The following is a 111,875-nucleotide window of genomic DNA, read 5'->3' on the forward strand; positions in this document are numbered from 1 at the left end:
CGGGATCGGTCGTCCACCACAGCAACGTCGTCAGCGCGACGAGGCAGTAGACGAGCAGGAACGTTGGTCGGCGGGCGGGGGCGACCACCGCCAGATCACCTGCGCCGTGGACCATGCCGATCACGCCGATCCCGAGCACCGCGAAGCCCAATTGTACCACCACCGGGGCGAACGCGGCAGCCGCCGCGCCCACCACCAGCGATGCGGCGCCCTTGTTCACGCGCGGCGTTCGTGATCGCGCAGCGCGGACTCGAGGTTGTTCGCCGCGTAGAAGGCGTAGACGACCTTGGCGACGACATCCATGACGAGGATAGCCCACACCGACGCCGGATCGTTGATGATCTTCAACCCCTCGGGGCCAATCAGGAAGACGATCGGGTAGAGGAACCAGATCACAGTCAGGAAGGTGACGTTCTTGCCGTAGGCGGAGCCGAGCGCGTCGCCGCGCTGCATCGCGAGCGCCCGCAGCGGTACCCACAGGAGGTAGAGCACGCCGAGGAAGGCAGCGCACGACCACAGGTACCACATCCACTTGACGATCGGAGCCTCCACAAGTGACGAGATCAACCCCGTCTCGATCATCAGCACGTCCAGCACGATGATCGCGGTCAGGTAGCCGCCGACTTCACCGGTCTTGCCGCGCTCGTGGAACGCCAGCAGCACCAGGCTGGCGAGCAGGATCGGGGTGGTGAACGTCCAGTCGATGTAGCGCGCGACATAGGTCGCCGAGCCGTCGAGCTTGACCAACGTACCGATGCCGAACGCCATCGCGAGATAGGCGGTCGCGGCGATGAACGGCACGGCGGCGTGCAGCAGCGTGTGGTGTTGCGAAGGCGTCGCCTTGCTCCCCGTGGCGTAGATCGCCAGCGAGGCGAGCGACATGATCGTGAATCCGATCATGAAGGCGGTTTGATCCATCGTTCTGTCTCCTGTCTCCGCCTGAGAGCGGCGGACCTAGAAAACTAACGCGGATCAAACGTTACGGTGCCAGCATTGTGACGAATTATTTCTAGGCGACCGCGCGCCACGCGGCGGAGCGGGTACCGGCAGGAATGGGCCGCGCGCGACGGGACGGCGACGGCCCGTGTCGCATCATCCCCCGAGCGCCATCGCCTTCTTCGCGCGCTCGGTCACCTCGGTCATCGTGCCCTCGGTCACCCAGCTGCCGCCGACGCACAGCACGGGGTCGAGCGCGAGCCAGTCGGGCGCGTTCTTCGCGCTGATCCCGCCGGTCGGGCAGAACTTGCACTGGTAGAAGGGCGCGGCGAGCGCCTTGAGCGCCTTGACCCCGCCCGACGTCTCGGCCGGGAAGAACTTGAAGTGGGTGAGCCCGAGGTCGAGCCCGCGCATGATGTCGCCCGCCGTGGCGACGCCGGGCAAATAAGGCAGCTTGCTGTCGATGATCCGCTCGCTCAGCCGGTGCGACAGGCCTGGCGAGACGATGAACTCCGCGCCCGCGTCGACTGCCTGGTCGAACTGGTCGGGCGACACGACGGTGCCCGCGCCGACGATCGCGCGCGGCACCTGCTTCATCTCGCGGATCGCGTCGAGCGCGGCCGGCGTGCGCAGCGTCACCTCGAGCACGCGCAGCCCCCCCGCGACCAGCGCCTCGGCGAGCGGGCGCGCCTGCGCCGCGTCGTGGATCACCAGCACCGGAATCACCGGCGCCGTCTGCATGATGTCGGAGATGTTCATGTATGCTCCTGCGCGTAGGCGGCCGCGGCGCCGAACAGGCCGGGCTGGGGATGGGTGATGAGCTTGACCGGGATGCCGGCCATCAATTGCTGGAACCGCCCCTTGGCGACGAAGCGCTGGTCGAACCCCGAGCGGAGCAACTTGTCCTTGATCCGCAGCCCCAGCCCGCCCGCGATCACCACGCCCTTCGCGCCGTGCGCGAGCGCCAGGTCGCCTGCCACTGCGCCCAGTGCCAGGCAGAAGCGGTCGAGCGCGGCGAGCGCCAGCGAATCGTCGCCGTCGAGCGCGTCGGTCCAGATCTCCTTGTCGGTCCGCTCGCGGATCGCGCGCCCCTCAAGGCTGGCGAGCGTCTCGTAGATCGCGACGATGCCGGGGCCCGCGACGATCCGCTCCGCCGACACGCGCGTGAAGGTGCGGCGCAACCGCTTAAGGATCGCGTCCTCGATCCCGTCGAGCGGCGCATAGTCCATGTGCCCGCCCTCGGTCGGCAGCACGAGATAGCGGCCCGCGCCCTTGTACACCTGCGCCACGCCCAGCCCGGTGCCGGGGCCGCAGACGGTGGTCACGCCCTCGACCGGCAGCGGCGTGTCGGGACCGCACAGATGCTCGAAATCGGCGTGCGGCAGCTGCGCGACCGCGTGGCCGACCGCGCCGAAATCGTTGATGATCGTCCAGGTGTCCGCGCCTAGCCGCTCGGGGATCAGCGACGGGCGGATCACCCACGGGTTGTTGGTCAGGCGGATCACGTCGCCGGTGATCGGCGAGGCGACCGAGATCGCCGCGGCCTTTGGCACCGGACGGTCGAGCCCGGCGGCGAACGCCTGCCACGACGTCTGCAGACTGGCATGGTCGGCGGTCTTGAGCGTCACCACGTCGCCGAGCGAGACGACGCGGCCGTTCTCGACCTCCGCGATCGCGAACCGCGCGTGGGTGCCTCCGATATCGACCGATACGACCTCGCTCACAGCATCGCTCCCGCCAGCATCGCACTCGCTCCCCTTTCCGCCTCGTCCGCTTGCCCCCGAAACATGCCGAACAGCTCGCGCCCCATGCCTGACGGGGCGGGCGGCGGGGTCGGGCGCGCGCGCGCGGCGAGGACGTCGGCGTCAACCAGTACGTCGAGCGTGCCCGCCACTGCGTCGACCCGCACCATGTCGCCATCGCGGATCAGGCCGATGTTCCCGCCGACGCCCTGTGCATTCGGCAGCGCCTCCGGGCTGACGTGGATCGCGCACGGCACCTTGCCGCTCGCGCCCGACATGCGCCCATCGGTGACGAGCGCGACCTTGTGCCCGCGGTTCTGGAGCACGCCGAGCGGCGGGGTGAGCTTGTGGAGTTCGGGCATGCCGTTGGCGCGCGGACCCTGGAAGCGGACGACGACCACCACGTCCCCGTCGAGCTCGCCCGCCTTGAACGCGTCGAGCACGTCGAGCTGGTCGTCGAACACGCGCGCGGGCGCCTCGACGATCCAGCGCTCGCGCTCCACCGCCGACACCTTGATGCAGGCGCGACCGACGTTGCCCTGGAGGATGCGCATCCCGCCGTCAGGCGAGAAGGGCGCGACGGCGGGGCGCAGGATCGTGTCGTCGCCGCTGGCACCCGGCGGAGTCCAGCCGAGCGCGTTGCCGTCGAGCACCGGTTTGTTCGCGTAGGCGGAGAGATCGTCGCCGGCGACCGTCACGATGTCGCGGTGGAGGTGGCCGCTCGCGATCAGCTCGCCGATGACGTAGGGCATGCCGCCCGCCGCCTCGAACCCGTTCACGTCGGCGGAGCCGTTGGGGTAGACGCGCGCGAGCAGCGGCACCGCGGCGGAGAGGCGGTCGAAATCCTCCCAGTCGATGACGATCCCCGCCGCGCGCGCGATCGCGGGGACGTGGAGCAGGTGATTGGTCGACCCGCCGGTAGCGAGCAGCCCGACCGCCGCGTTGACGATCGCCTTCTCGTCGACGCACAGCCCGAGCGGGCGGTAGTCCTCGCCGGACGTGCCGATCGTGGCGAGGCGGTGGACCGCGGCGCGGGTCAGCGCCTGGCGCAGCTTGGTGCCCGGGTTGACGAAGGCGGCGCCAGGCATGTGTAGGCCCATCACCTCCATCATCATCTGGTTGGTGTTGGCGGTGCCGTAGAAGGTGCAGGTACCCTGGCTGTGATAGGCACCGATCTCCGCCTCCAGCAGTTCCTCGCGCCCAGCCTCGCCGACCGCGAAACGCTCGCGCACCGCGGCCTTTTCCTTGTTGGGGAGGCCCGAAGGCATCGGACCGCCGGGCACCATCACCATCGGCAGATGCCCGAAACGGAGCGCGCCCATCAGCAGCCCCGGCACGATCTTGTCGCAGATGCCGAGCAGCGCCGCGCCCTCGAACGTGCCGTGCGACAGCGCCACCGCGGTCGACAGCGCGATCGTGTCGCGGCTGAACAGCGACAGCTCCATGCCCGGATAGCCCTGCGTTACGCCGTCGCACATCGCGGGAACCCCGCCCGCGACCTGCGCGGTCGCGCCGACCTCGCGCGCCCAGACCTTCATCTGCTCGGGATAGCGGTAATAGACCGCGTGCGCCGACAGCATGTCGTTGTACGAGGTGACGATGCCGATGTTCATGCCCTGGCCGCCGCGCATCGCGGCGCGGTCCTCGGGCGTGCCGGCGTAGGCGTGGGCGAGATTGGCGCAGCCGAGCCGCGGGCGGCCGGTCCACGTGTCGCGCTCGCGCTCGATCAGGTCGAGATAGGCGCGGCGCGTGGGCCGCGAGCGCGCGACGATGCGATCGGTGACAGCCTGTACGGCGGGGTTCATCGTTGCGGCCTTCCGTTCGCCCTGAGCTGATCGCGTGCTTCTAATCGCTCAGGGCGGCAGGGCAATCTGTTACGTGATGTTACGGTGCCCAGTGGATGTCGACCGGCAGCTCGACGTCGGCGAGCACGCGGCCGATCGGGTAGGGCGACCCCGCACCCTGCTTGATGGCCGTCTCGATCACCGTGCGCTTCTCCTTGCCAGTCACCGCGATCAGCAATGCGCGCGCGGTGATGATGCCGGCGCGGCTCAGCGTCACGCGCGCGACCGGCGCCTCGGGCGGCAGCGGGTCGGGCATGACGCCCAGCGCGCGGCGCTCGCGCGGGCCGTTCAGCGCCTCGTCGAAGTCGGGGCCGGGGAAGATCGACGCGGTGTGGCCGTCGCCGCCCACGCCCAGCATGCACAGGTCGAGCGGCCAGTGCAGGTCCTGCATCAGCGCGTCGGCGGAGCGGCCGGCCGCCTTGTAGTCGTCGGTCGCCTTGGGCACAACCGGGATCACGCGCGCGCCCTTCGGAATGAACGTCTTGCCGAGTGCCGTCACGTTCGACAGCGGGTCGCCCAGTGGCACGATCCGCTCGTCGCTGGGGATGATCGTCACGCGCTTCCAGTCGAGCTTGGCCTGCGCGAGCTTCTCGTACGCGGGCAGCGGCGTCTTGCCGCCCGCCAGCGCGATTACCGCGGAGCCGCGCGCGTCGATCGCGCTCTCGATCACGAACTGGATGTCGCCCGCGACCGCGTCGGCCATCTCGGCCGCGTCGTCATATTCCCACCACTCGATCTCGGTCGTCATTATACTCTCACTCACATGGAATTGGGGCAGGGCACGCGCTCGCGCTCAATCGTCCTGCCAGGTAACGCCGTCGCGCTCGGTCAGCGCGATCGCGGCGGAGGGCCCCCAGGTGCCCGCGGGATAATGTTTCGGTTTGGTGCCGTTCGCGGCCCAGCCGGCGCGGATCGCGTCGGTCCACACCCATTGCGCCTCCACCTCGTCGCGGCGGACGAACAGGGTCTGGTCGCCCTCGATCAGGTCGAGCAGCAGCCGCTCGTAGGCGATCCGGCGGCGCGTCCCGGCGAACTCGGCGTCGAGGCTGAGCTTCAACGGCACCTCGCGCAGCCGCACGCCGTCGCGGTCGAGCCCGGGCTCCTTCGCCATCACCAGCAGCTCGATATATTCCTCCGGCTGGAGGCGGATCACGAGCGTGTTGGGCTGGAGCAGCCCGCCGCGCCCCGCGAACATCGAGTGCGGCACCGGCTTGAACTGGATCGCAATCTCGCTGCGGCGCTTCGCCATACGCTTGCCGGTGCGCAGGTAGAAGGGCACGCCCTGCCAGCGCCAATTGTCGACGTGCGCCTTGATTGCGACGAACGTCTCGACGTCCGAATCGTAGCCGAGCTCATCGTCGTAGCCCTTGACGACCTTGCTGCTGACCGCGCCTTCCTCATACTGGCCGGTAACGGTGTTCTGCGGCACCTCGGCGGGCGACATGACGCGCAGCGAGCGGAACACCTTGGCCTTCTCGTCGCGGATGTCGTCCTTGCTGTAGCGCGCGGGCGGCTCCATCGCGATCAGCGCGAGCAGTTGCAGAATATGGTTGGTCACCATGTCGCGCAGCGCGCCCGCACCCTCGTAGTAACCGGCGCGATCCTCCAGCCCGACCGTCTCCGCGATCGTGATCTGGACGTTGTCGATGCCGCGCGCGTTCCAGACCGGCTCGAAGAAGCTGTTGCCGAACCGCAGCGCGAGGATGTTCTGCACCGTCTCCTTGCCGAGATAGTGATCGATGCGGAAGATCCGGTCCTCGGGAAAGACCGCGGCGACGGTGTCGTTGATCTCGCGGCTGGAGGCGAGGTCGTAGCCGAGCGGCTTCTCCAGCCCGATCCGCACCGTGTCGCCGGCGAGCCCGACCTTCTCCAATCCCTTCACCGCGGGCTCGAACAGCGACGGTGCGGTTGACAGGTAGATCGCCAGGCCGCCTGACACGTCGCCGATCTTGTCCGCCAGCGCCTGGAACGTCGACTCGTCCGACAGGTCCGCCGGCTGGAAATGGAGGCGATCGAGGAAGGAGGCGATCTTCGCCTCGTCCTTCTGATCGTCGCTCAGCCGGTCGTCGAGCGCCTCGCGCGCGATCGCGCGGAAACTCTCGTCGTCCTCGTCGCCGCGCGCGGAGCCGGTGATCGTCAGCCCCTCGGGCAGCAGCCCGTCGGCGTGCAGGCCGAACAGCGATGGCAGCAGCATGCGCTTGGACAGGTCGCCGGTGGCGCCGAACAGGAGGAATTTGCCGACAGGGTTGCGCTGCATGTTGGCTCCTTGATCGTTGTGCCCGCCACGCGCCCGTCAGGGCACCGGACGGCGGGCCGGATTGATGCGTCGACCGCCTTAGCGCGTGAGCCCGGCCAAGGGGTCCAAACCCGCCATCAGATTCAGGTTCTGCACCGCCGCGCCCGCCGCGCCCTTGCCCAGATTGTCGAGCGTGGCGACGAGGCGGAGCTGGCGCAACTCGTCGTGGCCGAAGACGTGGAGCGTCATGCGATCGGTGCCTGCATCGGCCTCGATGCCGAGCGTCGCAGGCGCCTCGTCCGACACGCGGACGAGATCGCAGCCGTGATAGGCCGCGTGCAGCGCCCGCGCGACCGCGTGCCGGTCCGTGCCGTGCGCGAGTTGTGCGAGGTGCAGCGGCACCTCTACGACCATGCCGCGATAGGTGTCGGCGACCGCGGGCTGGAACACCGGGCCGTGGGCCAGACCGGCGTGGCGCGTCATCTCGGGCACGTGCTTGTGCCCGAGCGCCAGCGCGTAGGGGCGAAATGCGGTGCCAGCACTGCCGTCCTCGAACTCGGCGATCATCGCCTTGCCGCCGCCCGAGTAGCCCGAGGTCGCGTTGACGGTGACCAGCGCGTCGGCGGGCAGCAGCCCACCCCGCACCAGGGGACGGACGAGCGCGAGGAAGCCGGTCGGGTAGCAGCCGGGGTTGGCGACGAAGCGCGCGGCGGCAATCCGCTCGGACTGGTCGGGTTCGAGCTCCGCGAAGCCGTAGGTCCAGGCGTCCGCGACGCGGTGCGCGGTGGAGGCGTCGATCACGCGGGTGCGATCGTTGTCGATCATCGCCACCGCCTCGCGCGCGGCGTCGTCGGGCAGGCACAGGACCACAATGTCGGCGTCGTTGAGCGCATGCCGGCGCGCGGACGCATCCTTGCGGTGCGCCTCGTCCAGGATCAGCAGCGACACGTCGCCGCGCGCCGACAGGCGATCGCGGATCTCAAGTCCGGTGGTGCCGACCGCGCCGTCGATGAAGACGGACACGCTCACTGCGGCGCGACCGCGTCGGCGTCGACGTAGCCGACCAGCCCGGCGTCGACCGCGATCCCCCAGGCGACGCCACCCGTCAGGTCGAGCAGGTCGAATGCCGCGCCGCGCGCGAGCGGGACGAGCACCGCGGCGTCGCGGCCGCGCGCGTCGCGCAGTTGCTCGTCACGCGCTACGGTGCGGCGAAGCGGCGCGGCGTAATGCGGGGCGAACACCCGGTCGGCGAGGCGGACGTCGGCGACGTCGGCGCGCACCGCCTCGGTGCGCGGGTCGAGCGCGCGCGACGGGCCGGTCAGCGCGAAGGTGAGGCGCGGGACACGCTCTCCGATCCTCGGCGCCGCTTCGCTCGGCGCCGATCCGTCCAGCGCCGCGTCCGCCGCCCGGTCAGGCGTTGACTGCGGCCCTGACGGGTGCGGCATGGCCGTCGCCGTCGCCGATGAACTGCCCGAACTCCTCAAGAAAATCTGCCCCTTCGGATGTGCGCGCGACGAAGATGTTGCGCTTGTCGCTGTCGTCGCGTTGCCGGCGCAGATAGCCGAGCGTCCCCAGCCTGTTCAAGGCGCGAGTGACGACCGGTTTCGACACGTTGAGCGCGCGCGCCAACCCGCGCACGGTGTGCGGACCGGGCCGCAGATACACCACCAGCAACAGCGCCATCTGTCGATTTGTGAGGTCGGGTTCGCCCGAGCGCACGTAATCGACCAGCGCGTTCATCCATTGACCAAGTTCGGGCTGAATAAGACTTGCCACTTCCTCGTCCCGCTCGTTCGCGCGCCCGGAAGCGTTCCGGGTTTGTGCGCTCTTAACGCCTTGTTCACGCGCTGGTTTCAGCACCGTCACGAATTTGGCTGCGCTCCGGCACACTGCGCGGCGCGGCGTTGCCACGCTCCGTCGCGGTCGCCCGCCACGGTTGATTGCGCGGGCGCTTCGGCCTATGTCGCCGCGCGTCGCGCCGGCTACGGCGCTCCCCCGATCGGAAGTGCGTCTTCGCCTCATGTTCACGTTCCTGCTCGTCATCCACGCGATCGTCGCGGCCGCGCTCGTCACGGTTATCCTGATGCAGCGCTCGGAAGGTGGCGGCCTGACGTCGAGCGGCAGCCCGTCCGGGCTGATGTCGGCGCGCGGCGCGGCGGACTTCCTGACCCGCGCGACCTCCGTGCTGGCGGGCGCGTTCATCCTCCTGTCGATCCTGCTCGCGTTCCTGGCGGCGAACCGCAACGCGACCTCGGTCGACACCTCGCTCCAGCGGCGGGCGCCCGCCGCGGCGGCGGCACCGGCGCCGACCAACCAGGACGCGCTGTCGGACGCGGCGCGCGCCGCCGCGGCGGTACGGGCCGACGCCCAGCCGGCCGACAACGGCGTCCCGCTCGCGCGCTGACGCTTTGTCTACCGGTCGACATGGGTGATCGTGTCGACACTCGCTTCATCGTTTTTCGCCGCGCGCGTGTCCTGCGCGCGCTTGTGGTCGTTCGTAATTCAGGGTTAGGCGTTTCTCCCCATGGCGCGGTTCATCTTCATCACCGGCGGCGTGGTTTCCTCGCTCGGCAAGGGTCTCATGGCGGCGAGCCTCGCCGCGCTCCTCCAGACGCGCGGCTACCGGGTTCGCATCCGCAAGTTCGATCCGTACCTGAACGTCGATCCGGGCACGATGAGCCCGTATCAGCACGGCGAGGTCTACGTGACCGACGACGGTGCGGAGACTGACCTCGACCTCGGCCACTACGAGCGGTTCACCGGCGTTGCCTCGCGACAGTCTGACAATGTGACGTCGGGGCGCATCTACAAGACGATCATCGAGCGCGAGCGGCGCGGCGATTACCTGGGCGCGACCGTGCAGGTGATCCCGCACGTCACCGACGCGATCAAGGCGTTCGCGCTGGCGGAGACGGACGACGTCGACTTCGTGCTGTGCGAGATCGGTGGCACGGTGGGCGACATCGAGTCGCTTCCCTTTATCGAAGCGATCCGGCAGCTCAAGAACGAGCTGGGACGCGGCAACGCCGTCTCGATCCACGTGACGTTGGTGCCGTACATCGCGGCGGCGGGCGAGCTGAAGACAAAGCCGACGCAGCATTCGGTGCGCGAGATTGCGGCGCTGGGCGTCCAGCCCGACGTGATCGTGTGCCGCTGCGAGCAGCCGCTGCCGACGTCGGAGCGCGCCAAGATCGCCCTGTTCTGCAACGTGCCCGAGAGCGCGGTCATCCCCGCGCTCGACGCGAAGAGCATCTACGCGGTGCCGCTGCAATATCACGGTGAGGGACTCGACTCCGAGGTACTGCGCGCGTTCGGGATCACGCCGTCGTCGGTGCCTGATCTTTCCCGCTGGGAAGAGATCGTCGAGCGGCTGGAGCACCCGGAGGGCGAGGTGACGATCGGCGTCGTCGGCAAGTACGTCGGGCTGCAGGACGCGTACAAGTCGCTGAACGAGGCGCTGGTCCACGGCGGAATCGCCAACCGGGTCAAGGTCAACATCCGCTGGATCGACGCGGAGCTGTTCGAGGGCGACGAGTCGGAGATCGCCGCGCAGCTCGAGCCGTGCCACGCGATCCTCGTGCCCGGCGCGTTCGGGTCGCGCGGGGCGGAAGGAAAGATCGAGTCGGTCCGCTTCGCGCGCGAGCGGCGCGTGCCCTATTTCGGCATCTGCTTCGGCATGCAGATGGCCTGCGTCGAGGGCGCGCGCGATCTGGCGGGCATCGCCGACGCGTCCTCGACCGAGTTCGGTCCGACGCCCGAGCCGGTCGTCGGGCTGATCACCGAGTGGATGGGCGAGCGTGGGCTGGAGAAGCGCGCGGCCGACGGCGACCTGGGCGGCACGATGCGGCTCGGCGCCTATCCGGCGAAGCTCGACGGCAACAGCGTCGTCGCCTCGGTCTACGGCGCCGGCGAGATCGAGGAGCGCCACCGCCACCGCTACGAGGTCAACACCGCGTATCGTGAACGGCTGGAGGCGGGTGGGCTCGTCTTCTCCGGCATGTCGCCCGACGGCATGCTGCCCGAGATCGTCGAGCGGCCCGATCACCCGTGGTTCGTCGGCGTCCAATTCCATCCCGAGCTCAAGTCCAAGCCGTTCGACCCGCATCCCCTGTTCGCCAGCTTCATCGCCGCGGCGGTCAAGCAGAGTCGGCTGGTCTGAACCCACTTTAATCAGGTCGTTTTCAACCCGTCCCGGTCAAGCCTTCATTCATCGCTTAGCGCTATGGCAATGCTTGATCGGGGTGCAGGCGCCATGCTGTATTCCGGTGCAACGGGATCGGTGGGGATCGCAGCCATGACTTTCGCAGCAACGGCGGCCGCTGGCCTGCCGCAACCAGCGCAATCAGCCATCCGTTCGGCGCGAAAGGCCGGACCGCGCCACTTCCTGCCGCCCGACACCGATCGCAGCATCCTGTCGCTGCTGTTCGACATGGGGTTGACCCGGCACTTCATGGGTCACGTCGTGCTGACCGCGGCCGGGCTCGCGGTGCTGCGCGTCATCACCGGCTGACGACGCTCGAATATGGAAAAGGCGCCCGGGCGGATCGCCCGGACGCCCCACGACGCCTCGAAAGGGAGCAAAGAGGCGCCGAACTCGAGCCGGCGCGCGCGTTACGCGGCCTTGGCCTCGTCCACCGCGGACTGCTCGACGGCGGCGAGCGGCGCACCGGTGCGGACCGCGATCTTTTTCGGCTTCATCGCCTCGGGCACTTCGCGCACCAAGTCGATCACCAGCAGACCGTCGTTCAGCCGCGCGTCCTCGACGAAGACGAAGTCGGCGAGTTCGAAGCGACGCTCGAAACTGCGGTTCGCGATGCCGACGTGGAGGAAGTTGGGGCTCTCGGCCTTGTCGTCCTTCTTGCCGGCGACGAGCAGCAGGTTCTGCTGCGCGGTGATCTCGACCTCGTCGCGGCTGAAGCCCGCGATCGCCAGCGTGATGCGATAGCGGTCGTCGGCGAGACGCTCGAGATTGAACGGCGGATAATTCTCTGACGTGCCGCGCGCGTTGGCCTCGATCATGTCGAACAGGCGATCGAACCCGATGGTCGAGCGGCGATAGGGAGTAAGGTCGAAACGCATCTCAAATCCTCCGATAGAAGCGAGTTGAAAAGCGGCGTCCGGGTGCCCGCGACGCCGGCATTCATGCGGCCCGGCTGCGCGGCACCGCACGCGAGAAAGATGGTGAACGCAGAAAGCCTTTCAAGGCACGCGCAAACATCTACTTCATTGATGGGATTTGATCGCACGTCCTAGTCTCCCTGGACCGAAAAGGGGACCTCGCCGATGCCGATCACGCTCGTTCTGCTGCTCGTTCAGGCTGCTGCGGCAGCAGCGGTCGCGCAGGCCGTTCCGCCTGCTCCCGCGCCGCAGAAGGGCGCGGCACCGGACGAGGCCGTCGCGGGCCGGCTCGGCACCGCACAGCAGGGCGACGGCGACGTCGTCGTGACCGCCAGGCGCCGCGCCGAGACGGTGCAGACGGTGCCGATCGCGATCTCGGTGATCGGCGGGCAGGCGCTGGCCGACACGGGGGCGTACAACGTCAACCGGCTGACGCAGCTGCAGCCCTCCCTGCAATTCTACTCCACCAACCCGCGCAATTCCGCCGCCAACATCCGCGGACTGGGCGCGCCGTTCGGGCTTACCAACGACGGGATCGAGCAGGGCGTCGGCATCTACGTCGACCAGGTCTATTACAGCCGTATCGCCTCGGCGACGTTCGACTTCACCGATACCGAGCGGATCGAGATCCTGCGCGGGCCGCAAGGGACGCTGTACGGCAAGAACACGACCGCGGGCGCGATCAACATCACGACGCGCAAGCCCAGCTTCACGCCCGAGGCGCGGGTCGAGCTGACCGCGGGCAATTACGCCTTTGTCCAGGCCAAGGCATCGGCGTCGGGTCCGCTGGTCGACGACAGGCTGGCGGTGCGGCTGTCGGCGTCGGTGACGCGGCGCGACGGCACGGTGGACAACGTGCGCACCGGCGTCCGTATCAACGCGCACGACAACAAGAGCCTGCGCGGGCAGCTCTACTGGCACGCGACCGACACGCTCGATCTGACGCTGTCGGCCGATTACAATCACCAGGACCCGGATTGCTGCGCGCAGTACTTCGTCCGCGTCGGCGCGACGCAGCGCCCGCTCGCGCGCCAGTACGAGGCGCTCGCCGCCGCATTCGGTTACCAGCCGCCGTCGCGTGACCCGTTCGACCGGGTCACCGACCTCGATACGCCGCTGCGCGCGCGGCAGGAGTTGGGGGGCGTGTCGCTGGTCGGCGAACTCGACCTGGGCGGCGCGTCGCTCACCTTGGTCAGCGCGTGGCGCAAATGGGACTGGAAGCCGTCGAACGACCGCGACTTCATCGGGCTGCCGATCACGATCGTCTCGGCCAATCCGTCGCAGCAGCAGCAGGTGAGCCAGGAGCTGCGCATCGCCTCGAACGGTCGCCGCGCGGTGGATTACGTCGCCGGGCTGTTCTACTTCCACCAGACGATCGACACGCAAGGATTGCAGGTGCAGGGGCCGGCGGCGAGCCGGTACCTGCTCAGCGGCGCGAACGCGAACGATCCCGCGGTGCTCGACCGCCTGACCGCGCGCAACACGATCGGGTTCAGCAACACCTCCGCGGCGGCATTCGGCAAGCTGACGTGGCACGTCTCCGACCGGCTGTCGATCGCGCCCGGCGTGCGCGTCAACTACGACCAGAAGAAGGGCGACTATTCCTCGGTCGTGACTACCGGCAGCGGCGCGACGCTCGACTGTTCCGCCGCGGCGCAGGCGGCGAGCAGCGTGACGCGGGATCGATGCGGCGTGCTGGCGCCGCAGCGCTACCGACCCGATTTCGACGACTGGAACGTCTCGGGCGACGTGACGCTCGCCTACGACCTGTCGGACGACAGTCATTTCTACGCGACCTACGCGCGCAGCTACAAGTCGGGCGGCATCAACCTGTCGGGGCTGCCGCTAGGGAGCGACAACCTCCCGCTGCTCGCAACGGCCACGGTGAGGCCGGAGACGGTCAACCATTACGAGCTCGGGCTCAAGAACCAGTTCCTCGACCGCCGCGCGACCGTAAATCTCGCCGCGTTCTGGACCGACATCTTCGACTATCAGGCAACCGTCACCAACAGCCAGTTGAGCGTGCTGCGCGGCTATCTCGCCAACGCGGGGCTGGTGCGGACGCGGGGCGTGGAGATCGACTCGGCGTTTCGGCCGACCAGCCGGCTGAACGTCTACGCCAACGCGGCCTTCACCGACGCCAAATACGCGCGCTTCACCGACGCGCCGTGCCCACCCGAACTGTCGGGCGGCACCGCGCTGCCGGTCGTCAATGGACAGATCGTCGGCACGCCCGGCGCGCCGGGCACGCCGGGAAACAGCCTGCCGTTCTGCGACGTCTCCGGGCAGCGCATCCCCGGCGTGTCGAAATGGGCGTTCTCCTACGGCGCGGAATACGGCATCCCGACCAGTTTCGGCGGGGCGGCGGGCAATCTCTACCTTGGCTACGACGGCAGCTATCGCTCGAACTTCTCGTCCAACCCGTCCGAGTCGATCTACACGCGGGTCGACGGCTACTCGATCTCCAACGTCCGCGTCGGCTACCGCGAGGGCGGCCGCGTCAACCTGTTCGGCTGGGTCCGCAACGTCTTTGATCAGGACTATTTCGAGCTGCTCGCCACGCAATCGGGCAACACCGGGCTGGTGGTCGGCCAACCGGGCGATCCGCGCACCTACGGCGTGACCTTCTCGGCGTCGTTCTGACGCCGGTCGACGGCTCTGCGTTACAGGCGGGGCAGTCGAACATGGTCGATGACCGTGCGTGCAAGTGTTCCAGGGTTGTTACAAAGCAAACGCCCGGGCCGTTTCCGACCCGGGCGCCCGCGTGACGATGAACTCGTCAGCCCCCTAATCCTGCATTCCGCCCGCGCGCCTCGTTGTTCACGAGACGGGGCTGGTCTGCTTTCCCCGAACCACGGCTTGTGCCTGTGTGCCAGTGCGATGATTGCTAGGTGACGCCCGTCCTTCTGTCGACTGTTATGAACGCTCGTCAAACCGAATGTCGCGCGCCTGTGTCGTATTCGCCACAGCTTGGTGCAGCGCCGCCGCGTAGTGCCCGTTGCTCCAGCCCGTTGCCAGCGCGCCGCCTGCATCCTAGAGCGGCGGCCATGTTGCTGTCGCGCTACGAGAGCATGATCGCGCGCCGGTATCTGCTGCCCGGCCGCGGTGAACGCTTCATTGTCCTGGTCGCCGGGTTCAGCCTAGGCGCGGTGATGCTGGGCGTCGCCGCGCTCGTCATCGTCATGAGCGTGATGAACGGCTTCCGTGCCGAGCTGTTCGACAAGATCGTCGGACTGAACGGCCACGCGGTCGTGCAGGGGGTCGGCGGGCGCCTGCCCGACTGGCAGCAGGTAGTGCGCGAGGCGCGCGCGACTCCGGGTGTCACGCAAGCGACCCCGCTGATCGAGCAGCCGCTGTTCGCCACCTACAACGGCCGCGCCGAGTTCATCCTGCTGCGCGGGATGCGCGTGCAGGACATCCGCGACAATGCGACGATCCGGTCCAAGGTGGTGGTCGGCAGCCTCGCTTCCGTGACGCCGGGCAGCAACAACGTCGCGATCGGCGCGCGGCTGGCCGAGGCGCTGGGCGCGACGATCGGGTCGCAGATCACGATCTGGAATCCGCAGGGGCAGTCGACGCCGTTCGGCACCGTGCCGCGCCAGGTCAGCTACACCGTGGCCGCGATCTTCGAGGTCGGCATCTACGATTACGACAAGGCGTACGTCATCATGCCGATCGGCGACGCGCAGACGCTGCTGCTGATGGGCGACTCGGTCAGCATGATCGAGCTGGAAACGAAGAATGCTGACAAGGTGGGCGAAATTCTCGCCCCGCTCGCGCCCAAGGTGCAGGGCTATGCGATCATCCGCGACTGGCGGCAGCTCAACGCCGAATTGTTCGACGCGCTGGCGGTGGAACGGGTCGCGATGTTCGTGGTCCTGTGCATCATCATCCTGGTCGCCGCGTTCAACATCGCCAGCTCGCTCATCATGCTGGTGCGCGCCAAGACGCGCGACATCGCGATCCTGCGCACCATGGGGGCGAGCAGGGGGGCGATGCTGCGCATCTTCATGACGGTGGGCACGACGATCGGCGTGCTCGGCACGATCGCGGGCCTGCTGCTAGGCGCGGTGTTCCTGTTCTACCGTCAGGCGGTGGTCAATTTCGTCCAGTTCGTCACGGGGCAGAATTTGTGGGATCCCTCGATCCGCTACCTGACCGAGCTGCCGTCCAAACCCGATCCGGTGGAGATCGTCGCCATCGTCGTCATCACGCTCGTCATGACCTTCCTCGCGACGATCTACCCCGCCTACAAGGCGGCGAGTACCGATCCGGTACAGGTGTTGCGGTATGAGTGACGTCGCAGACGGCACCGGCCGGCGCATCGGAGCCGCCCCAGGAGCGATCGGCGCTGGCGGCTTCGCCGCGACCGATGGCGGCGGGCTCTCGGTGAGCGGCCCCGTCCTCGAGACTCGCGGCCTCGCGCGCAGCTTCACGCAAGGGTCGGAGACGATCCACGTTCTGCGCGGCGTCGACTTCGCGATCGCGCCGGGCGAGATCGTCGCGCTGCTCGGCCCCTCGGGCTCGGGCAAGTCGACCATGCTCCAGGCGATCGGCCTGCTGGAGGGCGGGTTCGAGGGTTCGATCCGCATTGCGGGCGAGGAGGCGGCGCGGCTCGACGCCAAGGGGCGCACCGCGGTGCGGCGCGACCGGCTCGGCTTCGTCTACCAGTTCCACCACCTGCTCGCCGACTTCAACGCGATCGAGAACGTGATCCTGCCGCAGCTCGTCCACGGCGACGAGCGCGCCGCGGCGGAGGCGCGCGCGACGACGCTGCTGACCGTGCTCGGGCTCGGCCATCGCCTGACGCACCGCCCGTCGCAGCTGTCGGGCGGCGAGCAGCAGCGCGTCGCGGTCGCGCGCGCGCTCGCCAACCGCCCCGCGCTGATCCTGGCGGACGAGCCGACCGGCAACCTCGACGAACATACCGCCGACGTGGTGCTGGCCGAGTTCCTGCGGCTGGTGCGCGAGGAGGGCTCGGCCGCGCTGGTCGCCACGCACAACGAGCGGCTGGCGGCGCGGATGGACCGGGTGGTGCGGCTGCACGAGGGCCAGTTGCAGTGAGCAATTGGCGCGAGGCGGTGACGCTCTCGGGCCGGCACGTCACGCTCCGCCCGCTCGCGCGCGGTGACCGCGACGCGATCGTCGCCGCGCTCGCCGACGTGGGCCCGAGCTTCGCGACGATCGTACCCGACGCCGCCACGATCGACGGCTGGTACGACGCGATCGAGGAACAGGTGGCGGCGGGTCGCGCGCTGCCGTTCGTCGTGCTCGACGCGAGCGGCGCGGTGGCGGGCGTCACGCGCTTCCTGCGGATGAACGAGGCGCATCGCCGCCTGGAGATCGGCGGCACCGTCTACGCACCGCGCGTCCAGCGCACCGGCGTCAACACCGAGGCGAAGCGGCTGCTGCTAGCCCACGCCTTCGACGCGCTCGCGTGCCAGTGCGTCCAGTTGCGCACCAACGTGCTCAACCGCGCCTCGCGCACCGCGATCGAACGGCTCGGCGCCCGGCTTGACGGGATCTTGCGCGGGCACATGGTCACGCCCGCGGGCGAGGTGCGCGACAGCGCGGTCTACTCGATCATGGCGCACGAGTGGCCGCAGGTCCGGCGCAATCTCAACCAGCTGATGCGAGGGGAAGCACGATGACCGCGATCACCGACATGACCGTCACCGCCGCCGACGGGACGCCGACCAGCCTCGACCGGTGGCGCGGCAAGGTGCTGCTGATCGTCAACACCGCGTCCAGGTGCGGCTTCACGCCGCAGTACGAGGGGCTGGAGGCGCTCCACCGCGAGCTCGCCCCGCGCGGGTTCGCGGTGCTGGCATTCCCCTGCCACCAGTTCGGCGCGCAGGAGCCGGGCGACGCCGCCGAGATCGCCAACTTCTGCTCGCTGACCTACGACGTGACCTTTCCGCTGTTCGCCAAGGTCGAGGTAAACGGCGACGCTGCCGATCAGCTGTTCGAACGATTGAAGGCCGACGCGCCCGGCGTCATGGGCACCAAGGCGATCAAGTGGAACTTCACCAAATTTCTGGTCGACCGCGCCGGCAACACCGTCCGCCGCTACGCCCCGACCACCAAGCCGGCGGATATACGCCGCGATATCGAGGCGCTGCTGTAGCGTCTCAGCCCGGCACCGCGAAGGCGCTGGCGCCCTTGCGGTGGTCGGCGGCGGCGGTGATCGAGGTGATGCCGCCGAAGATGAAGCTGATCCCCAGGATGTAGCCGGGCAGCGTCAGCGCGGAGAAGGGCACGGTCGCGAGGATGAACAATGCGAGCAGCACGTTGATGATGCCGAGCGCGATCAACATGCCGCGCCGCCGCTTCAGCCGGAAGCCGTAGACCAGCTCCAGCACGCCGCGCACGCCCAGCCACACCGCGACCAGCAGCGTCAGCGACAAGGCGCCGGTCGCCGGCTCCAGCACCATGATCAGCCCGACGATCACCGACAGCGCGCCGAACAGGATCGTGTAGCCGCGGTGCGCGCTGCCGCGACCGAACAAGGCGGCCGCGATCGCGAACGCGCCCGACACGAAGAAGAAGATGCCGATCACCACCGTCGCGGCGAAGGTCGCGGCGAACGGCGCCGCGAACGCCAGGATACCGAGCAGCACCGACACGATGCCGTACGCCATGATCCAGCCCCAGCCCGCGCCGACCTCCGTACTGCCCGCAGGTCCTGCGCCTCTAACGTCCGTCATTGCACTTACTCCTGCCTGCGCGATCGAACGGGTGCGGACGCGCGCCGGTTCCTCGCGCGGTTGCGCGCTGGTCGAATCGCTTCCGCGCGCCTAGGTTGGCGCGATGCCTCATTCCGGGTTCGTGCCGCTCCGCATCTTCTCCTGCTACACCATGCTCGACGGCGCGATCGATCCGAAGGCGATCGCCAAGCGCGCGGCGAAGCTCGGATTTCCCGCCGCGGCGCTGACCGACCGCAACGGGCTCTACGCCGCGATGGCCTTCTCCGACGGCGCGTTCGCGTCGGGCGTGCAGCCGGTGATCGGCACGATGCTGGGCATCTGCCGGCCCGACATGCCGGAGGGCGGCTCTCCCGTCGTCGACTGGATCGCGCTCTACGCGCAGGATAGCACGGGCTACGACAATCTGTGCGCGCTGGTCAGCCAGGCGCACCTCGACCGCCCGCTGGAGCACGCGCCGCACGTCACCTTCGACGCGCTGGCGCGCCACACCGACGGCCTCATCGCGCTGACCGCGGGCGGGGAGGGTGGCCTCGCGCGCCTGTTCGCGGAGGATCAGCCCGCGCGCGTCGCCGCCTACGCCGATCGCCTTCAGGCGCTGTTCCCCGACCGGCTCTACGTCGAGCTCGTCCGCCGCGGCGACGCGGTAGAGGAGGCCGCGGAGGAGGCGCTGATCGACCTCGCCTACGCGCGAAACCTACCGCTCGTCGCCACCAACCCGTCCTGCTTCGAGGAAGCGAGCTTCGGCGAGGCGCACGACACGATGCTGTGCATCGCCAATTCGACTTACGTCGAGACGGAGGACCGCCCGCGCAGCTCGCCCGAAGCGTGGATGAAGCCCGCGGCCGAGATGCGCAATTTGTTCGCCGACCTTCCTGAGGCGATCGACAACACGCTGGTCGTCGCGCGGCGCTGCGCGGTCGCCGCACCCAAGCGCAAGCCGATCCTGCCCAGCCTCGCCGGCGACCGCGAGGGCGAGGCGGCAATGCTGCGCGACCGCGCGCGCGCGGGGCTCGACGCGCGGTTGCAGCGGATCGAGGAACTGGCGGCCGCCGCGGGCGACGCCGCCGAGCCGCTCGCATTCGACTGGAAGCAGCGTTACCGCGACCGGCTCGAATTCGAGCTCGACGTCATCATCCAGATGGGCTTCCCCGGCTATTTTCTGATCGTCGCGGACTTCATCCAATGGGCGAAGGCGCACGATATCCCGGTCGGTCCCGGCCGCGGATCGGGCGCGGGCAGCGTGGTCGCCTGGGTGCTGACGATCACCGACCTCGATCCCTTGAAGCTGGGCCTGCTGTTCGAGCGCTTCCTCAACCCGGAACGCGTGTCGATGCCCGACTTCGACATCGACTTCTGCGAAACGCGCCGCGGCGAGGTGATCCGCTACGTGCAGGAGAAATACGGCCGCGATCAGGTCGCGCAGATCATCACCTTCGGTAAGCTGAAGGCGCGCGCGGTGCTGAAGGACACCGGCCGCGTGCTCCAGATGAGCTACGGCCAAGTCGACCGGCTCGCCAAGCTGGTGCCCAACCACCCGACCGATCCGTGGGACCTCAAGCGCGCGCTCAACGGCGTGCCCGAGCTCGCCAAGGAATACGCCAACGACAACCAGGTCCGCCACCTGCTCGACCTGGCGACGCAGCTCGAGGGGCTGCCGCGCCACTCCTCCACCCACGCCGCGGGCGTGGTGATCGGCGACCGGCCGCTCGCGCAGCTCGTGCCGCTCTACCGCGACCCGCGCTCGGACATGCCGGTGACGCAGTTCGATATGAAGTACGTCGAGGGCGCGGGGCTGGTGAAGTTCGACTTCCTCGGCCTGAAGACGCTGTCGGTCCTGAAGAAGGCGGTGCAACTGCTCGCGAAACGCGGCATCTCGGTCGACCTCGACGCGCTCGCCTGGGACGACGAGGCGGTCTATCAGCTGCTGCAGAGCGGCAACACGGTGGGTGTCTTCCAGCTCGAATCGGAGGGCATGCGCCGCACGCTGTCGGCGGTGCGCCCGACCAATTTCGGCGACATCGTCGCGCTCGTGTCGCTCTACCGTCCGGGTCCGATGGACAACATTCCGTCGTTCGGCCGCCGCAAGCAGGGCACCGAGCCGATCGAGTACCCGCACGCCCTGCTCGAACCGATCCTCGCCGAGACCTACGGCATCTTCGTCTATCAGGAACAGGTGATGCAGGCGGCGCAGGTGCTGGCGGGCTACTCGCTCGGCGGCGCCGACCTCTTGCGCCGCGCGATGGGCAAGAAGGTCAAGGCGGAGATGGACGCGCAGCGCTCGATCTTCGTGACCGGCTGCCAGGAGGTGAACGGTATTCCGAAGGCGAAGGCGAACGAGCTGTTCGACCTGATCGACAAGTTCGCGGGCTACGGCTTCAACAAGAGCCACGCCGCCGCCTACGCGCTGCTCGCCTATCAGACCGCGTGGCTGAAGGCGCATCACCCGCACGAATTCTTCGCAGCGTCCATGTGTTACGACCTGCATTTGACCGACAAGCTCGCGATCTTCGTCGACGATGCGCGGCGCTTGAGCGTCGAGCTGCTGCCGCCGTGCATCAACGCCAGCCAGGCCGAGTTCGATGTCGAGCCGACCACGGACGGCGGCCTCGCGATCCGCTTCGCGCTCGCCGCGCTGAAATCGGTCGGTGAGGGCGCGATGGAGCGGCTGGTCGAGGCGCGCGCGCAGGGCGGCGCGTTCAAGAGCCTGTCCGACCTCGCCGACCGCGTCGACCCGCGCCTCGTCAACAAGCGCCAGTTGGAGACGCTCGCCGCGGCGGGCGCGTTCGACGGGCTCGACCCGAACCGCGCGGGCGTCCACGCGGTGGCGGAGACGATCCTGGCTGTGGCGGCGAGCGCGCATCACGGCCGCACCAGCGGGCAGGGCGGCCTGTTCGGCGAGGAAACGCACGGCAGCGAGGTGATCAAGCTGTCCGCCGACGCGCGCTGGAGCCTGACCGAGCGGATGGAGCAGGAGAAGGAAGCGTTCGGCTTCTACTTCTCCGCGCACCCGGTCGACCGCTACCGCATGCTCGCCAAGATGCACGGCGCGCGCCACTTCGCGTCGCTGGGCGACCTGCACATCGCCGATGGCGCGCGCGTCGGCGCGACGCTGGCGGTGCTGGTCGAGGAAGCGCGCTGGCGCACCTCCGCGCGCGGGCGGCGTTACCTGATGGTGACGCTGTCCGACCCGACCGGGCAGTTCGCCGCCACCTGTTTCGAGGATGGCACCACCGCCGACCTGGAGGAAGCGGCGCGGATCGGCGGCTGCGGCTTGCTGACGGTCGAGCTCGACCGCCGACCCGGCGAGGAGACGCCGCGCGTCAGCGTCAAGGCGATCAAGCCGTTCGAGACGCTGGCCGCGACCACCCGCTTCGCGCTCGAGGTCGCGGTGAGCGACGCCGCCGCGATCCCCGCGCTCGCCGCACTGATCGGCGAGCGGCGCGGGCAGCGCGGCAAGGTGACGCTGACCGTGCCCGTTCTAGAAGGCGGCAGCGCGCGCGTCCTGCTCGGCCATGATTTCTCGCTCGACGCCGAGCTGGCCGAGCGGATCGAGGGACTGGCGGGCGTCACCGCGGTCACGTTCGACGTCGAGGAAGTGCGCTTGCGCGCGGTGGGCTAGCGACTTTACTCCGTCGTCCCGGGCTTCATCCGGGACCCCGCTTCTCGATCCCACCCGAGCGAGAAGCGGGACCCCGGATCACGTCCGGGGTGACAAGGATCAGAACAGCTCGCCCTGCGCACCCGCCGGCGCGCGAAAGCGCGAGCAGTCGAGATCGAGCCGCCGCCGGTCGTCGCCGAACCCGTGCTTCACGCGCGCGATACGGAAGCGGGTGCGCAGCAGCTCCGCCCACACGCCTTGCCCGCGCATCCGCGAGAAGAAGCCGGGATCGTTGTCGCGCCCGCCACGCAAGCTCTGGATCGTCGCCATCACCTTGCCCGCGCGGTCGGGGAAATGCTCGTCGAGCCAGGCGCGGAACAAGGGCGCGACCTCCCACGGCAACCGCACCGGGATGTACGACACGCCCAGCGCGCCCGCCTCCGCCGCCGCGGCGACGACGGCCTCGACTTCGTGGTCGGTCACTGCGGGGATCACGGGCGCCATGTTGACGTAGGTCGGCACCCCCGCCGCCGTCAGCCGTCGTACCGCCGCCAGGCGCCTGAGCGGCGTCGGCGCGCGCGGCTCCACCGTCATCGCGACGCGGGGATCGAGCGAGGTGATCGAGATCGCGACCGCAGCCTGCCGCTTCGCCGCCATGGCGCTCAGCAGGTCGATGTCGCGCACCACCCGGTCCGACTTGGTGGTGATGACGACCGGATGCTCCGACGCGGCGAGCACCTCCAGCAGCGCGCGCGTGATCCGCCACTCGCGCTCGATTGGCTGGTACGGGTCGGTGTTGGTGCCGATCGCGATCGGCGCGCACGAATAGCCCGGCTTGCGCAGCTCGGCGCGCAGCAGCTCGGCCGCGTCCGGCTTGGCGAACAGCTTCGTCTCGAAATCGAGCCCGGGAGACAGGTCGTGAAACGCGTGGCTCGGCCGCGCGAAGCAGTAGATGCACCCGTGCTCACAGCCGCGATAGGCGTTGATCGAGCGGTCGAACGGCACGTCGGGCGAGGTGTTGCGCGTGATGATCGTGCGCGGGTGCTCGATCGTTACCGTGGTGCGTACCGGCGCCGCCGCGCCGTCAATCGTCTCGCGCGCGTCGAGCCAGTCGCCGTCGGCCTCGCTCTGCGGCAGGTTGAAGCGCCGGCTCTCCGCGTTGAGCGTCGCGCCCCTGCTTGCCCGGTTCTTCTGCGCCGCCATGCCCGCAGGCTAGGCGATGTCGCGGAACATAGCAAGAACGCGGGAGCTCAGCGCTCCAGCAGGCGCGGCATCAGCTCGACGAAGTTGCACGGGCGGTGGCGGCTGTCGAGCTGGTCCTTCAAGATGCCATCCCACGCGTCCTTCACCGCACCGGTCGATCCGGGCAGCGCGAAGATATAGGTGCCGCGCGCGACGCAGGCGCAGGCGCGGCTCTGCACGGTCGAGGTGCCGATCGTCTGGTACGACAGCCAGCGGAACAGCTCGCCGAAGCCGGGGATCATCTTGTCCGAAACGCGCTCGACCGCCTCGGGCGTCACGTCGCGCCCGGTGACCCCGGTGCCGCCGGTGGTGATGACGCAGTCGATCGCGGCGTCGTCGATCCAGCGGTCGAGCTGCGCGACGATCGCGTCGACGTCGTCGCGCAGGATCATGCGGTCCGCCAGCAAATGGCCGACGCCCTCGATCCGCGCGACCAGCGCGTCGCCGGAGCGATCCTCCGCCAGCCCGCGCGTGTCCGACACGGTCAGCACCGCGATGCGAACGGCCACAAAGTCGCGCGTCTCGTCGATTGGCACGCTGGGTTACTCGGCGCGCGTGGTGGAGGCGGGGCTGACGGTGCCGTTGATCGCAATCGCGGTCTTTGACGCCTCAGCGTTCATCCGCACTGCGCTCGCGCCGGGCAGGCCGGGGAAGCGCGGCCACATGCCCTGGGCCAGCGCCGAGCGGCTCGGCGACGCCGGCTTGCCGCCCTGCGCCTCGTACATCCAGTAATTGCGCAGCACCGTGACGACGTAACCGCGCGTCTCCCAGTAAGGAATGCTCTCGATGTAGAGCAGGGGATCGCCGCCGTCGCGGACGATGCCGTTCCACTCGGCGACGTGCACCGGCCCGGCATTGTACGCCGCGATCACCTTGGGCAGCAGCCCGCCAGTCATCCCCATGTCGCGCAGCCGCTCGATGTGGCGCTGCCCGATGTCGATGTTGGTCGACGGACGCGTGAGCGCGGCTTGGTCCACCGTCATCCCGCGCTCGCGCATGTAATCGGTCGCCGCCGCGGGCATGATCTGCATCAGGCCATAGGCGCCCGCCGGGCTCTTCACGCGCGATCGGAATCCCGATTCCTGCAGCGTGTGCGCGTAGACCAGTGCCTTGTCGATCCGCCAACCGCTGTCGGGCGTCCAGCTGGGCTGCGGGTAGCGCGCGTCGGCGGTCGCGGTGACGCCCTGCGGCATGTTGTGCGCCATCCACACCGCGGTCGCGGGCAGGTCGAGCTGCTCGGCCAGCCGCGTCAGGCTGGTGAATTCCTTGGGATCGCCGATCCGCGCCTGCTGACGCAGCACGCGCTCGGCCTCTTCTTCCTCGCCGATCTCGACCAATGCGGCGGCGACGCGGACATTTGGACGACGCTCCAGCGCGGCCCAGTCGCCGGTTACGCGCTGCGGACGCGCGCGCGCCGGGTCGATTCCCAACGCCTCGCGCGCCAGCAGGCCGTAGAAGGTTTCGCCGAACTGCGACGCCTGCTTCAACCGCGCCTCGACCTTGTCGGGGCGACCGCACATCATGTCGGCGCGGCTCGCCCAGTAGAGCGCGGTGGCGCGCAGGTCGGTGTCGGCCGCGCGCGCGGCGACGTTCTCGAATGCCGGGCTGACCGCGGCGCAATCCTTCTGCCGCCACGCGGCCAGCGCGCCGGTCCAGCGCGCCTGCGTTGTCCAGTCGCCCGACCCCAGCTCCGCCTTCGCCGACAGCGCGCGCGCCTCGCGGTCCAAGCCTTGCAGGAAGTAGATCCACGCGATCCGCGCCTGCCACTCGGTCAGCGCCTCCGGGCTCAACCCCGGCGTCGCGTCGAGCAGCGCCTCGGCCTCCGCGCCCATGTCGCCCTTGACGTAGGGCTGCATCTTCACCGCGAGATCGGCGGCGATCAGGTCGCTCTTGGTCGCCTTGGCGCGGATGCGGGCAGGGGCGCCGTCGTTCCAGATCAGCCGCTGCTGCACGGGCAGCGGCGGCAGTTCGGTGATGCCGCGCGCCTTGGCGATCCGCTCCAGCGCCTCGGCCTGCGGCAGCTCGGGCGCCTCGTTGACCAGCCGCAGCGCGGCGTCACCCTCGATTTTGGGGCTGCCCTTGGCGGTGTATAGCTCGGCGCGCGCGTAGGCGTGCAGGGGGCCTTGCGCCATGCTGTCGAGCGCGATCTGCGCGTCGCTCCAGCGGCTCTCCTCCAGCGCGGCTAAAACGGTGCGATAACCGTCGCGCTGCTCGGCGCTCAGTTGCTTGGGGATGCCGGGGCTCGCCGCGCGCGACGGCGGGGCGGGTTCGGCGATCGCGGGCACCGCGACCGCGGCGGCACAGCACGCACCCGCCAACCAGGCCTGCTTGAGCAACTTCATTTCGACAACCCGCTGTTAAACAAGATCAGGTCCTTCCACGCTTCGGACTTGCAGGCCGGCCGGTCCAGCAGGACGCGGGGATGGTGGCTCGCAATCACCTGCGTGCTGGTGCCATTCTTATGGTTAAAGCTGTGCAAACGCTCTCTCGCCCCCGCGACGTTCGTCCCCAGAACGGCACGGGTCGCCGCATCGCCGAGCACCAGCAGCGCCTTGGGCGCCGCGAGCGACAGATGGTGGCGCGCGACCTCGCCCAGCCGCTGCTCCAGCTCGCGCGGCACGCGACCCGTCGTCGGGCGACGCACGCACACGGAGGCGAGCAGGATGTCGGCGCGTTTCAGCCCGATGCTGCGCAGCATGTTGTCGAACAATCGCCCGACCTCGCCGCCCAGCAACTGCCCGCGGTCGTCGCGCTCGGGACAATCGACCAGCACCATCAGCGAAGGCGCGTCCGGCCCGGCCCAGCCGATCGCCTCGCCCGCCCACACCGCGTCGGGCGCCTCGCGCCCGCTCCGCCAGGTTACGAACTCGGCCAGCGACTCGGGCAGCGCTGGCGCCGGCGTGGCCGGCGGCGCTGCCCGCCCGCCCGGCGCCGCGCGTGCGTCCAGCTGCTCGCGCGTATTCGGCGGTTCGGGCTCGGAAGCGGGAGCGAAATTCTTCGCTTCCAACCAGTTGACGGGCGCGTCACCCACCACCACGTCGACACCGGCGTCGCGCCACCAGTCGAGCGCGCTCGCTGCCGCTGCGCCCCAATCGAGTTTCTGGTCTGCTCCCATCTGGGCTCGCATAGCATGGATGGTTGACGCGAAGGTCAAGTTACTGGCACCGCGGGACGGTCAGAATGTTGCTGCGGTGCGACGAGGAGCGGAGCGGCCCGATCAGGCGGCCTCGCCAGAGGAGAGAGTGAAGTGAGCGATCGCGAATCCATGCCGTATGACGTGGTGATCGTCGGCGCCGGCCCGGCCGGTCTGTCGGCGGCGATCCGCATCAAACAACTCGCTGCCGAAAAGGAAGCGGACATCTCGGTCTGCGTGCTCGAGAAGGGCTCGGAGGTCGGCGCGCACATCCTGTCGGGCGCGGTCATCGACCCGCGCACGCTGGACGAGTTCCTGCCCGACTGGCGCGACGACGGCTGCCCGCTCGCCGAAGTGCCGGTGACCGAGAACATCCACTGGGTGCTGACCAGGAATAAGAAGGTCGACCTGCCGCACCTGTGGACGCCGCCGTTCCTCCACAACAAGGGCACATATACCGGCAGCCTCGCCAATTTGTGCCGCTGGATGGCGGGCAAGGCGGAGGAGTTGGGGGTCGAGATCTTCCCCGGCTTCGCGGCGGCCGAAGTGCTGTTCAACGACGACGGCAGCGTGAAGGGTGTCGCGACCGGCGACATGGGCGTCGCGCGCGACGGCACGCACAAGGGCGACTACCAGCCCGGCCTCGAGCTCCACGCCAAATACACCTTCTTCTCCGAGGGTTGCCGCGGACATCTGTCCAAGGAGCTGATGCGCATCTTCGACCTGCGCGCCGACTGCGACCCGCAGGTCTACGGCCTGGGCGTCAAGGAACTGTGGGACATCGACCCCGAGCTGCACACGCCGGGCAAGGTCATCCACACGCAGGGCTGGCCGCTCAGCGAGACCGACGGCTCGAACGGCGGCGGCTGGATCTATCACCAGGCGAACGGGCAGGTGTCGATCGGCTTCGTCACCTGGCTCAACTACACCAACCCTTACGTCTCCCCGTTTCAGGAGATGCAGAAGTGGAAGACGCATCCGCAGGTCGCCGCACTGCTGAAGGGCGGCAAGCGCGTCAGCTACGGCGCGCGCGCGATCTCGGACGGCGGGCTCCAGTCGATCCCCAAGCTCGTGTTCCCGGGCGGCGCGCTGATCGGTGACAGCGCCGGCTTCCTCAACGTGCCGCGGATCAAGGGTACGCATACCGCGATGAAGTCGGGCACGATGGCCGCGGAGGCCGCGGTCGACGCGATCCTGTTGCAGCGCTCAAGCGACGAGCTGACCGCTTACCCGGATGCGTTCGAGACCAGCTGGGTCAAGAAGGAGCTGTCGATCGTCCGCAACGTCGTGCCACTGGTCAAGAAGTTCGGCGACCTGATGGGCTCGGGCCTCGCCGGCATCACCATGTGGTCCGAGTATCTCGGGCTCAAGATGCCGTTCACCATGCACCACCACCCGGATCACGAGACCTTGTGGCGCAAGGACCTGGTCAAGAAGGTCGAGTACCCCAAGCCCGACGGCGTGCTGACCTTCGACAAACTCTCCTCGGTGTTCCTGTCGAACACCAACCACGAGGAGGATCAACCCGTCCACCTGACGCTGAAGGACGCGTCGGTCCCGGTCGCGCACAATCTGCCGCTCTACGACGAACCGGCGCAGCGTTATTGCCCGGCGGGCGTTTACGAGATCGTGGGCGAAGACACGCACGATCCCCGTCTGGTGATCAACGCGCAGAATTGCGTCCATTGCAAGACGTGCGACATCAAGGACCCGACGCAGAACATCAACTGGGTCGTGCCCGAAGGCGGTGGTGGACCCAATTACCCGAACATGTGATCGCAGCCGCTCGCCCCTCCACCGTGCCAGCGCGGTGAGGGGCTTGATCATGGCGGTCGCCGCGATCGTCGCGACGCCGGCCATGGCGCGGGCCGGGGTGCCCGCTGTCTCGCTCGCGCCGGTGTCCGCAACCGCATCGGAGGCCGACACGGCCGCCTATCTGCGCGCGCGCGTCGCCGACGCCGACGGGCGGGTCGCGCTCGCCGTCGCCGACTACGACCGCGCGCTGCGCGACGCCGCCGACGATCCGGTGGTCGCGGTCCGCGCCTACCGCGAGGCGCTGCAATACGGTGACTTCGCGCTCGCCGATCGCGCTGCCGCGACGCTGGCGCGGGCGGACGTGCTGCCCAGCGACGCGCCGCTCGTCATGCTCGCCGCCGCTGCGCGCGCGCACGACCGCGCCGCCGCCGAGCGTGCGCTCACCGCGCTCGACACGACCCCGCTGCGCATCCTGTCGCCGCCGTTGCGCGCTTACGCGGCGCTCGAGTGGCGCGGCGATCCCGACAAGCCGCTGGCGCAGCCGTCCGCCGACGCGGTCGCGCGCCGCTTTGTCGCGGAAACGCGCGCGCTGATCCTGCTCGCGCGCGGCCGCGGCGATGCGGGACTCGCCGCGCTGCGCCCGCTGCTCGGCAACGACCAGTCGAGCACCGACACGCGCATCGCCGCCGCGCGGCTGCTGATCGGGCGCGGCGAGCGCGACCGCGCGCGCGCGCTGCTCGTCGGCGACGCACCGCCGGTGGTCGCGCTGCGCGCGCGCGTCGGTGATCGCTCGGCCGCCGGTGCCGAGCCCGGTCTCGCCTTCGGCCTGTCGTGGCTGCTGACGCGCGTCGCTTCCGACTTGGCGCTCGGCCCGCCGGGCAGCCTCGGCTACACGCTGACGCAGTCCGCGCTCCGCGCCGAACCCACCAACGACCGTGCGCGCCTGCTGCTCGCGGGCGCGCTGGCGAAGGACGCGGCGACCGACCGCGCGCTCGCCGTCCTGGACGCGGTCGACCCGCGCGGCATCTACGCGGCGCAGGCGACCGCCGCCCGTATCCAGGTGCTCGCCGACGCCGGTCGCACGGCGGAGGCGCTGCGCCTCGCCGAACCGCTCGCCACCGGCCGCGACGCCGATCCGGCCGACGTGCAGCGGCTCGCCGACCTCTACCTCCGTCTCGAACGTTCGCGCGACGCGGCCCCGCTCCACCGCCGCCTGGCCGAGCGCGCGGGCGCCGACTGGACCGACTGGCTGCAATATGGCGCCGCGCTCGACCGTGCGGGCGAGTGGCCCGACGCGCGCGCCGCGCTGGAGCGCGCCTACGCGCTCGCCCCCGACCAGCCGCTCGTTCTCAACTATCTCGGCTACGCGCTGACCGAGCACGGCGAGCGCCCGGCCGAGGCGCAGGCGATGCTGCAGCAGGCCGCGCGCGCGCGCCCCGACGATCCCGCGATCGCCGATTCGCTCGGCTGGGCGCTGTTCCGCGCCGGCGCGGCGCAGCGCGCGCTGCCGCTGATCGAGCGCGCCGCCGCCGAAGACCCCACCAATCCGGAGATCGGCGAGCACCTCGGCGACATCTACTGGCGGGTCGGTCGCCGCTACGAGGCGCGCTATGCCTGGACCGCCGCGCGCGCTAGTGCCGAGACGCCCTCGGTCGCGCAGCGTCTGACGGGGAAGATCAGCAACGGGTTGTGAAGGGGCCGGCGTGTCGCATTCGGGTGTGTCGGAACAGGTGATCGTCGAGCGCGCCCCCGCCAAGCTCAACCTCGCACTCCACGTCCGCCGCCGCCGCGACGACGGCTACCACGACCTAGAGACCCTGTTCGTCTTCGCGCGCGACGGCGATACGGTCGGCGTCGCGGTCGGCGCGCCGTCGCTGACGATCACCGGACCGTTCGCCGCCGGGCTGGACGCCGGCCCCGACAATCTCGTCGCGCGCGCCGAACAGGCGTTCCGCGCGCGCTACGCCATCGCCGCGCGGCACCGCATCACGCTCGACAAGCATCTGCCGGTCGCCTCCGGGATCGGCGGCGGATCGGCCGATGCCGCCGCGACGCTGCGCGCGCTGGCGCGGCTCCACGGCACCCCGCTGGACGACTCGCGACTGGTCGAGATCGCTGCCGCGCTCGGAGCCGACGTGCCCGCCTGCCTGCTCGGTCGCGCCGCCTTCGGTCACGGCAAGGGCGACGCCCTGACGCTGATCGACGGGCTCGGCGACATGCCCGCGCTGCTCGTCAACCCGGGCGTCGGCGTCTCGACCGCGGCGGTGTTCGCGCGCTGGGACCGGGTCGACCGCGGCGCGCTGGGCGAGGGCGAGACGCTCGCGCGCGCGCTGGCGGGCCGCAACGACCTGCAACCACCCGCCGAGCAACTCGCCCCCGTCATCGCGGACCTGCTCGCCCTGCTGGCACAACAGCCGGGTGTCCGACTGTCGCGCATGTCGGGGTCGGGCGCGACCTGTTTCGCGCTGTTCGACCATGCCGCCGCGCGCGACGCCGCCGCGCGCGCGGTCGCCGCGGCGCACCCGTCGTGGTGGCGGCTGGAGACGGTGATCCGGTGATCCGGCTATCGGTCGCCGACGGCGTCGCCCGCGTCGCGCTCGACCGCGCGGCCGCGCGCAACGCGCTGCCGACCGCCGCCTGGCACGACCTCGCCCGGGTCGACGCGTGGGTACCGACCGACGCGCGCGTCGTGCTCCTCGCCTCCGACGTTCCCGGCATCTTCTCCGCCGGCGCCGACCTCGCCGACCTCGCGCGGCTCAGCCACGACGTGCCCGCGCGCGCCGCCTTTCGCACTGCGATGCGCGCCGGCATCGACGCGGTCGCCGCGCTACCGATACCCGTCGTCGCCGCGGTCGAGGGCGGGTGCCACGGCGCCGCGGTCGCGCTGGCGCTCGCCTGCGACCTGATCGTCGCCGCACCCGCCGCGCGCTTCGCCATCCCGCCCGCGCGGCTCGGCATCGGCTATCCCGCCGCCGACGTCGCCCGGCTCGTCGCGCGCGTCGGTTCGGGGCAGGCGGCGCGGCTCCTGTTCACCGCCGCGCCGATCGACGCCGAGGAGGCGCACCGCATCGGCCTCGCCGACCTGATCACCGATCCGCACGCCGTCGCCGCGACGATCGCCGCCAACGACGCCGACGCGCTCCGCTTGCTAAAGCGTACCCTGCGCGATCCGACCGACCCCGCGCACAACCGCGCGTTCGAGGATTCGTTCGCCGCACCGCGCTTTGCCCAAGGCGTGTCGCGCTACCGCCAACCTTGATTTAGTGTCCGTGTTCCCCACTTGTTCCGATGGAACAGAATGTGTACACGAGCAGGAACGCGTTGAACGTCACGCGCGGGTGCTCTAGCGAAAGGGATCGGCAATGGCCGCCAAACTTCAGGTGATCGATACCGGCATGGCAACCGCGACTAACGACCGTCAAAAGGCGCTCGACGCCGCCCTCGCGCAGATCGACCGCGCGTTCGGCAAGGGCTCGGCGATGAAGCTCGGGCAGAAGGAAGCGATGCAGGTCGAGGCGATCTCGACCGGGTCGCTCGGGCTTGACATCGCGCTCGGCGTCGGCGGGCTCCCGCGCGGCCGCGTGATCGAGGTCTACGGCCCCGAATCGTCGGGCAAGACGACACTCGCGCTCCACGTCATCGCCGAGGCGCAGAAGAACGGCGGCACCGCCGCCTTCGTCGACGCCGAGCACGCGCTCGATCCCGTCTACGCCAAGAAGCTGGGCGTCAACATCGACGAGCTGATCGTGTCGCAGCCCGACACCGGCGAGCAGGCGCTGGAGATCACCGATACGTTGGTGCGCTCCAACGCGATCGACGTGCTGGTGGTCGATTCGGTCGCCGCACTCGTTCCGCGCGCGGAGATCGAGGGCGAGATGGGCGACAGCCACGTCGGCCTCCAGGCGCGTCTCATGTCGCAGTCTCTGCGCAAGTTGACCGGCTCGATCAGCCGCTCGCGCTGCATGGTGATCTTCATCAACCAGCTGCGCATGAAGATCGGCGTCATGTACGGCAATCCGGAGACGACGACCGGCGGCAACGCGCTCAAGTTCTACGCTTCCGTCCGCCTCGACATCCGCCGCACCGGCGCGATCAAGGACCGCGACGAGGTGACCGGCAACGCCACCCGCGTGAAGGTGGTCAAGAACAAGGTCGCGCCGCCGTTCAAGCAGGTCGAGTTCGACATCATGTACGGCGAGGGCATCTCCAAGATCGGCGAGATCCTCGACCTCGGCGTAAAGGCCGGGCTCGTCGAGAAATCGGGCGCGTGGTTCTCCTACGACAGCGTGCGGATCGGGCAGGGGCGCGAGAACGCCAAGAACTTCCTGCGTGAGAACAAGGAGATGGCCGATCGGCTGGAAAAGGCGATCCGCGCGCGCACCGACGCGGTCGCGGAGGAGATGATGGCGGGCCCGTCCGAGGACGACGACATCTGATTTGGGCACCAGCCCGACCTGGAACTAGCGCGGCCTGCCGGCAACGGCGGGCCGTGTTCGTCCGACCGGCGCGCGTCGCGGCGCGCCTTGGCCTCACCTTTGCCTCACCTTCCACGCACCCGGCCGATCTGGCGGCTGCGAACACCCGTCTTGGACTGACTTTCGCCTCACCTTCCGCCCGCGCGGGGCACGCGTAATGCCACACGCCTTGGCCTCACCTTCGCGTGACCTTCCGCGCCCGTGACCGCGGCGGCGGACTGGACCGGCAAGGTCGGCGACACCTGGGCGCGCGAGTGGCAGCGAACCGAGCAGAGCTTCGTCGACCTCGAACAGGCGCTCGCCCGCGCGATCCTGTCGGTCACGCCCACTAGCGGGCAGTTCCTCGACCTCGGCTGCGGCGTCGGCACCACGGCGGCCGGCATCGCCGCCGCGCGGCCCGACGCGACGGTCACCGGCATCGACCTGTCGCCCGCGTTGGTCGCCACCGCGCAGGCTCGCCACACCGCCGCCAACCTCCGCTTCGTCGCGGGCGACGCGCTAGGCGGGTCGGTCGACCAGCCGCTCGACCTGATCTTCTCGCGTCACGGCGTCATGTTCTTCGCCGATCCCGTCGCCGCCTTCACCCACCTGCGCGCGCGGTGCAGCGCGGGTGCGCCGCTGGTCTTCTCCTGCTTCCGCGCGCGCCGTCACAACGCCTGGGCGGCCGAACTAGGCGCCGCCACCGGGCAGCCGATCGACGACGACCGGGCCTACACGCCCGGACCGTTCGCGTTCGCGGACCGCGACTTCGTCGCCGACCTGCTCGCCCGCGCAGGGTGGCAGGGCGCGTCGGCCGCCACCGTCGACTTCGACTATGTCGCGGGCACCGGCGCCGACGACGCCGCCGCCCTCGCCGACGCCCTCGCCTTCTTCACCCGCATCGGCCCTGCCGCCGCCGCGATCCGCGCTTGCTCCGACCACGCCCGCGCCGAGCTGCTGGAGCGGATCGGAACCCGGCTCGCGCGTTATGCACGACACGGGCGCGTCGCCATGCCGGCCTCCGCCTGGATTTGGACCGCACGCGCCTGAGGGGAGCCCGCATGACCATCATCGTCCACCATCTCGAGAACTCGCGCTCGCAGCGCGTGCTGTGGATGCTGGAGGAGCTCGGCCTGCCGTACGAGGTCAAGCGCTACGAGCGGAACAAGAAGACGATGCTGGCACCACCCGAGCTGCGCCGCGTCCACCCGCTCGGCAAGTCGCCGGTGATCCAGGACACCGGCGACGGCGACGGCGACGGCGACGGCGGCGGCGACCGCGTCATCGCCGAGACGGGCGCGATCGTCGAGTATCTCGTCGACAAGGCGGACGGACAGTTCGGCGCTCCGCCCAAGCGCGACGACGCGCTCGCCTACCGCTTCTGGCTCCACTATGCCGAGGGCTCGCTGATGCCGCCGCTGCTGCTCAAGCTGGTGCTCGGCCGCATCCCCCTGATGGGCAAGCCGGCGACCCGGCGCATCCAGCCGATGATCGACGTCCACCTCGACTTCGTGGAACAGTCGCTCGCCGATCGCCCGTGGTTCGCGGGCGACCGGATCAGCGCCGCCGACGTGATGATGAGCTTTCCGCTAGAGGCCGCGCGAAGCCGCGCCGGGCTGGACAAGGACCGGCCGAACACGATTGCCTGGCTGGAGAAGGTGCACGCGCGTCCGGCCTATCAGAAGGCGCTGGAAGTGGGCGGTCCCTACGCTTACGCCTGAGTGAATAGAGTGTGTTAGCCACGCGTTAACCACCTGCGCGTACGTCGGGCACCATGCCTCTCGCCCGACCGACGCGCTCGCTGCTCCTCGACCTGGTCCTCGCCGTCGTGTTCGGCGCCGCGGCCTGGTTGTGCCTCGCTTATACCCGGACCGGCTCGCCGGTCGCGCTCGTGTGGGTGCCCAACGCGCTGCTGGTCGGCGTGCTGATCCAGTCGCGCTCGCTCCGGCTCCGACCCATCTTCCTGTGCAGCCTCGCGCTGCTCGCCGCCGCTGCCCTGACCGCCGATCTGCCACCGCTGCAGATCGCGGTGCGCGCCTGCGTCAACATGGCGGAAGTGCTGATCATCGCCCTGGCGATGCAGGGGGCGGGGCGCGATCCCGGGCTCGACAGCCTGCGCCAACTCGCCCGCTTCACCGGCGCCGCGCTGCTCACTCCTTTTGCCCTGTCGGGGCTTATCATGACAATCTTCTGGTCGCGCGGGGCGGACTATGCGGTGACCGCTGGTGTCAGCTGGGCCGCGGCGCACGCGCTAGGCCTGCTGCTGGTCGCGCCGCTCGTCTGCGCCGGCATCGACGCGATCAGGCATCGCGACAGCATGCACCGTATCCGCGTGCTCGAGGTCGTGGCGATCGGTGCGGGCGCGCTGGTCGTCGCGGGTCTGTTATTCTCCCAATCGCGCTATCCGCTGCTGTTCCTCACCGGACCCGTCGTCATGCTCGCTGCGATGCGGCTCGGCCGCTTAGGCGCCGCGCTGACCGTGATGATGCTCGCGGTGGTCGCCTCGGTCGCGACGTACAACGGCGTCGGCCCGATCACGTTGGTCCGCGACGATGCGGACGGCAGGATGCTGGTGCTGCAACTCTTCCTGGCGTCGAACTTCTGCCTAGGGCTGCCGGTCGCCGTGATCCTGCGTCGCCTCCAGCGCGCGCGCAACGACCTGCGCACCCGCAACGACAACGCCCAGGCGATGCTCGCCAACATGCAGGAGGTGCTCTATCGCATCGACGTCGAGGGGCGCTGGGAGTTCCTCAATCCGGCGTGGGAGCAGCTGACCGGCATACCGGTCGCGGAAGCGGTCGGTACCCGCGTACGCGATCGCGTCCACCCGGCCGACCGGCCGACGCTTGACGAATGGCGCAGCCGCTACGGCGCTCGCGAGCTCGACGGGCCGTTGGGCCGGCTGCGGATCATCCGGCGGGACGGCGCGATCCGTCACGTCGACGTCAGCGCCCGCCTGTTGTTCGACGAAGCGGGTGCGCCGATGTCGGTCGTCGGCTCCATCCACGACGTGACCGATCGCCTCGCGTTCGAGCAGGCGCTGCGCGAGAGCGAGCGCCGGTTCCAGACGCTCGCCGATCTCGCGCCCGTTGGCATCTTCCGCACCGACACGCGCGGCGGGCTGACCTACGCCAATCGCGCCTGGTACGCGCTCGCCGGACTGACCGAGAATCAGGCGAGCGGTGACGGCTGGGCCGCCGCGGTTCATCCCGGCGACCGCGACCGCGTGTTCGATGACTGGCAGGCGACCGCGGGCGCCTTCAGCAACTATCGCGGCGAATTCCGCTTCTCGCATGCCGACGGATCGCTGCTGTGGGTCGACGCGATGAGTGCGGTGGAGCGCGACCTGTTCGGCTGCCCGATCGGCCATATCGGCGTCACGATCGACATCAGCGAGCGGACCTTCGCCGCGGCGGCGCTCGCGGACAGCGAGGCTCAGCTGCGCCTGCTCGCCAGCAACGCGACCGACGCGGTGTTCCGCCTGGCGCTGGACGGCACCTGCCTCTACGCCTCGCCGTCCGTGCGCGACGTCATCGGTGCGCCGCCGGAGCGACTGCTCGGTGCCTCGCTGCTCGATCGGTTCCATCCGGAAGACGACGCCATCGTGCGTCAAGCGTACCGCGATCTGGCACGCGGCATCATCGACAAGATGGTGATCAGCTATCGTTCCAAACCGCTCGACCGCCCGGACACGTGGCGCTGGCTGGAGGCGAACTGCGGCCTCGTCCGCAATCTCGCGACCGGCGCGGCGCAGGAGATCATCGTCTCGATCCGCGACGTCACCGCGCGCAAGGAGCTGGAACTGCAACTCGCCAGCGCGCGCGACGCCGCCGAGATCGCGGGCGCGGCCAAGGCGAATTTCCTCGCTAACATGAGCCACGAGATCCGCACCCCCATGAACGGGGTGATCGGCGCGACCGAGCTGCTGCTCGACGGCGAGCTCGATCCCGATCAGCGCGCACGGGTTCAGGTGATCGCCGATTCGGGCCGCGCGATGATGCGCCTGCTGAACGACATCCTGGACCTGTCGAAGATCGACGCCGGGCAGATGCGGCTCGCCTCCGAGCCGGTCGACCTGCGCCACGCGCTGCGCGGTTGCGCCAAGCTGATGGCGCCGCTCGCCGAGCAGAAGGGTCTGGCGCTCGGGTGCGAGTTCCCCGACGAGCTGCCGCCGCGCGTGATGGGCGACGGGCTGCGGTTGCGGCAGATCGTCCTCAACCTGCTGGGCAATGCGGTCAAGTTCACCGACACGGGCGCGGTGACGCTGCGCGCCGGCGTGGCGGTCGACGACGGGTCCGAGTGGCTGGAAGTGGAGGTGCGCGACACCGGCATCGGTATCGTACCGTCGCGGCAGGACGCGATCTTCGACAAGTTCATGCAATCGGACGCGGGCACCGCGCACCGCTACGGTGGGTCGGGTCTGGGTCTGTCGATCGGCGCGCAGCTCGCGCGATTGATGCACGGGTCGCTGCGGCTGGAAAGTACGCCGGGCGAGGGAAGCAGCTTCTTCCTGCGCGTGCCGCTGGTCGCGGCGGCGGCCGCCGAACCGCCGACCCAGGTCGTCTCCGCCTTGCCGGCGCGTCCCGCCGCGCCCGACATTCGCGTGCTGCTCGCCGAGGATCACGAGATCAACCAGATGCTCGCCTCCGCGATGCTTCAGCGTCTGGGCGCGCGCTGCCTGATCGCGCCCGACGGCGCCGCCGCGGTTGCGGCGGTCGAACAGGCGAAGGCGGAGGGCGACCCGTTCGCGCTGGTGCTGATGGACATGCAGATGCCGGAGGTCGACGGACTGGAGGCGACGCGGCGCCTGCGCGCATCGGGTCACGACTCGCACACGCTGCCTATCGTCGCCCTGACCGCCAACGCCTACGCCGACGACATCGACCTGTGTCTCGCCGCCGGGATGCAGGCGCATCTCGCCAAGCCGCTGCGATTAGCCGAACTGCAGCAGGTGCTCGACCGCTGGGGGCGTGCGGCGGCACCCGATTGCCACAGTGTGCTCGAGTCGCTGTCCACGTTGATCCGCCGCGGCGCACTCGAGGAGAAGACGCTGATCGAGATCTCCGCGCACCTGCGCACGCTGGCGGCGAGCGGCACCTCGCCGCTCGCCGACGCCGCAGCGGACGTTGAACAGGCGGTGTCGGGCTGCGTCGGCGACGACCTGCCGGCGGTGCTCGAGCGCGGGTTGCAGACCCTCACGCGGGCTGCCTGACCTCACCCCAAGGAGTAATGTCGCGGCCCGGTGAAGTCGGGCAGAAGCGGATCATCGAGAGGGCGTCGACCGCCCCCAGCCAGACGTAAGGAACAACGCCATGATCCGCTTTCCCCTGATCGCCATCGCCGCCCTCGCTACCACGCTGTCTGGCACCGCGCAGGCCGACACCGGCCGCGCCACCCCGTCGCGCCCCGTCGTTGCGCGCACCGCAATGGATGGCAGCACGGTGTGCCTCAACACCGCTGCCAGCAACGGCTGCGCGAACTACCAGGCCGCGCTGCTGCGCACCGTCGGACAGAAGGCCGCGGCATCGCGCACCAACATCTCGGTCAACGATCTCGGCCGCCGCCAGCTCAGCGCGCTGATCGCCAGCATCAACTGAGGTCGGCAACGACCTTAGTCGACGACGTAGCGCCCATCGTCGTTACCGCTTTGCTTACCATTGCCGTCGTAAGGTCCGCCTGACTGCACCCGCCCGCGGGTGCGCAGACGGAGCCCGCTACCATGACCGCCCCTGTGTCCCACCTGGCGATCGTCGTCGACGATCACCCGATGTGCCGTCAGGCGACTGCCATGGCGCTGGGCGTCGCGGGGCCGGAACTGACGGTGGTGGAGGCAGCCTCGCTCGCCGAGGCGAGCGAGCGAGCAGGGGAGGCCACGCTGATGACCCTCGATCTCGCGCTGCCCGACAACCGTTCGGTGCTCGGGGTACCCGCGTTGCTCGATCGCTTCCCGCACCTGCGGATGCTGGTGATCAGCGGCGCGCTCAACCCCGAAATCGAGCAGCAGGTCGCGGCGACCGGCGCGCACGGCTACCTGTCGAAGGCGACGCCGATCTCGGTGATGGTGGAGGCGATGCGCACCGTGCTCGCGGGTGACGCGTGGTTCTCCTTTCCGGTCGCCGACGCGGCGCTGCCCGCCGACAGTGACTTCGCGCGGCTATCCTCGCTCACGGCCGCGCAGTCGCGCGTGCTGCACGCGATGGAGAGCGGACGGCTCAACAAACAGATCGCGTTCGATCTCGGATTATCGGAAATCACCGTGAAAGCGCACGTCAAGGCGATCCTGAAGAAGCTGGCGGTTCCCAACCGCACGCAGGCCATCCTCATGCTGCAGCGGGCCCAATCGTGAGCGCTGCCACGCCGGCGCTCGACCTCTCCGCCGTACCGTTGATCGACCCGTCGCAACTGCGCGACTTCGCCGATTTCCTGCCGGGTGCGCAGGTGGTGCAGCTGATCCGTACCTTCACCAAGGAGCTGGAAACGCGCCCGTCGATGGTTCTCCACTTGGCGCGGCAGGGCGATCACGCCAACGCGCGCGCGGCGGCGCACTTCCTGAAAGGCGCGGCGCTCAGCGTCGGCGCGCGCCGCATCGCGCTGCTCGCCGACTCGGTCGAGCGTGCCGCCGACTCGTCGCTGCTCGACCACGCGCAGGAGCTGCCCGACTGCGCGATCGACACCCTAGGCGAACTGGAGCTGGTTCAGCGCACGCTGCAGGCCGCTCGCTGAGCGTCAGCGTCAGCGTCGATCGGCGGCGGTGTCGGCGCGCGTCGCGGTGAACTCGGATGTCGCGCTCCACGTCGGCCACACGCCGGCGTGGCTCAACCGCGCGCCCATGTCGCGGAACAGGTCGACGTCCTGCGCCGCGCCGACCAGGTTCCAGTCGGCCGACCAGCGATCGCACGTCTTGTGATAGCAGGCCATGTAGCCATCGAGCCAGCGCTGCCCGGCCGCGGTGCCGCCGTCGCGCAAATCGGGTGCGCCGCCCAATGCCATCAGCAGCAGCGAGGGCACGCCGCGGCGCACGACCGAGAAATGGTCGGCACGGTAGAATAGCCCTCGCTCGCTGAACGTCTCGGGCGTGATCGTCCGTCCCTGCCTGGCCGCGGCCTGGGTCAGCAGGTCGTCGAGCGAACTCTGCCCCTTGCCGACGAGGATGACGTCGCGCGCGGGTCCGGCGGTCTGCAGGATATCGAGCGTCAGGTTCGCGGCGGTGAGGCCGAGTGGGTAGACCGGGTGGGTCGCGTAATACTCCGACCCGAGCAGCCCGCGCTCCTCCCCGGTCCAGGCGGCGAACACCAGCGATCGGTCGGGCGCGGGCATGGCCTTGAACTGGCGTGCGAGCTCGATGATCCCTGCGACCCCCGCCGCGTCGTCGTTGGCGCCGGGGCGCAGCGTCGCACCGCTCGCGTCCGCCGGGCCCTCGCCGTAAGCGTCCCAGTGCGCGCCGAACATCACGCTCTCGCGCGGGCGCTTGGCGCCGGAAATCTTGGCGAGCACGTTGGCGCTCTCGATCCGCTCGACCGAGACGGCGGCGTCGGCGGAAAAGCGCGTCTTCATGTCGACCGGCCGGAACGATGCCGAGCGCGCGGCCACGCGCAGCTTCGCGAGGTCCAGGCCGGCTTGTCCGAACAGCCGCTCGGCGACCTCGTGCTCGATCCAGCCCTGCAACGGCACGCGGGGGTCGTCGGCACCGCGAACGATGTCGTAATTCTCACCGTTGGAGGCGTTTACCGTCGACCAGGGATAGCCGGCGCCGCCCGTGTCGTGAACGATCAGCGCCGCGGCGGCACCGCGCCTGGCGGCCTCCTCGAACTTATAGGTCCAGCGCCCGTAATAGGTCATGCGCCGGTCGCCGAACCGGCCCTTCGCGTCCTCACCCGGCTGCGCCTCGAAGTCGGGGTCGTTGACCAGGAACACCGCGACCTTGCCCTTGAGGTCCTGGTCCTTGAAGTCGTCCCACTTCGCCTCGGGCGCGGATACGCCGTAGCCGACGAACACCATCGGCGCGTTCGCGATCGCGATCCGCGGCGCGGCGCGCACGGTGGTGACCGCGATCTCCTTGCCCTGCGCCAGCACGGTCGAGCCGGCCCGCATCGTCGCGCCCGCGCCGATGCGGGTGTGGATCATCGGCACCGTCTGCGTCCAGCTGCCGTTCGTGCCGCCGGGCTCGAGCCCGAGCCCCTTGAACTGCGCTACCAGCCACTCGACCGTCACCTTCTCGCCCGCGGTACCCGGCGCGCGTCCGCCGAAGCGATCGGATGCGAGCGTCCTAACGGTGTCCGACAGTCGCGCCGGGTCGGTCTGCGCCGCGGCGGGCGCGGTGATCGCCATCGCGGCGGCACAGGCGAGCAGGGCAGTGCGCATCAACGAAGCCTCTTCACGAGTGCGCGGCCGTCGCGCCGTTCGATCTGGAAATTGGGCACCGACTCGACCAGGTCGGACAGGCGCTTGAACCCGTAGTTGCGGACGTCGAACGACGAGCGGTTGGCGGCGAGCTGCCCCATCGCCGACAGGCTGACGTAGCCCTTCTCGTCGCGCTTCGACGCGTCGTAAGCGTCGATCAGCAGCTTGAGCAGTTCCTGATCGACCGGCGGCTTGGTCTTGCGTGGCGCGGGTGTGCGGGCGCCGATCGCCGGCGGCAGCGTGTCCGACAGCGGCGCGTCGACTGTTGGCTCGGTCGCCGGGGCGGGCGCGGCGTCGCTGCCGTTCGCCTGCTCGAGCGCCGCGACGTCGATGAAGCGGCTGCACGCTTGCCGAAATCCCTGCGGCGTCTTGGCGGTGCCGAAGCCGTAGACGGGCAGCCCGTCCTGCCGGATGCGCGTGGCGAGCGGCATGAAGTCGCTGTCCGACGACATGATCCCGAACCCCTGCACCCGTCCGCGGAACAGCAGGTCCATGGCGTCGATCGTCATCTTCATGTCGGTCGCGTTCTTGCCCTTGGTAAGGTCGAACTGCTGCTGCGGCTCAATGCCGTGGCGCACGCTCATGTCGCGCCAGCCCTTCAGTCCGGGCTTGGACCAATTGCCGTAAACGCGGCGGATGTTCACGGTGCCGAGCTCCGCCAGCACGGTCAGCACGGGGTCGAGCGCGTGCCAAGACGCATTGTCCGCGTCGATCAGCAGCGCGATGTTGAGGGTGGGGGTGTCGTCGGTCGGCATCGCGCAGGTGTCGACCGCGGCGGCGGCGGCGTCAAGCCGGACGCTGGAGTAAACCGTGCCCGCCCGCCGTGCCGAAGCATCGCACGGACGGGCGGGCGGGGTCGGATCAGCCGTTCGAGCCGCGACGATCGCTGTCGTAGGCGACGTTCGCGTTGATGTCGTCCTGTTTGGTGGCGCGCGTCTCGCCGTCGGGATCGGTCACGGTCTTCATATCGGCCTGCGACCCGACGTCGCGCGCGAGCGCACCGCCGCTGGTGCCGGTCTGCGCCTCGCCGGCGGGGATCATGCCCTCGATCAGGTCCTTGTCGTCGTTGTCGCGCGCGGTGTCGGTGCGGGTCTGCTCGGTCATCGTTATCTCCTTCGGCCAGACAACGGACGGGCGCGCGCCCGCGTTCCTCACGGCCCAGGATAAGCGATCGACAGCACTTCATACTCGCGCTCGCCCGCGGGCAGCGCGACGCGACGCACGTCGCCGACCGCTGCGCCGCGCAACGCGCGCGCGAGCGGGGCATTCCACCCGACCAGCCCGCGACCCGCGTCCGCCTCGTCGTCGCCGACCAGCGTCAGCTCGCGCTCGTGATCGTCCTCGTCGACGATGCGCGCGGTCGCGCCGAAGAAGATGCGCGAGCGGTCGGGCGCGGCGGCGGGATCGACCACCTTCGCCGCCTTCATCCGCCGCGACAGCCAGCCGAGCCGCCGGTCGATCTCGCGCAGTCGCTTGCGCCCGTAGATGTAATCGCCGTTCTCGCTGCGGTCGCCGTTGCCCGCCGCCCAGGCGATCGTCTCTACCAGCTGCGGCCGCTCGGTCGCGAACAACTGCTCGTACTCGCGGCGCAGCACCGCGTAGCCCGCCGGGGTGATGTAATTGGGTCGATCCATGCGGGCGCGCCTAGCGCACTGCCTGAGCGCGCGTCACCCCGCCCGGCTGCGCCCGAGATACCAGCTGAGATTCGCCGGCCCGCGGCTCTTCGCCCGCGCCGGGTTCATCAGGTCGTAGACCACCGCATTCTCCAGCACGCGCTGCACGTAGTTGCGCGTCTCGCTGTACGGGATCGCCTCGATCCACTCGACCATGTCGACGCCGCCGGTGCGCGGATCGCCGTTGGCGCGCAGCCACTTGTTCACGTTGCCCGGCCCGGCGTTATAAGCCGCGATCGCCAGCGGGTAGCTGCCGTACAGCCCGAAGATGCGCTGGAAATAACTCGAGCCCAGCATGACGTTGTACGTCGTGTCGGCGGTCAGCCGGCCGGCATCGTACGGCAGGCCGAGCTTGCCCGCCTGCTCGCGCGCGGTGGCGGGCATCAGCTGCATCAGCCCGCTGGCGCCCACAGGGCTGCGCGCCTCGCGGTCGAACTGGCTTTCCTGCCGGCTGACCGCGTGGATTATCGTCCACTGGCTCTCGTAGCCGCCCGGCACCGGCACGGTGGGGAAGGCGACCGCGCTATATTCGGTCAAGCCGTTCTGCATTGCGCTGCGCCCGACGAGCACCGCCAGGTCGGGGCGCCCGAGCTGGCGCGACAGCTCGTCGGCGAGCAGGTGATCGGTGTCGCTGGTCGCGTCGGCGGCGATCAGGCGGACGAACGCGGTCTGGTCCTGCCGCTGCCCGGTCTGCCCCAGCAGCTGCGCCGCGCGCACCGTTTCGCGATTGAAGAAGGCGGCGCGCACCGTGGCGTCAATCGCCCGCGCTGGCAACGCCGGGGGTGCGACCAGCGGCTGGCGCATGTGCTCCAGCGCCAACTGGCCGTAATATTGGTCGCGATACCCGCCCGCGCGCGCGAACAGGCTCTGCGCCTCGGGCTTGTTCGCGGCTTCCGCCGCGCGTGCCGCCCAGTAGAAGCCCTTGGCGCGCGTCTGCGGCGACTGGCTTGCCTCGCCGTAGCGCTGGAACAGGAAGGCGGCGTCCGCGGGACGGTTGAGCTTGGTCAAAGCCGCTTGCCCGGCGAGCCAGGCGAGGCTGGTGTAATCGTCGCGCTCGCCGTACGGCTTGGTCGAGATGTCGGTACCCGCCGGGTAGGCGTCGTCGATCTGCCGCGCGATGTCATAGGCGGTCTGCCACTGGTTGTCCGCCGCCGCGCCGCGCGCGTTGGTCAGCAGCACCTCGTAGAATTTCTCGGGATTGCTCGGCCGCACCAATGCCTGCCGCGACCTCGCCAGCCAGCCGCGCGCGCTGTTCGAGGCGCCGCTGTTGCGCAGCCACACCGCCTTGTCGGCGATGTAACCCGCGTCCGTCGCGCCCGCCGCGTCGTTGACGGAGGCGAGCGCGGACGCGTTCGCGCCGCCGGTGCGGAACGCGAGCCGCGCCTCGAACAACGGCCGGGCCGCCGCGCTGGTCAGCGCGATCTGCCGCGCCGCCGCGCCGGTCTGCCCCTGCCACAGCAACGTGTCCATGCGTGCGTCGTGGTCGGCCGGGGTCAGCGCGCCCGCGAACCCGGTCAGCACCGCGCTCTCGTCGCTGGTCGACAGGCTGCCGCTACGCCACGCCGCGCGCGCCGCGGCATAGGCCTCGCCCTGGTTGCCGCTCGACTGATGCGCGCGCGCGCACGCCAGCCAGCCCGCACCGGTCAGCGGCGGGAACCGGCGGCAGAAAGCGATCACGCTCGCCGGCGCGGCATAGCCGCTCGCCGCCTGCTTCTCCGCGGCGCGACGGTTGGCGGTCTGGTTGGGCCAGCCGGGATGCGCCAGGAGGAAGCTGGCGTAGGTGTCGAACGGCAGCGAGTCGCTCTGCTGCAATACCTTCCACTGCGCGACCGCCTGCGCCAATCCCGCGGACTGCGCCTGATAATTCGGCTGCACGCCCTGCGGCACGGATCCGCCCTGCACCTGCGCCAGCAACAGCGCCGCTCCAACTCCCACCACGATTCCGATCAACGCGCCCGCCTTCATCACCATTTCCAGATCGGTGGACAGGATAGCGATCCAACCCGTATCTGTCCTGAACGACTTTATATTTCCACCGCGCCGGAGAGAGCGTTCAGCCCATGTTTACAGGTTCGATCCCCGCGCTGGTCACGCCGTTCGACGACGACGGCGCCTTCAACGAGCAGGTCTATAGCGATTTCATCGAGTGGCAGATCGCCGAAGGATCGTCCGCGCTGGTGCCGTGCGGCACGACCGGCGAGGCGGCGACGCTGACCAAGGAGGAGCAGTTCGCGATCGTCCGCGTCTGCGTCGACCAGGCGCGCGGGCGCGTGCCGGTGATCGCGGGCGCGGGGTCGAATGATACTCGCGTGGCGCGCGCCAACCTCGTCGCCGCGAAGGAGGCGGGCGCCGACGCCGCGCTGATGGTGCCGCCTTACTACAACCGTCCGGGGCAGGAGGGCATCTTCCGCCACTTCGAGGCGCTGGGCGCCGACGCGCCGCTGCCGATCGTGCTCTACAACGTGCCGGCGCGCACGGTGACCGACATCCTGCCCGACACGCTCGCGCGCATCGTGCAGGCGTTCCCGCAAGTGTTCGTGGCGGTGAAGGACGCGAGCGGTGTCATGACCCGCGTGTCGCAGCACCGCGCCAGCCTGGGCGATGAGTTCTGCCAATTGTCGGGCAACGACGACCTCGCGCTCGCCTTCAACGCGACCGGCGGAACGGGGTGTATCTCGGTAAGCGCCAATGTCGCGCCGCGGCTGTGCGCCGATTTCCAGGCGGCGTGCGCCCGAGGCGATTACGCTGCCGCGCGCGCGCTCCACGACCGGCTGTTCCCGCTTCACACGGCGCTGTTCACCGACGCATCGCCGGGGCCGGTCAAATACGCCGTCAGCAAGGTGCGGCCCGACTTCCCGCGCGGGCTGCGGCTGCCGATGATCTGGCCCGGCGAAGCGGCGCGGGCCGCGGTCGATGCCGGCCTGGAGAACGCGGGGCTTTGATGATGGGCGGGGAGGGAGCGATGAAGCGACCTTCCCGCTGGCGGAAAATGCGAAGGTGATCGCCGGCCTGCTCCTCCAGGCCGCCGCGGTAGCCGGACCGGTTCTGCCCGCGCCCCGCTCGGTGCTGCCGCGCGAGTGCCCGAGCGCGCAGCCGGGCGACTCCGAGGTCGTCGTGTGCGGGCGCGGTCAGGAGCAGTTCCGTCTCCGCGCCGCGCCCGAGCGCTACTCGAGCGACCCGCAAGCCTTGCCGAAGGCGCGGACCACGATCGGCGGCAACACCGTGAGCGCCGAAACCGAGCAAGGCGACGTCGGCGGCATACCAACAAACCGGATCATGCTCCGCCTCAAGCGGCCGTTCTGACCGGGGCGTAGCGCCCTCCTTCCGCGCCCAATCGTAACGATCGCCCTTTGCCGCCCGACCGCTACGTGCCTACATCGCGGCCATGTCGCGTCCCAAGCCCGCCACCTTCGACAAGAAGAAGATTGTTGCCGAGAATCGCCGCGCGCGGTTCGACTACGCGGTCGACACCGTCTACGAGGCGGGCATCGTCCTGACTGGCACCGAGGTGAAGTCGCTCCGCTTTGGCGAGGGCTCGATCGCGGAGAGCTACGCCGAGGTGCGCGGCGACGAGGTGTGGCTGGTCAATTCCAACGTGCCCGAATTCAGCCACGGCAACCGCTTCAACCACGAGGCGAAGCGTCCGCGTAAACTCCTGCTTCACGAGCGCGAGATTAACAAGCTCCACGGCGCGGTCGCGCGCGAGGGCATGACGCTCGTGCCGCTGACCGTCTACTTCAACGGACAGGGTCGTGCCAAAGTGGAGTTGGCGTTGGCGAAGGGCAGGAAGGCGCACGACAAGCGCGAGCACATCAAGGAACGCGAGTGGAAGCGCGATGCCGGGCGCATCATGCGCGATCACGGCTGATGGCGTCGCGCCCGATGACCGTGTGGGATCGCATGGCCGCGTGGAGCAGGCGCAACCTGCCGACGCGCGAGTCGATGGAGAACAGCCGCATGCTGCGGCCGGTCGCGCACCGCGTGCTCGCGCCCGAACTGTGGCGCTTCACGCGCCGGTCGGTGCCGCGCGGCGTGGCGCTCGGCATGGTCGCGGGCATCATGTTCCCGGTCGGGCAGATCGCGATCGCGGCGCTGATCGCGCTGCCGTTCCGCGCCAACGTGCCGGTGGCGGCACTCGTCACCTTCATCACCAACCCGCTGACGACGCCGTTCATCCTGTTCGCGGCCTATCAGATCGGCGCCTGGCTGCTCCGCTCGGACGCGGCCGCGGTCGCGCAGCCCGTCGCGGAAGCGGCGATGACGTGGCTGCAGTGGCTGGGGCAATTCGGGCCCAACCTGATCCTGGGGCTGCTCGTCATCGCCGCAGTCAGCGCGGTCACCGGCTACGCGGTGGCGGCGCTCGGTTGGCGATTGTGGATCGCGCGCAAATGGAAGGCGCGGCACGAGCGCATCTGATAGTCGCCGCTCTGGCGCCGGCCCGGTTGTCGGCTTAAGGCTGCATCCTTGTTCCGGCATGGGTAGCGGTTGATGTGTCGTTCGATCCTGTTTCCCGCGCAGTCCGTCGCGAACGCTGAGCTACCTACATACAGCCTCGCCCGCGCCATCGACGCGCGGCGCGGTTGAGGCGGCCTTGTCCGAAGTGAACCACTCGGTGACCGGCGGCGGGCGCGCCGCGCTGCTGATCGCGGTGGCGGCTGGCGCGGTCGCGGGCGGTATCGTGCTGTGGCTGGTCGGCAGCGTGATCGTCGCGGCGGGCTTCGTCGCGGCGGCGGTCATCCTGACCGGGGTGGCGCTCGCGATCAGGACCGCGCTCCCGACGCGAACGCAGGAGGCACCCGCGACCGACTGGTCGCTGGCCGCCGCGCTCGCGGGCGCCAACGCCGACGCGGTCGCGGTGACCGGGCAGAGCGGGCATCTCGTCTGCGCGAACGAGGCGTACGAGGCGCTCTGTGGCGGTCTCGCGACACCGCCCGGTCTCGCGCTCGCCGAACCCGACCTCGTCGCGCTGACCGCGGCCGGTCGCGACGCGTGGCGGGACGGTCGCGCAGCTCTCGCGCGCGTCGAGGTGGCCGGAACGCCGGTCGCGGTCGAGATCACGCGGTCCGGTCACGCCGGCGATCACCTCATCTGGCGCTTCGTCGGACAGCGCGCCGGCGACACCCGACAGTCGCTCGCGCGGGAGATCGACGGTCCGCTCGGTGACCGGCTCGGCGAAGCCGGTATCATGGCGGCGGTGATGACGCCGGCCGGTCGGGTGATCGCCGCCAACCGCGTGCTCGCCGCGCGCGCGACCGGGCAGCGGAACGCGTCGATCGAGGGGCAGGATCTCGCCCAGCTCCTCGTCGGCGACCCGGGCGGCAGCGTTCGTTTCGCGCGCGACGAGGAAGCGGGGCCGCTGCGCCTGCTCCAGGTCGCGCTCGGCTCCGATCAGCAATCGCCCGTGCTCGTCGGGCTCGTCGACGATCTGGCTGCCGCATCCCCGGTCGGTGATCCGCAGGACGTGCAGACGTTGCTGTCGATCATTCCCTTCGGCCTCGCGCTGGTCGACCGCGAGGGGCGCTTCACCGCAATGAATGCCGCCTTCGCGCGGATGGCGGGGGTGGAGCCGTCCGCCCCGCCGCTCTATCCGGGCGACCTGGTAGTGCGCGAGGACAAGGCGGCCGTCGCCGACGCGGTGCGTCGCTTTACGACCGGCGGCGCGCAATCGGCCGATCTCGCGATCCGGCTGAAGGATCATCCCGACGAGCCGCTCGCCTTGTCGATCGCGGCGACGCGCGGCTTCGGCGGCGCCTCCGTCCTGCTGTCGTTCAAGGACAATGGCGAGGAGAACCGATTGAAGCGCGAGGTCGCGCAGGCGACCAAGATGCAGGCTGTCGGCCAGCTCGCCGGCGGTGTCGCGCACGATTTCAACAACATTCTCACCGCGATCATCGGCCACTGCGACCTGATGTTGATGCGCCACTCCCCCGGCGACAGCGATTACGACGACATCCAGCAGATCCGCGCCAATTCGAACCGCGCCGCGAGCCTGACGCGCCAATTGCTCGCCTTCTCGCGCCAGCAAACACTCCGCCCGCAGGTGCTGCAACTGCCCGACGTCGTGTCCGAGGTGTCGACGTTGCTGCGCCGCCTGCTCGGCGAGACGGTGGTGCTGGAGGTCAAGCACGGCCGCGACCTGGGCGCAGTGCGCGCCGATCCGGGGCAGCTCGAACAGGTCGTCGTAAACCTAGCGGTCAACGCGCGCGACGCGATGCTCGCGAAGGGCCCAAGTGCTACCGGCGGCGGGCGCGTCACGATCCAGACGCGCGCCGCCACCATCGCCGAGCTGCGCGCGCGCGGCACCGATATTATGCCGCTCGGCGACTATACCGCGCTGGAGATCGCCGACACGGGGACCGGCATTCCGCCCGACGTGCTGCCGAAGATCTTCGAGCCGTTCTTCACCACCAAGGAGGTCGGCAAGGGCACCGGGCTCGGCCTGTCGACCGTCTACGGCATCGTGAAGCAGTCGGGCGGGTACATCTTCGCCGACTCGCGGCCCGGGCAGGGCGCCACCTTCACCATCTACTTCCCGGTGCACGCCGTCGGCGACGAAGCCGCCACGCCGCGCAAGGCGCCGCGCACCAAGCCCAACGACTCCTGGGGCAGCGGCACGATCCTGCTGGTGGAGGACGAGGACATGGTTCGCGCCATCGCCGAGCGCGCGCTGACGCGGCAGGGCTACACCGTGCTCGCCGCCGACCACGGCGAGGCGGCGCTGGAGCTGCTGGAGACCGCCGAGCGCCCCAGCCTTATCGTGTCGGACGTGATGATGCCGGTGATGGACGGACCGACGCTCGCGCGCGCGGTGCGCGAACGTTATCCCGACATTCCGATCTTGTTCATGTCGGGCTACGCGGAGGAGCAGCTGCGGCGCTCGATCGACCTCGACAACGTCGCTTTCCTGCCCAAGCCGTTCTCGGTCCAGCAACTCGCCGAGGCCGCGCGCGACGCGCTCGCGAGCGCTTGATCTCGATCAACTATATAAGCGTGAAGGTTGCGCTCGCCCGAACCCGCGTTATGGCACGCTTCCGATGACGATGCGCGTGCTCCTGGTCGAAGACGAACCGCTGATCGCGATGATGCTCGAGGACTTCCTCGACGCGCTCGACCGCCAGCATGCCGGCACCGCCGACAGCGTCGCCGCGGCGCTGCCGATGGTGGAGGAGGGTGCGCTCGACGCCGCGATCCTCGACGTCAACCTGCGCGGCGGCGAGAAGAGCTTCGCGATCGCGGAGGCGCTTGCCGCCAGGAACATCCCGTTCGTCTTCGCCAGCGGCGGCGGCGGCGAGGATATCGCGCCCGAGTACCGCGATCGTCCGATGCTGCCCAAGCCCTATACGATGGAAGGCGTCGAGCAGGCACTCGCCAAGCTGGGCTGAGTTGAGCTGGGCTTGGCTTGGCTTGGCCGGGCTGATCTGCGCGAACTTTTCTGTCTCTGCGCAGCTTCGAGGCTTGCCATAGCTTGCGCGCCCGCAGCATAGCCCGCGCACCATGATCACACGTTTCGACAAGAACCGCCTGCCGAGCCGCCACGTTTCGGTCGGTCCTGAGCGCGCCCCGCACCGTAGCTATTACTACGCGATGGGCCTCACCGAGGAGGAGATCGCGCGCCCGTTCGTGGCACTCGCCTCCGCCGGCAACGACAGCGCGCCGTGCAACACCACGCTCGACGCGCAGGCCGATGCCGCGCGCCGCGGGGTGGAGCAGGGCGGGGGCATGCCGCGCCGCTTCAACACCATCACGGTCACCGACGGGATCGCGATGGGGCACCAGGGCATGAAGTCGAGCCTCGTCAGCCGCGAGGTCATCGCCGACTCGGTCGAACTTTCGGTCCGCGGCCACTGCTACGACGCGCTGGTCGGCTTCGCGGGCTGCGACAAGTCGCTGCCCGGCATGATGATGGCGATGCTCCGGCTCGACGTGCCCTCGATCTTCGTCTACGGCGGCTCGATCCTGCCGGGCCGGTTCGAGGACCGCGACGTGACCGTCGTCGACGTGTTCGAGGTCGTCGGCCGCTACGCCGCGGGTACGTGCCCGATCAGCGAGGTGCACGCGCTGGAAAAGGTGGCATGTCCGGGACACGGCGCGTGCGGCGGGCAGTACACCGCCAACACGATGGCCTGCGTCGGCGAGGCGATCGGATTGTCTTTGCCGAACAGCAACATGGTGCCTGCACCTTATACCTCGCGCGAGCAGATCGCGGTCGCGGCGGGCGCGCAGGTGATGGAATTACTCGCCGCCAACATCCGCCCGCGCGACATCTGCACGCGCGCGGCGTTCGAGAATGCCGCGCGCATCGTCGCGGCGACCGGCGGATCGACCAATGGCGCGCTCCACCTGCCCGCGATGGCGCACGAGGCGGGGATCGACTTCGACCTGTTCGATGTCGCCGAGGTCTTCAAGACCACGCCCTACATCGCCGACCTGAAACCCGGCGGCAAGTACGTCGCCAAGGACATGTACGAGGCCGGGGGCGTCTACATGCTGATGAAGACGCTGCTCGGCGAAGGGTTGCTCAACGGCGACTGCCTGACCGTTACCGGCCGCACACTGGCCGAGAACATCGACGAGGTGACCTGGAACCCCGAACAGAAGGTGATCTACGACGCGCGCGCGCCGATCACCCCGACCGGCGGCGTCGTGGGGCTGCGCGGCAGCCTCGCCCCCGACGGCGCGATCGTGAAGGTCGCCGGCATGCACCGGCTCCAGTTCGAGGGGCCGGCGCGTTGCTTCGACTGCGAGGAGGACGCCTTCGCCGCGGTCGAGGCGCGCGCGATCCGCGAGGGCGAGGTCGTCATCATCCGCTACGAAGGACCGAAGGGCGGCCCCGGCATGCGCGAAATGCTGTCCACCACCGCCGCGCTATACGGACTCGGCATGGGGGAGAAGGTGGCGCTCATCACCGATGGCCGCTTCTCCGGCGCGACGCGCGGCTTCTGCATCGGCCATGTCGGGCCGGAGGCGGCGGACGGCGGCCCGATCGCGCTGGTCGAGGACGGCGACACGATCCGCATCGACGCCGAGGCGGGCACGATCGACCTCCACGTCGCCGACGACGTGCTGGCGGATCGCCGCGCGCGCTGGCAGGCGCGGCGCAACGACTATGGCTCGGGCGCATTGTGGCGTTATGCTCAGAATGTCGGTCCCGCCTACAAGGGCGCTGTCACCCATCCCGGCGCGCAGGCGGAGACGCATGTCTACGCGGATATCTAGCGCGCTCCTGCTCGCTGCGCTCGCCGCTGCCTGCTCGCCTGAGCAGACCGCGAACACTCAGGTTCTGGCCAATGTCGAGGCAATGCAGGATCAGGAGGCGGCCGACGACGGTCTGATCAACTGCGCGGTCGGCGCGGCGGCGACGCTGTCGCGCGTGTGCAGCGTCGAGCGGCAGGAGGCCGATCGCGGGCTGCTGCTGACCGTGCGGCACCCCGACGGCGGCTTTCGCCGATTGCTGGTGACCAAGGACGGCCGCGGCGTGATCGCCGCCGACGGGGCGCAGCCGGCGCAGGTGACACTGGTCGGCAACAACGAGATCGAGGTCGCGCTCGGCGACGACGTCTACCGACTGCCCGCGACCGTGAAGGGTGCGGCGAAGCAGTGAAATCGATCGAGGGTGCCGCGGTGCTGACCGCGGCCGCGACGCGCGAGGCGGAGGCACGCGCCTTCGCGGCCGGTGTCGAACCGTTCGCCATGATGCAGCGCGCAGGGCAGGCGTGCGCGCACGCGATCCGGCGCGTCTCCGTCGGCGGTGAGGTGCTGGTGCTGTGCGGCCCCGGCAACAATGGCGGCGACGGCTATGTGATCGCCGCCACGCTCGCGTCCGCCGGCCACCCGGTGCGCGTCGCCGCGCTCACCGAGTCGCGCACCGACAGCGCCAAACAGGCATGTGACGGTTGGACCGGGCCGGTCGAACCGCTCGCCTCTGCCGCTCCTGCGCCCGTGCTCGTCGACGCGCTGTTCGGCATCGGCCTGACGCGCAAGCTGGACGACGACGTGGCAGCGACCCTCAACCGCCTGTCGCGTGCGGCGCGCCTGACGATCGCGGTCGACCTGCCGAGCGGCGTCGACACCGACAGCGGGGCGCTGTTCGGCTGCCCGGCACCCGTCGACATCACGCTGGCGCTCGGCGCGCTCAAGCCCGCCCATCTGCTGCAGCCCGCCGCCGCGCGTTGCGGCGCGGTGCGGCTGCTCGACATCGGCATCGAGGCGGACGATCGCACGCGGGTGCTGGCGACCCCCATACTGCCCGCGCCAGGGCCGAGCGCGCACAAGTTCAACCGCGGCATGGTCGCGATCATCAAGGGGCGGATGACGGGCGCGAGCGAGCTTGCGGCGCGCGCGGCGATGCACGCGTCCGCGGGCTACGTCGCGTTGCTCGGCGCGACGATCCCCGCCGCACCGCACGCGCTCGTCCGCCGCGCGCTCAGCGACGAGTCGCTCGGCGACCCGCGGATCGGCGCGCTGGTGGTCGGCCCCGGGCTTGGCCGCGACGGCTCGATGCGCGCGCTGGTCGAGCGCGCGCTCGGCACCGACCACCCGCTCATCGTCGACGGTGACGCGCTCCACCTCGTGACACCCGAGCAGCTCCGCGCCCGCGCCGGACCGGTCATCCTGACGCCGCACGCCGGCGAGTTCGTCGCGCTGTTCGGCGACGGGCCGGGCAGCAAGCTCGACCGAGCGCGCGACGCCGCCCGGGCCGCCGGTGCCGTCGTCGTCTTCAAGGGCGCGGACACCGTCATCGCCGCGCCCGACGGCCGCGCGCGCCTGTCCCCGTCCGCGAGCAACTGGCTCTCCACCGCCGGCAGCGGCGACGTGCTGGCCGGCGCGATCGCCGCCTGCCTCGCCGCCGGGCTCGACCCGCTCGACGCCGCCGCCGCGGGCGTGTGGCTCCACGGCGAGGCGGCGCGCGCGCTCGGCCCGGCCTTCATCGCGGACGACCTCGCAAGGGCTCTGGCGGGGGCGCGCGCCGCTGTCGCGTGACGTGGCGCGCGAACCGCTCTAGGGCGCGGCGATGAGCATCATCACACGCGTCGCGGCGCGCGGCGAGGGCGTGGCCGAGGACGGCCGCCACGTCGCGTTCGCCGCACCCGGCGACACGATCGCGCCCGACGGCAGCATAACCCCCGGCCCGCACCACCAGACGCCGCCGTGTCGCCACTTTCCCGAGTGCGGCGGTTGCCAGCTCCAGCACCTCGACGACGAGAGCTGGTCCTCCTTCCTGACCGACCGCGTCGCCGGCGCGCTCGCCGCGCAGGGGCTCGCGACCGAGATCCGCGCAGCCCAGCTATCGCCGCCGCGCACCCGCCGCCGCGCGACGCTCCACTACGATCCCGCCGGCCGGCTCGGCTTCTCGGGCGAGAAGAGCCACCAGCTGATCGACATGCACGAGTGCCACGTGCTCGCGCCCGAACTGTTCGCGCTGGTGCGCCCGCTCAAGCGGCTGCTGCCGGTGTTCAAGCCCAGGCGCCGCCTCGACGTCCACCTGATCCTCGCCGACCAGGGCGTCGACGTGCTGGTCACCGGCGTCACGCCGTCCGGGCTCAAGCACGCCGACGCGATCGCCGACTTCGCGCAGGCGCACCGGGTCGCGCGGATCGCGTTCGACGACGGGATCGGCGCGGAAACCCACTGGGAGCCCGACGCGGTCACAATCACGCTCGGCGGCACGCCCGTCCCGCTGCCGCCCGCCGCCTTCCTCCAGGCGACGCGCGAGGGCGAGGCGGCGCTGGTGGCAGCGGTGAAGGAGGCAATCGGCACGCCGCGCATCACCGCCGACCTGTTCGCCGGCCTCGGCACCTTCGCGCTGTCGCTGCCGGGCCGCGTCTACGCCGCCGAAGGAGGGCGCGACGCGATCCTGTCGCTCAAGGCCGGTGCCGACCGCGCGCAGCGGCCGGTCTTTACCGAGCACCGCGACCTCTACCGCCGCCCGCTCACCACCGCGGAGCTCGATCGCTTCGACGCAATCGTGCTCGACCCGCCACGCGCGGGCGCGCGCGAGCAGATCGATGCACTCGCCGCGGCGCGCGTTCCGCACGTCGCTTACGTTTCGTGCAATCCCAGCAGCTTCGCCCGCGACGCGAAGATCATGTGCGAGGGTGGCTACCGCCTCCACTGGGTCGTCCCCGTCGGACAGTTCCGCTGGTCGACCCACACCGAACTCGCGGCGCGTTTCTCGCGCCAGTGACGCGCGATCAGTAATCCGCGGCGACGAAGAACAGCCCGTCGGGCGGCGCGTTGAGCCCCAGTTGCGCGCGGTCCGCCGCTTCTAGCGCCTCGCGCAGCCGCTCGACGCTCCAGCGTCCGAGCCCTACGAGCACCAGGCAGCCGACCATCGAGCGCACCTGATGATGGAGGAAGGACCGCGCGGCCGCCTCCACCACCACGCGATCGCCCGCGCGTCGGACGCCCAGCCGCGCGAGCGTCTTGACCGGGCTCGCCGACTGGCAGTGAACCGAGCGAAAGGTCGTAAAATCGTGCCGCCCGACCAGCACCTGCGCGCCCGCGTGCATCGCCGCTGCGTCGAGCGGCTGCGGCACCTGCCACGCCAGCCCGCGCTCGACCGTCAGCGGCGCGCGGCGATTGACGATGCGGTATTCATAACTGCGCCCCCGGCACGAGAAGCGCGCGTGCCAGTCGTCCGCCACCGCCTCGCACGCCAGCACCGCGACCGGCTCCGGCCTGAGCCGGGCGTTCAGCGCCTCCATCAGCCGAAACGGCGTGATCGCCTTGGCCACGTCGACGTGCGCGCGCATTGCGAGGCCGTGAACCCCCGCGTCGGTCCGCCCGGCCGCGTGCACCGTCACCGCCTCGCCCGTGATCGTGTGCAGCGCTTCCTCGATCGCGCCCTGCACGCTGGGCCCGTGCGGCTGGCGCTGCCAGCCCATGAACGGTCGCCCGTCGAACTCGACCATCAGCGCGAAGCGCGTCACGCGAGCTCAGTCCCCGACCGAACCGGAAAGCCGCGCAGCAGCTCCGCCGCGCTCGTCACCCCGCGCCCGGCACGCTGCACCAATGTCGGGCGCAGCGCGCCGTCGCCGCAGCCGATCGTCAGCGCCGCGTCGACCGTCACGCCCTCGCCGCCGGGAAAGGTGAAGGGCAGCACGTCAGCGGCGAGGATCTTCACGCGCTCGCCCGCGACCTCGAACCACGCGCCCGGCGCGGGGTTGAGCCCGCGCACCATCCGCTCGATCGCGCCGGCGCTCAGCGTCCAGTCGATCTTCGCTTCCGCCTTGCTGATCTTTGCGGCATAGGTCACGCCGTCGCCCGGCTGCGGCACCGGCGGGTGCGCGTCCACGTCGCCCAGCACCGCGACCATCAATCGCGCGCCCAGCTGCGCCAGCTCGGCGGTTAGCTCGCCCGCGGTCTTGTGGTCCACGGGCATCCGCCCCTCCAGTCGCACCGGTCCGGTGTCGAGCCCGGCCTCCATCTGCATGATCCCGACGCCCGTCTCCGCGTCGCCCGCGATGATCGCGCGCTGGACCGGCGCCGCCCCGCGCCAGCGCGGCAGCAGCGAGCCGTGGACGTTCAGGCACCCGAGCCGCGGCGCGTCGAGCACCGCCTGCGGCAGGATCAGTCCGTAGGCGGCGACCACGCCTACATCGGCGTCCAGTGCGGCGAACGCGGCCTGCTCCTCCGCGCTCTTGAGCGACACCGGGGTGCGCACCGCGATGCCGAGCGCCTCCGCGCGCCGCTGCACCGGGGAGGCGACCAGCTCGCGCCCGCGCCGTCCACCCGGTCGAGGCGGCTGGCTGTAGGCCGCGACGATCTCGTATCCCGCATCCACCAGCGCGTCGAGCGTCGGCACCGCGAAGTCTGGGGTTCCCATGAAGACGATCCGCATGGATGCGGCCTTTCCCACAACGCGCCCGCCCAGTCACCCCGCGCTGCGTCACCCCGCACGCTGGCGCTCGCCCAGGCGCATCGCCATATACCGAGCATGGCATCCCCCGAGATTGAGGCGCTGACGCAGGCGCTGTCCCGTCTGCCCGGCTTCGGTCCCCGCTCGGCCCGGCGCGCGGTGCTGCACCTGGTCAAGAAGCGCGAGAACGCGCTCGTCCCCTTGCGTGCCGCGCTGACCGCGGTCGAGGAACGGCTGTCGACCTGCTCGACCTGCGGCAACGTCGACACCAGCGATCCGTGCGCGATCTGCGCCGACTCGCGCCGCGACCTGCGAGCGCTGTGCGTGGTGGAGGACGTGAGCGACCTGTGGGCGCTGGAGCGCTCGCGGCTGTTCCCCGGCCGCTTTCACGTGCTCGGCGGGCGCTTGTCCGCGCTCGAAGGCGTCCGGCCGGAGGACCTCGCGATCGAACCGCTCGTCGCGCGCGTCGCCAAGGGCGAGATCGACGAGGTCGTGCTAGCGATGAACGCCACGTTGGAAGGGCAGACGACTGCACACTACGTCGCCGACCGGCTGGAGCGCTATCCGGTCCGTCTGACGCAGCTCGCGCACGGCCTGCCGGTCGGCGGCGAGCTCGACTATCTCGACGAGGGCACGCTCGCGCAGGCGCTGCGCGCGCGCCGTCCTGTCGCCTGACCGCATCGCTTGACGCTGCAATGACAGCGACCTAGCTGCCCCCGTCATGGCCATTCTCCCGATCGTCGAAGTACCCGATCCCGTCCTGCGCAAGGTGTGCGAACCCGTCACCCACGTCACCGACGAGGTGCGCGGCATCGTTTCCGACATGTTCGATACGATGTACGACGCGCGCGGCATCGGTCTCGCCGCGAGCCAGGTCGGCATCCTCCAGCGCATCGTCGTCATCGACCTGCAGGAGCGGCCCGAGGGTGACGCGGGCGGTGACGAGGCCGTGGAGGACGAGGCGGAAGCCGACGCCGACGGCACGCGCAACCCGCACGCCTTCATCAATCCCGAGCTGGTGTCGGTCAGCGAGGAAACCTCGACCTACAACGAGGGCTGTCTCTCGATCCCCGAGCAATATGCCGAGGTCACCCGCCCGGCGCGCTGCCATGTCCGCTGGCTCGACACCGACGGCCAGCCGCGCGAGCAGGAGTTCGACGGGCTGATGGCGACGTGCATGCAGCACGAGATCGACCATCTGAACGGCGTGCTCTTCACCGATCACATCTCGCGATTGAAGCGCGGCATGTTGATGAAGAAGCTCGACAAGATGCGCCGCAACGGCTGACGGCCCTACTCCCATCCTTGGAAGGGAGGGGCTGGGGGTGGGTAGGTTCCGCGCGGAGCATCGCGTAGGTGAGCCGAGCGTAACCTCGGACCTACCCCGCGGCGCGGCTGCTTTCCCACGGCCCACCCGCGCTTTAAATCCCCACTATCCTACCACAAGCGTTCGATCTATGTTCCGCCCCATGTCCTTACCACGGGCGGGTAGAGGCGCGGCGACGATGCGCGTTGGCCTCACCTTAGCCCCACCTTCCGGAGCGCCGCATGGCCGAGACACTGCTGATCGCCCTCGTTGCCCTAGTCATCGGCGCGGCACTCGGCTGGTTCCTGACGCGCCAGGCGGCGAGCGGCGTGGCGGCCGAGCGTGACCAGCTCCGCGGTGAGCGTGATGCCGCCCGCGCCGAGCGCGACGCGCAGACCGAGCAGTTCCGCCGCGCGATCGCCGACCTGGCGGGGGCGGAGGAACGCGCCCGTGCCGCCGAGCAGCTCCGCCTCGACCTCGCCCAGGCGCGCGACGAACGCGAGACCGCGCGGCTTCACGTCTCGCGGCTGGAGGCGGAGGGCCGTGCCGCCGAGCAGCGGATCGCCGACCTGAAGGTCGCCGCCGACGAGATGAGCCTGCGCTTCAAGGAAGTCGCGCAATCCGCGCTCGGCGACGCGCAGAAGCAGTTCCTCGAGCGCGCCGAGGCCCGCCTGCGTCAGAGCGAGGAGGCGACGGGGCAGGGCATCAAGGCGCTGCTGCAACCCGTCAACGACCGCCTGCTGCGCTACGAGGAGGGCGTGCAGCGGATCGAGGCGGAGCGCCGCGACGCGTTCGGGCAACTCCACGGCCAGATCGAGGCGATGCGCGCGGGGCAGGAGCGTGTCTCCGGCGAGGCGGCCAAGCTCGTCAACGCGCTGCGCAACGCGCCCAAGGCGCGCGGCCGCTGGGGCGAGCAGCAGCTGCGCAACGTGCTCGAGTCGTGCGGGCTCGCCGAGCATACCGACTTCCAGATGGAGGTCAGCGTCGCGCTCGACGACGGCGCGCGGCTGCGCCCCGACGCGATCGTCCGCATCCCCGGCGGCAAGTCGCTGATCATCGACGCCAAGGTGTCCTTGAACGCCTATCAGGACGCGTTCGGCGCGGTGGACGAGAACGAGCGCCAGCTCGGGCTCGCCGCGCACGCTTTGTCGATGCGCAACCACGTCAACGCGCTCGGCGCCAAGGCTTACTGGACGCAGTTCGACGACGCGCCCGATTACGTCATCATGTTCGTGCCCGGTGAGCATTTCCTCGGCGCCGCGCTGGAGCACGATCCCAAGCTGTGGGACGACGCCTTCGATCGCCGCGTGCTGCTCGCCACGCCGACCAACCTGATCGCGATCGCGCGCACCGTGTCGGCGGTCTGGCGGCAGGAGAAGCTCGCCGCGCAGGCGCAGGAGATTGCGACGCTCGGCAAGGAACTCTACGGCCGGCTAGCGGTGATGGGCGGCCACGTGGCCAAACTCGGCAAGAACCTCGACACCGCGATGGGCGCGTACAATTCCTTCGTCGGCAGCCTCGAGAGTCAGGTGCTGACCAGCGCGCGCCGCTTCGAGGCGCTCAACATCGACACCGGCACCAAGTCTATCGAATCGCTGCCGGTCGGCGAGCAGGCGGTTCGCCCGCTGACAAAGCTCAGCTACGACGCGGCGGTCGAGTAGGAGGGCAGCGAAAACAGGATCAGGACCGCATCAGCCCCATGGCAACCGTCACCAGCCGCGCCGCGATCTGCGCGCACTGGCGGTGCGGGTCGTCACGGTCGGGCACGTACTCGGCCAGGATCAGCCCGACGATCGTTCCGCGCGCGGCGAGGCCGTGGAGCAGGTCGAGGCAATCCTCGTAGGTCAGCCCGCCCGGCGTCGGCATCGCCACCGCGGGAAAGGCGGCAGGATCGATCCCGTCGCAGTCGATCGACACGACGTATCGCTCGCCCGCCGGTCTCTCGCCCAGCACCGCTTCCGCCCCGCGCCGGTGCCACTCGCGCGCGGTGACGATCTGGTCGCCGAACGCGCGCGCGTCATCGTGCTGCCACGCCTCGCCGCTGCCCAGGCCGCGGATGCCGACCTGCAGCATGCCGGTGACCCACGGCATCTCCGCCACCCGCCGCATCGGCGAGCCGTAGCCATTGTCCTCACCCTGGATCGTCCCGCCCCAGTCGACGTGCGCGTCGACCTGCACCACGGTGATCGGTCCGAACCCGTCGTAGGCGGCGAGCACCGGGATCGGCACCGAATCGTCGCCGCCCAGCACGACCGGCCGCGACCCCGCCGCCAGCACCCGCTCGACCGCAGCGGCGATCCGGTGTCGGTTGCCGCCAGAGTCGTGCAGCTTGGTGACGACGTCGCCGATATCGACCCCGACCTGCTCCCGCGGCGCGCCCTTCTCCAGCAACGTCGCGCCGAGGTCGAAATCATGCTGGAAGACCTGACCCGCGAACTGCTGCGACGCGGCGCGGATCGCACCCGGCGCGTCGGCGGAATGGCTGCGCCTCGCCGGGTCGTACGGCGTCGCCTCCGCCGCGCCCAGCACCACGACGGGCGTGTCGGGCAGGTCGTCGAGCGTGGCGGCGGGCAGGCGGAGGAAGGTGGGAAAGCCGGTGGTCACGCCGCTGCAAACCCGCGGGGACGCGCTTCGTTGCCGCTCAGCGGTGCCGGGCGAGCACCTCGTACGCCATCACCGCGGTCGCCACCGCCGCATTCAGGCTGTCGGCCTTGCCCAGCATCGGCAGCTTGACCAGCAGGTCGCACGCGGCCTCATACTCGTCGGGCAGGCCCTGCGCCTCGTTCCCCGTCAGCAGGAACGTCGGCGCGGCATAGTCGGCACCGCGGTAGTCGTGCTCGGTCTGCAGGCTCAGCCCCACCAACTGCCCCGGTCCGGCGCGCAGCCAGTCGACGAACGAAGACCATTCGGTGCGGACGATCGGCACGGTGAACAGCGCCCCCATGCTGGCGCGCACCGCCTCGACCGAGAAAGCATCGACGCACTCGCCGACCAGGATCAGCCCGCCCGCGCCGACCGCGTCCCCGGTGCGCAGGATCGTGCCGAGGTTTCCGGGGTCGCGCAGCCGTTCCGCCACCAGCCAGATCGGCGAGGATGTCCGGTCGAGCGCCGATAATGATGTCTCGAAAGCGGCGAAGACGCCGACCACCGCCTGCGGATTGTCCTTTCCCGACAGCTTGGACAGGATATCCGGCGTCGTCTCGATCGCCTCGCCGCCCGAACCTTCGACCGCGTGGATCAGCGCCGCGACGAGTGGGTGCCCGGCCGAGACCGCGGCGAAGAACAGATAGCGCGGCACGCGCCCGGTCTCGCGTGCCTCCGTCAGGATACGCAATCCTTCGGCCAGGAACATGCCCTGTTCGCGGCGATGGCGCTTGTCGCGCAGGTCGCGGACCTGCTTGATCAGCGGGTTGGAGTAAGCGGTGATCGTGCGCGGCATCGGCGAGCTAATCCGGCGGGATCAATCCTCGCCGAATTTGTCCTCCACCAGCGCGCACATCGTCGCGACCACCGCTTCGGCCTGATCGCCCTCGGCGCTGATCGTGATCGTGTCGCCCTTCGCAGCGCCCAGCATCATCAACCCCATGATCGACGTGCCGGTCACGCTGGAGCCGCCGCGCGCGACCTCGACCGCCAACGGCTGCGCGGCGGCGAGCGTCACGAACTTGGCACTGGCGCGCGCGTGCAAGCCCCGCCGATTGGTGATCTCGACGGTGCGCGAGGCGCTCACGCTGCCGCCTCGCCGAGCACTTCGGAGGCGACCGAGATGTACTTTCGCCCCGCCTCGCGCGCCGCGGCGACTGCGGCCACGACCGACATCGACTTGCGCGCCGACTCAAGCCGGATCAGCATCGGCAGGTTGATGCCCGCGATCACCTCGACCCGGCCGCGCTCCATCAGCGAGATGGCGAGATTGGACGGCGTGCCCCCGAACAGGTCGGTCAGCACGATCACGCCGCGCCCGCCGTCGACGTCGGCGATCGCCTGGGCGATGTCGGCGCGGCGCGCCTCCATATCATCTTCGGGACCGATCGCGACGGTCTGGACCTGCTTCTGCGGCCCTACGACGTGCTCCATCGCGGTGACGAACTCGTCGGCCAGGCGGCCATGCGTGACGAGCACCAGCCCGATGATCTGCATTGACTTACCGTTCATTGACCCTGCGGTCGCCCCTCAAGCATGTCATGCGGCGCCGCCGCCAAATCGCGATGCAGAATTGTGGGCGAAAAGCCCGCCTCGCGCAACCGCGCCGCCACGCGCTCCGTCACGTGCACCGATCGGTGTTTCCCGCCGGTACACCCGAAAGCGACCGTGACATAGGGCTTTCCCTCCGCCCGGTAGCGCGGCAGCAGCAGCAGCAGCAGCTCCTCGATCCGGCTCACCGCTTCCTCGTACGATGGGTCTGCGGCGACATAGGCGGCCACGGCGGGGTCGCGTCCCGTTCTGGGGCGCAGCGCCGGCTCCCAGTGCGGATTGCGCAGGAAGCGCATGTCGAACATCAGGTCCGCCTCGGCCGGTACCCCGCGAGAGAAGCCGAACGACTCGATCGTCAGCGTCGTTTCGGCGAGGTCATCCCGCGCGAACGTGGCGCGGACCTGCTGCGCGAGCGCGTTCGCCTTCACCTCGCTGGTGTCGATCAGCCGGTTCGCCCACGATCGCAGCGGCGCGAGCAGGGTCCGCTCGCGCGAGATACCGTCGCGGACGGGACGGTCCTCCGCCAACGGATGCCGTCGCCGCGTCTCGGCGTAGCGGCGCGCGAGTTCGTCGGTGGCGCAATCGAGGAACAGCGTGCCGAGGTCGATATCACCCCGCTCGCGTAAATCCGCGACGCTGTGGATAAAACCTCGTGGATCGAAGTCGCGCGTGCGCGATCCGAACCCGAGCGCCAGCGGGCGCTGCGTCGTTTCGCTGGATTGCGAGCCGTGGAGCAGGCGCGGCAGCAGGACGAGCGGCAGATTGTCGACGGTATCCCAGCCGAGGTCCTCCAGCGTCTTGAGCACGGTCGACTTTCCCGCTCCGGACATGCCGACGACCAGCAGTACCGAAATGGTCACGTCGCGCGCTCCGACAACAGCTGCGCGAGCGCGTACTCGACCTTGATGGCGGCGGACGCAGGTCGCGGGTCGATCACGAACGCGCGCACCTGCTGCTCGGCGACGGTGCACCAGCGCGCTTCCGGCATTCGCGCCACTTCATCGCCAAGCTCTACCACCATCTTGACGACGATCGTGGAGGTGAACGGAACCGCGACGATGCCGACGCCCCTGATTTCGATCTGCCCCGCGATCGTGGCCGGCGCGGTGGCGACCAGTGTCTCGCCGTGACGAGCGACGCCGGTGTAATCGTCGCTGACCAGGGTCGCACCTCGGTCGATCAGGCGCAGGGCGAGATCCGACTTGCCGGCGCCCGAGGCCCCGATCAGCATGACGCCGTGGTCGTTGATCGCCACCGTGGTCGCGTGAACCAAGGTCATTCGCCCTCGACCACGTCGGCGATCGGTAGCTTGACGACGAACCGCGCGCCGCTGAGACGATCTTCGCGGGTTTCCACCACGACGCTGCCCTGGTGCGCCTCGACGATGGTTCGCGCGATCGCGAGCCCGAGCCCCGAGTGCTTGCCGAACGCTTCTTCGCTCGGGCGCACCGAGTGGAAGCGGCGGAAGATTGCCTCGCGCGCCTCCATCGGCACACCTGGCCCCTCGTCTTCGACGCGCACCTCGATGTCGCCATCGACCCGACGCACGCCAATGGAGACGATGCCGCGATCGGGCGAGAAGGACAAAGCGTTGTCGATCAGATTGTCGAACACCCGCTCCAACCGTGCTCCCTCCGCCATGACGGGCACCTGACCCGCGGGCAGGAGGTCGAGGTGAAGCCGCACGTCCCGCACGGTGCCGCGCTGTTCCCGCTGCGCGATCAGGCCGGCGATCATCGCGGTCAGGTCGATCCGCTCGAACTTGGCCCGGCTGAGCTGCGCGTCCAGCCGCGATGCCTCCGAGATGTCGCTGATGAGCCGGTCTAGCCGGTGAACATCGTCCGCCACGATCGCGAGCAGGCGCGCCTGTGCCTCGCGATCGTCGATCCGGGCCAGCGCGTCGACCGCGCTACGCAGCGAAGCCAGCGGGTTCTTCAACTCGTGCGTCACGTCCGCGGCGAACGCCTCGGTCGCGTCGATCCGCGCGCGCAGCGCGAGGCTCATGTCGGAGAGCGCGCGCGCGAGCATGCCGATCTCGTCGCGACGATCTGGCAAGCGCGGCACGACGACCTCGCGCGCGCGACCCAGTCGCACGCGGACCGCGGCGCGCGCCAAGCGACGCAGCGGATCGACGATCGTGCGAGCGAGATACAATGACAGCGCGATCGAGATCGCCAGTGCCGTCAGCACGACGAGGCTCAGGCGATAGCGCTCGACCCGGACCCGCTCGGTGATATCACGCGCGTTGATCGTCGACAGCACGACCGCGCCGCCGGGCAGGGGCGCGGCGGCGGTGATGATGGGGGTGCGATCGGGCGCGCGCCACACCGTCGCCGACAGCGCGCGCGTCGTGCGAGCGACGCGCGGATCGATCCGAGCACGGTCCGCGTCGGCGAGGAAGGCGGGTGAGGAAGGCGCGCGCACGATGAAGTCGATTAGCGCGTCGAGCCAACGCGCCGCACGCTGCCCGACGCCGTCCGTCCGCGGATCGACCAGCGCGAAACCGGTCTCGCCCAATTGCTGGCTGTCGAGCAGCACGCGATCGTCGCGGTCCAGCAGCTGCAAGCGGCCGCCCGTGTCGCGTGCCAGCCGCGTCAGCAGTGCGGGGCGGCTCGACGGCGATGCGGCGTTCAGCGCCTCCGCCATCAGGCCGGCCTCTCGCCGGACCTGCATGACCCGGCTGTCGAGAATGCGTGTGCGGAACGAGTCGAGATAGAAGAACCCGCCGCCGAGCAGCAGCAGCGCGAAAACGTTCACCGCCAGGATACGCGGCGTCAGCGATACCTGGTCAGACCACCGCCGCGCTGGGTCGAGCGGGTCACTCCTCGGAGAAGCGGTAGCCGGCGCCATACAGCGTTTCTATCGACTCGAAGTCGCGGTCGACCTCGCGGAACTTGCGGCGCACGCGCTTGATGTGCGAATCGATCGTGCGGTCGTCGACGTAGATGTCGTCCTGATAGGCGGCATCCATCAACTGGTTGCGCGTCTTCACGATGCCGGGGCGCTGCGCCAGCGTTTCGAGGATCAGGAACTCGGTGACGGTCAGCGTCACGGGCGTGCCGCTCCACGACACGCGGTGGCGCGCGGGATCCATCACCAGCCGCCCGCGCTCGATCGGTCCGGTTGTCTCGGCGTGGTCCGGGTCGGTGCCGGCGGTGAGCTCGGTACGACGAAGGATCGCGCGGATGCGCGCGATCAGCAGCCGCTGGCTGAACGGCTTCGCGATGTAATCGTCGGCGCCGAGCGCGAGGCCGAGCGCCTCGTCGAGCTCGTCGTCCTTGCTGGTCAGGAAGATGACGGGTGTGGTCTGCTTCTCGCGCAGCCGTCTGAGCAGCTCGAGTCCGTCCATCCGCGGCATCTTGATGTCGAGGATGGCGAGGTCGGGCGGGTTCTCGATCAACGCCTTCAGCGCCGCTTCGCCGTCCGGGTACAGTCGCGTGAGGAACCCCTCAGCCTGCAAGGCGATCGACACCGAGGTCAGGATGTTGCGATCGTCGTCGACCAAAGCGATCGTTGCACTCATGGCCGGCTTGCTAGTCGAAACGCACGTCCGGCTCAATGCGCTAACGAGCGCGCCGATGTGACCGTGGCTGTTGGTTGATCCGCACCGCTGGCAGCATGGTGACCCCTACGAGAATCGAACTCGTGTTTTCGCCGTGAGAGGGCGACGTCCTAACCGCTAGACGAAGGGGCCGTGCGCGGTGCGAGGCGCGCTGATACGGTGGCGATCCAATTGCGTCAAGCACGCTTTTGCCGCCGACATGCCGAGAGGGCGGAACGAAAGGTGAGGCGAAGGTGAGGCCAACGCGCGCTCCTTCACCCCGTGCTCGCCGCCCCTCACGCCGCCTTGCGTCGCTCCGCCATCTCGGTGTTGAGCATCTCGGCCAGCAGGAAGGCGAGCTCAAGGCTCTGCCCGGCGTTCAGGCGCGGGTCGCAGTGCGTGTGGTAGCGATCGGCCAGGCTCTGCTCGGTCACGTCGATCGCGCCGCCGGTGCATTCGGTCACGTTCTGCCCCGTCATCTCGGCGTGGATACCGCCCGCGTGCGTGCCCTCGGCGCGGTGCACCGCGAAGAAGCCGCGCACTTCGGCCAGGATGCGGTCGAACGGGCGCGTCTTGTACCCGTTGGCGGCCTTGACGACGTTGCCGTGCATCGGGTCGCACGACCAGATCACCGGATGCCCCTCGCGGGTCACCGCGCGGACGAGGCGGGGAAGGTGCGCCTCGATCTTGTCGTGGCCGTAGCGCGTGATCAGCGTCATGCGACCGGGCACGCGCGCGGGGTTGAGCGTGTCGAGCATGCGCAGCAGCGCGTCGGGCTCCAGACTCGGCCCGCACTTGACGCCGATCGGGTTGCCGATGCCGCGCAGGAACTCGACGTGCGCCGACCCCTCGAACCGGGTGCGATCACCGATCCACAGGAAGTGCGCCGAAGTGTCGTACCAGTCGCCGGTGAGCGAGTCCTGCCGCGCCATCGCCTGCTCGAACGGCAGCAGCAGCGCCTCGTGACTGGTGTAGAAGGTCGTCTGCGACAGCTGCGGCACCGTGTCGGGGCTGATCCCGCACGCTTCCATGAAGTCGAGCGCCTCACCGATGCGGTCGGCGGTCTCGGCATACTTCTTCGCCCATGGACTGCGGCCCATGAAGTCGTGGGTCCAGCGATGGACCTGGTGCAGGTTCGCGTAACCGCCTTGCGCGAACGCGCGCAGCAGGTTGAGCGTCGCCGCCGACTGCGCGTAGGCGCGCACCATCCGCTCGGGATCGGGCACGCGCGAGTCGGGCGTGAACGCGATATCGTTGACGTTGTCGCCGCGGTAGCTCGGCAGTTCGACGCCGTCGATCGTCTCCTGGTCGGCCGAGCGCGGCTTGGCGAACTGCCCCGCCATGCGGCCGAGCTTCACCACCGGCAGCTTGGACGCGAAGGTCAGCACCACCGCCATCTGCAGGATGACCCGGAACGTGTCGCGGATGTTGTTGGGATGGAACTCGGCGAAGCTTTCCGCGCAGTCGCCGCCCTGGAGCAGGAACGCCTTGCCTTCCGCCACCTTCGCCAGGTCGCCCGTCAGGTTGCGCGCCTCGCCCGCGAACACCAGCGGCGGGAAGTTCGACAGGCGATCTGTCGCGTTCCGCAGCGCCGCGGCATCGGGGTAGGTGGGTAGCTGCCGCGCCTCGTGGCGCGTCCAGCTATCGGGTGCCCAATTGGCGGCCATGTTCAATTCCATCACAAAACAAGAGCAACAAACCGTGCGTCAGTTAGCCATTCGGCGCAACGAAGGAAACCTCGCAATCCGACGAGCCGCGATCGCGCCGGTCGATCACGCGTCAGAACAGGTCCAGCGCACCGCCGCGCACGTCCGCCACGACGTAGCCGATCGCCACGATCCAGCCGATCGCGCACAGCGACCACAACATGATCCATTGCCAGCGACGCTGCATGATCCACCCGCCTGCCTGTTCTCGAGTGACGTCAGGCGCGTTCGCCGATGAACTGTCGATGACTGCGTCAGAGCACGCCGGGGAAGGCGCCGCCGTCGATCAGCAGGCTTTGTCCCGTCACGAATCCTGCCTTGTCCGAGCACAGGAAGGCGCAGGCGGCGCCGAACTCGTCGGGCTCGCCGAAACGCCGCGCCGGGATCCGCTCGCGCGCGCGCCGCGCCGCTTCCTCCACGTCGATCCCCTGCGCCTCTGCTGAGAAGGCGTGGACGCCCGCCAGCCGCCGCGTGTCGAACAGGCCGGGCAGCAGGAAGTTGATCGTGACGTTGGCGTGCGCGACCGACCGCGCGACCCCTGCGAGGAACCCGGTCAGCCCGACGCGCGCGCCGCTCGACAGGTCGAGCCCCGCGACCGGTGCCTTGACCGCGGCGGAGGTGATGCAGACGATCCGCCCGAAGCGCCGTTCGACCATGCCGTCGATCACGCGCTGCACCATGCGGATCGGCGTCACCATGTTCGCCTCCAGCCCGGCATGCATCGCCGCGCCGTCGAGCGCGCGAAAGTCGCGTAAGGGTGGCCCGGCATTGTTGTTGACCAGGATGTCGGGTGCGCCACCCGCCGCGGCGACCAGCGCCTCCTGCGTCGCGTCGGCCGCGATGTCGCCGGCGACCGTCTCCACCCGCACACCCGTCTCGTCGCGGATCGCCGTCGCCGCCGCGGCCAGCGCGTCTTCGTCGCGTCCGTTCAGCACCAGCGCGCAGCCCGCCTCGGCGAGCGCCAGCGCACAACCGCGCCCCAGCCCATGACTCGACGCGCAGACGATCGCTGTACGGCCGTTCAGTCCCAGGTCCACGCGCTTACCTTTCCAAAGTGGTGCGATCGTCGATGCGTGCGCTATCGTCCGCTACTGGGCGGCGTGTACGATTTGATGCCGCGCATCCGGCGTTGACGAGCCTTGCGCCGCTTGGCCCAGATCAGCGCCGTTCCGCTGCCGACGAACACGATCAAGGCGATCAGCGCGTAGGCTATGAGCAACCTCGCTTCCAACATCCACTCCTGACTCACTTACGGGAGCGCCCTTTACCAAATTATTGTTGACGATCAATCGGCTACGATGCGCGCCTCAGCGCCTGTGGCGTGGCCGAGCGGCAATCAGGCGTGCCTAGCGCTACTCGCCAATCAATAACCCGCGTCAAGATCGGCGACGTTGCGCAGGGCGCGGCCATCCCGGTAGGCGGTCAGATTGTCGAGGAAGAGCGCCGCGGCGCGCTGGAACATCTTGGTCTGGCTGCGGCCCGACAGGTGCATGGTGATCATGCAATTGGGCGCGCGCCACAGCGGATGGTCGGACGGCAGCGGCTCGGGATTGGTAGGATCGAGGAAGGCGCCCGCGATCCGCCGCTCGTTCAATGCGGCGAGCAGCGCGTCGTCGTTGATCATGTCGCCGCGCGCGATGTTGATCAGCCACGCGTCCCGCTTCATCGCGGCGAGCTCGTCCGCGCCGATCATCGCCTTCGTGTCGTCGGTAGAGGGCGCGGCCAGGATGACCCAGTCAAACGCGCCCAGCCGCGCGCGCCACGCGTCGGGCGTCAGCGTGCCGTCGCGGCCCGAGCGGGTGACGCCGGTCACCTCCACCCCGAACGCTGCCAGCCGATCCGCGATCAACCGCCCGATCGCGCCCAGCCCGACGATCAGCGCGCGCGTGTCGGCCAGCTCGACCTTGCCCGGCGCATCCTTCGGCCACTCTCGGCGGTCCTGCGCGCGCAGCACCTCGTCGTAGCGCTTGGCTGCGACCAGCACGCCCATGACCGCGTACTCCGCCACCGCGATCGCGTTGATGCCGACGCCGTTGGTCAGCGTGACGCCGCGCTCGCGCAGCAGGTCGAGCGGGAAGGCGTCGAGCCCGGCGTAGATCGTCGATACCCATTTGAGCGCCGGCCCCGCCGCGCGGATCGCCTCGGCGACGTGCTCGGTCGGTTGCATGTCGACCCAGGCGATCTCGGCGTCGGCGATCATCGCCTTGGCCTCGGCAGGCGAGGTGAACCAAGCCACCTCCACCTCGTCAGGCAGCCTGTCCTGAAGCAGCGGACGCGCGATCGCGGGGAGAACGGCCTTCATGACGTCACCTTCCAGTCCCAGCCGAGCGGATCGCCGTCCATCACCTCGACGCCCGCCGCCGCCAGCTCGTCGCGGATCGCGTCGGAGCGCGGGAAGTCCCTGGCCGCGCGCGCGCTACGTCGCTCGGCCAGACGCGCCTCGATCTCGTCGGCGGTGATCGTCGCGGTATCGGGGCGCACCCGCAACGCCTCGCGCGTCAGGTCGGCGAGCCCGAGCCCGAGCACCGCGTCGAAGTCGGCGAGCGCGGCGAGCCGATCGCCCGGCGTCACCTTCTTGTCCGCCAGCATCGCGTCGAGCACCGGCAACGCGCGCGCGGTGTTGAGGTCGTCCGACACCGCCGCGTCGAGCTGCGCGCGATACGCGTCGGTCGTCGCGCCGCCGTCCTTCGCCGGCCGGTCGCGCAACGCGCCGACCGCGTGGACCAGCCGCTTCAATCGCACCTGCGCGGCGGATAGATTGTCCCAGGAGAATTCCAGCTCCGACCGGTAATGCGCCTGAAGGCACATCATGCGGTACGCCAGCGGGTGGAAGCCGCGCGCGACCAGCACGTCGAGGGTCAAGAACTCGCCGGACGATTTGCTCATCTTTCCCGTGCGATCGACCAGGAAGTTGTTGTGCATCCAGAAGGATGCGCCGGTGTCCGCGCAGCCGCAATAGGCCTGGTTCTGCGCGATCTCGTTGGGATGATGGATCTCGCGGTGGTCGATGCCGCCGGTGTGGATGTCGAACGACGCGCCCAGATACTTGCGGCTCATCACCGAGCATTCGAGATGCCAGCCCGGCGCGCCGCGACCCCAGGGCGAGTCCCACTCCATCTGCCGCGACTCGCCGGGCGGCGTCGTGCGCCAGATCGCGAAATCCTGCGGGTGGCGCTTGCCCGCGACCGTCTCGATCCGGCCGGCCGCGGCGTCGTCCGCCGCCCCCGCCAGCGCGCCGTAATCGGGCACGGTCGTCACGTCGAAGTAGAGGCCGTCGTCCAGCCGGTAGCAGTGCTTCGCCTCGATTGCCTCGCCCCACGCGATCATCTCGGCGACGTGATCGGTCGCGAGCGGGAAGCGGCTGGGCTCGCGGATGTTGAGGTCGGCCAGGTTGCGCTTGAACGCCCGCGTGTAATGCCGCGAGATGTCCCAGATGTCGCGCCCGCTGGCGCGCGCCGCCGCCTCCATCTTGTCGTCGCCCGCGTCCGCGTCGGAGGTCAGGTGTCCGACATCGGTGATGTTGATGATGTGCGTCAACGGCCAGCCCTTCCACGTCAGCACGCGCGACAGCGTGTCGGTGAAGACGTAGGCGCGCAGGTTGCCGATGTGGGCGTAATGGTAGACGGTCGGCCCGCACGAGTAGACGCGGACGTTGTCGGGATCGATCGGCACGAACCGCTCGGTCGCGCGGGTCAGGCTGTTGTAAAGGAAGAGGGGGGCGCCGGTCATGCGGCCTCTTAACCGCACGCGCGCGCGTGCGCCAAGCCGCTCGGCATCCAGGCGCGAAAGGACGCGCGTTCGCGCGACCGGCGTGGCACAAGCGATTCGATGAAGATCGCGCTCGCCCAGACCACCACCGGGATCGACCCCGCCGCCAACGCCCACGCCCTCGTGGCCGCGATTCAGGAAGCGGGAAGGGCGGGCGCGGCGATGCTGTTCACGCCCGAAATGTCGGGGCTGCTCGACCGCGACCGCGCGCGCGCGGCGACCAGCATCCGAACCGAGGCGGACGACGCGGTGCTCGCCGCGGTCGCCGAGGCGGCGCGCTCGGCTGGTATCTGGGTCCATCTCGGCTCGCTGGCGCTGCGGCGCGACGACGGGATGCTCGCCAATCGCGGCTTCGTGATCGACGCGCGCGGCGCTGTTCGCGCGCGCTACGACAAGATGCACCTGTTCGACGTCGACCTCCCGAGCGGCGAGCGCTGGCGCGAGTCGGCAAGCTACGCCGCGGGTGAGCGAGCGGTGGCGGTCGACACCCCGCTCGGGCGGATGGGCATGACAATCTGCTACGACCTGCGCTTTCCCGACCTGTTCCGCGCGTTGAGCGACGCCGGCGCGCGGGTCCTGTCGGTTCCCGCCGCCTTCACGCGTCCGACCGGGGCGGCGCACTGGCACGTGCTGCTGCGCGCCCGCGCGATCGAGGCGGGTGCGTTCGTGGTCGCGGCGGCACAGACCGGCGTTCACGAGGACGGGCGCGAGACCTACGGCCACTCGCTCGTCGTCGATCCCTGGGGCGAGGTGCTGCTCGACATGGGCGCGGAGGCGGGTGTCGGGTTCGTCGAGCTCGATTTGGGGCTGGTCGATCGTGTGCAGGCGCGCGTGCCCGCGCTCAGACACCGTCGCGCGATCGGGGCGGTGGACGTGGCATCCTGATTGACGCGCCTTGTTCGCGGGTTGCGGATCGGCGACCTAGCTGATAGACGCGACGCGTTCGGCGCAGGCCTGCCTGCCGCCGCTGTAGCTGTTTTCCCGGAGTTCATTGGTTTTATGCAGATCATCGTTCGCGACAACAACGTCGACCAGGCCCTTCGCGCGCTCAAGAAGAAGCTGCAGCGCGAGGGTGTGTATCGCGAGATGAAGCTGCGTCGCCACTACGAGAAGCCGTCGGAGAAGCGCGCGCGCGAGCGAGCCGCCGCGGTCCGCCGCGCGCGCAAGCTGGAGCGCAAGCGCGCCGAGCGCGACGGCGCACGGTAAGCGATCGGCTCGCATCGCGTTGATATGACGCGGTGCGGCCTTGATGATTTTACGGACGATCGCGAGCCCCAAGGGGTCGCGCCAAATGCAGGTGTCCTGATCCATGTCGACCGTGACCGCCGTTCCGATCGCCCCGGTGAAGCGCGCCTACGTGCTCTGGTTGTGGATCGGCCTCGCCTTCGCGCTGGTCGCCGGCGTCGCGCTCGCCAAGGTGGGCGCGACCGGCATCCAGACGACGCCCTCGGGCCTGCGCTACAAGGTGCTCAAGCAGGGTACCGGCCCGCATCCGACCGACAGCGACGTGGCGCTGGTCCGCTACGAGGGCAAGCTGATGAACGGCACCGTCTTCGACAAGTCGGACCAGCCGACCCCGCTGCCCGTCGCCCGCATGATCCCCGGCTTCACCGAAGGGCTCAAGCTGATGAGCAAAGGTGCCAAGTACCGTTTCTGGATCAAGCCCGAGCTTGCCTACGGTGCCGAGGATCGCGGGCCGATTCCGGCGAACTCGACGCTGCAGTTCGACGTCGAGCTGATCGAGTTCATGTCCGAAGCGCAGATCCGGGCGATGCAGCAGATGATGCAGCAGCAGGGCGCGATGCCGGGCGGCGCGATGCCGGGCGGTCGCTGACACCGCTACCCGAGTAAGCGCTGACAGTTATGGGCGGGGCCGAGTATTCGGCTCCGCCTTTTTCATGTGCGCAGTTTATTGAACAACGCAACGCTACAGGTGCGTGCGGAGCTTTGATGCGTGCTTAGCTGGTTGGCGAAAGCGGACTACCAGCGGTGCGAAAGGGCGCTTCGCCCTACGATGGCGCGGCCCACTGAGACGGCCGTTCGCTGATCCACTTGCCTAATCACGACCTGAGGCAGGCAAAAAAATAGCGGCCCAAAGGCCGCTACCTTTTCTCAGCTCTCGCTGAACGGACTTAGTTGCTGTCCGGCTCGTCGTCGCTGTCGGCAACCACGATGATGCCCGCGATCACGGCAGCCGCCGCGATGATCGCGACGATGAAGCCGCCACCGGCGAGCTCGTTCTTCTTGGCCGACGGCGCGGCAGCGCGCGACACCGACACGCTGCTGGCAGCGTTCACCGGAGCGGCGATCGCCGGAGCGACCGAAACCGACGCGGCGGCGGCGGCGAGCATGTACTTAGCAAGACGCATGTGAAACTCCCTTTGCTTCCCGAGTGCCGATATAGGCGCCAAGCGTTAAAATCAAGCCGCTGCCGCGCCTGGCTGTGACATTTCGCCACCACCTGCATCGTTGATATCACACGAAAGGTGCCCGGTCAGGCGAACGCCTGCACTATCCAGGTAGCGCCGCCTTCGATGCCGAGGGCAGTGAGCGGACCACCCGCGTAGGCACCGGTGTCGATGCCGATCCGCCCGGCGCGGCGGTCCACCTCGGGCGTGATGGTGTGGCCGTGCACGATCATCTTCTCGTATCGGCCGGCATAATCGAGGAAGCCACCGCGTATCCAGCGCAGGTCGGTCGTCTTCTGCAACGCGAGCTCGACGTTGGGGCGGATGCCGGCGTGGACGAAGGCGTAATCGCCGATCGTGACGACATCCTCGAAGCCTTCAAGGAAGTCGCGGTGGGACTCGGGGACGACGGCCGCCAGTCGCTCGGCAAGTTCGCCGTAGTCGAGCCGCTCATACTCGGCAGAGCCGACACCGTAGCTCAGGATCGTCTCGCGCCCGCCGATACGGCAGAACATGCGCAGCGCTTGATCGTCGCCCGCGATCGCGTGGAGGAAGACCTCCTCGTGGTTGCCCTTGAGGAAACGGGTGTTCGGGGCTTCCGCCTTGAGCGCGATCAGCCGCTCGATGACCTGCGCCGAGCCAGGGCCGCGATCGACCAGGTCGCCGAGCAGGACCATCGTCGTCCGGGCGGGGCCACGCTCGACCTCGTCCTGACGGATCATCGTCAGCAGGCTGTCGAGCTGCGCGAGGCACCCGTGTACGTCGCCGATCGCGTACACGCGCTCGCCCGGCGGGATCGTCGACAGGGGAAGGGCGGACGCCCGGGCGCCGCCGCGGAAGAGTTTGCGCAGCATGATCGTGAGCGGCACCGCTTACGATCCGCCACGCTTGGCCGCAAGCCTCGTTACGCCGAGCCTCCATGCAGGCCAGGCCGCACGCTTGTACGTCATGCGATTTGCGGGCGCTTGCCGTCGCCGCTAGAGCGTGGCGATGACCGATCCGACAGGGAAAGCGATGACGATCAAGAAGGTGCGCAAGGCAGTGTTCCCGGTTGCAGGGCTGGGCACGCGGTTCCTGCCGGCGACGAAGGCGATGCCCAAGGAGATGCTGACGGTCGTCGACAAGCCGCTGATCCAGTACGCGGTCGAGGAAGCGCTGGAAGCAGGCATCGAGCAGATCATCTTCGTGACCGGGCGCGGCAAGGGCGCGCTGGAGGATCATTTCGACATCTCCTACGAGCTCGAGGCGACGATGCGCGAGCGCGGCAAGAGCCTGTCGCTGATCGAGGGCATCCGCCAGCAGCCGGGCTCGCCCGTCTACGTCCGCCAGCAGGAACCGCTCGGGCTCGGCCACGCGGTGTGGTGCGCGCGCGAGATCGTCGGTGACGAGCCGTTCGCGGTGCTGCTGCCGGACGAGCTGATGGTCGGGCAGCCGAACTTCACCGCGCAGATGGTCGACGCGTACAACCGCGTCGGCGGCAACGTCATCGGCGCGCTGGAGGTCCCAGACGAGGAGACGAACAAGTACGGCATCATCTCGCCCGGCCGAGTCGACGGCCGGCTGACCGAGGTGACCGCGCTGGTGGAAAAGCCGGCGAAGGGCGAGTCGCCGTCCAACCTGATGATCCCCGGCCGCTACATCCTCCAGCCCGAGGTCATGCACATCCTCGACCGCAAGGAGACCGGCGCGGGCGGCGAGATCCAGCTGACCGACGCGATGGCGCAGCTAATCGGCGAGCAGCCGTTCTACGGCTTCACGTTCGACGGCGACCGCTACGACTGCGGCGACAAGGCCGGCTTCATCCAGGCGAACCTGGCACTCGCGCTGGCACGATCGGACATCGGGCCGGCGGTGCGCTCCTTCGCGAGCAAGCTGCTCGGCTGATCGCGGTCAGGGAGGGAGCGGCGGCTCAGCCGCTCGCCGCTCCCGCGCCGCAGGCCGGGCACCCCGGGTCCTTGGGCAGCCGCAATGTGCGAAAGCGCAGCGCGAGCAGGTCGACGAGCAGCAGGGTTCCCGCCGTGTCGTCGCCGAACGGGGTCACGGCGCGGATCGCCTCCAGCGCGGCCAAGCTGCCCAGCACGCCGGTCACGGGACCGAGCACACCTTCCTCGGCGCAGGTCAGACCTTCGCGCGCGGGGTCGCTGCCGACGAAGCAGCGATAGCACGGCTTGTCGTTCTCCCAGCCGCGGAACACCGCGACCTGCCCTTCGAAGCGGCTGACCGCCGACGAGACGAGCGGGATGCGCTGCGCGAGCGTCGCGTCGGCGACGGCCAGCCGCGTCGCGAAATTGTCGCTGCCGTCGATCACGACGTCGGCGCCGGCGAGAAGGCGGGCGGCATTGTCGGCGTCGATCCGCTCGACGCGGGCGCTCGCCTGTACGTGCGGGTTGATGCGCGCCACGGCCGCGACCGCGCGCTCCGCCTTGGACTGGCCGCGCTCGTCGCCGGAGAACAGGGTCTGGCGGTGCAGGTTGGACGTGTCGACGACATCGTCGTCGATCACCACGACGCGCGCGAAGCCGGCGCCCGCGAGATACTGCAGCGCGGGCGACCCGATCCCGCCCGCGCCGATCACCGTCACCTGCGCGCGACGCAGGCGCAGCTGGCCGGCGCCGCCGATCTCGGGAAGGATGACGTGGCGGGCGTAGCGGGCGAGTTCGTCGGGCGACAGCGCCACCGTCACGCGCCTGCTACCGCCATGTGAAGGTCACCGCCATCCGGTGCCAGCCCGCGCTCGCCGGCGGCTCGACCTTGCCGCTGATGCTGCGCAGCGCGACGCCGGAGGCATATTGCTCGACCGTCGGGCAATCGATCGCGCGCGGCACGATGCGGCGCACCTGACCCTGTTCGGTGACGTAGACGGCCAGGTCGACGGTGACGGACGCCTGCTGCGGCGTGGCGCAGCGTCCAGCCCGCACCTCCTCGTGGACGAAATCGGCGACCGGCGGTCTCGCCTCGACGCGCGGGACGCGCAGCGGCGGCAACCCGCTCCAGTCGAACGGCGGGCTCGCGATCGCCACTGCGGCCTGCAAGGCGAGCCCGAGCAGCATCAGCGTCCGGTGGACCCGAAGCCGCCGGCGCCGCGCGTCGTAACGTCGAGCACGTCGACCTCGGCCAGCTGCGCGCGCAGTACCGGTGCGGGCACCATCTGCGCGATCCGCTCGCCGCGACGGACGGGGAACGGCTCGTCACCCAGGTTGGCGAGGATCACCTTCACCTCGCCGCGATAGTCGCAGTCGATCGTGCCGGGCGTGTTCAGGCACGTGACGCCGTGTTTGAGAGCAAGACCGGATCGCGGACGCACCTGCACCTCATACCCGTTCGGGATTGCAAGTGCAAAACCGGTCGCGATCGCGGCGCGCGCGCCCGGATCAAGCGTCGCGTCCTCCGCTGCGACCACGTCCATCCCCGCGGCGCCCGCGGTGGCGTAGGCCGGCAGCGGCAGGTCGGCGCCGTGCGGCAGGCGCAACACCGCGATGGTGATCGGGTCAGAGGGCATCGGCAATCCTTCGGGCAAGCCGCGTCGCGACATCGCGCTTGGGCAATCTGGTCCAGCTCTCGACGCCGTCTCCGGTGACGATTTGGATCGTGTTCGCGTCGCCGCCCATCACGTCGCCCGACACGTCGTTGGCGACGATCCAGTCGGCCCGCTTGCGCGCGCGCTTGGCGGACGCGTGCTCGACCACGCGCTCGGTTTCCGCGGCGAAACCGATCAGCAGCGACGGGCGCCGCGCGCTGCGCCCCAGTTCGGCGAGGATGTCCGGGTTTTCGGTAAGCGTCAGCGCGGGCGCGGCATCGCCCTTCTTGATCTTCTGTCCCGCGGCCAGGTCGACGCGCCAGTCGGCGACCGCCGCCACCATCACTGCCACGTCGGCGGGTAGTGCCTGATCGACCGCGTCCGCCATCTCCCGCGCGGTTTCGACATCGACGCGCGTGACCCCCGCGGGCGTGGGTAGCGACACCGGCCCGGCGATCAACCGCACCTCGGCGCCCAGTTCGGCCAGCGCCGCCGCGATCGCGAAGCCTTGCTTGCCCGAGGAGCGATTGGCGATGTAGCGGACCGGGTCGATCGGCTCGTGGGTCGGGCCGGCGGTGACGATCGCGCGCTTGCCCGCGAGCGCGCGCGCGGCGGTGGGCGTCAGCATCGCCTCGATCCGCGCGACGATCGCGTCGGGCTCGGGCAGGCGGCCCGCGCCCCACTCGCCACACGCCATCGCGCCCTCGTCGGGCTCCATCACCGCGACGCCGTCGGCGCGCAGCTGCGCGACGTTGCGCTGCGTGGCGGCGTGATGCCACATCCGCACGTTCATCGCTGGCGCGACGAGCACCGGCTTGTCGGTCGCGAGCAGCAGCGTCGTCGCCAGATCGTTGGCGAGCCCGCCCGCCATGCGCGCGAGCAGGTCGGCCGATCCCGGCGCGACCACGACCAGATCGGCCTGCCGGCTGAGCTGGATATGGCCCATCTCCGCCTCGTCCTTCAGGTCCCACAGCGTCGTGTAGACCTTGTCCTCCGACAAAGCGGCGAGCGTCATCGGGGTGACGAAATGCGCCGCGGCGTCCGTCATCACGCAGCGCACCGAGTGGCCGCGCTTGCGCAACGTGCGCACGATCTCGCACGCCTTGTAGGCGGCGATCCCACCGCCGACGATCAGCAGGATACGGCTCATGCGTCGCTCCTCTCGGCCTGTCTCACCCGCGTCACCGTGATCCGCCGCCGCGTGCCTTCCGCTCGGACCAGCGTGATAGCAGCGCTCGCCGCGAAGATCAGCCCGAGCGGAAGCAATGGCGTGGTCAGCACCGCCGCCCACAGCATGCCCGGCGCGTGGGCGAGCAGCAGGCCAGCCAGGACCAGCGCCGACACGCGCCGCGCCAGATCGCCGCGGACGACGCTCCATCCCGCAATGCCGGTGATCAGCAGCGCGCCACCCAGCCACGCTGGCGCGCCGGGCAGCAGCGCCGCGGCGGCGACGTCGAACGGCGCGGGCGCGGCGCCCTCACCGATCGAGCCGATGCCCAGCCCCGCGAGCGCGACGCGGTGCGCCAGCCAGCAGGCCGCGGCGACCGGGGCTGCGGCCGACCATCCGATCGCCTCGCGGCGTTCGCCGTCGATCCAGGCCGTGCCCGCCATGACAATGGCGAGCAGGGTCGCGCCGGGCTCGATCGTTCCGGCCGCGCACGCGATCGCCGCGGCCTCGACCCAGCGCCCGCGCCGGCGCAGCAGCAGCGACCAAGCGGCCAGCAGCGCGGCCCAGCCGCCGTGGGGCTCGACGATCGCCAGCAGCGCGCCGACGGTCGTGCCGCCCAGCAGCATCGCCGCACCCAGCAACCGTCCGCTCGCGTCGGCGAACAGCTCGGTCAGGCGATCCCATCCGACCAGCAGGATGCCGGCCAGCACGCCGCACAGCAGGATCGTCGCGCCGAGCGGACCCATGGCCGACTCGATCAGCGCCAGCGTCGGCGGCGGAATCAGCCGCCCGGCAAAGGCACCCGCGGGCACGATGCCGCCGATCAGCCGGTAATAGTCGCTGTCGTCGCGCATCGCCGCGACAACCGCGGCGTGGTCGCGGTCGCCGAGCGACGCGCCCGGTCCGCCGACCAGCGCGCCGGCGACGACCGCCGCGACGAACAGCGCCAGCAGCCAACGGGCAGCGATCGGTCTGATGCCGGTCACCCGCATCGGTTCGCGCAGCCACGTGCGGCTCGCCGCTACCACGCGGTCCCGACCAGCGTCGCCGCGACGGCGAGCACCGTGCTCGCCACTGCGACTGCGACGTAGCGCCAGCCGCCGCCGATCCGCACCACCTCGATCTCGCGCAGCGGCGGGGCAGGGGGCGCGCCGCCCGGCGCGGGGAAGCGTGCCTCGATGCGGCGGACGAGATCGGGCAGCCGCGCGAGCGTGCGCACGTCGGCGACCAGCCGGTCGGCGATCGCGGCCTCGGGCCCCAGTTCGGTGCGGATCCAGTCCTCGACGAACGGCCCCGCGGTCTCCCATAGGTTGATGTCGGGATCGAGGCTGGTGGCCACACCCTCCACCATCACCATCGTCTTCTGCAGCAGCAAGAGGTGCGGCTGCGTGATCATGTCGAAGTCGCGGGTGATCGAGAACAGCGAGTCGAGCATCATCCCGATCGACATCTCCTTGACCGGCAGCCCGCGCATCGGCTCCCCGACCGCGCGCAGGGCGGTGGCGAACTCGCCGACGTCGTGGTGCGCGGGCACGTAGCCCGCCTCGAAATGGATCTCCGCCACCCGCCGGTAATTGCCGGTGATCAGCCCGTAGAGGATTTCCGCCAGCCACACGCGCGCACGTCGGTCGATCCGACCCATGATGCCGAAGTCGATCGCGACCACCCGGTTGCCCGGCACCGCGAACAGGTTTCCCTGGTGCATGTCGGCGTGAAAGAAGCCGTCGGCGATCGCCTGTCGCAGAAAGGCGTGGACCAGCACGCGCGCCAGCTCGGGCAGGTCGTAGCCCGCCGCGATCAGCGCCGCGCGGTTCGACAGCTTGATCCCGTCGATCCACTCGCTGGTCAGCACCTTGCCGGTGGTGCGCTGCCAGTCGATCGCAGGCACCAGGAAGCCCGGCTCGGCCGACATCGTCTCCGCGAGTTCGGATGAGGACGCGGCCTCGCGGCGTAAGTCGAGCTCGCGCGCGGTCCAGCGCTTGAACGTCTCGATCACCAGCCGGGGTTGCAGCCGCGCGAGTTCGCCGCCCATCGGCTCGATCTGCGCCGCCGCCCACTCGTAGGTGTCGATCGCGCGCGCGAAATCCTCCTCGACGTTGGGGCGCAGCACCTTGACCGCGACGCGCCGCCCGTCGGTGGTGAGTGCGCGGTGCACCTGCGCGATCGAGGCGGCGCCGACCGGCACTTCCTCGATCTCGGCGAACAGATCATCGAGCGGGCGGCCGAAACTCGCCTTCATCTGCGCGCAGACGAGCGCGAAGGGGATCGGCGGCACCGCGTCCTGCAAGCGCAGCAGGCTGGTCGCCGCATCCTCGCCGACGATGTCGGGCCGCGTCGCCAGCGTCTGCCCAAGCTTGATCGCCGCGGGCCCCAGCGCCTCGAACGCGTCGGCGTAGCGCGGCACCGCGGGCACGCGCGCGCCGAACCGTGCGACGCGCAGCAATCGGCGCAACCGCGCGGGCGTGTTGGGATCGCGCTCGATCCCGCGCAGCGCGCCGTGCCGCGCGAGCGTGCGGCCCCATATCAGCAGCCGCCATGTGTGAACGATCGGGGAGGTCAAATCTTCCAGCCGCTGTGGATCGCGACCAGCCCGCCCAGCATCGGCTCGACCCGCGTCCGCACGAATCCCGCTTCCCCGATCATCCGCTCGAACGCGGGCATGTCGGGGAAGCGGCGGATCGACTCGATCAGGTAGCGGTAGCTGTCGGGATCGTTCGCCAGCAGCTTGCCGAGCTGCGGCACCACCTTGTGCGAGTAAGCGTCGTAAACTTCGCCGAACCCCGGCCAGGTCGTGGTCGAGAATTCGAGGCAGAAGAACCGCCCGCCGCGCCGCAGCACGCGGTGCGCCTCGCGTAGCGCCTTCGGGATGTCGGTCACGTTACGGATGCCAAACGCGATCGTGTAGGCGTCGAAGAACTTGTCGGGAAAGGTCAGCGTCTCGGCATTCGCCTCGGTCCACACCAGACCCGTGAGGCCGCGCTCCTGCGCGCGGCTCATGCCGACGCCCAGCATTTCCGGGTTGATGTCGGCGACCGTGATCGCCGCGCCCGACGGCGCCATGCGGAACGCGATGTCGCCGGTGCCGCCCGCCATGTCGAGGATCTGCTCGCCGGCCCACGGTTTTACCCGGCGCACGAAGCGGTCCTTCCACAACCGGTGCATGCCGCCCGACATCGCGTCGTTCATCAGGTCGTAACGGCTCGCCACGTTGGAGAAGACGCCGCGCACGCGCTCGGTCTTCTCGGTCGGGGACACGTCTTCGTAGCCGAAGGAGACGGTTTGTTGGTCGCTCAACTCTCACATCCGTTCATCACCGCGGCCACCGGGACGGTGTTGGCACGCGCGCCGCCCGCGCGAGGCGGAACCCCGCCGCTCTAGCCAAGCCTTGCCGGGCGGGCAAACCCAACCTAGCTCGCCGTCGTGCCAGAACTTCCCGAAGTCGAAACAACCGTTCGCGGGCTGCGCCCCGTTCTCGAAGGACAGGTAATCCGCAGCATTGAGACGCGCCGCGCCAATCTGCGCCGCGCCTTCCCCGACGACCTGCGCCAGCGGTTGACCGGCGCGCGCGTGACCGACCTCGATCGCCGCGCCAAATACGGGCTGATCGGCACCGACCGCGGCGACACGATGATCTTCCACCTCGGCATGTCGGGCCGCTGGCGCGTCGATCCGGCCGAGCTGCACCTCCACGACCATCTGGTGATCGAGACGGGCGAGGGACGCCGCCTCGCGCTCAACGACGCGCGTCGGTTCGGCTCGGTCGATCTGGTGGCGACCGACACGCTGGCGGCCTTTCCCGCCTTCCAGCTGCTCGGACCCGAGCCGCTCGACCGCTCATTCGACGCCGCCTACCTGCGCGCGGCGCTGGCGGGCAAGCGGACCTCGATCAAGCTCGCGCTACTCGACCAGCGCATCGTGGCGGGGCTGGGCAACATCTACGTGTGCGAGGCGCTGTACGACGCGCGCATCGATCCTCACCGCGCCGCGGGCGACATCGGTTACGACGCGCTCGCCCGGCTGGTCGACGCGGTTCACCTAGTGCTCGAGGCGGCGATCGCGGCGGGCGGGTCGACCCTGCGCGACTACGCGCGGCCAGACGGCGAGCTCGGCTATTTCTCCAAGCAGTTCGCGGTTTACGGGCGCGAGGGCGAGCCGTGCGCGTGCGGCGGGCTGGTGGCGCGCTACGCGGAGGGCGGGCGATCGACCTTCTGGTGCCCCGCCTGCCAGGGCGCCAAGCCGCGCGCGCCTCGCCGCAAGAGTTGACGCTGCGCCTGCGCATCGCTATGCGCGGCACCTTCAACAGGATGGCGGGCCGTTCCCGCGCCCTTTGTCAACGTTTTCAGCAGATCAGAGGACCTACATGGCGAACACGCCGCAAGCCAAGAAGCGCATCCGCCGCAACGAGCGTCGGGCCGAAGTCAACGGTGCCCGCATCGGTCGCATTCGTACCTTCGTGAAGAAGGTAGAGGCAGCGCTCGCGTCCGGCGACAAGGCCGCGGCGACGACGGCACTGGCCGCGGTGCAGCCGGAACTGGCGCGCGGCGTGGCCAAGGGCGTGCTTCACAAGAACACGGCGTCGCGCAAGTTCTCGCGCCTGACCAAGCGTCTGTCGGCGCTCGCCTGATCTGATTTTCACCGAAAATTAAAGGCTCGTCGGGACCCACCCGGCGGGCCTTTTTTCTTGTCCGACGGCGATCAGCGGAACATTCGAGCACCGCCGAGAGCGCTCGATTTCGGCTTTTCAGAAAACCCAGTTTAATCCGCGATTCGTGCCACCCCTTAGTTGGCACTGGGTGAGTAGAGCGAGCGTTATCAACGACTTATAAGATTTTCGACGCGTTTGCGCGCCGGAATCCGTGTCAATCCGCTTTATTTCATTCTTGTGTCCGCGCCCGGACTTGATCGACTCACGCCGCTGTTCCTATCCCTGTCCCTCCAGGCCGACGTGTCGTTCGACTGGGGCAGTACGGATCAGCTTGGCGACCCGATGCGGTGGGGACCGCGTGACGGGGAGTTCTGACCTTCGTGAATGTCGATCCGCGAACAGCCCGTTCGCGGAACCGGGAGAGTGTTGTGTGACGCAGGCCGACGGACAGACAGGGTTGAGCGACGCGGGCCGAGCATGGTCCCGCGTGCGCGCCAACCTGCGCCTGTCCGCGGGCGCGCGGCTGTTCGACCAGTGGCTCGCGCCGATGTCGCTGGTCGAGCCGTGCGACGGCGAGGACGTGCGGCTCGCGCTGCCGTCCGCTTTCATGACCGACTGGGTCCGCAACCATTACGCCGAGCGGCTGGTGCACGAGTTTCGCGCGCTGCTGCCGCGGGTGCGCAGCGTTGCGATCGAGACGCGCCGCGCGACGCCCGCTCCCGAGGTGTTGGCGATCGCGGTCCCGGCCCCCGCCGCCGCGCGCCCTGTCGCTGCCGCCGCGCCGCTGCTCGACCTCGTCGCCGCGACGCCCGCGGGTGCTGCGCGCGCGGCCGCGCCCGAGCCCGCGTCGTTAGTCGAGCGGCCGCAGCTCGACCCGCGCTATACCTTCGAGCGCTTCGTCGCCGACCCGTCGAACCGCGTCGCGCTGAACGCCGCGCGTGCGCTCGCCGAGCCGGGTCCGGTGCGCTTCAGTCCCTTGTTCATCCACGGCGGCACGGGGCAGGGCAAGTCGCATCTGATGCACGCGATCGGCCACGCCTTCCTCGACGCGCGTCCCGACGCGCGCGTGCTGTGCATGTCGGCCGAGCGGTTCATGTTCGACTTCGTCGCCGCGATGCGCGCGCGCGACACCCACGCGTTCAAGTCGCGCCTGCGCGGCTGCGACCTGCTGCTGATCGACGACCTCCAATTCATCGCCGGCAAGGACGCGACACAGGAGGAGTTCTTCCACACGATCAACGAGATCATGGCCGCGGGCAAGCGGCTGGTGATCTCCGCCGACCGCGCGCCGCAGGCGCTCGACGGGGTAGAGACGCGCATCCTCGGCCGCATGAGCGCGGGGCTAGTCGCCGACGTCAAGGGGTCGACGCTGGAGCTGCGCCGCGCGGTGCTTGCACAGCGGCTGGCCGAGCTGCCCGACGCGGTCGTGCCGGCGGAGGTGGTCGACATGATCGCGTGCCGCATCGCCTCGTCGATCCGCGAGGTCGAGGGCGCGCTCAACCGCGTCGTCGCCTACGCCTCGCTCACGGGCGAGGTGATCGACCTCGGCTTCGCGCAGAGCGTGCTGGGCGACACGCTGCGCGGGGCACAGCGGCGCGTCACGATCGACGAGATCCAGAAGCTCGTGTCCGAGCATTTCGACATCAAGCAGATCGACCTGCTCTCCGCCCGCCGCGCCCGCGCGGTGGCGCGCCCGCGCCAGATCGCGATGTACCTCGCCAAGCGGATGACGACCCGCTCGCTGCCCGAGATCGGGCGCAAGTTCGGCGGCCGCGATCACAGCACGGTGATCCACGCCGTCCGCCGGATCGAGGAATTGCGCGACACCGACCGCGACGTCGATGGTGCGGTGCGCACGCTGATCCATCAGCTCGAGGCCTGACGCCGCTCAGGCGGCGCGGGGGAGCGGCACTTCGTCCAAGTCCTGCTCGGACGGAACCGGGGTGGTGGCCTCGCTCACGGGCAGCTGGCGCGGCTTGGCATCGGGCGCGGCGAGCCGGCTGATCAGCACGATCACGCCCAGCACCACATAGGCACCCAGCGCCGCCTCCATGTCCACCATCAGCCCCGCACCGATCGCGAGCCGCAGCCACAAGGGATTGAACCCGAAGTCGCTCGCCAGCGCCGCGCACACGCCGAAGATGCTCTCGCGCGCCGGTTTACCGCTGCTGCTCGCCTGATCGTCCATCGTCTTCGCTCCGCGTCTGGAAGGGCCGCAGCCCCGATACGCGTTGCTCAGCAGCAATCGTGCCAACCGGCTAAGTCATTGACTTCGCGTTGCTCGCCAACGGTTGCAAACAGGCGAACGGCACGGTTCGCCAACATCTGGCGCGGCACGCCAGCGTCAGACGAGCAGCCCCATCGCCTCCTGCGCGCGCCGCAGCAGCGGCGCCGCGAGATCGCGCGCGCGCTCGGCCCCGCGCTCCAGAATGGCGTCGATCGAGCCGCGGTCGGCCAGCAGCCGAGTCATCTCGTCGCGGATCGGCGCGAGCTTGGCCACCGCCAGATCTGCGAGCGCGGGCTTGAACTGACCGAAGCCCTTGCCGGCATATTCCGCCACCACGTCGGCGGTCGTGCGATCGGCGAGCGCGGCGAAGATGGTGACGAGGTTGCGTGCCTCGGCGCGGCCTTCCAGCGCCTCCCACGTGTCGGGCAGCAGGTCGGGGTCGGTCTTCGCGCGACGGAACTTGTCCGCGATCACCTCATCCGAATCGATCAGCTTGACGACCGACTGCTCCGACGGGTTCGACTTCGACATCTTCGCGTTCGCGTCGCGCAGGCTCATGATGCGCGGAGCCGCTTGGCTGACCAGCGGCGCGGGGAGGGTGAACAGTTCGGTCGCGTAATCGACGTTGAACTTGGTCGCGATGTCGCGCGCGAGCTCCAGGTGCTGCTTCTGGTCCTCGCCTACCGGCACGTGCGTCGCATTGTAGAGCAGCACGTCGGCCGCCATCAGCACGGGATAATCGTAAAGCCCGACGCTCGCGCCCTCGCGGTTCTTGCCCGCCTTGTCCTTGAACTGCGTCATCCGGTTGAGCCAGCCGACGCGCGCGACGTTGTTGAGCAGCCACGACAGCTCGCTGTGCTGCGGCACGCGCGCCTGGTTGAACAGGATCGAGCGCTCGGGATCGATCCCGGCGGCGACCAAAGTCGCGGTCATCTCGATCGTGTTCGCGCGCAGCTCCGCGGGCGCGATCCACTCGGTCAATCCGTGAAGGTCGGCGATGAAGTACATCGTCTCGCCGCCTTGCGACAGTATCTGGTCCTGCATCGCGACCCACTGCTTCACCGCGCCGAGATAATTGCCGAGGTGGAGGTTGCCGGTCGGCTTGATGCCGGACACGACGCGCATGCCGGTAGGAGTGTCGGGGTTCATCGGGCGGAGGCTCTGCGGCGAAGAAGGGAACGGAGGTCGGACACGCGGAACGCGCCGGTCGCGAAACAGGCGAGCGCGTAGACGAGTACGCCCGCGCCGACCAGCACCGCGAGCGCGAGGCCGCGCGTCACGATGCTGCCGGTCAGATAGGGATCGATCCGCGGCGTGACGAGCAGCAGCGTCGCGCCCATCAGCGCCGCGGCGGCCGCGAGCCGCGGCACCTTGCGCCGCACCTGCACGTCGAGCGTGAAATGCCCGCGCCTGGCGAGCGTCACGTAGAGCGAGGCGACGTTGATCGTCGAGGCGAGCGCGGTGGCGAGCGGCGGGCCGACCTGCCCGACGCCGTAGCGGCCGAGCAGCGGGATCAGGATCAGATTGCCGACCAGGTTGATCCCGACCGACCACAACGCGAGCCGCACCGGCGTCTTGGTATCGGCGCGCGCGTAGAAGCCGGGCGTCAGCACCTTGACCAGCACGTAGCTGGGCAGGCCGATCGAGAAGGCGGACAGCGCCAGCGCGGCGCGCGTCGTGTCCGCGGCATCGAACGCGCCGTGCTGGAACAGCCCGCGCACGATCGGCTCGGCCGCAAACACGAAGGCGGCGGTCGCGGGTAGCGTCAGGAACAGCGCGAGTTCGAGCCCGCGGTTCTGCGTCTCCATCGCCTCCGCCTCGCGCCCCTCGCTCAGCAACCGCGAGACAACGGGCAGCAGGATGGTGCCCAGCCCAATGCCGATCATCCCGAGCGGCAGTTGGTTAAGGCGGTCGGCGTAGTAGATCGCCGAGATCGACCCCGCCGACAGCAGCCCGCCCGCCAGCGCGGTCGAGATCGCGAGATTGATCTGCGCCGCGCCCGCGCCCGCCGCAGCGGGGACGATCAGCTTCATCAAGCGTTTCACATCGTCGTCGAGCTTGGGAAAACGCAGCCGTAGCGTCACGCCCGCGCGGCGGCACGCCCACACGAGCCAGAGCAGCTGGAGCGCACCGCCCGCCGTAACCGAGATCGCCTGCGCGCGCGCGGTCGCGTAGGCGTCGCCGCCGTGGAAGAACACGAGCCCTGAGATCATCGCCACGTTCAGCAGGATCGGCGCGGCGGCGTTGACCCAGAATTTATTCAGCGAGTTGAGGATGCCGCCGAGCAGCGACACCAGCGAGATCAGCATGAGGTAGGGAATGGTGAAGCGCGACAGCGTCACCGCGAACGCGAACTGCGCCGGCGTCGGGTGCTGCCGCTCGAACCCGCCCGACAATCCCCAGGTGATCGGATAGGCGGCGAGGAGCATGATCGCGGTGAACGCGACCAGGATCGGGAACAGCAGCGCCAGTGCGCGCTCGGCGAAGTCGACCCCGGCCGCGGTTCCGCCGCCCTCCGCCACCTTGCGGTTGAACAGCGGAATAAACGCGGCGGAGAAGGCGCCCTCCGCGAAGAGCGCCCGGAACATGTTGGGCAGGCGAAACGCGACGAAGAACGCGTCCGACGCGAAACCCGCGCCGACGTAGGTCGCCTGCAAGGTATCGCGCACCAGCGCCAGCACGCGGCTGGCGAGCGTCAGCCCGCCGACCGAGCCGAGCGCGCGGGCCAGGTTCATCGTCTACGCCTTGCCCGCGCGTCGAAGATCAGGCGTGGCCGACCTGGCCGTCGCCGAACTGGATACCCTGCTGCTGCGCCTGCTGGAGGAACAGCGCGTTGAAGTCGATCGGCTCGAGCACCAGCGGCGGGAAGCCGCCGTCGCGGATCGCGTCCGCCACGACACGGCGCGCGAACGGGAACAGCAGGCGCGGGCCCTCACCGAGCAGGAACGGCTGGACGTGCTCGGCGGGGATGTTGCGCAGCCCGAACAGCCCGGCGTAGCTCAGTTCGGTGATGAACGCGGTCTGCCCGTTGGAGGTCGCGCGCACCTCGATCTTCAGCACGACCTCGTGCACTTCCTCGCCGACCTGGTTCGCGCCGATGTCGAACTGGACGTTGATCTCGGGCGAGGTCTCGTTCTGGTAGATCGCGGGCGCGTTCGGGTTCTCGAACGACAGATCCTTGACGTACTGCGAGATCAGACCGGCCGCTGGCGCCTGATCGGCACCGTTCGCGAATGCGTCGTCGCCCTGCGTGCCGGCGTTGTCCTGCTCGTCCATCGTCCTGTTCCTCGTGATCGAAGGCGCGGTAGCGCCAAATGGGGCGCGACTAGCAGTGCGACCCGACGGATACAACGTGCCGGCTCGGCGATTTGAAGTTCCGACAGGCTGAGACTATGTTGTGCGTCTGCTGATCGGAGGCCCGGTGTTCTACGTTGTCCTGCTCGCGATGGTCGCCGCGTTTCTGGCGCTTCGCTTATATTCGGTGCTCGGCAAGCGAGGCGGGCACGAGCAATCGTTGCCGCGCGCCGCGGAAGAGCGCGTGGTCGCCGCGGCGCCCGCGCGAACGGTCGAGAACGTGCCCGACGTGCGCGGTGCCACGGTGCGCCCGTTCGACAGCGGGGCGGAGGCGGGGTTGCGCGCGATCGCCGCGGCCGAGTCCGGTTTCGATATCACCCGCTTCGTCGACGGCTCTCAGGCGGCGTATCGCATGATCCTGGAGGCGTTCTGGCGCGGTGACGAGGACGCGCTCGCCGACCTGGTCGTGCCCGACGTCAAGCAGGCGTTCGTCGAGGCGATCGAGGCGCGCAGCGACGCGGGCCACGTGCTCGACAACCGGCTGGTGACGATCGAGCGTGCCTCGATCGTGTCGGCCTCGGTCGACGGGCGCCAGGCGCAGATCGCGGTCCGCTTCGACGCGGACATCGCCGCGGTGACGCGCGACAACGAGGGCAATCTAGTCGCGGGTTCGCTCAGCGACGCGGTGCAGACGCACGACGTGTGGACGTTCACGCGGACGCTCAAGAGCGCCGATCCGAACTGGATGCTCGCGGACACCGACGAGGCGTGAGGTACCGCAGGGGGGTAGCCGCGCTGGCCGGTGCGCTGGCGCTGTCGGCGTGCGTCGGCGGCGTCGCGCCGCCGCCACGCGTTATTGGCGACGCGATGCCGCCGCCAGCGCGCGACCGTGAGGGCGAGCGCGAGCAACTTAGACCGTATAACCAGGCGGAGCCGCGACAGCCGGTCGCCTCGACCCCGATCCTGCCGGTACCCGCGGTCGCGGTGCCCGGTGCGGCGACCGCCGCGCAGGCGGGTACGACGCGCGGGGTCGACTGGGACGCGCTGCCGCTGTCGCCCGCCAACGCCGCCGCGGCGTTGCAGGCGTTCCGCTTGTCCTGCCCCAGCCTCGTGCGCCGCGCCGATCAGTCCGGGCTGACCGCTCCGACCGACTGGCAGCCCGCCTGCACCGTCGCCGCGACCACGCCCGCGGGGCAGGCCACCGACTTCTTCCGCCGCTATCTCGAACCCGTGCAGGTCGGCGACGGCCGCGCCTTCGCGACGGGCTATTACATTCCGGAGATCCGCGGCGCACGCGAGGAGCGCGCCGGCTACGCGCCGATCTACGCGCGGCCGACTGACCTGATCGACGTCGACCTGGGCGCCTTCTCGACCGACCTCGTCGGCAAGAAGATCCGTGGCCGCGTCGTCGGCACCAAATTCGTGCCCTATTACGATCGCACCGAGATCGAGCAGGGCGCGCTCAGCGGCCGCGCGCGCGTGCTCGGCTACGCGGTCGACCCGGTCGAGTTCTTCTTTCTTCAGGTCCAGGGTTCGGGCAACGTCCGCATGTCCGACGGATCGCTGCTGCGGATCGGCTACGACACGCAGAACGGCCGCGCCTATACCGGCATCGGCGCGCTGATGCGATCGCGCGGGCTGATCGGCGCGGGGCAGGCGTCGATGCAGGGGATCGTGCAATGGCTGCACGACCATCCCGACGAGGGTCGCGAGATCATGCGCGAGAACAAGAGCTTCGTATTCTTCCGCGTGCTCGACGGCCCGCCGCTCGGCGCGCTCGGCCTGCCGGTGACGGGGGGCGTGACCGTCGCGGCCGACCCGAAGTTCATTCCGCTCGGCGCGCCGGTGTTCCTGTCGATGGACCGCACCGACGCGAACGGCATCTGGGTGGCGCAGGACACCGGCGGCGCGATCAAGGGGGCGAATCGCTTCGACACCTTCTGGGGCGCGGGGGACGAGGCGCGCGCAATTGCGGGCGGAATGAGCGCGCGCGGGACCGCGTTCCTGCTGCTGCCGGTCGGTACCGCGGATCGCCTGCGTAGCGGGGGAGCGGCCGGTGGGACGACGCCTCGCCCCTGAGGAAGCGAGCGCCTGGGCGCAGATCCGCGCCACCGTGCGCCCGCTGCGGCCGGTGACGCCGCTCGCCGCGCCCGCCTCCGCGGCACCCGTCAAATCACCTAAGGCGAAGGAAGCGATCAAGCCGACCGCCGCGCCGCCGCCGCCCTCGCGCATCGTCGTGCCGGCCGCGCGCCCCAGCGCGAACACGCTCGATCGCAGCTGGGATCGCAAATTGTCGAACGGCATGGTGTCGCCCGACCGCACGATTGACCTGCACGGTCACACGCTCGCCTCGGCGCACGCGATGCTCGACCATCAGCTCGATCAGGCGATCAGGCACGGCGAGCGGACGATCCTGCTCGTCACCGGCCGCCCGCCGCGCAAGGAGAGCGAGCGACCGCACGCGCGCGGCGCGATCCGCGCGGCGATCGCGGACTGGCTGCACCTGTCGCGCCACACTGACGCGATCGCGGCGGTGCGCAACGCGCACCCGCGCCACGGCGGCGCGGGTGCCTTGTACGTCATCCTTCGCCGCAAGCGCTAACGTAAGACTCTAACTTCAGGCGTCCTCGACCTGGTCGAGGTAGTCGCCGTAACCCTCCGCCTCCATCTGCTCCTTGGGCACGAAGCGGAGCGCGGCGGAGTTGATGCAGTAGCGCAGGCCACCGCGGTCGCGCGGGCCGTCGTCGAACACGTGGCCCAGGTGGCTGTCCCCGCCCGCCGAGCGGACCTCGGTGCGCACCATGCCGTGCGTGCGGTCGGACAGTTCGTTGACGCGCGCGGAATCGATCGGCTTGGTGAAGCTCGGCCAGCCGCAGTGCGACTCGTACTTGTCCGCCGACGCGAACAGCGGCTCGCCCGAGACGACGTCGACGTAGATGCCGGCCTTCTTGTTGTAGAGATACTCGCCCGTGCCCGGCCGCTCGGTGCCGCTCTGCTGCGTCACGTAGAATTGCTCGGGTGTGAGGCGCGCGATGGCTTCCTCGGTCTTGGTGTAATCGGTCATGGTCGCTCCTTCAGACCTCCGGCGTGCGCTCCCGACCCCGCCCGGGCGTGCTCAGGCGCTGAGCGTGTCCGCGACTTGCCGCCGCACCAACTCGCTCGTCGCGCCGAACACCAGGTGCGAGGCGTAGGAATAGAGGTTGGTCGATAGATCGGTACGCCACGGCGCGCTGCCAAGCCCCACCACGGGCACCGCGACCTCGTCGAGGAGCGTGGCAGTGGCGACGCCGAAGCCGGTGCCGTAGCCCGCGGTCAGCGACGGGCGGAACTCGGCCGCGACGCCGTAGGCGATGCCGAGCCCGACGCCGAGCGCGTAGTGGATCGCCTGTCCGGCGAGCGGCTTGTCCTCGTTCGCCACCGCGCGCCCCGCCACCTGCTGCGCGATCGCGTCGGCCGCTTTCACGGTCGCGGGTTCGGACTGCTGCTGCTGCTCCTCGTCGCCGTCGTCGGACGAGATGAGCGCGGTCACCGCCGCCTGGAAACGATCCATCGCGAACGAGGCGACGACCCCGGCGATCGCCCCCGCGACGACGCCGCGCAGCACCTTGGTCGTATCGCTGTCACCCTGTTCCGCCACGCGTCGTTCCTCGCTTCTGTGTCGAACGGCTGAACGAGCGATGCCGGTCGAGGTTGCGCTACGCGGCCGCGGCTAGCGCGCGGCGTAGCAGGTTGGCGTAGATGCGAGTGAGCGCGTGCAGGTCGTCGACCGCCACCGCCTCGTCGCGCTGGTGCATCGTCGCGTTGAGCAGCCCGAACTCCACCACGGGGCAGAGCGCGCGCAGGAAGCGCGCGTCCGAGGTGCCGCCGGTGGTCGACAGCTCGGGGGTCAGCCCCGTCTCGTCGAGGATCGCGGCCGACAGCATCGCCGAGAGCCGGCCCGGTTCGGTCAGGAATGCCTCGCCCGAGACGCGCGGGGTGACGACCGCGTCGGGGGCGTGACGGTGCACGATCCCGGCCACGCGCGCCGCGAGTTCGTCGCCGCGATGCTCGTCGTTGAAGCGGATGCTGACGCGCGCCGTCGCCGCGGCGGGGATAACGTTGGTCGCCGGATTGCCGACAGTGATGTCGGTCACCTCCAGGTTCGACGGCTGGAACCAGGCGTTGCCCTCGTCCAGCACCAGCGCGTCGAGCTCGACGAGCGCAGCGACAAGCTTGGGGATCGGGTTGTCGGCGAGGTGCGGGTAGGCGACGTGTCCCTGCCGACCGGGCACCGCGATCGAGATGTTGACCGACCCGCGCCGCCCTATTTTGATCGTATCGCCCACTTGCCTGGCCGACGTGGGCTCGCCGACCAGGCACAGCTCGGGGGCGATCCCGCGCGCGCGCATCCGCTCGATCAGCGCCACGGTGCCGTAGGTCGCGGGCCCTTCCTCGTCGCCGGTGATGACCAGCGTGACCTGACCGGCGTGCGCCGCAGCGTCGGCGGCGGCGATGAAGGCGGCGACCGCCCCCTTCATGTCGACAGCGCCGCGCCCGTAGAGCAGCCCGTCGCGCACCTCGCTGGTGAACGCCGGGCTGGTCCAGCCGTCACCCGCGGGCACGACGTCGACGTGGCCCGCGAAGGCGAGATGCGGTGCGCCCGACCCGCGCGTGGCGAGCAGATTCTCGACCGGCCCGTCCGGCGCCTCGCCGACCGTGAAGCGATCGACCGCGAAGCCGAGCGGCAGCAGCGCCGCCTCCAGCACGTCGAACACGGCACCTTGCGCCGGCGTCACGCTCTCCACGTCGATCAACGCGCAGGCGAGCGCGACCACGTCGACCGTCGCGGGCGCGCTCACGCCGCGGGCTGCTCGAATTGTTCCAGCACCCAATCCTCCGCCTGTGCGGCTCCGATCCAGTCCTGCAGGAACGGGTGCGACAGCACCGCGGCGATATAGGCGGCGGCGAAGCGGGGGGCGGGCAGCGAGTAGGTGACGATGCGCGTGCACACGGGCGCGTACATGATGTCCGCCGCGCCGAACTCGCCGAACAGGAAGTCGCCGTCGCCGCCGAAGCGCGCGCGCGCCTGCGCCCACAATTCCATGATCCGTGTGAGATCCGCGATCACGTCGTCGTCGGGCCGCTTAGTCGGAAAGATCTGGCGGATGTTCATGCTGTGCTTGCGGCGCAACGCCGCGAAGCTCGAGTGCATTTCCGCCGCCATCGACCGCGCCATCGCGCGCGCCGCCTCGTCCTCGGGCCAGAAGCGGTCACGCCCGACCTTGTCCGACAGGTACTCGACAATCGCGAGGCTGTCCCACACCACCGCGTCGCCGTCCCACAGGATCGGCACCTTGCCCGACGAGGGTGCGAACTCGTCACCCTCGCGGCGCTTGTCCCATTCCTCGTCGTAGAGCGGGACCACCACTTCCTCGAACGCGAGGCACGACTGCTTGCACGCGAGCCAGCCGCGCAGCGACCACGATGAATAGGCCTTGTTGCCGATGATGAGCTTCATGGGCAGGAGCGATACGGGCGCGGGCAGGGGACCACAAGCGCCCGCTAGCCTGCCCGCCCGCTCAGGCAGTCAGCCGTTGACCGCTTCCAGCACCGCCGCGCGCAGCTCGGGAATGCCCATGCCGCCCTCGCTCGACGTCTGGATGATATCGGGGTGCGCGGCGGCGTGCTTGCGCGCCTCCGCCGCGGTCGCCGCGGTCACGTCGGCGAGGTCGGTCGCCTTGACCTTGTCCGCCTTGGTCAGCACCAGCCGGTAGCTGACCGCCGCGCGGTCGAGCATCTCCAGTATCTCGCGGTCGACGTCCTTGATCCCGTGGCGGCTGTCGATCAGCACCAGCGCGCGCTTCAACGCCTGCCGCCCGCGCAGGAAATCGTTGACTAGGTAACGCCACTTCCTAACCATGTCCTTGGGCGCCTTGGCGAAGCCGTAGCCCGGCATGTCGACCAGGCGAAAGGCGAGCGGCTGCCCGACGTCAAAGAAGTTCAGCTCCTGCGTCCGCCCCGGTGTGACCGAGGTGCGCGCAAGCGACTTGCGCCCGGTCAGCGCGTTCAAGAGCGACGACTTGCCGACGTTCGAGCGCCCCGCGAACGCGACCTCGGGCACCACCGCGTCGGGCAGGAAGTTGAGCGCGGGCGCCGACTTCAGGAACTCGACCGGGCCGGCGAACAATTTGCGCGCCGCCTCGATCTGCTCGGCGTCGAACGCCTCGGCCCCGATGTCGGAGGGGTCGTCGCTCACTTCGCCCCACTCTTCGCCGGAGCCTGCTTCAGCTGGGGATGCCGGCTGTACAGCCACTTCTGCTGTAGGATCGAGATGCAGTTGGTCGTGATCCAGTAGACCTGCAGCCCGACCGCGAATGGCGCCATCACGAACATCAGCACCCAGGGCATGATCGCGAACACCTGCTTCTGCGCGTCGTCCATCGGCGCCGGGTTCAGGCGGAACTGGAAGAACATCGAGATGCCGAGCAGGATCGGCACCACGCCGATCGCGATCACGTGCGGCGGGGTGAAGTCGAGCAGCCCGAACAGGTTGAGCGGGGTCAGCGGATCGGGCGCGGACAGGTCCTTGATCCACAGCACGAACGGCTGGTGGCGCATCTCGATCGTCAGCAGCAGCACCTTGTACAGCGCATAGAAGATCGGGATCTGAATCAGCGTCGGCAGGCAGCCCGCCAGCGGATTGACCTTCTCCGCCTTGTACAGCGCCATGATCTCCTGCTGCTGGCGCTGCTTGTCGTCCTTGTAGCGCTCCTGGATCGCCTTCATCTTCGGCTGGATCGCGCGCATCGCCGCCATGCTGCGGAACTGGCGCTGCGCGATCGGGAACACCAGCAGGCGAATCGTCAGCGTCAGCAGGATGATCGCGACGCCGAAGTTGCCGACGAGGTGGAACAGGAAGTCGAGATAATAGAAGATCGGCTTCTCGACGATTCGGAACCAGCCCCAGTCGAGCGCGTAGTCGAGCATCGTCGCGGTGCCGTTGTCGGTATATTGGTCGAGCAGCTTCACTTCCTTCGCGCCCGCGAAGAAGCGCGTGGTTTGGCTGGTCTGCTGCCCCGGCGGTAGCAGCTGCGCCGCACCGGTGAAGTCGCCCTGATAGGTCTTGTTCGCGCCGGCGCGGAACTGGCCGTCGAAGCTGCGCGACTGGTCGGGGATCAGCGCGGTCAGCCAGTATTTGTCGGTGAAGCCGAGCCAGCCGCCCTTCGAATCGAAGCGCTGCGGTCCCTCGTCGACTTCCTTGAAATTGGGGCCGTAATGCGCGGCGTTGTCGTACACCGCCATCGGTCCGGTGTGGATCGTCCAGCTGTCCGGGTCCTTCGACACGCCAGCCCGGTTGACCAGCGCGTAGCTCGCGACCGGCACCGCGCTCTGCCCGGCGTTGGCGACCGTCTGGCGGATCGTGAACAGGTAATCGCTGTCGATCGACAGGTCGATGCGGAAGCGTTGGCCGCGCGCGTTCGCCGCGGTCAGCGTCACCGGGCGGCCGGGCGCGAGTACGTCGGAGGACGCGCTCCAAACCGCATCGGGTCCGGGCGGCGTCAGCCCGCCGTCGCGCCAGCCGAACTGCGCGAAATACGCCTCCGGCGCGCCAGCGGGCGACAGCAGGCGGATCGGGGGCGAGTTCCTGGCGACCGTTTCCTTGTAGTCGGTCAGCACCAGGTCGTCGATCCGCGCACCCTTCAGGTTGATCGAGCCCTGCAGGTGCGGCGTCTGGATGCGCACGCGCGGGCTCTCCGCCAGCACCGCGCGGCGATCGCGCACCGCGGCCGGGCCGTCGGCGGTCGGATCGGCACCGGGCTGCGGCAGCGGCTTCGACTTGCCGTCGACGATCTTCGTGACGGGCGGGTTGGCGGTCGGGAAAAAGCGGCTCTGCGCCAGCGGCCAGCCGAACAGGATCAGCGCCGCGAGCACCGCGAACAGGATGAAGTTCTTGTTGTCGTTGTTCACCTGGCGCCCCAAATCGTCATCACGGTACCGGATCGGGTCCGTGTCCGCCCCATGGATGGCATCTGGCGATCCGCTTGACCGCCAACCATCCGCCCTTCGCCGCTCCATAGCGGCGCAGCGCCTGTATTGCATAGGCCGAACACGACGGTTGGAACCGGCACGACGGCGGCAGCACCACGCTCGGCCCCAATTGCCACGCGCGCGCGAGCAGTATCAGCGCGCGCGCGATCATCGGCGCTTGCGCCGCGGCGGCCTCGTGTCGCCTTCCGGTGCCTTGGCGGCACGTTCCAGCGCGCGCACCAGGTCGTGCCTGAGCGCGGCGTAATCGCACGTCATCGCGGCATCGCGCCCGATCAGAACGTGGTCCGCCCCCGCGCAGCCCACCTCTGGCAGGACCTCGCGCGCCAGCGCGCGGAAACGCCGCTTGATGCGGTTGCGGACCACCGCATTGCCGACCTTCTTGGTCACGGTGATGCCGATCCGCATCGCGGGATCGTCGTCGCGCCGGTCCTTGACCAACAAAACGAAGCCGGGCGTCGGAGCCCGGCGCCCGGCGTTCGCGGCCAGATAGTCCGGCCGCTTCGTCATGCGCCCCGGCGTCACGCGCGGGGAGCTCCGATCACTGATGGTGTCGCTTACGCCGACAGCTTCTTGCGGCCGCGCGCGCGACGCGCCCGGATCACCGCACGGCCGCCGACCGTCGCCATCCGCGCGCGGAAGCCGTGACGGCGTGCACGCACCAGGTTGCTCGGCTGAAAGGTCCGCTTCATCGTTCATGTCCCGAATACAAATACCAAGGGGCCACCACACGGGCAGCCCCAACGCTGCGCCGCTTACGGGCAGACGCTGCTGAAGTCAACGTTACGGTAAGTCTTGCCGGCTTCGCAGCAGGCAATGCTACGCTATGAGACGGGGCAGGGGGCAGCAACATGGTCGCGATCGTATCCACCGTGGCGTATCTGGGACTGGAGGCGCGCGCGGTCGAGGTGCAGGTGCAGCTGATCGCCGGGCTGCCCGCGTTCAACCTCGTCGGGCTCGCCGACAAGGCGGTGGCGGAAAGCCGCGAGCGCGTGCGCGGCGCGATCGCCAGCATGGGGCTGTCATTGCCGCCCAAGCGGATCGCGGTGAACCTGTCGCCCGCCGACCTGCCCAAGGAAGGCTCGCACTTCGACCTCCCGATCGCGCTCGGTCTGCTGGCGGCGATGGGCGTGGTCGATGCCGAGGCGCTCGCCGAGTACGTGGTCGTCGGCGAGCTGGGGCTGAACGGCCGGCTCGCGCCGTCGCCCGGCGTCCTCCTCGCGGCGATCCACGCGGCGGAGCTAGGCAAGGGCCTGATCTGCCCCGCCGCGCAAGGACCTGAAGCCGCCTGGAGTGCGGGCATCGAGGTGGTCGCCGCCCCCGACCTGCTCGGCCTGCTCAATCACCTGAAGGGCGAGCAACTGCTCGCCATGCCCCGCCCGGGGGAAGTGATCGACGCCCGCACCGGCCCCGATCTGCGCCAGGTGAAGGGACAGGAAGTCGCCAAGCGCGCGCTGGAGATCGCCGCCGCCGGCTCGCACAACCTCCTGATGGTCGGTCCGCCAGGCGCGGGCAAGTCGCTGATGGCCGCGTGCCTGCCCGGCATCCTGCCCCCGCTCGACGCGGCCGAGGCGCTGGAGGTCAGCATGGTGCAATCGGTCGCGGGCACGCTGACGAACGGGCAGCTCACCCGCGTCCGCCCGTTCCGCCAACCGCACCATTCCGCCTCGATGGCGGCACTCACCGGCGGCGGGTTGCGGGTCAAGCCGGGCGAGGTCAGCCTCGCGCACCTGGGCGTGCTGTTCCTCGACGAGCTGCCCGAGTTTCAGCGCGCGGTACTCGATTCTCTGCGCCAGCCGCTGGAAACCGGCACGGTCAGCGTCGCGCGCGCCAACGCGCACGTGACCTTTCCGGCGCGCGTCCAGTTGATCGCCGCGATGAACCCTTGCCGCTGCGGGCATCTGGGCGACGCGAGCCTCGCCTGCGCGCGCGCGCCGAAATGCGCCGCCGACTATCAGGCCAAGGTGTCGGGGCCGCTGCTCGACCGCGTCGACCTGCACATCGAGGTGCAGGCGGTCTCCGCCGCCGACCTGACGCTGCCGCCGCCCGGCGAGGGATCGGCGGAGGTCGCCGCGCGCGTGGCGGAGGCGCGGGCGATCCAGGCGGACCGGCTGGCGGGCAGCGGCGCGCGAACCAACGCCGAACTCGACGGCGACACGCTCGATCGCTTCGCCACGCCCGACGAGCCTGGGCGCCAGCTGCTCGCGCAGGCCGCCGCGCAGCTACGCCTGAGCGCGCGCAGCTACACCCGCGTGCTGCGCGTCGCGCGCACGATCGCCGATCTTGCGGGCGCGGAGGCGGTCGGCCGCATCCACGTGGCGGAAGCGCTCCGCTACCGCCGCCAGGCGCCGCGCAACTAGATCTCGCGGAACGACGTCACCGGATCGGCGGGACCGTGCCCGCTCGGCGCGCGCGGCGGCTCGATCGCGACCGGCTCGGGCGCGTCGAACCCGCTCTCCCATTTCGCCACCACCGCGCTCGCCACCGCGTTGCCGATCACGTTGGTCGCGGTGCGCCCCATGTCGAGGAAATGATCCACCGCCAGGATCAGCAGCAGCCCCGCCTCGGGAATGTTGAACATCGGCATCGTCGCCGCGATCACCACCAGGCTCGCGCGCGGCACCCCCGCGATTCCCTTGCTCGTCACCATCAGCACCAGCAGCATGGTGATCTGCTGTCCGATCGACAGGTCGATGCCGTACGCCTGCGCGACGAACAGCGACGCGAATCCCATGTAGATCATCGACCCGTCGAGGTTGAACGAGTAGCCCAGCGGCAGCACGAAGCTGGCGATCCGCGGCGGTACCCCGAACCGGTCGAGTGCCTCCAGCATTCGCGGATAGGCAGCCTCCGACGACGCGGTCGAGAAGGCGACCAGCAACGGCTCGCGCACGTGGCGGATCAGGTCGAGGATGCGCCGCCCGATGAACAGCGTACCGACGCCCAGCAGCACCGCCCACAGCGTCAAGAGCGTCAGGTAGAAGCTGCCCATGAAATAGGCGAGCTGCCCGATCACCCCCGCGCCGCGCTCAGTCAGTGTGCCGGCGACCGCGGCGAACACCGCGACCGGCGCGACGCGCATGACGTAGTCGGTGACCTGCAGCATGACGTGGACCAGCGCGTCGATGCCGCGGACCAGCGGCGCGGCCTTGTCGCCGACAGCGGTGATGCCGACGCCGACGAACAGCGACATGACGACGATCTGCAGGATCTCGTTCTTCGCCATCGCGTCCACCATCGAGGCGGGCACGATGTGCGTGACGAAGTCCTTTAGATTGAACCCCGCCGTCTCCACGCCCGACGCCGCGGTCGCGGCGGGCAGCGCCAGGTTGATGCCGACGCCCGGCTGGAACACGTTCACCAGCACCAGCCCGAGCCCGAGCGACACCAGGCTCGCGCAGACGAACCAGCCGAGCGCGCGCCCGCCGATCCGACCCAGCGCCGCGGTATCGCCCATCTGCGCGATGCCCGACACCAAAGTCGCGAAGACGAGCGGCGCGATGATCATCTTGATCAGCCGCAGGAACAGCCCCGTCACGATTGAGAAATAGCCCGCGATCTCGGTCAGCCGCGCCTGCGCCGCGGGCGTGCCGTCGTCCAGCCAGCCGTTGAGCGCCAGCCCGACGACCAATCCGGCGATCAGCCCGATCATGATGTAGAGGGTCAGCCGCTTGGCCAAATCATTGCTCCCGCGTGGTTGGGCAGAGGGAAGGGGATTGCGGCGCCTCGGTCAAGCACCCTATCGTTCGCCGCCTATGCCGACCTCCTTCAGCCGCCGCAACGTCCTCGCCGCCGCGACCGCGCTGCCGTTCGCGCCGTACGTGCTGCGCGCGGCCGAGCCCGACCTGGCGGGCTTGCAGGACATGACGCGCGGCACCAGGCCGATCGACGCGGCCGAGCGCGCACGCCGACTGTCGCGCGCGCAGGCGCTGATGAGGGCGAACGGCATCGGCGCCGTGCTGATCGAGCCCGGCGCCTCGATGATCTACTTCACCGGCGTGCGCTGGCATCTCTCGGAGCGGCTCACCTGCGCGATCCTGCCGGTCGAGGGTGAGCCATGCATCGTCACGCCGTTTTTCGAGGAGCCTTCGGTGCGCCTCAGCCTGTCGGTGCCCGCCGACGTCAGGACGTGGAACGAGGACGAGGACCCGCTCAAGGTCGTCGCCGGCTTCCTGCGCGATCGCCGGCTCGCCGCGCGGCCGATCGGGGTGGAAGCGAACGTCCGCTTCTTCGCCACCGACCGCCTGCGCGCAGCGCTGCCGGGCGTGCGGCTGGTCACCGCCGACCCGGTCGTGCGCGCGTGCCGCATGGTCAAGTCGTCGGCCGAGATCGCGCTGATGCAGGCCGCGACCGATGTGACGATTGCGGCCTATCGCTGGGTCCACCCGCGGGTCGAGCCCGGCATGACCGGCCGCGACGTTGGCGCGCTGATGGACGCCGCGACCCGAAAGCTCGGCGGCGCGCCCGAATTCTCGATGGCGCTGGTCGGCCCCGACGCGGCGCTGCCCCACGGCGGCACCGCGCCGCGCACCATTGCGCGCGGCGACGTGGTACTTATGGACTGCGGCTGCACCGTGCAGGGCTATCAGTCGGACGTGTCGCGTACCTTCGTCGCCGGCGCTGCCAGCACGGCGGTGCGCCGCGTCTGGGACCAGGTCGCGCGCGGGCAGCAGGTGGCGTTCGCGGCGGCGAAGCTCGGCGCGCCCGCGGGCAGCGTCGACGACGCGGTGCGTCGCTACTACGAGTCGCTCGGCTACGGTCCCGGCTATCGCCTGCCCGGCCTGTCGCACCGCACCGGGCACGGGATCGGCATGGAAGGGCACGAGCCGGTCAACCTCGTGCGCGGCGAGACGACGCCGCTCGCCCCCGGCATGTGCTTTTCCGACGAGCCCGGCCTCTATCTGCCCGGCAAGTTCGGCGTCCGTCTGGAGGATTGCTTCCACATGACCGAGGCCGGACCGAAGTGGTTCAGCACGCCGCCGGCCTCGATCGATCGCCCGGTGTGAGCCATCGCTCGGCGCGAGGCCGGGCTGACACATGCGGCAGCTGATACCGACAGAGCAGTCCCGATCCCGTCACAGCAACCTTCGTCATCCCAGGCTCGACCCGGGAACCCGCTTCTTCCGCTTTCGCCCGTGTTGCACCGTCGTCGCGAACGCCCACGCCAAACGCCAGCGGCGCCCGCGCGGGGGAGTTCCACGCGGGCGCCGCATCGACGGCGACCGCGACGCCGCCGGAGTCGTGAAGGGTCAGGCGTTCGCCAGCCGCTGCTCCAGCGCCTGCTGCTGCCGCATCAGCGCGGGCGGGATCGGCGCGCCGAACTCCTCCAGGAAGGTGCGGTTGCGCGCGGCTTCCTCGCTCCACGTCGCCGGATCGACCGACAGCAACGTCTCGACCGCGTCCGGCGACAGGTCGAGCGCCGCAACGTCGAGCGCCTCGGCGGTGGGCAGGTGGCCGATCGGCGTCTCGACCGCGTCGGCCTCGCCCTCGATCCGCTCGACGATCCACTTCAGCACACGCGAATTCTCGCCGAAGCCCGGCCAGACGAACTTGCCGTTCTCGTCCTTGCGGAACCAGTTGACCATGAAGATGCGCGGCAGGACCGCGGCGTCGGACTGCGCCTTCGCCCCCATGCGGATCCAGTGGCTGAAATAGTCGCCCATGTTGTAGCCGCAGAACGGCAGCATCGCGAAGGGATCGCGGCGCAGCGCGCCGACCTTGCCCTCGGCCGCGGCGGTGCCCTCCGACGCGATGTTGGCGGCCATGTAGACGCCGTGCTCCCAGTCGAACGCCTCGACCGCCAGCGGCACCGCGCTCGCGCGGCGGCCACCGAACAGTAACGCGCTGATCGGCACGCCCTCGGGCGACTGCCACTCGTCGGCGATCGACGGGCATTGCGCCGCCGGCGCGGTGAAGCGTGCGTTGGGGTGCGCGGCGGGCTTGCCGCTCGCGGGATCGTACGGCTCGCCGGTCCAGTCGGTCAGCCCCTCGGCCGGCGTCTCCGACAGCCCCTCCCACCACACGTCGCCGTCGGCGGTCAGCGCGGTGTTGGTGAAGATGCATGTGCCCGACAGCGTGTCGATCGCGTTCTTGTTGGTCGCAGGGCCCGTGCCCGGCGCCACGCCGAAGAAGCCCGCTTCCGGGTTGATCGCGTAGAGCCGCCCGTCCTTGCCGAACCGCATCCAGGCGATGTCGTCGCCGACCGTCTCCGCGCGCCAGCCCGGCACCGTCGGCTCCAGCATCGCGAGGTTGGTCTTGCCGCACGCGCTGGGGAAGGCGGCGGCGACGTAATGCGACTTGCCCGCCGGACTGGTCAGCTTGAGGATAAGCATGTGCTCGGCGAGCCATCCCTCGTCGCGCGCCATCACGCTCGCGATGCGCAGCGCGAAGCACTTCTTGCCGAGGAGCGCGTTGCCGCCATAGCCCGAACCGTACGACCAGATCTCGCGCGTCTCGGGGAAGTGAACGATCCACTTCTCCTCGTTGCACGGCCAGGCGACGTCCGCCTGACCGTCGGTCAGCGGCATGCCGACCGTGTGGATGCAGCGCACGAAGAAGCCGTCGTCGCCCAGCATGTCGAGCGCGGGCGTGCCGATGCGGGTCATAATCCGCATGGAAAGAACGACATAAGCGCTGTCGGTCAGCTCCACGCCGATCGCGCTCTTGTCCGACCCGATCGGCCCCATGCAGTACGGCACGACGTAGATCGTGCGACCCCGCATCGAGCCTTCGAACAGCCCGTCCAGCTTGTTGCGCATCTCTGACGGCTCGACCCAGTTGTTGGTGGGCCCCGCGTCGGCCTCCGCGTCCGAGCAGATAAAGGTGCGGCTCTCGACGCGCGCCACGTCGCGCGGATCGGAGCGGGCGTAGAAGCTGTCGGGGCGCAGTTCGGGGTTCAACCGTACCAGCGTGCCCGCCTGCACCAATTGATCGGACAAGGCGTCCCACTCCGCCTGCGACCCGTCGCACCAGTGGACCTGGTCGGGCTGCGTGTGCGCCGCGATCTGCTCGACCCATTCGATCAGCGCGCGGTGACTGGTCGGCGGCGTCCCGGTCCGGCTCGTCGTCTCGCCGGCGGCTTGCATCAGCATGGCGTGTCCCTCTCCGCCCGTTCGCGGGCAATATAGTGCAACGTTAAAGCTGGAGCGGCGCCTTGTTCAAATCTGAATAGCGGAATGGTATAAGCCTGGGTTAAAGGACAACGGTGACAGTCGCGCACGATCTCAACCTGCGCCACCTGCGGCTGCTGCTCGGCATCGCGCAGGCCGGCAGCCTCAGCGTGGCCGCGCGCGCGTCGGGCGTGTCGCAGCCCGCGCTCAGCCAGGCGCTCGCCAAGCTGGAGGTGGCGTTCGGCACCGCCTTGTTCGATCGCACCGCCTCGGGCGTGTCGCCGACCGCGGCGGGTCGGCGCATCGTTCGCCGCGTCGACCACGCGCTGCAGCGCATCTCGCGCGCGTTTCGTCGCTCCAGCGCGACGCCGCAGAAGGGCGACCCCCACAATTACCTGACCACCGCGCACGTCCGCGGGCTCATCAACCTGGCCGAGGCCGGCAGCTTCATGCGCGCCGCCGAGAGTGCGGGCGTGTCGGTGCCCGCGCTCCACCGCGCGGTGCGCGACCTGGAGCAGTTGAGCGGCACCGCGCTGGTCGAGCGGCGCGGCCGCGGCGTCGGGCTGACGCGCGCGGGCGCGACGCTGGCGCAGGGGTTCAACCTCGCGCACGCCGAACTCACCACCGCGCTGGAGGAATCGAGCGGGAAGGGCGGCCGCCTCGCGATCGGCGCAATGGCGCTGTCGCGCTCGCTGCTGCTGCCCGCGACGCTCGCCGACCTGCTGCGCGACCACCCCGCCGCGCGCGTCGACGTGGTGGAGGGATCGTACCTCGAACTCGTCGAGTTGCTGCGCTCGGGCCGGATCGACATGCTGATCGGCGCGCTGCGCGATCATCCCGGGCGCGAGTTGCTGCAGGAGCCGTTGTTCACCGATCGCCTGACGATCATCGGCCGCGCCGAGCACCCGCTTGCAGTCGGGGAGGCCGGGTTCGAGGACCTCGCTGCCTATCCCTGGATCGTCGCGCGCCGCGCCTCCGGGCTGCTCGACCGCTGGCAGCAGATGTTCGACCACGCCGACAAGCCGCGCCCAGACGCGCCGATCCAGTGCGGCTCGGTCGCGCTCATCCGCGGCGTGCTGGTACGCAGCGATTTCCTGACGCTGCTATCCCCCGATCAGGTCAGCGCCGAGATCGAGTCGGGCTCGCTGGTCACGATCCAGTCGTGCGTGCCCGACACGATGCGCACGATCGGCGCGATCACCCGGCGCGACTGGTACCCAACTGCGCTGCAGGAGCAGTTCATGGCGGTGCTGCGCCACCACGCCACCGTCGGCCGCACTCAGCCGGGCGACTGAGCGAGCTGCTCGACCGCGCGGACCAGCGCGCTGCCGCGCAGTGCCGCCGCGTCGCGGTGCGGCGCGTAGACGAGCCCCAAGGTGCGTGTCAGGTCGAAGCCGTCGAGCCGCGGGCACGCGACCCCGTCGCTCGCGAAACTCTGCGGCACCAGTGTCACGCCCAACCCCTCGCGCACGTAGCGCAGCGCGCGCTCGTCGCTTGCGGTCCGCGCGGCGAAGAACGGCCGCACCCCGCGCGCGGTGAAGTGCCGGCTGGTGTCGGCCAGCGCCTCGCAGTGGCGCCGCACGATCATCGCCTCGCTCGCCAGCTCCTCCGCCGCCACGCGCGCGCGGCCGGCGAGCGGGTGGAACGCGGGCAGCGCCATCGCATAGCCTTCCTCGGCCACCACGTCGTGTGCGCCCGCACCCGCCCGCACGATCGTCAGCGCCACGTCGATCCGCCCGCTCGCCAGCCGATCGCTTAAGTCCCGCTCGCGCCCCTCGTACAGCTCCAGCCGCTCGCCACCCGTGACGCGGTGCGCGCGCAGCACCCGGCTGATCCAGCCCGGCGCAATCGTGCCCAGCACCCCCAGCCGGATCGTCTCCGCCGCCGCGCTGCCCGCCACCGCGCGCTCGGCGGCGAGGAACCCCGCCTCGATCCGCCGCGCCTGCTCGGCGAGCAACGTGCCCGCCTGCGTCAGCTCGACCCGCCGGTTGCTGCGCCGGAACAGCGGCTGGCCCAGCATCTTCTCCAGCTTGGCGACGCCGACCGACAGCGTCGGCTGCGACACGTTGCACGCCTCCGCCGCGCGCGAGAAAGTGCCGTGGTCGATCACCGCCAGGAAGTAACGCAGGTGGTAGCGGTCGATCATAGACCCTTTCTATGATGTAAGCCGTGAAACTTCAATTTTGCGCAGGGTTCCCGCGACTGGTACACGATGCGCGAAGGAGAGACCCGTGGCAGAAATGGATTTCGCGCTCGGCGACAATGCCGAGATGATCCGCGAGAGCACGCGCCGGTTCGCGACCGACAAGATCGCACCGCTGGCCGCGAAGATCGACGCCGAGGACTGGTTCCCGCGCGACGAGCTGTGGCCCGCGATGGGCGAGCTAGGCCTCCACGGCATCACGGTCGCGGAGGAGGACGGTGGTCTCGGGCTCGGCTACCTCGAGCACGTCGTCGCGCAGGAGGAGGTCGCGCGCGCGTCCGCCTCGATCGGGCTCAGCTACGGCGCGCACTCCAACCTGTGCGTCAACCAGATCCGCCGCTGGGCCAGCCCCGAGCAGAAGGCGAAGTACCTGCCCAAGCTGATCAGCGGCGAGCACGTCGGCAGCCTCGCGATGTCGGAGGCGAACGCGGGCTCGGACGTCGTGTCGATGAAGCTGCGCGCGGAGCAGGTGCAGGGTGGCTACGTGCTGAACGGCACCAAGTTCTGGATCACCAACGCGCCCTATGCCGACACGTTGGTCGTCTACGCCAAGACGGGCGAGGGTTCTCGCGGCATCACGACCTTCCTGATCGAGCGTGATATGCCGGGCTTCTCGATTGGGCAGAAGATCGACAAGATGGGGATGCGCGGCTCGCCCACCGCCGAGCTGGTGTTCACCGACTGCGAGGTGCCCGAGGCGAACGTGATGGGGCCGGTCAACGGCGGCGTTGGCGTGCTGATGAGCGGGCTCGATTACGAGCGCACCGTGCTCGCGGGCATCCAGCTCGGCGTCATGCAGGCGTGCCTCGACGTCGTGCTCCCCTACGTGCGCGAGCGGCAGCAGTTCGGCCAGCCGATCGGGGCGTTTCAGCTGATGCAGGCGAAGATCGCGGACATGTACGTCGCGCTTAACTCCGCGCGCGCCTACGTCTACGCGGTGGCGCAGGCGTGCGACGCCGGCAAGACAACGCGCTTCGACGCGGCGGGCGCGATCCTGCTCGCCAGCGAGAGCGCGTTCAAGGTCGCGGGCGAGGCGGTGCAGGCGCTGGGTGGTGCTGGCTATACCAAGGACTGGCCGGTGGAGCGGTTCCTGCGCGACGCCAAGCTGCTCGACATCGGGGCTGGCACCAACGAGATCCGCCGTATGCTGATCGGGCGCGAGCTGATCGGCCACAACCCGCCCGTCGCGCAGTGACCTCGCGCGGCGCCGGCGGTCTGGCAAGCGTCACTTGCCCGAGAACATGAACGCGACCGCTCCCATCAGGCACGCGAACGCGGCGGCGTGGCGCCAGTGGAGCGGCTCCTTGAGCACCGCGACCATGAACACGCCGAAGACGAGCAGCGCGATCGCCTCCTGTGTGACCTTGAGCTGCCCGGCACTCCAGCCCGCCGCATATCCGATGCGGTTAGCGGGCACGGCCAGGCAATATTCGAACAGCGCGATGCCCCAGCTGATCGCGATCACCAGCGGCAGGGGTTTGTTCATCCCGCCCTTCAAATGCCAGTACCAGGCGGTGGTCATGAACACGTTGGACGTGACGAGCAGCAACAGCGTCGGCATGAGTGCCGCTTATCGTGGATTAGGAAAGACGCAATGACTGCTCCGCCGCTGACGACCTCACTGGCGCGCGACGGCGCCGATTACGCCGCCAACGCGCAGCACAATCGCGCGCTCGCCGAGGAACTGCGCGACCGCGTGCGCGAGGCCGCGCTCGGCGGCGACCAGCGCGCGCGCGACCGCCACACCGGTCGCGGCAAGCTGCTGCCGCGCGACCGCGTCGAGCGCCTGCTCGATCCGGGCACCGCCTTACTCGAGATCGGGCAGCTCGCTGCGGGCGGCCTGTACGACGATCAGGTGCCGGGTGCGGGGCTGATCTGCGGCATCGGCACCGTCTCCGGGCGGCAGGTCATGATCGTGTGCAACGACGCCACCGTGAAGGGCGGCACCTACTACCCGCTGACCGTCAAGAAGCACCTGCGCGCGCAGGAGATCGCGCAGGAGAACCGCCTGCCGTGCATCTACCTGGTCGATTCGGGCGGCGCCAACCTGCCGCACCAGGCCGAGGTCTTTCCCGACCGCGAGCATTTCGGGCGCATCTTCTTCAACCAGGCGAACATGTCGGCGCTGCAGATTCCGCAGATCGCCTGCGTCATGGGCAGCTGCACCGCCGGCGGTGCCTACGTGCCCGCGATGAGCGATGAGACGGTGATCGTGCGTAACCAGGGCACGATCTTCCTCGCCGGGCCGCCCTTGGTGAAGGCGGCGACGGGCGAGGTCATCTCGGCCGAGGAACTGGGTGGTGCGGAAACGCACGGCCGCCGCTCGGGCGTGGTCGATCACGTCGCACAGGACGACGATCACGCGCTCACGATCGTGCGCGACATCGTGTCGACGCTGCCGCCGCCGCCCGCACCGACGATCAACCTGGCCGAGCCGCGCGAGCCAGCTTTCCCCGCCGACGACCTGTACGGGATCGTGCCGCAGGACGTGCGCGCGCCCTACGACGTGCACGAGGTGATCGCGCGGCTGGCCGACGCCAGCGAGTTCCACGAGTTCAAGGCGCTCTACGGCACCAGCCTCGTCTGCGGCTTCGCGCACATCCACGGCGTGCCGGTCGCGATCCTCGCCAACAACGGCGTGCTGTTCAGCGAATCGGCGCAGAAGGGCGCGCACTTCATCGAGCTCGCCTGCCAGCGCCACGTCCCGCTCCTGTTCCTCCAGAACATCTCGGGCTTCATGGTCGGCGGCCGCTACGAAGCGGAGGGCATCGCCAAGCACGGTGCGAAGCTCGTCACCGCGGTCGCGACCGCTAGCGTGCCCAAGATCACGATCCTGATCGGCGGCAGCTTCGGCGCGGGCAATTACGGCATGTGCGGCCGCGCCTATTCCCCGCGCTTCCTGTTCTCCTGGCCCAACAGCCGCATCAGCGTGATGGGCGGCGAGCAGGCGGCGAGTGTGCTGGCCACCGTCCACCGCGACGCCGACAGCTGGACGCCCGACCAGGCGGAAGCGTTCAAGGCACCCGTGCGGCAGAAATACGAGGATGAGGGCAACCCTTATTACGCCACCGCCCGCCTGTGGGACGACGGCGTGATCGACCCCGCCCAGACCCGCGACGTCCTCGGCCTCGCGCTCACCGCCTGCCTCAACGCGCCGGTAGAGCAGGCCCCACGCTTCGGCGTGTTTCGGATGTGATGGGAAACCAGCAAATACCTCCCCGGAACGGGGAGGGGGACTGCCCGGCGAAGCCGGGTGGTGGAGGGGTGTTCAACGCCACCGCCGCCGCTAGGACGTTGGCGCACAGTCAACGCCGCAGTGGGAACCTCTCCGAGGTTCTGCTCTGGCGCGCGCTGCGGACCCGTCCGGGCGGGTTCAAGTTCCGGCGCCAGCATCCACTCGGCGACTACAGTCTCGATTTTGCCTGCCTGTCCGCACGCCTGTGCATCGAAGTTTACGGCGAGCATCACGCGCGCTGCGACCAGCCGGCTCGCGACGCCGCGCGTGACCTGACGCTCGCTGCGCTCGGCTTTCGCGTTCTCCGAATGCGGGCCCGCGACATCCTGGCCGACATCGACGCTGCGGTGCGCGGCAGCGTCGCCGCCTGCCATCAACCCCTCCACCATTCGGCTGCGCCGAACGGTCCCCCTCCCCGTGCCGGGGAGGTATTCAACCGGGAAGCATCATGATCCAATCGCTCCTCATCGCCAACCGCGGCGAGATCGCCTGCCGCATCATCCGTACCGCGCGCGCGCTCGGCATCCGCACGGTGGCCGTCTTCTCCGACGCCGATTTCGACGCTCTCCACGTCCGTATGGCCGACGAGGCGGTCCACATCGGTCCGTCAGCGGCGCGCGAGAGCTACCTCGTCGGTGACCGCATCATCGCCGCCGCGCGTGAGACCGGGGCAGAGGCAATCCACCCCGGCTACGGCTTCCTCAGCGAGAACGCCGACTTCGCACAAGCCGTGCTCGACGTCGGGCTCGTCTGGGTCGGCCCAAACCCCGACAGCATCCGCGCAATGGGGCTGAAGGATGCCGCCAAGCAGCGGATGATCGCCGCGGGCGTGCCCGTCACCCCCGGCTACCTCGGCGGCGACCAGTCACCCGAGCGGCTGCGCGCGGAGGCCGACGCGATCGGCTATCCCGTGCTGATCAAGGCGGTCGCGGGCGGCGGCGGCAAGGGGATGCGCCAGGTCGGCGACGCGGCCGCCTTCGCCGACGCGCTGCAATCGTGTCAGCGCGAGGCGGCGTCCTCGTTCGGCGACGATCGCGTGCTGATCGAGAAATACATCCAGAGCCCGCGCCACATCGAGGTGCAGGTGTTCGGCGACCGCTACGGCCACGTCGTCCACCTGTTCGAACGCGACTGCTCGCTCCAGCGCCGCCACCAGAAAGTGATCGAGGAAGCGCCTGCGCCCGGCATGGACGCGGCCACCCGCGCCCAGGTCTGCGCCGCGGCGGTCAAGGCGGCGCAGGCGGTCGACTACGTGGGCGCGGGCACGATCGAGTTCATCGCGGACGCGAGCGAGGGCCTGCGCGCCAACCGCATCTGGTTCATGGAAATGAACACCCGGCTCCAGGTTGAGCATCCGGTGACCGAGGCGATCACCGGGCAGGACCTCGTCGAGTGGCAGCTCCGCGTCGCGAGCGGCGAGCCGCTGCCGTGCACGCAGGACGAGCTCACCATCACTGGCCACGCGATTGAGGCGCGGCTCTACGCCGAGGACCCGGCCAAGGGCTTCCTGCCCTCGATCGGCACGCTAGAGGCGTTCGACCTCGGCGATGACGTCCGCGTCGACAAAGGGGTGGAGCAGGGCAGCGTCATCTCGCCCTTCTACGACCCGATGATCGCCAAGCTGATCGCGCACGGGCAAACCCGCGACGACGCGCGCGAGCAACTCGCCGACGCGTTGGACGAGGCGGTGGTGTGGCCGGTCCGCTCGAACGCCGGCTTCCTGGTCGAGACGCTCGACCACCCCGACTTCGCCGCCGGCCGCGTCGACACCGGGCTGATCGCGCGCGAGGGCGACGCGCTGATGCCACCCGCTTACCCGAGCGAGGAAGCGCTGACCGCCGCCGCCGCCGAGCTCGCCGGCCCCGCGCCGCTCGCGGGCTTTCGCCTGAACGCGCCGCCGCGCCGCGCCGCCCGCTTCCTGCTCGACGGTGAGGGCGTCGACATCGACTTCACCGACGCCCCTCAAGCGGACGAAGCCGTCACCACCAGCGTCCTCATCAGCGAGGGCGGACAGACCTGGGCGCTCGCCCCGTTCCGCGCGAGCGGCGCGGCGGAGGGCGGGGCGGGCGACGGCGCAATCCTGTCGCCGATGCCCGGCCGCGTCATCGCGGTCGAGGTCGCCGCGGGTGCGCGCGTCGCCAAGGGGCAGAAGCTGCTGACGCTCGAGGCGATGAAGATGGAGCACAGCCTCGTCGCGCCGTTCGACGGCATTGTCGCCGAACTCAACGCCGAGGCGGGCGGGCAGGTGAGCGAGGGTGCGCTGCTCGCGCGGATCGAGGCGGCGGCCGACTGAACCCGTCGTCCCGGAATCCTTCCGGGACGGCGGAACCACTCACCCGTCCAGCGGCTCCACCACCAGCACGCCCGCGTCGACCGCCACCACCCGCGCCCGCGCGCCCGCGTGCAGCGCCGGGCCCCGCGCGGGCCACGCGCCGTCGCCCAGCGTCACCCGCCCCCCGCCATGCTCGATCGCGCGCTCCACCGTGACCACCGCGCCGACCAGCCGCGCGGTCGGATCGTTCAACCGCGCCGCGTCGCCCGCGACCGGATAGTCGCGGTACCAGCGCCGGCCGATCAGCACCGCCGCCGCGCTCCACGCCGCGAACGCGCCGATCTGCGCGGCCAACGGCAGGTCGGGCAGCGCGAGCACGGTCACCCCGACGATCGCCGCCGCCAGCGCGACGAAGACGAGGAACACGCCCGGCACCACCAGCTCGGCGATCCCGAGCAGCAGCGCCGCGATCAACCACGCGCCCGCCCCGCCGATCCCGCCGATCAGGTCGCCCCAGAACCCGCCGACGTTCATTCCTCGCTCGCCGCGCCCCCGCCGATC

The 111,875-nt window shown here is 69.8% G+C and carries 112 protein-coding genes, 1 tRNA gene and 1 pseudogene (1 of these 114 cut by a window edge); 50 read left to right on the forward strand and 64 right to left on the reverse strand.

Going from position 1 to position 111,875, the window contains the following annotated elements:
* From ACFDS6_RS01820 to ACFDS6_RS01865, 10 genes and pseudogenes are all read right to left on the reverse strand, one after another.
* A pseudogene (locus ACFDS6_RS01820) lies at positions 1-220 on the reverse strand (hypothetical protein); the annotation flags it as partial.
* Positions 217-918, reverse strand: coding sequence for a bacteriorhodopsin (locus ACFDS6_RS01825; protein ID WP_375270402.1), 702 nt, complete (start codon positions 916-918; stop codon positions 217-219). The pseudogene ACFDS6_RS01820 and the gene ACFDS6_RS01825, both read right to left, overlap by 4 nt.
* A gap of 174 nt (positions 919-1,092) precedes the next feature.
* Positions 1,093-1,695 (reverse strand): bifunctional 4-hydroxy-2-oxoglutarate aldolase/2-dehydro-3-deoxy-phosphogluconate aldolase, encoded by a 603-nt coding sequence (eda, locus tag ACFDS6_RS01830; protein WP_375270403.1) that lies wholly within the window; start codon positions 1,693-1,695, stop codon positions 1,093-1,095.
* Positions 1,692-2,660 carry a glucokinase gene (glk, locus tag ACFDS6_RS01835; protein ID WP_375270404.1) on the reverse strand — a complete coding sequence of 323 codons (969 nt, stop codon included), beginning with the start codon at positions 2,658-2,660 and terminating at the stop codon, positions 1,692-1,694. Before glk ends, eda begins: the two co-directional genes overlap by 4 nt.
* On the reverse strand, positions 2,657-4,483 hold the full coding sequence (edd, locus tag ACFDS6_RS01840) for a phosphogluconate dehydratase (protein ID WP_375270405.1): 1,827 nt from the start codon (positions 4,481-4,483) through the stop codon (positions 2,657-2,659). The genes glk and edd overlap by 4 nt, the downstream gene beginning before the upstream one ends.
* 79 nt (positions 4,484-4,562) lie before the next feature.
* The gene (gene pgl, locus ACFDS6_RS01845; RefSeq protein WP_375270406.1) at positions 4,563-5,270 is read right to left on the reverse strand and encodes a 6-phosphogluconolactonase; all 708 of its coding nucleotides are present in this window, start codon (positions 5,268-5,270) and stop codon (positions 4,563-4,565) included.
* A gap of 45 nt (positions 5,271-5,315) precedes the next feature.
* On the reverse strand, positions 5,316-6,779 hold the full coding sequence (gene zwf / locus ACFDS6_RS01850; RefSeq protein WP_375270407.1) for a glucose-6-phosphate dehydrogenase: 1,464 nt from the start codon (positions 6,777-6,779) through the stop codon (positions 5,316-5,318).
* Positions 6,780-6,857: 78 nt separating this feature from the next.
* Positions 6,858-7,787: an N-acetyl-gamma-glutamyl-phosphate reductase gene (gene argC / locus ACFDS6_RS01855; protein WP_375270408.1), complete on the reverse strand. Its 930-nt coding sequence runs from the start codon at positions 7,785-7,787 to the stop codon at positions 6,858-6,860.
* Positions 7,784-8,203, reverse strand: a complete 420-nt coding sequence (locus tag ACFDS6_RS01860; protein WP_375270409.1) for an SH3 domain-containing protein — start codon at positions 8,201-8,203, stop codon at positions 7,784-7,786. The genes argC and ACFDS6_RS01860 overlap by 4 nt, the downstream gene beginning before the upstream one ends.
* Positions 8,169-8,498 carry a MarR family transcriptional regulator gene (locus tag ACFDS6_RS01865; RefSeq protein ID WP_375270511.1) on the reverse strand — a complete coding sequence of 110 codons (330 nt, stop codon included), beginning with the start codon at positions 8,496-8,498 and terminating at the stop codon, positions 8,169-8,171. Before ACFDS6_RS01865 ends, ACFDS6_RS01860 begins: the two co-directional genes overlap by 35 nt.
* A gap of 280 nt (positions 8,499-8,778) precedes the next feature.
* Here ACFDS6_RS01865 and secG point away from each other — a divergent pair, with 280 nt between their 5' ends.
* The 3 genes from secG (at position 8,779) to ACFDS6_RS01880 (ending at position 11,268) form a co-directional block, all read left to right on the forward strand.
* Complete coding sequence (secG, locus tag ACFDS6_RS01870; RefSeq protein WP_375270512.1) at positions 8,779-9,162, forward strand: preprotein translocase subunit SecG; 384 nt, start codon at positions 8,779-8,781, stop codon at positions 9,160-9,162.
* A gap of 120 nt (positions 9,163-9,282) precedes the next feature.
* The gene (locus tag ACFDS6_RS01875) at positions 9,283-10,917 is read left to right on the forward strand and encodes a CTP synthase (RefSeq protein WP_375270410.1); all 1,635 of its coding nucleotides are present in this window, start codon (positions 9,283-9,285) and stop codon (positions 10,915-10,917) included.
* A 135-nt stretch (positions 10,918-11,052) separates the two neighbouring features.
* Entirely contained in the window at positions 11,053-11,268 is a 216-nt protein-coding gene (locus ACFDS6_RS01880; RefSeq protein ID WP_375270411.1) for a hypothetical protein, read from the forward strand.
* A gap of 101 nt (positions 11,269-11,369) precedes the next feature.
* Here ACFDS6_RS01880 and ACFDS6_RS01885 read toward each other — a convergent pair whose 3' ends face one another.
* Positions 11,370-11,837: an Hsp20 family protein gene (locus ACFDS6_RS01885; RefSeq protein WP_375270412.1), complete on the reverse strand. Its 468-nt coding sequence runs from the start codon at positions 11,835-11,837 to the stop codon at positions 11,370-11,372.
* 204 nt (positions 11,838-12,041) lie between these two features.
* Between ACFDS6_RS01885 and ACFDS6_RS01890 the strand changes: the two genes are divergently transcribed.
* From ACFDS6_RS01890 to ACFDS6_RS01910, 5 genes are all read left to right on the forward strand, one after another.
* Positions 12,042-14,519, forward strand: coding sequence for a TonB-dependent receptor (locus tag ACFDS6_RS01890; protein ID WP_375270413.1), 2,478 nt, complete (start codon positions 12,042-12,044; stop codon positions 14,517-14,519).
* Between the two features lie 404 nt (positions 14,520-14,923).
* Positions 14,924-16,174, forward strand: a complete 1,251-nt coding sequence (locus ACFDS6_RS01895) for a lipoprotein-releasing ABC transporter permease subunit (RefSeq protein WP_375270414.1) — start codon at positions 14,924-14,926, stop codon at positions 16,172-16,174.
* 91 nt (positions 16,175-16,265) lie between these two features.
* Positions 16,266-16,940 carry an ABC transporter ATP-binding protein gene (locus ACFDS6_RS01900; protein ID WP_375270513.1) on the forward strand — a complete coding sequence of 225 codons (675 nt, stop codon included), beginning with the start codon at positions 16,266-16,268 and terminating at the stop codon, positions 16,938-16,940.
* Complete coding sequence (locus ACFDS6_RS01905; RefSeq protein WP_375270415.1) at positions 16,937-17,527, forward strand: GNAT family N-acetyltransferase; 591 nt, start codon at positions 16,937-16,939, stop codon at positions 17,525-17,527. The genes ACFDS6_RS01900 and ACFDS6_RS01905 overlap by 4 nt, the downstream gene beginning before the upstream one ends.
* Positions 17,524-18,003, forward strand: coding sequence for a glutathione peroxidase (locus ACFDS6_RS01910; protein WP_375270416.1), 480 nt, complete (start codon positions 17,524-17,526; stop codon positions 18,001-18,003). The genes ACFDS6_RS01905 and ACFDS6_RS01910 overlap by 4 nt, the downstream gene beginning before the upstream one ends.
* Positions 18,004-18,007: 4 nt before the next feature.
* Here the strand turns inward: ACFDS6_RS01910 and ACFDS6_RS01915 are convergent, their stop codons facing one another.
* Positions 18,008-18,583, reverse strand: a complete 576-nt coding sequence (locus tag ACFDS6_RS01915; RefSeq protein WP_375270417.1) for an HdeD family acid-resistance protein — start codon at positions 18,581-18,583, stop codon at positions 18,008-18,010.
* A 103-nt stretch (positions 18,584-18,686) separates the two neighbouring features.
* On the opposite strand from ACFDS6_RS01915, the gene dnaE reads away from it, so the two are divergent.
* Positions 18,687-22,202, forward strand: a complete 3,516-nt coding sequence (gene dnaE, locus ACFDS6_RS01920) for a DNA polymerase III subunit alpha (protein ID WP_375270418.1) — start codon at positions 18,687-18,689, stop codon at positions 22,200-22,202.
* 99 nt (positions 22,203-22,301) lie between these two features.
* On the opposite strand, the gene ACFDS6_RS01925 is transcribed toward dnaE, so the two are convergent.
* The 4 genes from ACFDS6_RS01925 to ACFDS6_RS01940 are packed head-to-tail and all read right to left on the reverse strand — an operon-like array spanning position 22,302 to position 26,538.
* Positions 22,302-23,384: a PA0069 family radical SAM protein gene (locus ACFDS6_RS01925; RefSeq protein ID WP_375270419.1), complete on the reverse strand. Its 1,083-nt coding sequence runs from the start codon at positions 23,382-23,384 to the stop codon at positions 22,302-22,304.
* A 47-nt stretch (positions 23,385-23,431) separates the two neighbouring features.
* Complete coding sequence (gene moaB / locus ACFDS6_RS01930) at positions 23,432-23,959, reverse strand: molybdenum cofactor biosynthesis protein B (protein WP_375270420.1); 528 nt, start codon at positions 23,957-23,959, stop codon at positions 23,432-23,434.
* A gap of 6 nt (positions 23,960-23,965) precedes the next feature.
* Entirely contained in the window at positions 23,966-25,765 is a 1,800-nt protein-coding gene (locus tag ACFDS6_RS01935; RefSeq protein ID WP_375270421.1) for a transglycosylase SLT domain-containing protein, read from the reverse strand.
* On the reverse strand, positions 25,762-26,538 hold the full coding sequence (locus tag ACFDS6_RS01940; protein ID WP_375270422.1) for a uracil-DNA glycosylase family protein: 777 nt from the start codon (positions 26,536-26,538) through the stop codon (positions 25,762-25,764). The genes ACFDS6_RS01935 and ACFDS6_RS01940 overlap by 4 nt, the downstream gene beginning before the upstream one ends.
* 132 nt (positions 26,539-26,670) lie before the next feature.
* Between ACFDS6_RS01940 and ACFDS6_RS01945 the strand changes: the two genes are divergently transcribed.
* The 11 genes from ACFDS6_RS01945 (at position 26,671) to ACFDS6_RS01995 (ending at position 39,488) form a co-directional block, all read left to right on the forward strand.
* Positions 26,671-28,332, forward strand: coding sequence for a 4Fe-4S dicluster domain-containing protein (locus ACFDS6_RS01945; RefSeq protein WP_375270423.1), 1,662 nt, complete (start codon positions 26,671-26,673; stop codon positions 28,330-28,332).
* A 49-nt stretch (positions 28,333-28,381) separates the two neighbouring features.
* Positions 28,382-30,004 carry a tetratricopeptide repeat protein gene (locus ACFDS6_RS01950; RefSeq protein ID WP_375270424.1) on the forward strand — a complete coding sequence of 541 codons (1,623 nt, stop codon included), beginning with the start codon at positions 28,382-28,384 and terminating at the stop codon, positions 30,002-30,004.
* Between the two features lie 37 nt (positions 30,005-30,041).
* Positions 30,042-30,869 (forward strand): 4-(cytidine 5'-diphospho)-2-C-methyl-D-erythritol kinase, encoded by an 828-nt coding sequence (locus ACFDS6_RS01955; RefSeq protein WP_375270514.1) that lies wholly within the window; start codon positions 30,042-30,044, stop codon positions 30,867-30,869.
* Complete coding sequence (locus tag ACFDS6_RS01960; protein ID WP_375270425.1) at positions 30,866-31,570, forward strand: enoyl-CoA hydratase/isomerase family protein; 705 nt, start codon at positions 30,866-30,868, stop codon at positions 31,568-31,570. Before ACFDS6_RS01955 ends, ACFDS6_RS01960 begins: the two co-directional genes overlap by 4 nt.
* Before the next feature lie 103 nt (positions 31,571-31,673).
* Positions 31,674-32,747 carry a recombinase RecA gene (gene recA, locus ACFDS6_RS01965; protein ID WP_294191585.1) on the forward strand — a complete coding sequence of 358 codons (1,074 nt, stop codon included), beginning with the start codon at positions 31,674-31,676 and terminating at the stop codon, positions 32,745-32,747.
* Positions 32,748-32,987: 240 nt separating this feature from the next.
* Complete coding sequence (locus tag ACFDS6_RS01970; protein WP_375270426.1) at positions 32,988-33,815, forward strand: class I SAM-dependent methyltransferase; 828 nt, start codon at positions 32,988-32,990, stop codon at positions 33,813-33,815.
* 11 nt (positions 33,816-33,826) lie between these two features.
* Entirely contained in the window at positions 33,827-34,486 is a 660-nt protein-coding gene (locus tag ACFDS6_RS01975) for a glutathione S-transferase family protein (protein WP_375270427.1), read from the forward strand.
* Positions 34,487-34,539: 53 nt separating this feature from the next.
* Positions 34,540-37,977 carry a PAS domain S-box protein gene (locus ACFDS6_RS01980; RefSeq protein ID WP_375270428.1) on the forward strand — a complete coding sequence of 1,146 codons (3,438 nt, stop codon included), beginning with the start codon at positions 34,540-34,542 and terminating at the stop codon, positions 37,975-37,977.
* A gap of 100 nt (positions 37,978-38,077) precedes the next feature.
* Entirely contained in the window at positions 38,078-38,362 is a 285-nt protein-coding gene (locus ACFDS6_RS01985) for a hypothetical protein (RefSeq protein WP_375270429.1), read from the forward strand.
* Positions 38,363-38,484: 122 nt separating this feature from the next.
* Positions 38,485-39,111, forward strand: coding sequence for a LuxR C-terminal-related transcriptional regulator (locus ACFDS6_RS01990; RefSeq protein WP_375270430.1), 627 nt, complete (start codon positions 38,485-38,487; stop codon positions 39,109-39,111).
* The gene (locus ACFDS6_RS01995; RefSeq protein ID WP_375270431.1) at positions 39,108-39,488 is read left to right on the forward strand and encodes an Hpt domain-containing protein; all 381 of its coding nucleotides are present in this window, start codon (positions 39,108-39,110) and stop codon (positions 39,486-39,488) included. Before ACFDS6_RS01990 ends, ACFDS6_RS01995 begins: the two co-directional genes overlap by 4 nt.
* A 9-nt stretch (positions 39,489-39,497) precedes the next feature.
* Here the strand turns inward: ACFDS6_RS01995 and ACFDS6_RS02000 are convergent, their stop codons facing one another.
* The 5 genes from ACFDS6_RS02000 to ACFDS6_RS02020 form a co-directional block, all read right to left on the reverse strand.
* Entirely contained in the window at positions 39,498-41,126 is a 1,629-nt protein-coding gene (locus ACFDS6_RS02000) for a M28 family peptidase (protein WP_375270432.1), read from the reverse strand.
* Positions 41,126-41,920, reverse strand: coding sequence for an NYN domain-containing protein (locus ACFDS6_RS02005; RefSeq protein WP_375270433.1), 795 nt, complete (start codon positions 41,918-41,920; stop codon positions 41,126-41,128). The genes ACFDS6_RS02000 and ACFDS6_RS02005 overlap by 1 nt, the downstream gene beginning before the upstream one ends.
* Positions 41,921-42,026: 106 nt before the next feature.
* A complete protein-coding gene (locus tag ACFDS6_RS02010) occupies positions 42,027-42,269 on the reverse strand; it encodes a hypothetical protein (protein WP_375270434.1) in 243 nt (80 codons plus the stop codon).
* 47 nt (positions 42,270-42,316) lie between these two features.
* Positions 42,317-42,799, reverse strand: coding sequence for a transcription elongation factor GreB (gene greB / locus ACFDS6_RS02015; protein ID WP_375270435.1), 483 nt, complete (start codon positions 42,797-42,799; stop codon positions 42,317-42,319).
* Positions 42,800-42,832: 33 nt separating this feature from the next.
* On the reverse strand, positions 42,833-44,809 hold the full coding sequence (locus tag ACFDS6_RS02020; RefSeq protein WP_375270436.1) for a lytic transglycosylase domain-containing protein: 1,977 nt from the start codon (positions 44,807-44,809) through the stop codon (positions 42,833-42,835).
* 89 nt (positions 44,810-44,898) lie between these two features.
* On the opposite strand from ACFDS6_RS02020, the gene dapA reads away from it, so the two are divergent.
* The 10 genes from dapA to ACFDS6_RS02070 all read left to right on the forward strand — a co-directional run bounded on the left by dapA (position 44,899) and on the right by ACFDS6_RS02070 (position 55,022).
* Entirely contained in the window at positions 44,899-45,780 is an 882-nt protein-coding gene (gene dapA, locus ACFDS6_RS02025) for a 4-hydroxy-tetrahydrodipicolinate synthase (protein ID WP_375270437.1), read from the forward strand.
* Between the two features lie 55 nt (positions 45,781-45,835).
* Positions 45,836-46,141 carry a hypothetical protein gene (locus ACFDS6_RS02030; protein WP_375270438.1) on the forward strand — a complete coding sequence of 102 codons (306 nt, stop codon included), beginning with the start codon at positions 45,836-45,838 and terminating at the stop codon, positions 46,139-46,141.
* A gap of 82 nt (positions 46,142-46,223) precedes the next feature.
* Positions 46,224-46,706, forward strand: a complete 483-nt coding sequence (smpB, locus tag ACFDS6_RS02035; protein ID WP_093002347.1) for an SsrA-binding protein SmpB — start codon at positions 46,224-46,226, stop codon at positions 46,704-46,706.
* A complete protein-coding gene (locus ACFDS6_RS02040) occupies positions 46,706-47,254 on the forward strand; it encodes a DUF2062 domain-containing protein (protein WP_375270439.1) in 549 nt (182 codons plus the stop codon). The genes smpB and ACFDS6_RS02040 overlap by 1 nt, the downstream gene beginning before the upstream one ends.
* Positions 47,255-47,429: 175 nt before the next feature.
* Positions 47,430-49,808 (forward strand): response regulator, encoded by a 2,379-nt coding sequence (locus ACFDS6_RS02045; protein ID WP_375270440.1) that lies wholly within the window; start codon positions 47,430-47,432, stop codon positions 49,806-49,808.
* A gap of 70 nt (positions 49,809-49,878) precedes the next feature.
* Positions 49,879-50,220: a response regulator gene (locus ACFDS6_RS02050; RefSeq protein ID WP_375270515.1), complete on the forward strand. Its 342-nt coding sequence runs from the start codon at positions 49,879-49,881 to the stop codon at positions 50,218-50,220.
* Between the two features lie 112 nt (positions 50,221-50,332).
* A complete protein-coding gene (ilvD, locus tag ACFDS6_RS02055; protein ID WP_375270441.1) occupies positions 50,333-52,054 on the forward strand; it encodes a dihydroxy-acid dehydratase in 1,722 nt (573 codons plus the stop codon).
* The gene (locus tag ACFDS6_RS02060; RefSeq protein ID WP_375270442.1) at positions 52,035-52,439 is read left to right on the forward strand and encodes a hypothetical protein; all 405 of its coding nucleotides are present in this window, start codon (positions 52,035-52,037) and stop codon (positions 52,437-52,439) included. Before ilvD ends, ACFDS6_RS02060 begins: the two co-directional genes overlap by 20 nt.
* Positions 52,436-53,818 carry an NAD(P)H-hydrate dehydratase gene (locus tag ACFDS6_RS02065; RefSeq protein ID WP_375270443.1) on the forward strand — a complete coding sequence of 461 codons (1,383 nt, stop codon included), beginning with the start codon at positions 52,436-52,438 and terminating at the stop codon, positions 53,816-53,818. The genes ACFDS6_RS02060 and ACFDS6_RS02065 overlap by 4 nt, the downstream gene beginning before the upstream one ends.
* Positions 53,819-53,849: 31 nt before the next feature.
* Positions 53,850-55,022: a class I SAM-dependent RNA methyltransferase gene (locus ACFDS6_RS02070; RefSeq protein WP_375270444.1), complete on the forward strand. Its 1,173-nt coding sequence runs from the start codon at positions 53,850-53,852 to the stop codon at positions 55,020-55,022.
* 7 nt (positions 55,023-55,029) lie between these two features.
* Here ACFDS6_RS02070 and truA read toward each other — a convergent pair whose 3' ends face one another.
* Together truA and fmt are read right to left on the reverse strand one after the other, a co-directional pair.
* Positions 55,030-55,767: a tRNA pseudouridine(38-40) synthase TruA gene (gene truA / locus ACFDS6_RS02075; RefSeq protein WP_375270445.1), complete on the reverse strand. Its 738-nt coding sequence runs from the start codon at positions 55,765-55,767 to the stop codon at positions 55,030-55,032.
* Positions 55,764-56,678, reverse strand: a complete 915-nt coding sequence (gene fmt / locus ACFDS6_RS02080; RefSeq protein ID WP_375270446.1) for a methionyl-tRNA formyltransferase — start codon at positions 56,676-56,678, stop codon at positions 55,764-55,766. The genes truA and fmt overlap by 4 nt, the downstream gene beginning before the upstream one ends.
* Before the next feature lie 96 nt (positions 56,679-56,774).
* Between fmt and recR the strand changes: the two genes are divergently transcribed.
* The 3 genes from recR to rmuC all read left to right on the forward strand — a co-directional run bounded on the left by recR (position 56,775) and on the right by rmuC (position 59,663).
* Positions 56,775-57,371 (forward strand): recombination mediator RecR, encoded by a 597-nt coding sequence (recR, locus tag ACFDS6_RS02085; protein WP_375270447.1) that lies wholly within the window; start codon positions 56,775-56,777, stop codon positions 57,369-57,371.
* Positions 57,372-57,417: 46 nt separating this feature from the next.
* Positions 57,418-57,984 carry a peptide deformylase gene (gene def / locus ACFDS6_RS02090; protein ID WP_375270448.1) on the forward strand — a complete coding sequence of 189 codons (567 nt, stop codon included), beginning with the start codon at positions 57,418-57,420 and terminating at the stop codon, positions 57,982-57,984.
* A 260-nt stretch (positions 57,985-58,244) separates the two neighbouring features.
* A complete protein-coding gene (gene rmuC / locus ACFDS6_RS02095) occupies positions 58,245-59,663 on the forward strand; it encodes a DNA recombination protein RmuC (RefSeq protein ID WP_375270449.1) in 1,419 nt (472 codons plus the stop codon).
* Between the two features lie 19 nt (positions 59,664-59,682).
* Here rmuC and ACFDS6_RS02100 read toward each other — a convergent pair whose 3' ends face one another.
* From ACFDS6_RS02100 to cysS, 13 genes are all read right to left on the reverse strand, one after another.
* Positions 59,683-60,606 (reverse strand): arginase family protein, encoded by a 924-nt coding sequence (locus tag ACFDS6_RS02100; RefSeq protein WP_375270450.1) that lies wholly within the window; start codon positions 60,604-60,606, stop codon positions 59,683-59,685.
* A 37-nt stretch (positions 60,607-60,643) separates the two neighbouring features.
* On the reverse strand, positions 60,644-61,441 hold the full coding sequence (locus tag ACFDS6_RS02105) for a TrmH family RNA methyltransferase (protein ID WP_375270451.1): 798 nt from the start codon (positions 61,439-61,441) through the stop codon (positions 60,644-60,646).
* Positions 61,442-61,462: 21 nt separating this feature from the next.
* Complete coding sequence (locus tag ACFDS6_RS02110) at positions 61,463-61,732, reverse strand: HPr family phosphocarrier protein (RefSeq protein WP_375270452.1); 270 nt, start codon at positions 61,730-61,732, stop codon at positions 61,463-61,465.
* A complete protein-coding gene (locus tag ACFDS6_RS02115; protein ID WP_375270516.1) occupies positions 61,729-62,136 on the reverse strand; it encodes a PTS sugar transporter subunit IIA in 408 nt (135 codons plus the stop codon). The genes ACFDS6_RS02110 and ACFDS6_RS02115 overlap by 4 nt, the downstream gene beginning before the upstream one ends.
* Before the next feature lie 17 nt (positions 62,137-62,153).
* Positions 62,154-63,056: an RNase adapter RapZ gene (gene rapZ, locus ACFDS6_RS02120; protein ID WP_375270453.1), complete on the reverse strand. Its 903-nt coding sequence runs from the start codon at positions 63,054-63,056 to the stop codon at positions 62,154-62,156.
* Positions 63,053-63,475 (reverse strand): HPr kinase/phosphorylase, encoded by a 423-nt coding sequence (locus ACFDS6_RS02125; RefSeq protein ID WP_375270454.1) that lies wholly within the window; start codon positions 63,473-63,475, stop codon positions 63,053-63,055. The genes rapZ and ACFDS6_RS02125 overlap by 4 nt, the downstream gene beginning before the upstream one ends.
* Positions 63,472-65,046: an ATP-binding protein gene (locus tag ACFDS6_RS02130; protein ID WP_375270455.1), complete on the reverse strand. Its 1,575-nt coding sequence runs from the start codon at positions 65,044-65,046 to the stop codon at positions 63,472-63,474. Before ACFDS6_RS02130 ends, ACFDS6_RS02125 begins: the two co-directional genes overlap by 4 nt.
* Positions 65,015-65,719, reverse strand: a complete 705-nt coding sequence (locus tag ACFDS6_RS02135; RefSeq protein WP_375270456.1) for a response regulator transcription factor — start codon at positions 65,717-65,719, stop codon at positions 65,015-65,017. The genes ACFDS6_RS02130 and ACFDS6_RS02135 overlap by 32 nt, the downstream gene beginning before the upstream one ends.
* A 96-nt stretch (positions 65,720-65,815) precedes the next feature.
* Positions 65,816-65,890: transfer RNA gene (locus ACFDS6_RS02140), tRNA-Glu, on the reverse strand.
* Positions 65,891-66,033: 143 nt separating this feature from the next.
* Positions 66,034-67,404, reverse strand: a complete 1,371-nt coding sequence (locus ACFDS6_RS02145) for a class II 3-deoxy-7-phosphoheptulonate synthase (RefSeq protein WP_375270457.1) — start codon at positions 67,402-67,404, stop codon at positions 66,034-66,036.
* 293 nt (positions 67,405-67,697) lie between these two features.
* A complete protein-coding gene (locus ACFDS6_RS02150) occupies positions 67,698-68,480 on the reverse strand; it encodes an SDR family oxidoreductase (protein WP_375270458.1) in 783 nt (260 codons plus the stop codon).
* Positions 68,481-68,806: 326 nt separating this feature from the next.
* A complete protein-coding gene (locus ACFDS6_RS02155; protein WP_375270459.1) occupies positions 68,807-69,745 on the reverse strand; it encodes a D-2-hydroxyacid dehydrogenase in 939 nt (312 codons plus the stop codon).
* Positions 69,742-71,172, reverse strand: coding sequence for a cysteine--tRNA ligase (gene cysS, locus ACFDS6_RS02160; RefSeq protein WP_375270460.1), 1,431 nt, complete (start codon positions 71,170-71,172; stop codon positions 69,742-69,744). The genes ACFDS6_RS02155 and cysS overlap by 4 nt, the downstream gene beginning before the upstream one ends.
* Before the next feature lie 99 nt (positions 71,173-71,271).
* Here cysS and ACFDS6_RS02165 point away from each other — a divergent pair, with 99 nt between their 5' ends.
* From ACFDS6_RS02165 to ACFDS6_RS02175, 3 genes are all read left to right on the forward strand, one after another.
* A complete protein-coding gene (locus ACFDS6_RS02165) occupies positions 71,272-72,096 on the forward strand; it encodes a carbon-nitrogen hydrolase family protein (protein WP_375270461.1) in 825 nt (274 codons plus the stop codon).
* Positions 72,097-72,210: 114 nt separating this feature from the next.
* Entirely contained in the window at positions 72,211-72,417 is a 207-nt protein-coding gene (gene rpsU, locus ACFDS6_RS02170) for a 30S ribosomal protein S21 (RefSeq protein ID WP_007404630.1), read from the forward strand.
* A 103-nt stretch (positions 72,418-72,520) separates the two neighbouring features.
* Positions 72,521-73,045: an FKBP-type peptidyl-prolyl cis-trans isomerase gene (locus tag ACFDS6_RS02175; protein ID WP_375270462.1), complete on the forward strand. Its 525-nt coding sequence runs from the start codon at positions 72,521-72,523 to the stop codon at positions 73,043-73,045.
* A 298-nt stretch (positions 73,046-73,343) separates the two neighbouring features.
* Here ACFDS6_RS02175 and ACFDS6_RS02180 read toward each other — a convergent pair whose 3' ends face one another.
* A complete protein-coding gene (locus ACFDS6_RS02180) occupies positions 73,344-73,562 on the reverse strand; it encodes a hypothetical protein (RefSeq protein WP_375270463.1) in 219 nt (72 codons plus the stop codon).
* Between the two features lie 143 nt (positions 73,563-73,705).
* Entirely contained in the window at positions 73,706-74,473 is a 768-nt protein-coding gene (locus tag ACFDS6_RS02185) for a metallophosphoesterase family protein (RefSeq protein WP_375270464.1), read from the reverse strand.
* A 160-nt stretch (positions 74,474-74,633) separates the two neighbouring features.
* Between ACFDS6_RS02185 and galU the strand changes: the two genes are divergently transcribed.
* A complete protein-coding gene (gene galU, locus ACFDS6_RS02190) occupies positions 74,634-75,503 on the forward strand; it encodes a UTP--glucose-1-phosphate uridylyltransferase GalU (RefSeq protein WP_375270465.1) in 870 nt (289 codons plus the stop codon).
* 25 nt (positions 75,504-75,528) lie between these two features.
* Here the strand turns inward: galU and ACFDS6_RS02195 are convergent, their stop codons facing one another.
* From ACFDS6_RS02195 to ACFDS6_RS02225, 7 genes are read right to left on the reverse strand one after another with little or no spacing between them, the layout of a single operon-like run.
* Positions 75,529-76,296, reverse strand: coding sequence for a ThiF family adenylyltransferase (locus tag ACFDS6_RS02195; protein WP_375270466.1), 768 nt, complete (start codon positions 76,294-76,296; stop codon positions 75,529-75,531).
* A gap of 13 nt (positions 76,297-76,309) precedes the next feature.
* Complete coding sequence (locus tag ACFDS6_RS02200) at positions 76,310-76,669, reverse strand: hypothetical protein (protein ID WP_375270467.1); 360 nt, start codon at positions 76,667-76,669, stop codon at positions 76,310-76,312.
* The gene (gene dut, locus ACFDS6_RS02205; protein WP_375270468.1) at positions 76,669-77,118 is read right to left on the reverse strand and encodes a dUTP diphosphatase; all 450 of its coding nucleotides are present in this window, start codon (positions 77,116-77,118) and stop codon (positions 76,669-76,671) included. The genes ACFDS6_RS02200 and dut overlap by 1 nt, the downstream gene beginning before the upstream one ends.
* Positions 77,108-78,286, reverse strand: a complete 1,179-nt coding sequence (gene coaBC, locus ACFDS6_RS02210; RefSeq protein ID WP_375270469.1) for a bifunctional phosphopantothenoylcysteine decarboxylase/phosphopantothenate--cysteine ligase CoaBC — start codon at positions 78,284-78,286, stop codon at positions 77,108-77,110. The genes dut and coaBC overlap by 11 nt, the downstream gene beginning before the upstream one ends.
* The gene (locus tag ACFDS6_RS02215; RefSeq protein WP_375270470.1) at positions 78,283-79,332 is read right to left on the reverse strand and encodes a hypothetical protein; all 1,050 of its coding nucleotides are present in this window, start codon (positions 79,330-79,332) and stop codon (positions 78,283-78,285) included. The genes coaBC and ACFDS6_RS02215 overlap by 4 nt, the downstream gene beginning before the upstream one ends.
* On the reverse strand, positions 79,326-80,864 hold the full coding sequence (gene ubiB, locus ACFDS6_RS02220; RefSeq protein WP_375270471.1) for a 2-polyprenylphenol 6-hydroxylase: 1,539 nt from the start codon (positions 80,862-80,864) through the stop codon (positions 79,326-79,328). Before ubiB ends, ACFDS6_RS02215 begins: the two co-directional genes overlap by 7 nt.
* Positions 80,861-81,598: a class I SAM-dependent methyltransferase gene (locus tag ACFDS6_RS02225; RefSeq protein ID WP_375270472.1), complete on the reverse strand. Its 738-nt coding sequence runs from the start codon at positions 81,596-81,598 to the stop codon at positions 80,861-80,863. The genes ubiB and ACFDS6_RS02225 overlap by 4 nt, the downstream gene beginning before the upstream one ends.
* A 126-nt stretch (positions 81,599-81,724) precedes the next feature.
* On the opposite strand from ACFDS6_RS02225, the gene mutM reads away from it, so the two are divergent.
* The 3 genes from mutM to dnaA all read left to right on the forward strand — a co-directional run bounded on the left by mutM (position 81,725) and on the right by dnaA (position 84,831).
* On the forward strand, positions 81,725-82,567 hold the full coding sequence (mutM, locus tag ACFDS6_RS02230) for a bifunctional DNA-formamidopyrimidine glycosylase/DNA-(apurinic or apyrimidinic site) lyase (protein WP_375270473.1): 843 nt from the start codon (positions 81,725-81,727) through the stop codon (positions 82,565-82,567).
* Between the two features lie 97 nt (positions 82,568-82,664).
* Positions 82,665-82,928: a 30S ribosomal protein S20 gene (gene rpsT, locus ACFDS6_RS02235; RefSeq protein ID WP_375270474.1), complete on the forward strand. Its 264-nt coding sequence runs from the start codon at positions 82,665-82,667 to the stop codon at positions 82,926-82,928.
* A 451-nt stretch (positions 82,929-83,379) separates the two neighbouring features.
* On the forward strand, positions 83,380-84,831 hold the full coding sequence (gene dnaA / locus ACFDS6_RS02240; RefSeq protein ID WP_375270475.1) for a chromosomal replication initiator protein DnaA: 1,452 nt from the start codon (positions 83,380-83,382) through the stop codon (positions 84,829-84,831).
* Between the two features lie 6 nt (positions 84,832-84,837).
* Here the strand turns inward: dnaA and ACFDS6_RS02245 are convergent, their stop codons facing one another.
* The 4 genes from ACFDS6_RS02245 to secB all read right to left on the reverse strand — a co-directional run bounded on the left by ACFDS6_RS02245 (position 84,838) and on the right by secB (position 88,452).
* Positions 84,838-85,137: a PspC domain-containing protein gene (locus ACFDS6_RS02245; RefSeq protein ID WP_375270476.1), complete on the reverse strand. Its 300-nt coding sequence runs from the start codon at positions 85,135-85,137 to the stop codon at positions 84,838-84,840.
* Positions 85,138-85,293: 156 nt separating this feature from the next.
* Positions 85,294-86,301: a tryptophan--tRNA ligase gene (gene trpS / locus ACFDS6_RS02250; RefSeq protein ID WP_375270517.1), complete on the reverse strand. Its 1,008-nt coding sequence runs from the start codon at positions 86,299-86,301 to the stop codon at positions 85,294-85,296.
* Between the two features lie 20 nt (positions 86,302-86,321).
* Positions 86,322-87,911 carry a murein biosynthesis integral membrane protein MurJ gene (murJ, locus tag ACFDS6_RS02255; protein ID WP_375270477.1) on the reverse strand — a complete coding sequence of 530 codons (1,590 nt, stop codon included), beginning with the start codon at positions 87,909-87,911 and terminating at the stop codon, positions 86,322-86,324.
* Positions 87,912-87,939: 28 nt separating this feature from the next.
* Complete coding sequence (secB, locus tag ACFDS6_RS02260) at positions 87,940-88,452, reverse strand: protein-export chaperone SecB (protein WP_375270478.1); 513 nt, start codon at positions 88,450-88,452, stop codon at positions 87,940-87,942.
* Positions 88,453-88,597: 145 nt separating this feature from the next.
* On the opposite strand from secB, the gene ACFDS6_RS02265 reads away from it, so the two are divergent.
* The 3 genes from ACFDS6_RS02265 to ACFDS6_RS02275 are packed head-to-tail and all read left to right on the forward strand — an operon-like array spanning position 88,598 to position 91,072.
* Positions 88,598-89,242, forward strand: coding sequence for a Tim44/TimA family putative adaptor protein (locus ACFDS6_RS02265; RefSeq protein ID WP_375270479.1), 645 nt, complete (start codon positions 88,598-88,600; stop codon positions 89,240-89,242).
* Positions 89,239-90,549, forward strand: a complete 1,311-nt coding sequence (locus ACFDS6_RS02270; protein ID WP_375270480.1) for a murein transglycosylase A — start codon at positions 89,239-89,241, stop codon at positions 90,547-90,549. The genes ACFDS6_RS02265 and ACFDS6_RS02270 overlap by 4 nt, the downstream gene beginning before the upstream one ends.
* Positions 90,527-91,072, forward strand: a complete 546-nt coding sequence (locus tag ACFDS6_RS02275; protein WP_375270481.1) for a Smr/MutS family protein — start codon at positions 90,527-90,529, stop codon at positions 91,070-91,072. The genes ACFDS6_RS02270 and ACFDS6_RS02275 overlap by 23 nt, the downstream gene beginning before the upstream one ends.
* Before the next feature lie 15 nt (positions 91,073-91,087).
* Here ACFDS6_RS02275 and msrB read toward each other — a convergent pair whose 3' ends face one another.
* From msrB to rpmH, 9 genes are all read right to left on the reverse strand, one after another.
* On the reverse strand, positions 91,088-91,534 hold the full coding sequence (gene msrB / locus ACFDS6_RS02280; protein ID WP_375270482.1) for a peptide-methionine (R)-S-oxide reductase MsrB: 447 nt from the start codon (positions 91,532-91,534) through the stop codon (positions 91,088-91,090).
* Between the two features lie 51 nt (positions 91,535-91,585).
* A complete protein-coding gene (locus ACFDS6_RS02285; protein WP_375270483.1) occupies positions 91,586-92,107 on the reverse strand; it encodes a DUF1440 domain-containing protein in 522 nt (173 codons plus the stop codon).
* A gap of 58 nt (positions 92,108-92,165) precedes the next feature.
* The gene (dapE, locus tag ACFDS6_RS02290; protein WP_375270484.1) at positions 92,166-93,308 is read right to left on the reverse strand and encodes a succinyl-diaminopimelate desuccinylase; all 1,143 of its coding nucleotides are present in this window, start codon (positions 93,306-93,308) and stop codon (positions 92,166-92,168) included.
* A complete protein-coding gene (locus ACFDS6_RS02295; RefSeq protein WP_375270485.1) occupies positions 93,305-93,967 on the reverse strand; it encodes a glutathione S-transferase family protein in 663 nt (220 codons plus the stop codon). Before ACFDS6_RS02295 ends, dapE begins: the two co-directional genes overlap by 4 nt.
* Before the next feature lie 69 nt (positions 93,968-94,036).
* The gene (yihA, locus tag ACFDS6_RS02300) at positions 94,037-94,705 is read right to left on the reverse strand and encodes a ribosome biogenesis GTP-binding protein YihA/YsxC (protein ID WP_375270486.1); all 669 of its coding nucleotides are present in this window, start codon (positions 94,703-94,705) and stop codon (positions 94,037-94,039) included.
* Positions 94,702-96,417: a membrane protein insertase YidC gene (gene yidC / locus ACFDS6_RS02305; RefSeq protein WP_375270487.1), complete on the reverse strand. Its 1,716-nt coding sequence runs from the start codon at positions 96,415-96,417 to the stop codon at positions 94,702-94,704. Before yidC ends, yihA begins: the two co-directional genes overlap by 4 nt.
* 19 nt (positions 96,418-96,436) lie before the next feature.
* Positions 96,437-96,649, reverse strand: coding sequence for a membrane protein insertion efficiency factor YidD (yidD, locus tag ACFDS6_RS02310; RefSeq protein WP_375270488.1), 213 nt, complete (start codon positions 96,647-96,649; stop codon positions 96,437-96,439).
* Positions 96,646-97,005, reverse strand: coding sequence for a ribonuclease P protein component (gene rnpA / locus ACFDS6_RS02315; protein WP_375270489.1), 360 nt, complete (start codon positions 97,003-97,005; stop codon positions 96,646-96,648). The genes yidD and rnpA overlap by 4 nt, the downstream gene beginning before the upstream one ends.
* A gap of 47 nt (positions 97,006-97,052) precedes the next feature.
* Complete coding sequence (gene rpmH, locus ACFDS6_RS02320; protein ID WP_028056723.1) at positions 97,053-97,187, reverse strand: 50S ribosomal protein L34; 135 nt, start codon at positions 97,185-97,187, stop codon at positions 97,053-97,055.
* 159 nt (positions 97,188-97,346) lie between these two features.
* On the opposite strand from rpmH, the gene ACFDS6_RS02325 reads away from it, so the two are divergent.
* Positions 97,347-98,855 carry a YifB family Mg chelatase-like AAA ATPase gene (locus tag ACFDS6_RS02325; protein WP_375270490.1) on the forward strand — a complete coding sequence of 503 codons (1,509 nt, stop codon included), beginning with the start codon at positions 97,347-97,349 and terminating at the stop codon, positions 98,853-98,855.
* Here the strand turns inward: ACFDS6_RS02325 and ACFDS6_RS02330 are convergent.
* Complete coding sequence (locus tag ACFDS6_RS02330) at positions 98,852-100,174, reverse strand: dicarboxylate/amino acid:cation symporter (RefSeq protein WP_375270491.1); 1,323 nt, start codon at positions 100,172-100,174, stop codon at positions 98,852-98,854. The genes ACFDS6_RS02325 and ACFDS6_RS02330 overlap by 4 nt on opposite strands.
* A gap of 76 nt (positions 100,175-100,250) precedes the next feature.
* Between ACFDS6_RS02330 and ACFDS6_RS02335 the strand changes: the two genes are divergently transcribed.
* A complete protein-coding gene (locus ACFDS6_RS02335; RefSeq protein WP_375270492.1) occupies positions 100,251-101,501 on the forward strand; it encodes a M24 family metallopeptidase in 1,251 nt (416 codons plus the stop codon).
* A 243-nt stretch (positions 101,502-101,744) separates the two neighbouring features.
* Here the strand turns inward: ACFDS6_RS02335 and ACFDS6_RS02340 are convergent, their stop codons facing one another.
* Positions 101,745-103,586 carry a phosphoenolpyruvate carboxykinase (GTP) gene (locus ACFDS6_RS02340; protein WP_375270493.1) on the reverse strand — a complete coding sequence of 614 codons (1,842 nt, stop codon included), beginning with the start codon at positions 103,584-103,586 and terminating at the stop codon, positions 101,745-101,747.
* A gap of 113 nt (positions 103,587-103,699) precedes the next feature.
* On the opposite strand from ACFDS6_RS02340, the gene ACFDS6_RS02345 reads away from it, so the two are divergent.
* On the forward strand, positions 103,700-104,899 hold the full coding sequence (locus ACFDS6_RS02345) for a LysR family transcriptional regulator (protein ID WP_375270494.1): 1,200 nt from the start codon (positions 103,700-103,702) through the stop codon (positions 104,897-104,899).
* On the opposite strand, the gene ACFDS6_RS02350 is transcribed toward ACFDS6_RS02345, so the two are convergent.
* Positions 104,884-105,750: a LysR family transcriptional regulator gene (locus ACFDS6_RS02350; protein ID WP_375270495.1), complete on the reverse strand. Its 867-nt coding sequence runs from the start codon at positions 105,748-105,750 to the stop codon at positions 104,884-104,886. The genes ACFDS6_RS02345 and ACFDS6_RS02350 overlap by 16 nt on opposite strands.
* An 85-nt stretch (positions 105,751-105,835) precedes the next feature.
* Here ACFDS6_RS02350 and ACFDS6_RS02355 point away from each other — a divergent pair, with 85 nt between their 5' ends.
* Positions 105,836-107,002, forward strand: coding sequence for an isovaleryl-CoA dehydrogenase (locus ACFDS6_RS02355; RefSeq protein ID WP_375270496.1), 1,167 nt, complete (start codon positions 105,836-105,838; stop codon positions 107,000-107,002).
* A 30-nt stretch (positions 107,003-107,032) separates the two neighbouring features.
* Here the strand turns inward: ACFDS6_RS02355 and ACFDS6_RS02360 are convergent, their stop codons facing one another.
* On the reverse strand, positions 107,033-107,368 hold the full coding sequence (locus tag ACFDS6_RS02360; RefSeq protein ID WP_375270497.1) for a DMT family protein: 336 nt from the start codon (positions 107,366-107,368) through the stop codon (positions 107,033-107,035).
* Between the two features lie 33 nt (positions 107,369-107,401).
* Between ACFDS6_RS02360 and ACFDS6_RS02365 the strand changes: the two genes are divergently transcribed.
* From ACFDS6_RS02365 to ACFDS6_RS02375, 3 genes are all read left to right on the forward strand, one after another.
* On the forward strand, positions 107,402-109,003 hold the full coding sequence (locus ACFDS6_RS02365) for a carboxyl transferase domain-containing protein (RefSeq protein ID WP_375270498.1): 1,602 nt from the start codon (positions 107,402-107,404) through the stop codon (positions 109,001-109,003).
* Between the two features lie 68 nt (positions 109,004-109,071).
* The gene (locus ACFDS6_RS02370) at positions 109,072-109,494 is read left to right on the forward strand and encodes an endonuclease domain-containing protein (RefSeq protein ID WP_375270499.1); all 423 of its coding nucleotides are present in this window, start codon (positions 109,072-109,074) and stop codon (positions 109,492-109,494) included.
* A complete protein-coding gene (locus ACFDS6_RS02375) occupies positions 109,491-111,335 on the forward strand; it encodes an acetyl/propionyl/methylcrotonyl-CoA carboxylase subunit alpha (RefSeq protein WP_375270500.1) in 1,845 nt (614 codons plus the stop codon). The genes ACFDS6_RS02370 and ACFDS6_RS02375 overlap by 4 nt, the downstream gene beginning before the upstream one ends.
* Positions 111,336-111,374: 39 nt before the next feature.
* Here the strand turns inward: ACFDS6_RS02375 and ACFDS6_RS02380 are convergent, their stop codons facing one another.
* Both ACFDS6_RS02380 and ACFDS6_RS02385 read right to left on the reverse strand, forming a co-directional pair.
* Positions 111,375-111,848, reverse strand: coding sequence for an NfeD family protein (locus ACFDS6_RS02380; protein WP_375270501.1), 474 nt, complete (start codon positions 111,846-111,848; stop codon positions 111,375-111,377).
* On the reverse strand, positions 111,845-111,875 hold part of the coding region annotated (locus ACFDS6_RS02385) for an SPFH domain-containing protein (RefSeq protein WP_375270502.1) (this coding region is incomplete at its 5' end). 892 nt of the annotated region lie beyond the right edge of the window; 31 of 923 annotated nt are visible. The genes ACFDS6_RS02380 and ACFDS6_RS02385, both read right to left, overlap by 4 nt.

This window comes from Sphingomonas sp. (assembly GCF_042095875.1).
Classification (GTDB): domain Bacteria; phylum Pseudomonadota; class Alphaproteobacteria; order Sphingomonadales; family Sphingomonadaceae; genus Sphingomonas.

Coding starts and splice junctions, on each gene's coding strand:
- ACFDS6_RS01825 (WP_375270402.1), bottom strand. CDS start 918: ATGGATCAAACCGCCTTCATGATCGGATTCACGATCATGTCGCTCGCC.
- eda (WP_375270403.1), bottom strand. CDS start 1,695: ATGAACATCTCCGACATCATGCAGACGGCGCCGGTGATTCCGGTGCTG.
- edd (WP_375270405.1), bottom strand. CDS start 4,483: ATGAACCCCGCCGTACAGGCTGTCACCGATCGCATCGTCGCGCGCTCG.
- pgl (WP_375270406.1), bottom strand. CDS start 5,270: ATGACGACCGAGATCGAGTGGTGGGAATATGACGACGCGGCCGAGATG.
- zwf (WP_375270407.1), bottom strand. CDS start 6,779: ATGCAGCGCAACCCTGTCGGCAAATTCCTCCTGTTCGGCGCCACCGGC.
- ACFDS6_RS01860 (WP_375270409.1), bottom strand. CDS start 8,203: ATGCCGCACCCGTCAGGGCCGCAGTCAACGCCTGACCGGGCGGCGGAC.
- ACFDS6_RS01865 (WP_375270511.1), bottom strand. CDS start 8,498: ATGAACGCGCTGGTCGATTACGTGCGCTCGGGCGAACCCGACCTCACA.
- secG (WP_375270512.1), top strand. CDS start 8,779: ATGTTCACGTTCCTGCTCGTCATCCACGCGATCGTCGCGGCCGCGCTC.
- ACFDS6_RS01875 (WP_375270410.1), top strand. CDS start 9,283: ATGGCGCGGTTCATCTTCATCACCGGCGGCGTGGTTTCCTCGCTCGGC.
- ACFDS6_RS01880 (WP_375270411.1), top strand. CDS start 11,053: ATGACTTTCGCAGCAACGGCGGCCGCTGGCCTGCCGCAACCAGCGCAA.
- ACFDS6_RS01885 (WP_375270412.1), bottom strand. CDS start 11,837: ATGCGTTTCGACCTTACTCCCTATCGCCGCTCGACCATCGGGTTCGAT.
- ACFDS6_RS01890 (WP_375270413.1), top strand. CDS start 12,042: ATGCCGATCACGCTCGTTCTGCTGCTCGTTCAGGCTGCTGCGGCAGCA.
- ACFDS6_RS01895 (WP_375270414.1), top strand. CDS start 14,924: ATGTTGCTGTCGCGCTACGAGAGCATGATCGCGCGCCGGTATCTGCTG.
- ACFDS6_RS01910 (WP_375270416.1), top strand. CDS start 17,524: ATGACCGCGATCACCGACATGACCGTCACCGCCGCCGACGGGACGCCG.
- ACFDS6_RS01915 (WP_375270417.1), bottom strand. CDS start 18,583: ATGACGGACGTTAGAGGCGCAGGACCTGCGGGCAGTACGGAGGTCGGC.
- dnaE (WP_375270418.1), top strand. CDS start 18,687: ATGCCTCATTCCGGGTTCGTGCCGCTCCGCATCTTCTCCTGCTACACC.
- ACFDS6_RS01925 (WP_375270419.1), bottom strand. CDS start 23,384: ATGGCGGCGCAGAAGAACCGGGCAAGCAGGGGCGCGACGCTCAACGCG.
- ACFDS6_RS01935 (WP_375270421.1), bottom strand. CDS start 25,765: ATGAAGTTGCTCAAGCAGGCCTGGTTGGCGGGTGCGTGCTGTGCCGCC.
- ACFDS6_RS01940 (WP_375270422.1), bottom strand. CDS start 26,538: ATGGGAGCAGACCAGAAACTCGATTGGGGCGCAGCGGCAGCGAGCGCG.
- ACFDS6_RS01950 (WP_375270424.1), top strand. CDS start 28,382: ATGGCGGTCGCCGCGATCGTCGCGACGCCGGCCATGGCGCGGGCCGGG.
- recA (WP_294191585.1), top strand. CDS start 31,674: ATGGCCGCCAAACTTCAGGTGATCGATACCGGCATGGCAACCGCGACT.
- ACFDS6_RS01975 (WP_375270427.1), top strand. CDS start 33,827: ATGACCATCATCGTCCACCATCTCGAGAACTCGCGCTCGCAGCGCGTG.
- ACFDS6_RS01980 (WP_375270428.1), top strand. CDS start 34,540: ATGCCTCTCGCCCGACCGACGCGCTCGCTGCTCCTCGACCTGGTCCTC.
- ACFDS6_RS01985 (WP_375270429.1), top strand. CDS start 38,078: ATGATCCGCTTTCCCCTGATCGCCATCGCCGCCCTCGCTACCACGCTG.
- ACFDS6_RS01990 (WP_375270430.1), top strand. CDS start 38,485: ATGACCGCCCCTGTGTCCCACCTGGCGATCGTCGTCGACGATCACCCG.
- ACFDS6_RS02000 (WP_375270432.1), bottom strand. CDS start 41,126: ATGCGCACTGCCCTGCTCGCCTGTGCCGCCGCGATGGCGATCACCGCG.
- ACFDS6_RS02005 (WP_375270433.1), bottom strand. CDS start 41,920: ATGCCGACCGACGACACCCCCACCCTCAACATCGCGCTGCTGATCGAC.
- ACFDS6_RS02010 (WP_375270434.1), bottom strand. CDS start 42,269: ATGACCGAGCAGACCCGCACCGACACCGCGCGCGACAACGACGACAAG.
- greB (WP_375270435.1), bottom strand. CDS start 42,799: ATGGATCGACCCAATTACATCACCCCGGCGGGCTACGCGGTGCTGCGC.
- ACFDS6_RS02020 (WP_375270436.1), bottom strand. CDS start 44,809: ATGGTGATGAAGGCGGGCGCGTTGATCGGAATCGTGGTGGGAGTTGGA.
- dapA (WP_375270437.1), top strand. CDS start 44,899: ATGTTTACAGGTTCGATCCCCGCGCTGGTCACGCCGTTCGACGACGAC.
- smpB (WP_093002347.1), top strand. CDS start 46,224: ATGTCGCGTCCCAAGCCCGCCACCTTCGACAAGAAGAAGATTGTTGCC.
- ACFDS6_RS02040 (WP_375270439.1), top strand. CDS start 46,706: ATGGCGTCGCGCCCGATGACCGTGTGGGATCGCATGGCCGCGTGGAGC.
- ACFDS6_RS02050 (WP_375270515.1), top strand. CDS start 49,879: ATGCGCGTGCTCCTGGTCGAAGACGAACCGCTGATCGCGATGATGCTC.
- ilvD (WP_375270441.1), top strand. CDS start 50,333: ATGATCACACGTTTCGACAAGAACCGCCTGCCGAGCCGCCACGTTTCG.
- ACFDS6_RS02060 (WP_375270442.1), top strand. CDS start 52,035: ATGTCTACGCGGATATCTAGCGCGCTCCTGCTCGCTGCGCTCGCCGCT.
- ACFDS6_RS02070 (WP_375270444.1), top strand. CDS start 53,850: ATGAGCATCATCACACGCGTCGCGGCGCGCGGCGAGGGCGTGGCCGAG.
- fmt (WP_375270446.1), bottom strand. CDS start 56,678: ATGCGGATCGTCTTCATGGGAACCCCAGACTTCGCGGTGCCGACGCTC.
- recR (WP_375270447.1), top strand. CDS start 56,775: ATGGCATCCCCCGAGATTGAGGCGCTGACGCAGGCGCTGTCCCGTCTG.
- def (WP_375270448.1), top strand. CDS start 57,418: ATGGCCATTCTCCCGATCGTCGAAGTACCCGATCCCGTCCTGCGCAAG.
- rmuC (WP_375270449.1), top strand. CDS start 58,245: ATGGCCGAGACACTGCTGATCGCCCTCGTTGCCCTAGTCATCGGCGCG.
- ACFDS6_RS02105 (WP_375270451.1), bottom strand. CDS start 61,441: ATGCCGCGCACGATCACCGCTTACTCCAACCCGCTGATCAAGCAGGTC.
- ACFDS6_RS02125 (WP_375270454.1), bottom strand. CDS start 63,475: ATGACCTTGGTTCACGCGACCACGGTGGCGATCAACGACCACGGCGTC.
- ACFDS6_RS02130 (WP_375270455.1), bottom strand. CDS start 65,046: ATGGCGCCGGCTACCGCTTCTCCGAGGAGTGACCCGCTCGACCCAGCG.
- ACFDS6_RS02135 (WP_375270456.1), bottom strand. CDS start 65,719: ATGAGTGCAACGATCGCTTTGGTCGACGACGATCGCAACATCCTGACC.
- ACFDS6_RS02145 (WP_375270457.1), bottom strand. CDS start 67,404: ATGGCCGCCAATTGGGCACCCGATAGCTGGACGCGCCACGAGGCGCGG.
- ACFDS6_RS02155 (WP_375270459.1), bottom strand. CDS start 69,745: ATGAAGGCCGTTCTCCCCGCGATCGCGCGTCCGCTGCTTCAGGACAGG.
- cysS (WP_375270460.1), bottom strand. CDS start 71,172: ATGACCGGCGCCCCCCTCTTCCTTTACAACAGCCTGACCCGCGCGACC.
- ACFDS6_RS02165 (WP_375270461.1), top strand. CDS start 71,272: ATGAAGATCGCGCTCGCCCAGACCACCACCGGGATCGACCCCGCCGCC.
- rpsU (WP_007404630.1), top strand. CDS start 72,211: ATGCAGATCATCGTTCGCGACAACAACGTCGACCAGGCCCTTCGCGCG.
- ACFDS6_RS02175 (WP_375270462.1), top strand. CDS start 72,521: ATGTCGACCGTGACCGCCGTTCCGATCGCCCCGGTGAAGCGCGCCTAC.
- ACFDS6_RS02180 (WP_375270463.1), bottom strand. CDS start 73,562: ATGCTCGCCGCCGCCGCCGCGTCGGTTTCGGTCGCTCCGGCGATCGCC.
- ACFDS6_RS02185 (WP_375270464.1), bottom strand. CDS start 74,473: ATGCTGCGCAAACTCTTCCGCGGCGGCGCCCGGGCGTCCGCCCTTCCC.
- galU (WP_375270465.1), top strand. CDS start 74,634: ATGACGATCAAGAAGGTGCGCAAGGCAGTGTTCCCGGTTGCAGGGCTG.
- ACFDS6_RS02200 (WP_375270467.1), bottom strand. CDS start 76,669: ATGCTGCTCGGGCTCGCCTTGCAGGCCGCAGTGGCGATCGCGAGCCCG.
- dut (WP_375270468.1), bottom strand. CDS start 77,118: ATGCCCTCTGACCCGATCACCATCGCGGTGTTGCGCCTGCCGCACGGC.
- coaBC (WP_375270469.1), bottom strand. CDS start 78,286: ATGAGCCGTATCCTGCTGATCGTCGGCGGTGGGATCGCCGCCTACAAG.
- rpsT (WP_375270474.1), top strand. CDS start 82,665: ATGGCGAACACGCCGCAAGCCAAGAAGCGCATCCGCCGCAACGAGCGT.
- ACFDS6_RS02245 (WP_375270476.1), bottom strand. CDS start 85,137: ATGGACGATCAGGCGAGCAGCAGCGGTAAACCGGCGCGCGAGAGCATC.
- trpS (WP_375270517.1), bottom strand. CDS start 86,301: ATGCGCGTCGTGTCCGGCATCAAGCCGACCGGCAACCTCCACCTCGGC.
- murJ (WP_375270477.1), bottom strand. CDS start 87,911: ATGAACCTGGCCCGCGCGCTCGGCTCGGTCGGCGGGCTGACGCTCGCC.
- secB (WP_375270478.1), bottom strand. CDS start 88,452: ATGGACGAGCAGGACAACGCCGGCACGCAGGGCGACGACGCATTCGCG.
- msrB (WP_375270482.1), bottom strand. CDS start 91,534: ATGACCGATTACACCAAGACCGAGGAAGCCATCGCGCGCCTCACACCC.
- ACFDS6_RS02295 (WP_375270485.1), bottom strand. CDS start 93,967: ATGAAGCTCATCATCGGCAACAAGGCCTATTCATCGTGGTCGCTGCGC.
- yidD (WP_375270488.1), bottom strand. CDS start 96,649: ATGATCGCGCGCGCGCTGATACTGCTCGCGCGCGCGTGGCAATTGGGG.
- rnpA (WP_375270489.1), bottom strand. CDS start 97,005: ATGACGAAGCGGCCGGACTATCTGGCCGCGAACGCCGGGCGCCGGGCT.
- rpmH (WP_028056723.1), bottom strand. CDS start 97,187: ATGAAGCGGACCTTTCAGCCGAGCAACCTGGTGCGTGCACGCCGTCAC.
- ACFDS6_RS02325 (WP_375270490.1), top strand. CDS start 97,347: ATGGTCGCGATCGTATCCACCGTGGCGTATCTGGGACTGGAGGCGCGC.
- ACFDS6_RS02335 (WP_375270492.1), top strand. CDS start 100,251: ATGCCGACCTCCTTCAGCCGCCGCAACGTCCTCGCCGCCGCGACCGCG.
- ACFDS6_RS02340 (WP_375270493.1), bottom strand. CDS start 103,586: ATGCTGATGCAAGCCGCCGGCGAGACGACGAGCCGGACCGGGACGCCG.
- ACFDS6_RS02350 (WP_375270495.1), bottom strand. CDS start 105,750: ATGATCGACCGCTACCACCTGCGTTACTTCCTGGCGGTGATCGACCAC.
- ACFDS6_RS02360 (WP_375270497.1), bottom strand. CDS start 107,368: ATGCCGACGCTGTTGCTGCTCGTCACGTCCAACGTGTTCATGACCACC.
- ACFDS6_RS02365 (WP_375270498.1), top strand. CDS start 107,402: ATGACTGCTCCGCCGCTGACGACCTCACTGGCGCGCGACGGCGCCGAT.
- ACFDS6_RS02375 (WP_375270500.1), top strand. CDS start 109,491: ATGATCCAATCGCTCCTCATCGCCAACCGCGGCGAGATCGCCTGCCGC.
- ACFDS6_RS02380 (WP_375270501.1), bottom strand. CDS start 111,848: ATGAACGTCGGCGGGTTCTGGGGCGACCTGATCGGCGGGATCGGCGGG.